The organism is Flagellimonas aequoris, assembly GCF_003584165.1.
Classification (GTDB): Bacteria; Bacteroidota; Bacteroidia; order Flavobacteriales; family Flavobacteriaceae; genus Flagellimonas; species Flagellimonas aequoris.
Map to the genome: position 1 here is coordinate 1 of NZ_QXFJ01000010.1, position 115,343 is coordinate 115,343.

Sequence of the window (115,343 nt, forward strand, 5' to 3'; positions counted from 1 at the left end):
TGTATGTTGTACCCCACAACTACCTTACTGTTTGATAACTTAACCTGACAAGGCATGAAAAGACTATGCTTGTACCCCATCGGGCTGCTGATGTTCCTTCTTCTGTTGAACGCATGTAGCCCTGGGGAGACACCGCCCCAAGAGGACGACCCAAAAGAACAGGACTCCATTCCATTAGATATCTCACTGGAACAGATGTCACTGCAGGATCTGAATGACGAACCTGTTCGTACGGCGATTTCCCGCTTGTCATCAATGGGCGGGACAACGACTTCCAAAAACATGGGTTCCGATCTTTATGGTTTTACCGTGGACACTTCCATGGTAAAGGTCATTACGCACGATGATGTGACATCCTATACTTTTCCGATAAAAAGGGACCGCAACGATGGCAGTTTCTTCGAGAACCTGGTGCTACAGCGGAATCCATCGGGCAACCTGCAGGCTTTTCTGGTCAGGTACCACCTAAAGGATGGTATCCGTGCCCTTGCCGAACACGGCTCCTTTTCCTTTGAGGGGAGAAGGGAACTGTTCTCCTTGGACCTGGAAAGACTGGATGTTGGCATTGTTGAAAAGAACGACACTTGCTATGACGTGGTGGAATTATGGTGCCACTTTGGGGGGACCGATCACCCCGCAGGGGAGATGTGCATTTTGGAGGCACAGCTCACGGGCGACGACCGGCTCTTCTACAAGGAATCCATGGTCTGTTTGATTGGGGGATCCGGTAGCGGCATTCCCGGGGAACCTGATCTGGGAAATGGGGAGGGCGGCAACGGTGGCGGGGCCGGGTTCGAGGACCCCTATATCATCACCGCGCCCACAAATGTCTCCCTCTACGAATTTCAGCTCAAGGAATTTGCCAGTGGAAAGCTGTCCCAAGCAGAAAGGGGATATTACAATTCCGACTCCAACATCAAGAACATCGTGGACGGATACCTGATCGACAACGGGGTCACCAACCTGGCCATGTTCAAGGCCAAGAACCACCTTTCCCTGGGACACGACCTCTCCCTAACGCCCCAACAGTTCGTATGGTATTTCCAGCACAGGGACTCCGGTGAAGTCGAGGACCTGAAGCAGTACCTGCAAGATCAGTCCAACTCCGCAAAGGCAAAAGCATTTGGGAAGGAGAGCATAAGCGCATGGATGGATAACGGAGAAGTGGATTTTGAGGAAGAGATCATTTATGATGCGGAACTGCTGGACTGTCAAAAAGCAATCTTGCAAGACCTTAAAAACACTCCTGAAAGTAGAATATCCGAAATTCTTAATGATTTTTCCGGGGAAACCCAGGGTTCAAGAGACTATGGTTGGAGAGTTAAAACAGCCTATTTGGGTTCTGGAAAAGAGAATGCAAAAACAACTTTCTTTCTAACAATTGCTGAGACAAAAATCAACAATGACAGAATGAAAGATGCCACCGACCTTATGTTAGCTGCCACATTTATTCATGAGGCCATACATGCTTGGTTGGGCTTTCATTTTAACGATGACCCAAACAGTGTTTATGAAGAATATGAAGTGTATTATAATCAATACATTTCCCAACAAGCAACCCCTAACAATATAGGGCATGACGTTATGGCTGACATTCTGAGGAGTAAAATAAGTAATGCCCTTAAGGCTTACGGAGAAAGTAAAGGGTATGCTTTAGACGATTTTGTATATGAAGCCTTGGCTTGGTCTGGTCTAACAGAAAAAGAAGGTCCAAATAATATAAATAATATTCATCCAAAGTTTGTTGAATATGTTCCTAACCCAGAGGTTCGTTCCAAAATACTTAACATTTTGCATGCCGAAACGCACAATCAAATAGGGTTTGGTAATGCCATGCCACAAGGTCAACAAGCGTGCAATTAAAATATATAAACAATGAGAGGTTTAATTTTACTTCAAACAATGACTGTTCTAATATGCTGCAACCTGCAATGCAATATTCAAGAAATATCAGAAGAATATAAGATTGTGAATGCTGCATTAAAAGATTATGCTGCCACCTATAAATTCAAGTTCATCGAAGAAAGTAATAACGATGATTTAGCCTTTTGCTTTAAAGCCTACATTAACACATATAAAAAATTTATGGAAACGGGTAATAAAAGGCCCGCACCAATGGTCAAAAAAGGAACCGAGTGGATTTTGAATCAAGGCGATATAGATTTCATACTGCATGAAATGAATCGAGATACTTTCAAAATAAAATGGGATAGAAACAAGATAAAAGTCCGCCAAGCAATCTATGAATCCGAAAAAAGGACAGTTCAGATAAGTGTTTCAAAGCCTTTTTTGAATATGGATAAAACTAAGGCTGTGATATTTCTAGATGAGGTTTTGCCACCATATAATGGTTATGGCTATTTATTATTGTTAAAAAAAGTAGAGGGCGAATGGCTTCCTTGTGGAAAAATTGATTATAGAGTTTCATAAAATGAAAGTTTTGAGTTGCCAATGCTCAATCAAGAAGAACCAGATAACGCTAGGGTGGACGTATTCAGGAATTGGATAAAAAATGCCATTAAGGCATATGGTGAAAGTAAAGGATATGTGATCGATGATTTTGTCTACGAGGCCTTGGCTTGGGGCGGATTAACTGAAAAAGGCGATTTGGTTCATCCAAAATTCATTGAATATGTACCAAACGCAAACACACGCTCACAAATTTTGAATATTTTGAATGCAGAACGATACAACCAAATGGGCTTTGGCATTGCGGTACCAAAAGGGCAGCAGGCCTGTAATTAAATATTAGGATATGAAGTATTCAGTATTGTTGATTGTAGTTGTGCTTTGGGGTTGTAAAGTCCAAAAAATAAACGATTTAGCCGAAGAGTATAAAATTGTGAACCTTGTGCTTAAGGAAGTACATGTAAAACAATTTATACTATATGATGAAAACTACCTTGTAAATTATACAACACCTGATTTCAATGCCTACATTGATTGGTATGATGAATTTCTGGAAACAGGGAAGATCACATCTATGGCAAGTAGGGATATTGAATGGATTTTGGATTATGATGATATTAAGTTCATTTCCAAAAAGATAAAATCGGATACCATTAAAACCAAATGGGACAGGAAACAAATAAAGAATCCGAATCTAATCTATGCCTCGGACCGTCCTGATTTGGTTGAATCATCAGATTTGCCCAGACCACCAAGGGTTGAACTATCAAAAGCCTATATAAATAAGGATAGGACCAAGGCAATGATCATCAGGATTATTGGAGGGAACGGATTTTTGATTTTGGCTAAAAAGGTTGATGGTAATTGGCAGCTCTGTGGTGAAATCGAGTATATGTTTTCTTGAGATGAAGATTAATCCTAATAATACGTATAAAACAAATAAGGCTTCCTTCGGGTGGCCTTTTTATTTTTCTGCCATGGTGGATAAAGGCTTTTACGTAACTTGTAGCCACCTAAACAAGGATTAAAAGAACACGCACCGATTGAATCCGTTAAAGAGGCTCTTTAAGCAGACTTTTATCTATGGCCTGGCCACAGTGATGCCACGGGTCATTTCTTTCTTCTTGCTGCCGCTATACACCGCTGTGTTCGAGAATGCATCGGGTTACGGACAGTATACCAACATTTATGCATGGATTGCTATTTTCAATGTGTTCCTGGCCTATGGGATGGAAACCGCTTTTTTTCGCTTTTATCACAAAAGAGAGGATAGGGACAAGGTTGTTTCCACTTCGTTGATATCCCTTTTAGCTTCATCCTTGGGTTTTTTGATTTTTGCCCTTGCCGTAAAACAATGGTTGTCGTCAGTCACCGATATCAACCCGGATTACCTCAAATTCACTACCTATATTTTGGTTTTGGATGCCTTGGTCATCGTTCCCTTTGCTTTGCTAAGGGCAAACGAAAAACCCATGCGGTATGCCATTTTAAAAACATTGAATGTGGCCATCAACTTGGGATTCAATGTATTTTTCCTTTTGATGCTTCCTGAAATGGCTGAACAAGCGGGAGCAGGATTCTTTGCCTCGATTTATAAACCCAATTGGGAAATCCATTATGTACTGATCTCCAACGTTATTGCCAGTGGCATTACGCTGTTGATCTTGCTTCCGATGTATTTTAAGGCATCGTACAAGTTCGATTCCATCCTTTGGAAACAGATGATGAAATATGCCGGGCCGGTAATGGTCGCCGGTGTTGCTTTCACCATAAACGAGGTGCTGGACAAGATTTTGTTGACTCAATTGTTACCTTCGGATATTGCCGAAGCGGAAGTGGGCAAATATGGGGCCTGTTATAAATTGGCGCTGTTCATGACCCTTTTTGGTACCGCATTCCGAATGGGAGTGGAGCCTTTTTTCTTTAGTCACGCCAAAACCGAAAAACCACAAAAAACCTATGCCCAGATTACCAATTATTTTGTGATTTTGGGAAGCATCATTCTGTTGGGGGTCATTGCTTTTGTGGATGTATTGGGCAAATTGCTCTTGAACAATCCTGTGTATTGGGAGGCGCTGGATGTGGTTCCCTTGATTCTTTTGGGCAGTTTCTGCTTGGGAATCTATCACAACCTATCCGTTTGGTACAAGGTAACGGACCAAACCAAGTTTGGTGCCTATATTTCATCCATTGGCGCACTGATCACTTTGATCATCAACATCGGTTTTATTTCCAAATTTGGCTATATGGCTTCAGCCTGGGCGACTTTGGCCGCCTATGGCAGCATGATGCTTTTGTCCTATTACTTTGGGAGAAAGTACTACCCCATACCGTACAACATGCGCAAAATTCTGTTCTATCTTACGGTTTCCATTGTGTTTTCTATTCTGTCCTTCTATGTTTTTAATAGAAATTTAATAGCAGGCAGCATACTACTTTTGCTATTTTTGGGGTTAGTGTATAAGATGGAGGGGGATAAATTAAAAAGCATTTTTTTAAAGCGTGGAAATTAAAGTCATCAATAGATCTGGGCACACATTGCCCCATTATGAAACTTTGGCTTCCGCAGGAATGGACCTAAGGGCCAATCTGGAAGAACCAATTGTTTTGAAACCTCTGGAAAGAGCCATTGTACCTACCGGTATTTTTATGGAGTTGCCCATAGGGTATGAAGCCCAAGTAAGACCGCGTAGTGGATTGGCAGCCAAAAAAGGCATCACGGTGTTGAATGCTCCTGGTACCATCGATGCCGATTATCGGGGAGAAGTGGGTGTAATATTGGCCAATATATCTTCTGAGGACTTTGTGGTTGAAAACGGGGAACGCATTGCCCAACTCGTCATCGCCAAGCATGAACGTGCCATTTGGGTAGAAGTGGACGCCCTTTCTGATACTGCAAGGGGCGAAGGAGGGTTTGGGAGTACCGGCACTAAGTGAAATAAATTCCTGCGAAGGCAGGAATCTCTTAGGGAAAGAAACCAAACGAAACCTTAGGAGGAGGGATAATTAGGTTCTATTTGAATTATGAAGATTTGGAATGTCTATATAATGACCAATAAGCCAAATGGAGTACTTTACATCGGCGTTACTGATAATCTAGATGAAAGAGTTAAGGAACATAAGCTAAAAGTCTATCCACAGTCTTTTACAGCAAAATACAATTGTGATAAATTGGTTTATTTTGAAGAGTTTGAAGATGGTTTGGAAGCTGTAGAGCGAGAAAAACAAATGAAAAAATGGAAAAGAGATTGGAAAATCAATTTAATTGAAGATTCTAATCCTAAATGGGTTGATATCAGTCTTAACTGGAAATTGAATTTTAATAAATTAAGATAGGCCTTTTTATAAACAAAGTTTAACTGTTAAAAGAGACACCTGCCTTTGCAGGTGTGTGACATATGAAAATAATCGTACCCATGGCGGGAAGAGGATCCCGATTGAGACCGCATACCTTAACCATTCCTAAACCATTGATTCCTGTGGCAGGAAAACCGATTGTGCATCGTTTGGTGAGCGATATTGCCAAAGTGTTGGGAGAGCCCATTACGGAGGTTGCCTTTATTTTGGGAGAGCCAGCCTTTTTTGGTGATGATGTGGTGGAAAGTTTAATGGAACTGGCCGCTGAACTGGGTGCCAAAGGTTCCATTTACCGGCAGGACCAACCTTTGGGTACCGGTCACGCCATCATGAGCGCCAAAGAATCCTTAAGTGGACCTGCCGTGATTGCGTATGCCGACACCTTGATCAGGGCCGACTTTGATCTGGATAAGTCCGCCGATAGTGTTATTTGGGTGAAACAGGTCGATAGACCCGAAGCGTATGGCGTAGTAAAACTGAACGGGGATTCCGAAATTGTGGAATTGGTGGAAAAGCCAAAGGAGTTTATTTCCGACCTCGCCGTAATCGGAATCTATTACTTCAAGGACGTGAGCGTGCTTAGAAATGAACTACAACATGTCCTCGATAATGATATTACCAATGGAGGGGAATACCAGATCAATGATGGTATCAAAAGGATGATGGAAAAGGGCATGAAATTTGTTCCAGGTAAGGTGGACGAATGGATGGATTGCGGCAACAAAAATGTGACCGTGGAAACCAATCAGAGGATGTTGGGCTTTTTGGAAAGAGAAGGCGAAAATATGATCTCGGATTCCGTAACATTGGAAAATGCCAATATCATCGAGCCATGCTATATTGGTAAAAACGTGGTACTTAAAAATACTACGGTTGGGCCTTATGTATCCGTAGGTGACAATACCGTTTTGGAAAATTCCACTGTAAAGAACAGCATCATCCAGAACGAAAGTAAAATATACAATGCCAACCTCGATAATGCCATGATTGGCAATTATGTGGTTTTTAATGGTAATTTTGAGTCCATTAGCATAGGGGATTATTCCGTTTTGGAATAACTTCGATACGATTTTTGAACAGATGGGGACCTGAATGATATGAAAAAGATGTTTTTTCTTTGGATGGGAGTTGCAGTGTCAGCAATGACATGGAATACCTCCTATGCCCAAGAAGAACAGGAAAGTGCCGAGGTATATCTTGAAGAATATACCGATGAGTTTCAAGAAAACTTTTTTGAGGCACTCAAGCAAAAAGGCATCCAAAACTACGACCGCGCCATTGATCTGTTCTTAAAATGTAAACAGCTGGATCCCAATGACGATGTGGTGGACTACGAATTGTCCAAAGCATATTTGCTGGACAAGAAATTCGTCCAGGCCCAGGAATATGCCATTGAAGCGCTTCTTGCCGAACCTTCGGATTATTGGTATTTGGACAATTTGGTTTCCGTGTTGGAACAACAAGGAAGTCCTTTGGAAACCATCAAGGCACAGATTCCATATGAAAACCAAAAGTTGAGGGAAAACCTGGCGTTGTGCTATTTCAAAAGAAAGCAATATGCCGATGCCCAAAAAATCTTGAAGGAATTGAACAATTCGCCCTTGGCATTGGAATTGGGGCGAAAAATCAATGATTCCATCCAAGGGGAAAGGGAAAAAACCGCTGTTCCGGTTGTGCAACAAGAGGAAAGGGATACAGATGACCCTGTTGCCCAGTTGCGGACGCAGTTGGAAAAACTGTTGGCGGCTTCGGATTACAAAAATGCGTTGACGGTATCTAAGGAGGCGTTGGACACGTATCCGTTACAGCCCTATTTTTATTTTGCTTATGGCACTGCCCTTAACAATACTTCTAATGCCAATAAGGCCATTGAGGTTTTGGAGAGTGGTCTCGATTATCTTTTGGAAGACGGACCTTTGCAGAACAATATGTACAGGGAACTTTCAAAAGCGTATACCCAAATTGGTAACACCCAAAAAGCGAACGAATATTTGAACAAGATAAATTCTGGATCATGATGATGAAGCGAAGAGTCAAATATATTAGAACCATGGGAATACTACTTCTCGTGCTTACCCTAGGAGCTTGTAAAAGCACCAAATCTGTTACTGGAGGCGAAGCAGATGCCAGGTTGTCCGCAAAAAATATCATCAACAACCATTATACCAACCAACCCCGTTTTAAAACGTTGAGTGGGAGGGTGAAGATTGATTATACCAACGGAGACGAGTCACAGGGCGTTAACGTTAGCCTTCGGATGGAAAAGGACAAGGTAATTTGGATGAGTGCTCCTCTTGGAGTGGTCAAGGTCCACATCACACCGGAAAAGGTTTCTTTTTACAACAAATTGGAAAACGAATACTTTGATGGCGATTTTAGCTATTTAAGTCATTTGTTGGGTACGGACCTCGATTTTGAAAAAGTACAGAACCTTTTGTTGGGCAATGCCGTGATGGATTTGAGAAAGGAAAAGTACAACTCCGAGATTTATGAAGGCAACTACCAACTAAAACCAAAAAATGCCCAGGAGCTTTTTAAGATCCTGTTCCAATTGGAACCGAAAAACTTCAAGATTGCGACCCAAGAAATTTCACAGCCCGAAAAAGCAAGACAGTTGAGCGCAAAATATACCTATCAGGATATTTCGGGGAACGTGTTACCCGATGAAATCCTGATTACAGCTGAGGAAGCTGGGGAGTTGACCAAAATCGACCTTAGTTTTCGTAACCTGGAATTGAACAAACCCATAAGTTTTCCCTACAAAGTGCCTAAGGGATTTGATAAAATTACATTAAAGTAATATGAAAGGTAGAATTTCATATTGTTTTTATTTTCTTATACTTACGATTTTCATATCGCAAAATTCCTTTGGCCAAACCAGTGAACAGAAATCTTTGGAGGCCAAACGGGAACGTCTTCAGGAAGAAATCAAGGAAATCAACCGTTTGCTCTTTGCCGAAAGGAAGGAAAAGGGGACCGTTTTGGATCAAATGGAGGCTTTGGACAATAAGATCAACGTGCGTCAAGAGCTTATTCGGGTCACCAACCAGCAATCCAATTTGCTCAATCGGCAGATCAATGTCAACATCAGGAACATCAGTAAATTAAGAGAGGATCTCAAGCTGCTTAAAGAAGATTATGCCAACCTGATCCAAAAGACCTATCAGAACAAATCGCAGAGCAATAGATTGATGTTCCTTCTTTCCGCCGAAAACTTCTTTCAGGCATTCAAACGCTTTCAGTACATGCAACAATATGCCAAGCACCGGAAGAAACAGGGTGAGAATATCATCAAAAAGACGGAGGAATTGACCCAATTGAACCAGGATTTGGTACGTCAACGCAAGGAAAAAGAGCAACTGTTGGCAGAAAACACCAAGGCGAAGAACGAACTTTCCAAAGAAATTGAATCTCAACGTAGTCTTTTAACAAGCATCAAGCAGAATGAGGCTAAATACACTGCTGCTATCTCCGAAAAGCAAAAGGAGGCCCGCAAAATTGATCGTGAGATAGAACGATTGATCAAGAGTGCGATTGTCAGTTCCAATAAAAGTTCGGGCAAGTCTACAAGCAGTGCCACTTTTGCTTTAACGCCGGAGTCCAAATTGGTCGCCGATAACTTTTCCGCCAACAAGGGAAGGCTCATTTGGCCTGTGGAAAAGGGTATCAAAAGCCAAGGTTATGGGGTATATGCTGACAAACTGTATCCGGGCATCAAACATCAGAACAACGGGGTTACCATCACCACTGACAAAGGCAGCAAGGCCAGGGCCATTTTTGAGGGAGAGGTCATTGCCATCCTTTCTGTTCCCGGAGGAAACAAAGGGGTTCAGGTAAAGCACGGAAACTACATCAGTACCTATTATAACCTATCCACGTTGTATGTAAAAAAAGGGGACAAGGTTACTGCAAAGGATATCTTGGGTGAAATAGATACCAATCGGTTTGATGGCACTACCAAATTGAAGTTTTATCTTTATAAAGATTCCAATCGCCTGAATCCTGAGGATTGGATCTATCAACTATAGCTTATGAAAAAAATTACAGATTTACAGGGGACCTTTGAACTGCACAACGGGGTCCAGATGCCCTATTTTGGGTTAGGCGTATATCTATCCAAAGATGGAAACGAAGTGATTCATGCTGTTAAGGAGGCCTTGGACCATGGCTATCGCCATATTGATACCGCTGCTATATACAACAATGAAGAAGGAGTGGGAACCGGTATCAAGGAAGGCAGTGTAGACCGAAAAGACGTTTTTCTGGTCAGTAAGGTCTGGAACACGGACCAAGGATACGATTCCACCCTAAGAGCCTTCGAGGCTAGTTTGGAACGGTTGGGAACCGACTATTTGGATCTTTATCTGATCCATTGGCCCAAAGGCGATCTATCGAAGGAAACCTGGAAAGCAATGGAAAGACTTTACAAAGAGAAACGGGTAAGATCCATTGGGGTCAGTAATTTTTTGCAGCACCATTTGGAAGATTTGTTGACTTCCGTAGAAATTGTTCCCATGGTGAACCAAATGGAGTTCCATCCTTATTTGGTGCAACAAAAGCTGTTGGATTTTTGCAATGCGAACCATATTCAATACGAAGCTTGGTCCCCATTGATGCAGGGTAATATTTTTGATTTGGACATCATGAAGGATTTGGCCGCCAAATACAACAAGACCATTGCACAGATTGTATTGCGATGGGACCTCCAAAAAGGCGTGGTCACCATTCCCAAATCGTCCAAAAAGGAACGCATTATTGCCAATGCAGATTTGTTCGATTTTGAGATCAGCGACGAGGATGTAAAACTGCTGGACAGCCTGGACAGGGGCAAACGATTTGGGCCAGACCCCGACAATTTCAATTTTTAAATATTAGGACAAGAACAGGGCCTTCAGTTCCGTGGCATCTGAAGGCTTTAATTTGCCGGCCAGCACCAAGCTCAATTGCTTTCTTCGGAGTGCTGCGGCAAAACGTTCCTTCTCTAAATCGGTTTTGGGCTCCAAAGGTGGAACTTCGGTCGGTTTTCCGGTATCATCCACCGCTACAAAAGTATAAATGGCCTCGTTGGCCTTAGTGCGCTCTCCTGTAAAGCGATCCTCGATCCACACATCGATAAAGATTTCCATGGAAGTTTTGAAGGCACGGGAAACCGCAGCTTCCACGGTGACCACGCTACCCAAGGGAACGGCACGGTTGAAGGCCACATGGTTTACCGAAGCGGTCACCGTAATCCTTCGGCTATGCCTACGGGCCGAAATACTGGCCGCTCGATCCATACGGGCCAATAGTTCCCCTCCAAAAAGATTGTTGAGTGGATTGGTTTCACTGGGAAGGACCAAATCGGTCATGATGGTTCGTGATTCACTTGGAGTTTTAGCGCGCATACCTATACATTTTGCGCAAAGATATTGAAGTGGGGAATGGTTTTAAAAAAACGGGGATTATTTCTCGGAAAGCAACCAGGCGTCCCTTGAATCTGTGGCCTTTACCTTTTTCAGAAAGGCAAGGGCTTCCTTGGGGTCGTCAAAGCTGTCATAGGCCACTTGGTGGAGACCATAACGGTTCACACCCAAATAAAAGGCATTGAACCCATTTTCCTTGAGCTGGGCCACCTTTTTCTCGGCGTTCTGTTCTTCACGAAAGGCGCCGGCGATCACATGGTGCTTGCCCAAATGCCGTTTGGTCACCTCAATGTTTACGGCTGGCAGTTCCAATGGTGCACTTTCAAAGAAAGTGGCTTCTTGGATTAAGCGGGAAACTTCTTGTTGGGCATCCTGTTGCGCGGCAACCTGCTTTTGCTGTAGATCTCCGTAAGTACGATAACCGGTTACCCCTAATGAAACGGCTAACAAAATAACCGCGGCATATTTCAACCAAGGCCTGAACGAAGTGGTTTCCCTTACTTCTGGAGTGATGATGAAAGGAATTTTTTCTTCCAGTTCCTGTACCTCTTCTTTTAGCACTTCACGCTGGATGGGCGTCGCGGCAAAGGAAGAAAGTCCAAAAGATGAGGTAAGAAAATTGATCTTGTTCTCTGGTTGAAACTGGATTTTTTGGTCCCTGTTGTGGAAAAGTTTACCAATACCGTATAGTTCAATGCTCTCCCCATAGCTCAATCTCTTGTTCCAATCTTTGGAAACATCTTCCACTTCTTGCAACATTTCCTCATATCCCAACTTTTTTTCCTTGGCGATATGCGACACTAAAAGTCCATCATTCTTGGAAAGCTGGGCATTAAAGGATATGGTCTTGGAAGGGGGGATCAAGGCGTTGGTGGCCTTGTCAATTTCCGCGGATTTACCATGTGCCAAGAAAGCCCCGAAACCGGGCACTACGACACAATTATACTCGAACAACAATTTTTCTATGTAAGAATCAATCCGCATAGCCACAAATATTGTAAAAAATGAAAGAGTACAAAATAAGCCGAATAACTTTTTATTAACATTTGAAAATCTGTATTTTGTGGACAACTTTGACTCCCAAATCAAATGACTGAACCTGAAATTATTGCGGCCCTGAGGCTGCAATCCATTCCCAATATTGGCGATATTACCGCAAAGAAATTAATTGCCCATTGTGGAAGTCCAAAAGCGGTTTTTGAGGACAAATTGCACCACTTGCTTAAAATTGATGGTATTGGCAGACAGACCCTAAAGGATTTGTTCGAGCCCGGATATCTTGATGAAGCTGAAAGGGAACACCAATTTTTATCCAAGGAAGGTATTACCCCTCTTTATTTTATGGATGAAGGATACCCCAACCAATTGAAGCATTGTGTGGATGGCCCCATTTTGTTGTTCCAAAGGGGAAATATCGATTTGAAACACCGGAAAATCATTAGTGTGGTGGGAACAAGGAACGTGACCAATTATGGAACATCGTTCTGTGAAACCTTTATCGAGGAAATTGCGCCTTTGAATCCCGTAATTGTGAGTGGCTTGGCTTATGGGGTGGACATGGCCATACAGAAGGCCGCCATGGACAAAGGTCTACAGACCATTGCCTGTCTAGCCCACGGATTGAACCAAATCTATCCGAAGGCCCATAAAAAGTACAAACAATCTATTGAGGAACATGGAGGTTTTTTGACGGAGTTCTGGAGTACGAGTCAACCCGATCGGGAAAACTTTTTGAAACGGAACCGGATCATTGCCGGAATGAGCGAAGCTACCATTGTGGTGGAGTCGGCTGAAAAGGGAGGCAGCCTCGTCACCGCGGATTTGGCCAACGGGTACAATCGGGAGGTGTTCGCGGTACCAGGAAGGGTATCCGACAAATGGAGTAAGGGTTGTAACGACCTCATCAAACAGCAAAAAGCCCATATGTTGACGTCCGCAGCGGAGCTGATTTATCTTTTGGGATGGGATTTGGATCCAAAAAACGAGAAAAATCCGGTGCAAAAACAGCTGTTCGTCGAGTTGGATCCAACAGAACAGTCTATCTACTCGTATTTACAGTTGAACGGGAAACAGTTGCTGGATACCGTGGCTTTGGAGTGCCAACTGCCCATTTTTAAAACTTCGTCCACATTATTGAACATGGAAATGAAGGGTGTGATCCGTCCATTGCCGGGTAAACTGTTCGAGGCGATTTAAAGCTAAGTAAAATGTCATGCTGAACGAAGTGAAGCATTTCTTTTTGGCCTTTGTGTGAGATTCTTCGTCTTCACTGCGTTCCGACTCAGAATGACAGTAAGGGGTGATTTGATAGTTGAATGTCATGCTGAGCGAAGCGAAGCATCTCAAATAAGCATTAAAACTTTAATGATGGGTAAATACTATGTCTACATTTTAACCAATCAATACAAGACAGTACTTTATACAGGAGTGACCAATAATTTAAAACGAAGGTTGGTGGAACATGATGAGAACATTCGTTTGATAAAAACCACTAATCCAGATTTTGAATTTTTGGAGGACAATTTTCTTTTTTGACCTTGATGTCATGCTGAACGAAGTGAAGCATTTCTTTTTGGCCGTTGTGTGAGATTCTTGATGTCCACTGCGTTCCGACTCAGAATGACAATTGGGAAGGATTTGTCTGCACATGTCATGCTGAGCGTAGTGAAGCATCCCATAATCGTTGATTATATGGGATTCTTCGTCTCCACTTAGTTTCGATTCAGAATGACAAGCCGAACATTAATACCCCAACTTCTCCCGAACTCTTGTTAAAACCTCATGTGCCACTTTTCGGGCTTTTTCGGCACCAAGAGATAGGGCGTCGTCCACTTCATTCAAGTGGTTCATGTAGTATTCAAACTTTTCGCGAGGCTCTTCAAACTTCTCAACGATCAGTTCATACAACGCTTGCTTGGCATGGCCATAGCCATAGTTTCCGGCCAAATAATTGGCACTCATTTCCTCGATCTGTTCTTGGGAAGCCAAAAGTTTGTATAGAGCGAAGACATTGTCCTTGCTTGGATCTTTAGGGTCTTCCATAGGGGTACTGTCGGTAACAATGCCCATAATCTGCTTGCGTAATTTTTTATCCGGTTGGAAGATATCGATGAGATTGCCACGGCTCTTGCTCATTTTTTCACCATCGGTGCCGGGCACGTACATGGTCTGCTCGTGTACCTTGGCCTGTGGCAACACAAAGGTCTCACCCATTTGGTTGTGGAACCTGGAGGCCACATCGCGGGTCATTTCCAAATGTTGTAATTGGTCTTTTCCAACAGGAACGATATCGGCATCGTACAACAAAATATCCGAGGCCATGAGCATGGGGTAGGTAAAAATACCGGCATTCACATCGTCCAAACGGTCGGCCTTGTCCTTAAAGGAGTGGGCCAACGTCAACCGTTGATAAGGAAAAAAGCAGCTAAGGTACCAAGCCAATTCAGCGGTTTGAGGAATATCGCTCTGACGGTAGAAAACGGTTTTTTCAATATCCAGTCCAAAAGCCAACCAAGCAGAGGCAATGGCATAGGTGTTCTTTCTTAAAAGCTCCCCATTTTTGATCTGGGTGAGCGAATGCATATCGGCAATAAAAAGAAAAGAATCATTTTTGGGATCCTGCGCCATCTGAATGGCAGGAACAATAGCTCCCAAAATATTCCCCAGATGGGGCACCCCTGTACTTTGTATTCCGGTCAGAATTCGGGCCATGCTAAATTTTTGCCCGTAAAAGTAAGCATCCCTTGGGTATAAAAAAAGTGGTCAGAACAGCTACTTTTATGTCGTTGGTCGAAGGATGATTGTTCTTTGTTTCCAAAGCCGTTCAAAAAGGCTACTTTTAGCGCATGCTTCATATCATCAAAAGCATTGGGCAGGTTTTGTACCGGGTTTGGTTTTATGTTCTTGTGACCATTCCTATTCTTCTATTTTTTCCGTTTTTGCTTTTGTTGACCTTTTCAGAAAGCACCTATCCCCAATTTTTCTGGACAGCGCGTAATCTTTGGGCGAGACCAATTTTGTACGGAATGGGCTGTTTTCCCAAAATTGTAAGGGAACAACGTATGGTAAGGGGAAAGAGTTATATGTTGGTTGCCAACCATACCAGCATGTTGGACATTATGCTGATGCTAGTGGTGAGCCGGAATCCGTTTGTGTTTGTGGGCAAAAAGGAATTGGTCAAGATTCCCATTTTTGGGTTTTTCTACAAAAGGGTCTGCATTATGGTGGATCGTGACGATATCAAAAGTCGCACCGGGGTGTACCGAAGGGCCCAGAAACGACTGGATCAAGGATTGAGCATCTGCATATTTCCGGAAGGCGGGGTACCGGATGAGAAAGTGGTTTTGGATGAATTTAAGGATGGTGCCTTCAAAATGGCCATTGCACATAAAATCCCTGTTGTACCCATAACCTTTTATGATAACAAAAAGCGTTTTTCCTTCACTTTTTTTAGCGGAGGCCCAGGAAGGGTGAGGGCCAAGGTCCACCAATTTTTTGAAACAGGGATCTTGAGTGCAGAAGACACATCGACCCTAAGACAAGAAGTGCGGGATGTAATATGGAAAGAACTTACCGACCCCAGCTGGCCATGAGATCAGATAAGGTTCGGTAGCGTTAAGGACGTTTTTCTATACTGTTCCTTGCCATTGGTAATCGTCTGGGTCTGGTTTTGGATGGCATATCCCTTTACTGTGTTGAGTAGTTCGATTTGGTCCTGCCATTTTAAGATGCTGGCCCGATATTCCGGTTGGTTGGAGATATCGGAATCCAGATCACGATATTCAACCTCGATTACAACCTCGGTTTCTGATGCACTGAACAAAATATTGAAATGTTGCCCTTTGTGTTGATTGAACATGGAGTGTTCGATGATGTTCTCAAAAAGGGTGTGGATGACAAAAGACGGGATGATGGCCTCCTTCAATTTTTCAGTATTTTTCTCCAAGGAAATGGTATATTCAAAGGAATCGTCATAGCGCAATTTTTGCAGTTTTAGGTACCAGTGCAACATATCGATTTCATTATAAAGGGATACGGTATCCTTATCCAATTGCTTCAGATAAAACCTCATGAGCCTGCTAAAGGTGGACAAATACTCCAAGGCAAGTTTCTTTTTCTCGGAGGTCACAAAATATTGGATGGCATTCAACGAGTTGAACACAAAGTGTGGGTTGAGTTGGGAGTTGAGGGCGCGAAGCTTCAGTTCCAACATCTCCTCACGAATTTTTAAGAGCTTTTCCTGTTTTTCTGCCAGTTCCTTATTGGCCCGGACACTTTTGATCTTAATGGCGCATATGGAAGCCACCGCGGTGAGCATTTTAAGGTGATGGGGGGTAAAGAACCCGACTTCCGGATGTTCGCAGTCTATTACCCCATAGACTATGTTTTCATGGGCAATGGGCACACAGATTTCGGAAAGCCGGTTATCGTCGTCCTCTATATACCGCGGGTCGTCTGAGGTATTGTTGATGATTTCTGCCCTACCGGTCTTGGCAACCGCCCCGGTAATACCATAGCCCAAGGCTATTTCCAGATGGTTGAAAAGCGTTTTGTCCTTTGGGTTTTTGGGGCCATAGGCAGCCTTTTGGACAAGAATATCATTTTCGGGATCAAGCAGATAGATGACACAGTCTACAAATCCGAGTTTGGAGATGCAGTTTTTGGCCAGATCCCAAAGAATATCATCTTCATTTTCCTTGCCTAAAAGAGATTCGGAAAAATAGATGAGAATATCTTCAAACGGTTCACTTATCAAAATGGATGAGGTTAGTATTCAAAATTAAAGTAATAAAAATTTAATTATGAATGTCTTATAAAAAAAGTGCCCCGTTCTGGCGGGGCACTCAAGTGATTGTCTAAAGGGACAATCTTCCTAACCAACATTTTATTTCCTAAAACTTGAAGCTGATACCACTGTATACGCCAATGGTAAAAGGGCGGAAGTCCCCAGCAGTTTTGGAAAAGGTGTTCAATTGATATTTAAATACGGGTTCAATGCTCAACTGGAGCTTTGGTGCAAAATTGTAATTGAGCCCCATGCCCACATTGGCACTGAAGTTCGTGGAATTCACGTTATTGGCCTCACCCACTTCGGTAATGAGCTCATCGGATTCCAACAAAACGGAATTGTCCACCAAAAACAGGGAGCTTACCCCGCCAATAAGGTCCACCCCGAATTTTTTGTCCACTAGGGCATAGTTCAGCTCCAGCGGAACTTCAATATATCCCAGTTGCTGTACCATTTTGCCATCCAGGGTAGGGGCCTCGTTCAAGGCAGTTTCCTTGGAAGTGGCATCGGATAGTGCGTCAGCCGGACTTTTTTTGCTCTGGACCACAATGTTTTCCGAGGTTTCGCTGTAATTGATATTGTCGAATTTTTCACTCGAGGCCGATCGCAGGGTAGACGAGAAAACCACATCATTGGTGTCGTATCCATAGTTCACTTTGTGGATACCGGAACGTATTTTCAGTTTTTTGCCAATCTCATAACCAACGGTAAGCCCATAACTTAAGTTTAGGTTGCCCGATTTGGAGTTGGAGGCAAAATCGGGATCTATGGGAGAACCATTTCCAGACGCACTAAAGTATACCGGAGCTATGGAAGGGCCAACGGACCATTTGCCAGATGTGTTCTGGGCCACGATTTCCTCTTCCTCCTCCTGCTCTTTGATGGCATCAAAAATGGATTTCTTTTCCAATTGTTCCTCTTTCTTCTCGTTCAAGGCAATAATCTCTTCTTCTTTATCCTGATTTAGGGTTTCTGATACGCGTTCTTCTTTTTTGATGCCATTGTCCGCGATAGCTTCGTTGTTCTTGGCCAGGTTCCCAGAAAGCTCGTCTCTGTTTTGAATCTGTTCTTCTGGGTACTTGGATTCTTTATTCCTATTGTCATTCAGGGCAACAGCATCTTTTTCTTTTTGCACTTGGGCTTTGGGATTGGTCAACGCATCATATGAACTGCGATTCTTGTTGGTCTCTGCAACCTCTTCTTTGGAAGATGGAACGTTTTCAACCTCAGAGGATGTTGTGGTCGGATTAACTTGTTCCGATGTGCCTGCCACACGTTCTGTTTCCGAAATACCGGAAGAATTTTGGAAATCCTTGACATCACTCCCATTTGGATCCTGTTGGGTAGGTTCAACAGGGTTTTCCGTGTCCGTAATAATCTGATTGTCCACTTGCTCCTTGTCGAGCGGATTGATCAGGAAGAATAGGATGGCCAAGGCAGCGGCAACGCCGCCAAGACGCCACCAAATCGGGATGACCCGTTTCTTTTGTTTCTTTTTGTCCAAAGACGACTCAATGGATTTCCAGACTTTTTCATCCGGTACTTCCTGAAAATTTTGGAAGGTGTCCTTGAACAATTGCTCTAAATTCTTTTTCCCCATCGTAAATCTATTTAAGCAATGTTGATTTTGGTTTTTTCTATTTTTTCCCTCAGAATCGTTTTGGCCCTTGCCAAGTTGGATTTTGAGGTTCCAGTGGATGTCCCCAACATCTCACTGATCTCTTTATGGCTATAGCCGTCCAGAACGTATAGGCTGAAGGTCAACCTGTACTTGTGCGGCAAATCCTGTATATGTCCCAACAATGTGGACAGGCTGATATCGGTCTGCTCCGTATCGACCTCCACATCATCTTCAATGTTTTCAGAAATCACGTTGAGGTGTTGTTCCTTTCGGTATTTCTGAAGGACCGTGTTCACGGTAATGCGTTTCATCCAACCCTCAAAGGAACCTTGGAAACCGAACTGATCTATTTTCTCAAAAATGGTCATAAAACTATCGTGCAGATTATCCTCCGCCTCCGTTTTATTCTTGGAATACTTGAGGCACATCCCGAAAAGAATACCGGAATATCTCCGGTATAGCTCGGCCTGCGCCTGTCGTTTGCCCTTTTTGCAGTTATCTATCAGTTCTTCCAGATCCAAATGTTGGTCAATTTTGGATTGTTGTTTTCTAGTTTGTCGGCTCTGCCTCTGTTACGGGAATGGTATATTCCACAAAGGTGGCGTTCCCGTTTTCATCGTCGCCGGTATAAAATCTAAAATGATACTCATTGGTATAAATCACACTGAACTTTAATGTGGCTACAACTTCCTCAATAGCTTCGGTACATGCCCTGTCCTCATCAGTGAGAACAGAACCGATTGCCACAATATCCCTATCGGTCTCAGCGGTTTTGGTCACGTCAAAACCCTCAAAGAAAGTACATCCATTGGGTCTTAGATAGGTAACATCGATGTCATAGGTTTTACCGAACTCAAAAGATTCAGGAACATCGGCTTCCACAACGTTAAGGGAAGTGAAGTAAAAATTGGGGGAATCATCATCCAGATTACATGAGCTGAACCATGAGCATGCCACAAACAATAATATGGGCATTAACACTTTTTTCATAATCTAATCCTTTTTATTCCCTAGATGTGCAGTAGTGGCAAGGGTTGCGTAGGATTTTCAGAACCAAATGTCTATTCGCCCAAAAATGGAATCAGCTTTACGCCTTGACAGCGGTAATGGCCTCTTTGATTTTGCTCTCCAACTCATCGGACAGTTCGGGATTGTCCAATAAAAGGGCTTTTACGGCATCCCTACCCTGGCCCAATTTGGTGTCACCGTAACTGAACCAAGAACCGCTTTTTTTCACGATTTCGTAAGCCACCCCCAAATCCAGAATTTCCCCGATTTTTGAAATGCCTTCGCCATACATAATGTCGAATTCAGCAGTTTTGAACGGTGGGGCCACTTTGTTCTTGACCACCTTTACTCGGGTTTTATTTCCTTGTACCTCCCCGTCCGTGTCCTTGATCTGGGTAGACCTTCTAATATCCAAACGAACAGAGGCGTAGAATTTTAAGGCGTTACCACCGGTAGTCGTTTCAGGGTTGCCGAACATCACACCAATTTTTTCGCGCAATTGGTTGATAAAGATTACCGTACACTTGGTCTTGCTGATGGTGGAGGTCAATTTTCGCAAGGCTTGTGACATCAACCTAGCGTGAAGACCCATTTTGGAATCCCCCATCTCTCCCTCGATCTCGCTTTTTGGTGTCAACGCAGCAACGGAATCCACAATCACGATATCAATGGCACCGGAACGGATCAGGTTATCAGCAATTTCCAAGGCCTGCTCCCCATGATCGGGTTGTGATATGATCAGGTTGTCGATGTCGACCCCGAGTTTTTTGGCATAAAATCGGTCAAAGGCATGTTCCGCATCAATAAATGCGGCAATGCCACCAGCCTTTTGTGCTTCGGCAATGGCATGAAGGGTAAGGGTGGTTTTACCGGAAGACTCGGGACCATAGATTTCGATGACCCTCCCTTTGGGATAACCCCCAACACCAAGGGCAATATCCAATCCCAACGAGCCCGAAGAGATGACCTCGACATCCTCAACTACACTATCGCCCATTTTCATTACCGCCCCTTTGCCATAAGTCTTGTCCAACTTGTCCAGGGTTAGTTTCAGGGCCTTTAATTTCGCTTCTTTCTCGTTGCTCATGGTTCAAATGATTAGGAAGGCTAAAATACCATTTCTTTCTACATACGACAAAAGGCACGCAACCTTTTTAATAACATCGTATCTAACGGGTACTAACTCATTATTTATAGAGCTGTGCCAAGCTCGCAAATACAGGGTGGGAAGAAATTTAGCTTTGAAAAAGACCTCAACAACGTAGGCGGGCCCCAATTTGGGGCCCGCTTATTTTCTCCCGATCCCGAATGTTTATCTTTGTGCCGGAAATCATCCATTCTTTAACTTAAATATTGATATAGCATGCAACTGTACAATACCTTAAGTGCAAAAGAAAGGGAAAAACTCATAGAGGAAGCCGGCAAGGATCGGCTCACCATCTCTTTCTATAAATATGCACACATTGGCAACCCTCACATTTTAAGGAACCACCTTTTCATCACTTGGAACGAAATGGAGGTTCTTGGACGCATTTATGTGGCCCATGAGGGGATCAATGCCCAACTTTCTGTGCCAGCAGAAAAATTTGGGAACTTCAAAAATCATTTGGACAGCATCAGTTTTTTAGAAAATGTAAGGCTGAACATCGCTATTGAGCAGGACAATAAATCCTTTTTAAAGTTAAAGGTCAAGGTACGCAAGAAAATTGTGGCCGATGGCCTTAACGATGCCACTTTTGATGTGACCAACAAGGGAATCCATGTGGGTGCCGAAGAATTCAACAGGTTGATAGAAGACCCCGATACCGTTTTGGTGGACATGCGGAATCATTACGAAAGTGAAATTGGCCATTTTAAAAATGCCATTACCCCAGATGTGGACACCTTCAGGGACTCTTTGGATATTATTGAAAAGGACCTAGCAGAACACAAAGAAGATAAAAAATTGGTCATGTACTGTACGGGGGGCATAAGATGTGAAAAGGCAAGTGCCTATTACAAGCATAAAGGCTTCAAAAATGTTTATCAGTTGGAAGGTGGAATCATTGAGTACACCCGCCAAGTAAGAGATCAGAATCTAGAAAACAAGTTCTTGGGCAAGAACTTTGTTTTTGACCACCGAAGGGGAGAGCGCATCTCCGAGGATGTGATATCCCATTGCCACCAATGTGGGAAACCCTGCGACACCCATGTAAACTGTGCCAACGAAGCCTGTCATCTACTGTTCATACAATGCGAGGAATGTGCCGAAGCCATGGACCAATGTTGTTCCGTGGAATGCCAAGAAATACATGCCCTGCCCATTGAGGAACAAAAACGATTGCGTAAGGGCAAGGGAGCCAGTAACAAAATATTCAAAAAGGGCCGTTCTCCCGTTTTGAAATACAAGAGGTAGCATTTCACCGCTGCTATAAATTGTACTATATTTACCATAAGAATTATTTATGAACCCTATTGGGGTAGGCCAAAAACAGAGGGAAAGTCTTTGAATGTCATATCGGGTTCAGACCCGGGACACGGTCGAATGAGCAATCGACATCAAAGCTAAACTTTTGAATATAAGACTGTTATGAAATATTTATTTCTTGCAGTTAGTTTTGGAGACCCCGATCAAGATACAAAATATGGCGTGTAGCAGTTGTTCAACCGGAAAGGATGGACAACCGCGTGGTTGCAAGAACAATGGTACTTGCGGCACTGATGGTTGTAACAAGCTGACGGTCTTTGACTGGCTTTCCAATATGTCGTTGCCCAACGGTCAAACTCCTTTTGACTGTGTTGAGGTGCGTTTCAAGAACAGTAGAAAGGAATTTTATAGGAATCCGGACAATCTCCCATTGTGCATTGGCGATGTGGTGGCCACGCAGGCCAAGTCAGGGCACGATGTGGGTGTCGTGACCCTTACCGGCGAACTGGTTAGGGTGCAGATGAAACGGAAAAAAGTTTCCCCGGACGATAAGACCCTTCCAAAAATCTACAGAAAAGCCAGCCAACGTGATATCGATATTTGGCAAAAATGCCGAGATCGTGAGGAAGAAATCAAAAAACGATCACGAGAGATAGCCATTGCCCTTAAGTTGGAGATGAAACTCAGTGATGTGGAGTTCCAGGGCGATGGGTCCAAAGCAACCTTTTACTACACCGCAGAGGATCGGGTCGATTTTAGACAGTTGATCAAGGACATGGCCAAAGCCTTTGGTATCCGGATCGAGATGCGCCAAATTGGATACCGACAAGAGGCCCAGCGTTTGGGGGGAATCGGTTCCTGTGGTCGTGAATTGTGCTGTTCCACTTGGCTTTCGGATTTTAGATCGGTGAGCACGGCATCCGCAAGATACCAGCAATTGGCCCTTAACCCACAAAAATTGGCTGGTCAATGTGGCAAGCTCAAATGTTGCCTCAATTACGAACTGGACATGTATTTGGAGGCATTGCAGGATTTTCCACCGCAGGATAGCAAGATCATGACCAAAAAAGGACTTGCCTTCTGTCAAAAAGCGGATATTTTCAAGGAAACCCTTTGGTTCTCCTACAAAGATGACCCGGCAACTTGGCATGCACTTTCCAAAGAGCAGGTGTTGGAAATTTTGGAACTCAACAAGAACAACGAGAAAATCGACAGCTTGGAGGATTATGCCAATGACAATGTCGATGAAGAGAAGGCCACATTCGAGAACGTGGTCGGCCAAGACAGTTTAACGCGTTTTGATAGACCGAAAAAGAAAAAGCGCAGGAACAACAAGAATCGTAGAAAATCCAAATCAAAAGCATCTTCCAATGCAAAATAAGGTACTGGTTTTACTACTGGCCATCATTACACTGTCTTCATGCAATGACCTTTTGGTCCATTCCGAGTACAAACCCATCAAAGATGGCGAATGGCGGATGGACGAACCTGTGCAATTCGAATTTTCCAAACTTGATTCCACCGTCACTTATAATATGTTTTTGGATATCAGAAATGATGATTCTTATCCTTTCAGCAATTTATTCCTGATTGCGGAGTTAGAATATCCGAGTGGCAACGCCACAAAGGATACTTTGGAATATAAAATGGCAGAACCTTCTGGCGAATGGTTGGGAAAAGGAATGGGAAGTGTCAAGGAAAATAAACTTTGGTTCAAGGAAAACATCGTTTTCCCAGAAACTGGCGTATATAAGGTTACCGTATCACATGCCATGAGAAGAAATGGCGTTGTGGAGGGTCTCCACATTTTGGAAGGCGTAACGGATGTTGGTTTGGAAATAGAAAAAGCACCCAATAAATAATGGCAAAGACTGGTCAAAAACAGCAACAAAGCTTCGGTAAGTTTATCAAATGGTTTTGGATTCTTTTCGGGGCGGGGGTACTTTCCGTAGTACTTGTTTTTCTACTGGCCTCATGGGGGGCCTTCGGGGAGATGCCCACTTTTGAACGCTTGGAGAATCCCGAGACCAATTTGGCAACCGAATTTATTTCATCTGATGGGGAAACTTTGGGAAAACTCTATTTGGATGACAACCGTACCGATGTTCCATATAATGCGCTACCTAAGAATTTGATTGATGCCTTAATAGCTAGTGAAGATATCCGTTTTCATGACCATTCGGGAATTGATGCCCGAGGAACCCTGCGAGCAATGATATTTTTAGGAAGTCGCGGTGGCGCGAGTACTATTACACAACAGCTTTCAAAATTACTTTTCACAAAGCATGCATCTTCCAACACATTCGATAGAATAATCCAAAAAATCAAGGAATGGGTCATCGCTACTCGACTTGAAAGAAGCTATACAAAAGAAGAGATTATCAGCATGTATTTAAATATTTATGATTTTGGTAATAATGCAGATGGTATTCGTTCAGCTTCAAGAATTTATTTTGGAAAGGAGCCGGCAGAATTAAAGGTTGAAGAATCTGCAATGTTAGTGGGAATGTTACAGAATTCGTCTCTATATAATCCTATACGAAGAGAAGAACTTACGTGGAAAAAGAGAAATATAGTGCTGGGCCAAATGGCAAAATTTGAATTTATCAGTGAAGCAGAAAAAGACTCTCTTCAGGCTCAAAAGATAAATCTCAATTATAACCCTGAATCCCATCGAGAAGGATTGGCCACGTATTTTAGGATGTATATGCAACGTTGGTTGAACAATTGGGTAAAAGATAATCCCAAACCTGATGGTGAAAAATGGAACATTTACTTGGATGGTTTAAAGGTATACACCACTGTGGATTCACGAATGCAGCGTAACGCTGAGGAAGCCGTTCAGGAGCATATGAAAAATTTGCAAGCTGAGTTTTTTCATCAAAATACGCCCAAACGAAACCCTACTGCTCCGTTTTTAGACATTTCCAAAGGGGCTATCGATACTATTTTGAGGAATTCCATGCATCGCTCAGAGAGATGGCGCCATCTGAAAAGGGAAGGATTGTCCGAAAAGGAGATTGAAGCCACTTTCCATAAAAAAACAGAAATGACCGTTTTCGATTGGAACAGCGATTCCTATGAAAAGGATACGACCATGACCCCATTGGATTCTATCCGATATTATAAAACATTCCTCAGGACCGCCATGATGTCCATGGAACCCCAAACCGGGCACGTAAAAGCATGGGTAGGGGGTATTGATTACAAACATTTTCAATATGACAATGTGATCCAAGGTGCCAGGCAAGCAGGTTCTACCTTTAAACCTTTTGTATACGCGGCGGCCATAGATCAATTGCGTTATTCCCCTTGCTACACCTTGCCAGACAATATATATTGTATTGAACCGGGCAAGCATGGAAATATTGATTCTTGGTGCCCCAAAAATTCCGATGGCACCTATTCAGGGGAAGACATGACTTTGAAAAATGCTTTGGCCAACTCGGTGAACTCCATTACAGCCCAATTGATTGATAGGGTAGGTCCTGGATCTGTGGTCTCCATAGCTAGGAATATGGGCATTACCAAAGACATCCCAGAAGTGCCTTCCATTGCCTTGGGTACTTTGGATATTAATGTATTTGAAATGGTAGGGGCTTATGGAACGTTTGCCAACCAAGGGGTGTATGTAAAACCTGTGATGGTTACAAGAATAGAGGATAAGAACGGTACGGTGCTTTACGAATATACTCCGGAAACCAAAGATGTTTTGAGCAAAGACGTGGCCTATGCCATGGTGAATTTGATGGAAGGGGTAACCCAATCTGGTTCTGGGGCAAGGTTGCGACATACGGGAGCTAAGAATCAGTCAGTATACAAAGAAGTGGTTACAGGCTATCCTTATGAATTTAACAATCCCATTGCCGGAAAAACGGGTACGACCCAAAACCAAAGTGACGGTTGGTTTATGGGCATGGTGCCCAATTTAGTGACCGGAGTATGGGTTGGTGGAGAGGAAAGATCAATTCATTTTTCAAGTATTACTTATGGTCAAGGCGCAGCAATGGCCTTGCCTATCTGGGGCTTGTATATGAAGAAGAACTATGCCAACGAAGAGATTGGGGTGTCCAAAGATGCTTTTGAGGAGCCAGAGGAGATGTCCATCAATTTGGATTGTTCCAAACAGGCTCAAGAAGAACAAGATGATTTAGACATAGAGGACGATTTGGACGGATTGGATTTTTAAACCAGACCTTTTAAAAAACTTTTAGCCCCAAGCTGATTACAATTTGCTTGGGGCTTTTTTATTTAAATCGTAATTTCAGGCAATCAAAAATGAGAATCAGATGATCAAGAAAACAGTGGCCAATGTGCAAGAGGCTTTGGGCGGTGTTCAAGATGGGATGACCTTTATGTTGGGAGGTTTTGGCCTATGTGGTATCCCGGAAAATGCCATTGCAGAACTGGTACGGTTGGGCATCAAGGACATTACCTGCATTTCCAACAATGCGGGAGTGGATGATTTTGGATTGGGGTTGTTGCTTCAAAAACATCAGATCAAAAAAATGATATCCTCCTACGTGGGTGAAAACGACGAGTTCGAACGCCAAATGCTCAGCGGCGAATTGGAAGTGGAACTAACGCCACAAGGTACTTTGGCGGAAAAATGCAGGGCTGCCCAAGCCGGTTTCCCTGCTTTTTATACCCCAGCCGGATATGGAACCGAAGTCGCCGAAGGTAAGGAGACCAGAGAGTTTGATGGTAAGATGTATGTGCTGGAACCGGCTTTTAAGGCCGATTTTTCCTTTGTGAAAGCTTGGAAAGGTGATGAAGCGGGCAACCTTATTTTTAAGGGAACGGCAAGGAACTTTAATCCTTGTATGTGCGGGGCGGCGACCATAACCGTAGCCGAAGTGGAGGAATTGCTCCCTGCTGGAAGTTTGGACCCCAATGAAATCCATATCCCGGGCATATTTGTCCAGCGCATTTTCCAAGGAGAAAAGTATGAGAAACGAATTGAACAAAGAACGGTAAGACAGAGAGTATAGCTATGTTGGATAAAAATGGAATAGCAAAACGCATTGCAAAGGAAGTCAAGGACGGGTATTATGTGAACCTGGGTATAGGCATTCCCACTTTGGTGGCCAATTTTGTGCGGGACGATATCAGTGTGGAATTTCAAAGTGAAAATGGTGTATTGGGTATGGGACCCTTCCCGTTTGAGGGAGATGAAGATCCGGATATCATCAATGCGGGAAAACAGACCATTACCACCTTGCCCGGAGCCTCATTTTTTGATTCTGCCACCAGTTTTGCCATGATCAGGGGAAAACATGTGCACCTCACCATTTTAGGTGCTATGGAGGTATCCGAAAACGGAGATATTGCCAATTGGAAGATTCCAGGCAAAATGGTGAAGGGTATGGGAGGTGCCATGGACTTGGTAGCCTCGGCAGAAAACATCATCGTGGCCATGATGCATACAAATAGGGCAGGGGAATCCAAATTATTGAAAAGATGCACGCTTCCGCTCACCGGAGTGGGCTGTGTAAAAAAGATCGTGACCAATTTGGCCGTTTTGGAGATTACGGAAGACGGCTTTAAGTTACTGGAAAGGGCTCCTGGGGTTTCCGTGGACGAGATTGTAAAGGCAACCGAAGGAAAGCTGGTTGTGGATGGCGACATCCCTGAAATGAATATTTAGCAAATACCAAACGTTTTTTTACAACAAAAAGAAATCATTACACAACAATAGTTTTAATTTACCGTTTATCGGATTTATATTTGGTTATATCGATTATTTGACCCAAATTAATATCCTAAAACCAAACTACCATGTCCCTAAAATCTAATAACACGATGGACGAGAATGTCCAAGTTTACAGAAACGACTTTTTTACTGGATTTATGCTCTTGATCAAGAAGCTTTTTATGCTATAGACCACAAATCCTTCCCCCTGAAAAATTTGGAGCCGGCAACTTTGTTAGGCTCTTTTTTTTGCGATATTTTTAGGCAAAACAACAGTTATGGCCCTAACCCATCGGAAGTGTACCGATACAGATTTGGACACCTTGGTCAATATATCCAGGGAAACGTTTATCGCCGCTTTTGAAAAGGATAACGACCCCAAGGATTTTCAGGAGTACCTCCGGAAGGCCTTCCATCCGGATAAGATGGCCTTGGAACTCCATGATGATGATTCTCTTTTTCATTTTGTTTTTGAGGATGAGGTCTTGGTAGGGTACTTCAAACTGAACCTAAACGATTCCCAAACCGACATCAAGGACCGCAATGCCTTGGAAATTGAACGCATCTACGTGTTGGGACCTCACCAAGGCAAACAGATTGGCGCTTGGATGCTCCGTCAGATTATCGGATTGGCTGAGAGTCTGAACAAAGCGTTCATTTGGCTGGGAGTATGGGAGCACAATCCAAAGGCTATCAAATTTTACCAAAGACATGGGTTTGAAAAATTCGCCGAACATCCTTACTACATCGGTACCGACAAACAAACGGATTGGCTGTTGCGGTTAGACCTTCAATAACTTCCCCAGATAGATGATGTCGCTTTCGGCGCGAAGCTTATAGGCGATGGAATTTTCAAAAGCTGCGTGGATGAGAAGGGCAATGGCCTGCGCATTCATTTTGGTTAGGCTATTGGTACGGTAGACCACATCCCGGATGGTGGAAAAGCTCACATGACTCTGTATGGCGACATTGGCATAATCGTTTTTGGACACATTTCTACGAATGACTTCGGAAAGGTGTTCACTTATGGGTTTACCATACTCACTTTCGTTAAAAATCATATCACTTTTAAGAACCAGACCTAAATCTTTGATTGAACCCATGTAAATTCTATTGAGAATGCATAATATCATGTTGGGGTCAAATCCTATTTTCTATATTTGGCCTGTAACCCAATTACAGAAAAGCAGAGAAATTGCTGCGGCTAGTGCATATTGCGTAACAATATTACACAATATAGAAAATAATGTATATAATTAAGCAGTTAAGGCGTAAAAAAAATATAAGCCAATCAGAATTGGGTAAAGAAATCGGTGTGAGTTTGCGCACCATTCAGCTCTACGAAAGGAAGGACGCCAACATTCCTATAAAGAACCTTACCAAAATTGCCGAATACTTTGGGCTTACCATTGCGGAACTCTATATGCACGAAGTGAACGACATGGGAGAGGCCTATACCAAAAAGCAGCCCTTTACCAAACAGGGCAGCGTGTTTTATCCTTTGGATTTTGGCAAATATTTGGTGATGGCACCCTTGGTTTTGGTGGAATGGCATAGAAAATATTTGGAAAGCCTGAGCAAGGAAGGGATGCAAAATCCGTTTCAGGCGGGCTTTGTTATCGACTTTTTGGCCGATGAACCCCATCGGGTCTTTGAAATTTCTGGTGATTCCATGAACGATGGTAGTCTGGATGCCATCCCGAACAAGGCTTTTGTTCTGGGACTGGAGATGAAAAAGGAAAGTTTGGGCCGTGGCAATGAAACTTTTTGGAACCAACCCTACATTTTGGTCTGTGCCGATAGAATTATCTGTAAGCAGCTTACAGGGTTCAACAAACAGGCCAGGTCCATTCAGTGTCATAACCTTAACACATCACCCGAATATCAAGATTTTGAGTTGTCGTTAGATGAGGTGCTCCAAGTCTTCAAAGTGGTCAAAAAGCAGCTTTGACCTCTTCCAAATGGGTGAGGACTTCTTCTAAACAGGTATCAAGGTTCTTTTTCACTTGTGTTTCCCAAAACCGGAACACTTTGTAGCCCATTTCATCCAGAGCTTCATTTACTTCTTCATCCCGTTGGATGTTCCGCTCGATTTTGGCGATCCAAAATTCACGGTTGGTTTTGATTTTGTCCCGTCGTTCCACCCAATTGTATCCATGCCAGAACTCCCCATCAATAAAGATGACCGTCTTATATTTTTTTAGGGCGATATCGGGCTTCCCAATGAGTTTTTTGTAGTCGATACGATAACGATAGCCTGCTTCCCATAACGCTTTTCTAAAGGCCAATTCTGGCTTGGTGTTCTTGCCACGGATTTTACCCATGATCTTGGAACGCTCTGGGGTAGTGTAAAAACCACTTTCCTCATTGAACCGAGGTACTTTGATACGTTCCTGTGAATATTTTTTGGGCATATAGCAATTTACAAAGGTTTCTGCGAAAATCTGGCCTAGCTATGGAATGACACAGAACCTATTTTGTGCATCCGAATAGGATTAAGTGTCGATAGTCATTCTGAGTGAGCGCAGCAAACAAAGAATCTCCATCATAATCTTAATGATTTAGTTTTTCAGGGTCCCTTCGACTACGCGCAGGGACCGGACAGAAAACAAAAAACCCAAATTCCGAATGGAGTTTGGGTTTTGTAACTTGATATGCTAAACGGTTATCCTTTCAAAGTGGCAGAAAGGTATTCCCTGTTCATTCGGGCAATGTTGGTCAATGAAATCCCTTTGGGGCATTCCACTTCGCAAGCTCCAGTGTTGGTACAGTTTCCAAAACCTTCGAGATCCATTTGGCGCACCATATTCTGTACACGCTCTACAGCTTCAATCCTACCTTGTGGCAACAAAGCAAACTGGGAAACTTTGGCCGAGGTGAACAACATGGCACTGGCATTTTTACAAGCGGCCACACAAGCCCCACAACCGATACAGGTAGCGGCATCCATGGCCTCATCGGCATCGTGCTTATTGATGGGAATGCAGTTGGCATCTACTGTGTTTCCGGAAGTGTTCACAGAAATATAGCCTCCTGCCTGTTGGATCCTGTCAAAAGCACTTCGGTCCACGATCAAATCCTTGATTACAGGGAACGCATTGGCACGGAACGGTTCGATCACAATGGTATCGCCATCGTTGAACTTGCGCATGTGCAATTGGCAAGTGGTCACCAATCTATCCGGACCGTGTGGCTCACCGTTGATCTGCAAGGAACAGGTTCCGCAGATACCCTCACGACAATCATGGTCAAATTCCACAGGCTCTTCTCCTTTAGAGACCAATTCCTCGTTAAGGATGTCCAACATTTCCAAGAAAGACATATCCCCTTCAACACCGTCAAGGGTGTAATCAACTATTTTACCTGGTGAAGATGCGTCTTTTTGACGCCATATTTTTAGATATAATTTCATAGCTTCTTATTTGTAGGATCGTGTCTTTAGTTCAATGTTTTCGTATACCAAATCCTCTTTGTGCAATTTGGCATCCTTAGGCTCGCCCACGTATTCCCAAGCGGCCACAAATTTAAAGTTCTCGTCATCACGAAGGGCTTCACCTTCCTCGGTTTGGTATTCCTCACGGAAGTGACCCCCACAGGATTCGTTCCTTTGCAAGGCATCCTTGGCGAACAATTCTCCCAACTCCAAGAAATCGGCTACCCTTCCAGCTTTTTCCAATTCTTGGTTTTTGGATTCGATGGTCCCGGTCACTTTTACGTTTTCCCAGAAATCCTTTCTCAGTTCGGCAATCTCCTTGATGGCTTCTTCCAATCCTTTGGCGTTACGGGCCATACCACATTTGTTCCACATAATCTTGCCCAGCTTTTTGTGATAGTAATCCACGGAATGGATACCAGAACCGGACATCAATTTTTCCATGCGATCGCGAACCTGTTTTTCAGCCTCGTCGAATGCTGCGGAATCCGTTGGGATTTTACCGGTCCTAATGTCTTTGGACAAATAATCCCCAATAGTATAAGGCAACACAAAATAGCCGTCAGCCAGACCTTGCATCAAGGCAGAGGCGCCCAAACGGTTGGCACCGTGATCGCTGAAGTTGGCCTCACCGGCACAGTAACAACCAGGGATGGTGGTCTGAAGGTTATAATCCACCCAAAGTCCGCCCATGGTATAGTGTACCGCTGGATAGATTTTCATTGGGGTCTTATATGGATTCTCGTCCACGATTTTTTCATACATCTGGAAAAGGTTACCGTATTTGGCTTCGATAACTTCCTCGCCCAATTTGATGATAGTGGCTTCATCCGGATCTTTGATACCCGAGGTCATGGCCTTTTCTTTTCCATATCGTTTGATGGCGGAAGCAAAATCCAAATACACGGCCTCCCCGGTCTTGTTCACTCCGAATCCGGCATCGCAACGCTCTTTGGCTGCCCTTGAGGCCACATCACGGGGCACTAGGTTACCAAATGCGGGATATCTCCTTTCCAAATAGTAGTCACGGTCTTCCTCGGCAATCTGCGTAGGCTTCAATTTTCCTTCACGGATGGCCACGGCATCTTCCATTTTCTTGGGAACCCAAATACGTCCATCGTTACGGAGCGATTCAGACATCAAGGTCAATTTGGATTGATGGTCTCCGGAAACAGGAATACAGGTCGGGTGAATCTGGGTAAAACATGGATTGGCAAAGAAGGCACCTTTTCGGTGGGCCCTCCAAGCGGCCATCACATTGCTTCCCATGGCGTTTGTGGATAGGAAGAACACGTTTCCGTACCCTCCGGTGGCCAATACCACGGCGTGGGCACTGTGTCTTTCAATTTTTCCAGAAACTAGGTCACGTGCAATGATACCACGCGCTTTGCCATCAACCAAAACCAAATCCATCATTTCATGACGAGTGAAGGATTGGATCTTACCGCGGTTGATCTGACGGTTCATGGCAGCATAGGCTCCTAACAACAATTGCTGTCCGGTCTGTCCTTTCGCGTAGAAAGTACGGGACACCAATACTCCTCCAAAGGAGCGGTTGTCCAACATACCGCCATATTCACGGGCAAAGGGAACGCCTTGTGCCACACATTGGTCTATGATATTTCCGGATACTTCGGCCAAACGGTATACGTTGGCCTCGCGGGAACGGTAATCGCCCCCTTTGATGGTATCGTAGAAAAGACGGTAGTTACTGTCGCCATCCCCTTGATAGTTCTTGGCTGCGTTGATACCTCCCTGGGCGGCAATGGAGTGTGCCCTACGTGGAGAATCTTGATAACAGAAGGTTTTAACGTTGTAACCCAACTCGGCCAATGTTGCGGCGGCTGCACCACCGGCAAGCCCAGTACCGACAACGATAATGTCGATGTTCCTTTTGTTGGCAGGGTTAACAAGATTGATATCGTTTTTATGCTTGGTCCATTTATCGGCCAATGGCCCTGATGGAATTTTAGAATCCAATATGCCCATAATTAATGTGTTATTGGGTTAAGGTGATGATAGATGGCGATAAAAGCAAATAGCAGGGGAACCACCACCGCAAAAGTTTTGGCGCATCTTTTAATGTTGGGAGTGTATTTGTTGTTGACCCCCATGGATTGGAACGAAGACGCAAATCCGTGCCATAGGTGAAGACCCAATAGTACGAAGGCAATCACATACAATACCGTTCTCCAGATAGGGGCGAATTTTTCCACGGTCTCATGGTAGTAACGGGTTGGATCCTCTGGATTTGCTTCCACGTATTTGTAGGCCATTTCATGTACCCAAAAATCATAGAAGTGCAAGGCCAAGAAAGCAAGTACCACCAATCCGGAATAGATCATGTTTCGGGATACCCATGGCGCATTGGCGCTTCCATTGTATTTTACGTAACCGATGCCCCTCGCTTTTTTGTTCTGGATTTCGAGTACGAAGCCCATCACAAAATGCACGATCACCCCAATGATCAAAATGGGTTGCATCAGAAACTGTACCAACGGGTTGTAGCCCATAAAATGGGAAGCTTCGTTAAAAAAATCGGGGGAGAGCACCGAAGCTAAATTGATGGTCACATGCAGCAGCAGAAAGATGACCAAAAAAAGACCCGAAAGTGCCATTACATATTTTCGGGCCAACGAAGATTTTATCAAACTCATTAGAAGTTAGTTTTTCAACAAATTTACAGTACGGACAAGTTTTTAACAAGTAATAAAACGTTTGAAACCTCTTATTTAGAAACGTTATAAGAAAAAACGGAGTATTTGATATACTTCTTAAAACAAAAAAAGCTCCTTATGGAGCTTTTTAGGGGAGATAAGATTGGATCAATCCCATTCGAAGACAAAATTGCCACGTAGGGTCGTGGAATCGGGATCAAAACGGACCACAAACCACTTGCCACTTATTTTTGCGGTGAGCATATCGTTGTCCAAGGTACCTTCAAAATAGGAATGCTCATCCGTTTGGGGAACATCTTGGGGATCCATGTCACTGCAATAGGTACACAACCGCATTTGAATGGCATTACCCTCAATGGACCATACCCCTACACCTTCCGACCCCACTTCGTCAATGAGTTCAATGTCCAAGGTTCCATCCTCATAAAGTTGGAGTATGGAATTGTATTCCACTTCTTCTGAATCGGGATCGTTGTTTCTTCCACCGACCCAGAAAGTGTATTTCAACACGCTGGTCAACAAAAAACTGGTTTCCCAGCTTTGGGAACCGCTTTGGGCAATGACCGTGACCTCATGCTCGCCCACTTGCAAGCTTCTTTCTATGGATATGGCGCCAGTGTTTTTGTCAATGGTCAATCCCTCAATGGAATTTTTCAACGAGAAAGTTCCGTTTTCTTGAGGCCACTCTATGGAGGGTTGGGGAATGGTTCCCTGTGAACGAAAGGCTACCTCAAAATTTTCTGATGCATAATGGAAATCAACGGGTTTTGTATCATCGTCATTACTGCAAGCCAGTATGATAAACATACAAATGCCTAAAATCGAATATTTTTTCATGGTGTTTTTAAAGGTTCTTGGTTTCATATTCCACAACATAGTTGATGATCGGCCCGAGGGGAACATTGGGCTTTACTTGGAACGAGACCAGATTTCCATTGCCATCCCAAATTTTATTTTGAAAGAAATAACCAGCATCTCCCGTCTGTATCAAAGCGATGTCGTGCTGACTAAAAAAGAACAGATCAAAAGGGGACAGATAAAACATCAGTCCATGCCAAATTACCAGGGCGTTCTGTGGTTTCAGATATTGGAAAACACCTTCGTCGCCCTCAGAAAACTGAAGGGTATAGTTATTTTCTGCAATGGCAATTTTTATGAGTTGCCCATCGGGGTCGAAACTCCATTCGGTTGGTAGGTTTGCCAAATCGCCCTCAACAAGGTAACGGTTGTCCTCAGGTCCGGAATAGGTGGCAGATAAATTGTAATCCGAATTATCGGCGCTTAAACCAATATCGGTAATGGTACCTTCGGAATCATACCCAAAGGTAAAGTTGTATTGCGAGCTACCCTGACCATTTTCAGACATTACACTTGTCAACAACCCGGTTTCAGCATAGTTGAAATGGGAAATAAGTTGGGTGGTTTCATCCAAAGAGTTTCTCTCTATATCCATCTGGACCAGTTGATTTTTTGAATTGTATGACAACTGGTATAGAACTGTTTCACCAGAACCGTAGGCCAAGGAAATAGTTTTGGGGAAATATGCCTTTTTTGTTGGTTCGCCCCCAGAATCTTTGGAACACGAAAACAGCAATACCAGTGCAGTGCCCATAAAAAGGCCAGACATGATAGATTTCATGGAAATTGAATTTGAACAGAGCAGCATACAGGTGTTATTGGGTTGAAAAGGTCACAAGCAGGGAGTAAATGTACTCCCCAACTGGGCGGTCATAGAAAATGGATGTCTCCACTTGTTTGCCCACATATTGGTTGTCCTCCACAACCATTACCTCTCCCAGTTCCCTGCCTAAGGTTTGGGCGATAGCAGCAGCCTTTGTTCGGGCATCGTTCAGTGCATCGTCGTATAGTTTTTTTGATTCTTTGGAATCGATTTCCAGAATGGCAATGGCATTCAAACGCTGAAGCCCGAGGGATTTGATTCCCAGAAAGGCACGCATTTTTTCAGTGGAAGTGGTGGTATACTCATATACAGCACCTTCCTTATCGTACCCCATGGTCTCAAACCCGAATTCGTACGGGGTTTCCTTGAGTTCGCTCCACGATATTCCACTGGATTCCAGGGCTTTTTTATAGTGGGATTGCAATTCTTCAAGACCCATTCCGTCAGCAGCATAGCTGGAAAATGCAGTGCTCAATGATACAATGGCCTTGTAGGTGGGAGAGGGATCCATGTGGATGGCCCTGGCGCTTACTTTAATGGTAGTGGCTTTCTCCTGGGATATTCCAAGAAATGGCAGCAAAGCCAATATGAAGTATAATAGATGTTTCATAATGATAAGAATAAAATCCCAACAATAAGTTGGGATTATGATTTTACTCTGGAATATGGAAAAGAGATATCAGTTCTTCGTAACTCATTTTGGAATAATCCACCTTAGATTTACCGCTTGTAGACGGGGTGCCACCCGGGATGATGATATATCGGTAATCGTCATAAATGGGGATTTCAATATCCGAACCATCAATGGAAGTGATCCATATATTGATGTTTTGGTTAAGATCGTTAATCTGGAAATCATAATGTTGCATCCGTAGGCCGAAAATGGATTTGGGCAAGGGCTCAATAATGGTATATGCGGTGGTATACCTGCCATATACTGAGATGTATCCGTTTGCCTTGATCTCATCCGTCAATCCCTCTACATTTTGAATTGGAAAAGAGGCATGGGTGTCTGCAATGGGAGATTCAAAACCGGAAGGGATCCAATCGGAATAAATGACGTTGGCGGTGCCGGTTTCCCCTGTTTCCCCTTGTTCTCCCTGAGGACCTGTTTGCCCCTGTTCCCCTTGAATGCCTTGTGGGCCCATGGCACCGTCTTGGCCATCGTCAGGTGAGCAGGCTAGGAACATGATTCCTAATATGGGCCATATAAAAAATAGCTTTTTCATATGCTTTCAAAATTTAGTTTTTTAAAGTTGGGGGAACTTGAGCTTTCTGAAAAAGGGTCTATTCGGGAATGTTGAAATACTCCACAACCTCTTCGTAAGTCATCTTGGTTAAGTCAGCATTGGAACCTGATTTTCCAGAAGTGGAAACTCCGCCGGGAATAAGCACATATCGATATTGCGCCAAAAAGGAGCCGTCCCCTACATCTTCTCCCTGTTCATTGGCATGGACATTAATTTCAATATTTCCGGACGTTGCTACAAAGTAATAGGATTGCTGTCTCGCTGCCCCAAACACAATGGGAAGCTGGTATACAATGTTGCCATCCACCAGGTCAACCCTTCTTGCATAAACCAAAATAGTCCCGAAGTTCAACATATCGGCGTCAATTTCTGGGGCATCAATATCAAATGATGCAGAACTGGCGGCAATGCTGTTTCCCAGCTCGGTGTTTACCCAGTCCGAGTACATTACGTTGGCAGTTCCAGGCTCTCCTTGTTCGCCCTGTGGCCCTTGCTCTCCTTGTTCGCCTTGAATTCCCTGAATTCCTTGTTCCCCTTGTGGTCCTGTGGCACCATCTTCCCCATCATCCGAGGAACATGATGTGATCAGTATTAAGGACAGGGCCATTGGAAATAACATTTTAAATGACAATACACTTGTTTTCATGTTTTTGTTTTTTTTTGGGTTTCAAGAGGCCAAATTAGGAGTATGGATACTGTGCTGATTTGCAATTGTGATTTGTAGTAGAATCAGTTTCGTCAGAAACCAATTTTAATGTGCGGATCGATGAACGGATAAATACAATGCTTGATTTACCATTCATACGGAATAGCTGCGATACACACACCATTTTATACTAAGCATCATGATGAAGGAAAGCGGTTAGGGTTCAATTTTTAATTTGTGGTAAATAAGCATAGCATTATGAGGGCAATCATTGTAGACGACGAGTTGGCGGCAATAAACAGTTTGTCATGGGAATTGCGTAAATACCCGGACTTTATCTCTGTTATAGAAACGTTCACTTCTCCCAAAGAGGCCATTTCCGGAATCAATTACCTCAAACCGGATTGTGTTTTCTTGGACATTGAAATGCCGGAAATGAGCGGCTTTTCACTTTTGGACAAGTTGGAGTACCGCAATTTTGCCATTGTCATCACCACAGCATACAATCAATATGCCATTCAGGCCATTAAAGAAAGTGCCGTGGATTATTTGTTGAAACCGGTAGATCAAGACGACATAGCCGGTGTGATCGAAAAATTGAAAAAGTTGAATGGATCGCAGAATTTCCAACTTCAATTTGAACAGACGTTTGAAGCCCTTTCCAAGGCAAGTTCTCCCCAAGTGGTCCAGATTCCGGTAAGCGGTAAGATTTTGTTTTTGAGAGTGGAGGAAATCGTGTACTGCGAATCTGATGGCAATTATTCCAAGGTTTTTCTGGAATCGGGGGAACAGTTGTTGGTGTCCAAAAAATTAAAGGAACTGGAGGACCTATTACCTGGGCGAATATTTTTTAGGATCCATAACTCTTATATTGTTCATTTGCGAAAGGTGAACGAATATTTGCGTTCAGAAGGCTACCTTGTACTGTCCAACCAAAGAAAAATACCGGTTTCCAGAACCAAAAAGGATGCCTTTTTAAGTAGAATGAGCTAATAACCAATATGTTGAAAGGTATAACAGATTTCCTTAAAGAAAGCAATCAAAACGGGTTTGGCTTTTTTGTGGTCTCGGTCCTGTTTTATCTTTTTGTTTTTTTCCTGATACAGTTCTTTCAGCATAAAAAACGGTTTTATCTCTTTTACAGCCTCTACGCACTTATGAACGGGATTACCCTGCTCAAGTATATTGACGGGGTCTTTTTTTCTGATTTTTTCCATACCCATGCAGGCAGAATTTTTGTGGGATGGGTTCATTATCCCACCCAACTGTTGGCCTCCATGCTGTTCAGTTTTTTCATTTTGGATATCATGCAGCTCAAAAATGCGCATCCCAAGTTTGTGAAATGGACATATCGGGCCTATTTGGGAATCACCCCCATATATTTGTTTTTATGGGCTGTTCAATTGAATAATCCAAGGTCGTATTTGATCGATTATTTTCATGGGTTTTTCTTTTTGCCCATGAGCCTGATCGTATTTGTTTTGGGGTTCTATTGGGTGTCAAGACAGAACCGCATGATCAAATGGTATATTTTGTCCGGTATGTCGGCGCTTTTTGTCTCATACCTCATTATCACATTGTTTTCCTTTGAAAAGACCAGGGCCAATTCAGAGACACTCTACATTTTCTATTTGGGGGTTTTGATCGAGAGTCTGTTGTTTGCCCTTGCCATAGGGTTGGAGCAAAAAATGGTCTACAGGGAAAAGGCGTATGTTCAAAAAAAGTATATCGATCAATTGGAGGAAAACCAGGTGATCAAGGAGAGCATCGTAAGGACCTTATCGGATGAACTGCTACAGACCAAGGCCGAGATAGAAGGACTAAGTTCCGAGGCCCAAAAGGAGCGGACCGAAAAATTGACCATGAAAATGGAGAACAAATTTGCCCAGCTCCGGTTGGATGCGCTTCGCAGTCAAATGAACCCCCACTTTATTTTTAATGCTCTTAACTCCATCAAGTCTTATTTTATTGAGAACAACCAAGAAAAAGCAATCTACTACCTAGGCAGGTTTTCCAAACTGATCCGCGGGATCTTGGAAAGTTCCCGAAAGGACCTCATCACGTTGGAAGAAGAACTCAATATTATCAAAATGTATGTGGAGATTGAGAGCGATCGTTTTAAAAACGGAATGGAGTATACCCTGGAGATGGATAAGGAAATCCCCGCCCATATTGTCTTGGTACCTTCCCTTTTGTTGCAACCGTTCGTTGAAAATTCCATTTGGCATGGACTCTCCACCCGACATGGCAAAAAGAAGCTTTCCATAAAAGTAGAAGGAAAGGAACCATCGGAAAACCTTACGATCACCATAGCGGACAATGGTATTGGCAGACAGGCTTCTAGGGCCAAGAACAATCAAAACCCACTGAAGGGCCAATCGTTGGGGCTCTCCATCATCAAGGACCGATTGGATTTCTTTTCCAAAAAATATCAAGGGGATTTTAATTTTGCCATCCACGATCTTGTGGACAAAAAAACAGGAAAACCGTTGGGCACAGAAGTGGTGATCCATATGCCAAAATTGATGCCCGATTCCGAACCAGTAGAAAAGAATTTTTAAAAACCTCACTAAATTCCAAAGATTTATCCGAATTTGAACAGGCAAAATCTTGATGAACCAAAATGGACATTGCAATTCTTTCTGTGAGCCCTCACGTATATTCCACCAAACGGATCATGGAGGAAGCAGATAGGGCAGGCCATTATGTGGAGTCCATAGACCATACCAAATGCTCCGTAAAGTTGGGAGCTGACAAACCGCAGATTTTTTTTGGATCCGAAAATATCACCAATGAATTCGACGCCATCATACCCAGGATAGGCACAACGGTTACCAGACATGGAGCGGCCATCGTAAAACAATTTGAGATCAACGATGTTTTCACCAGTGCCAAATCCCTTGGGATTCTTAAGGCCAGGAACAAGGTAACCACGCTGCAGCTCTTGTCCAAAAAAGGGATTCCGATTCCTGAAACCGTATTTTCCATCAATCCGGACAACGTGGAGCACCAAATAGAACTTTTGGGAGGCCCTCCGGTCATCATCAAACTGCAAGAAGGTACCCAAGGGAAAGGAGTGATGTTGGCAGAGAGCAAAAAATCGGCCAAGTCCATTATCGATACCCTATACAATATGAACACCAGCATCCTGCTGCAACAATATATTGAAGAGGCCAAAGGACAGGATCTGAGGGTCATTGTTGTGGGGAACAAGATTGTGGCCAGTATGAAACGCACCAGCGGGCTGGACGATTTTAGGTCCAATGTACACCGCGGGGCGGAGACTAATACCGTTCAATTGACCCCAAGGGAAAAGTACATTGCCATACATGCCACCAAACATTTGGGTCTGGGGGTGGCCGGCGTGGATTTGATCCGGTCCAATAATGGTCCTTTGTTGATAGAGGTGAATGCATCCCCAGGGCTGAAGGGCATCGAGGCCATCACCAAGGTGAACGTGGCACGGCACATCATTCAATTTGTGGAAAAGCATGGAAGGAGAAATCGAAAATAAGACCATTGCCATAAGTGGGGAAACCATTGCCCCGGGAGAACAAAAATTAGTGCAGTTGAACATCGCGCGCCTGCCCACAGGAACCCTGATCGATATTCCCGTGCATGTGTTCAACGGAAAAAAACCGGGACCTACGGTCTTGATCCAGGCCGGCCTGCATGGAGACGAGATCAACGGAGTGGAAACCCTGAGAAGATTGTTACAGGACGATTTCTTTACTGTAAAAAGAGGTGCCGTGGTCGTAGTACCGATACTGAACATTTTTGGGTTCATCCATTTTTCACGGGATGTGCCCGATGGCAAGGATGTAAACCGAAGTTTTCCAGGTTCAAGAAATGGATCTCTGGCCAGTCGGATAGCCCATACTTATACGGAACAGATATTGCCGCAGGTGGACTATGGCATCGATTTGCATACGGGTGGCAGCCAAAGGCACAACCACCCGCAGGTGAGATATACCACGGACGATTTAAAAAGCAAGGAACTCGCTGAAGTTTTTGGGGCACCTTTTTATTTTGCTTCCAGATTGATTACCGGGTCGTTCAGGAAAGCAATGTTCAAAATGGGGGTTCCCACCATGGTCTACGAGGCCGGTGAAAGTATGCGGTTTGATGAAAATGCAATAGCTACCGGTGTCAAAGGAATTCAAAATGTTCTGACTCATTTGGGCATGTTGCCGAAAGGAACGGGTACAACATCCACACCATCGATCCATTTAGATCAAACGAGATGGGTAAGGGCCCCAAGGGCAGGCATGTTCATCCCCCAGGTGAAGAATGGCCAAAAAGTGGAAAAAGGTCAAATTATGGGATTGGTAGCGGACACGTATGCAAAGAAGAACAAAAAAGTAAAGGCAGCTTTTGAAGGACATGTTCTGTGTGTCAACCATCAAGCGGTGGTCAACCAGGGAGATGCCCTATTCCATTTGGGAAGATAGGTTCGATTGTTTCTCGCTTACTTGAGCCAGACTCCATTTGATGGCATTTTCCAAATCGGAGAACTGTCGGATGTTTTTTTTAAAGAACATTTTTTCCAGCACCAGACTGGCCAGCCCTCCTTGATTGTAACTGACTACTGAATAGAATTCCAATTGATGCCGATGCTTATAGAATTTCAACCAATCCGTTGGCACCACAGAGTAATTGTGTATGCGGTTGGAAACATAAGCGATGGGCTTCTCCCTTCCCAAAACTTCATAAGCGGCATCGATCACTTTTTTTGCCATAGGCCATCCAAAGGTTTCCCCTTCATTGATCTCGGAGATGACCAATCCATCAAAAAAATAAAAAACGCCAAATTGGAATTCGCGTACCTGGCGTATGTTCCTGAAAAAGTCCAACTCTTTTACCTTCTGCATAATGGGATGGTGTTAAGCTTGTGTGGCACGAATAAAGGTATGAACGAAAAAAGTCTGGTAGGAGGAGTTTTGGCAAACACCATCAAATAATTGGTACATGGCTGTTTTTGATTGATAAGGAACAAAGGTAAGCAAGGCCGTTCAGAATTTACCTAAAGCTCCTTGAAAAACGATTCCCACAAATTCGGGAATCTATCCTGAAAAACCCAAGGACATCATTTCTCCATATTCTTCAACTGAACACCCAAGGCTTTGGTAGACAATTGTACCTCCAAGAACGATAGGATCAAGGAAATGACCAAAAATACCAGACTCACCCCAAAAATGGCATTGGCCCAAACGTTCATCTCCACATAGACCAGGAACATGGTAACGGCCGCCAATAAAAAACTGATAATGGCCGAGGCTTGCATGTTCTTGATGATTCCCAAGCGTTTTCTCAGGTAGTTGATCTGTTGTCTCAAGGGCTGGGCCGAAGTTTCCTCAAACTGTTTGTGCAATTGGCGGATTAAGGCCGCAATGGCCAAATAACGGGCATTATAGGCCAACATGGTCAGGGAAATGGCAGGGAATAAAAGGGCGGGTATATTTAGGGAAAGCTGCATATTCTTCTTTTAATAGGGAAGGTAATCATTTGTCTTCGGTATCGCAATTACCTACATTTGAAGAAATCAAAACAATCGTATGAAATACTTCCCCATAGATAGCAATCTGTTCATCAAGAACCGCAAGAAATTCATGGCCCAGATGAAGCCGAAAAGTATTGCCGTATTCAATTCCAACGATATTTATCCCATTAGTGCGGACAGCACCATGCCCTTTCAACAGGCCCGGGATATTTTTTATCTGAGTGGCGCCGATCAGGAAGAAACCATTCTGTTGCTCTTCCCCGATGCCATGGATAAAAAGCATAGGGAAATTCTGTTTGTTCGGGAAACCAACGATCACATTGCCGTTTGGGAAGGCGCCAAACTCACCAAGGAGCAGGCCACAGCTGTTTCCGGCATCGAGACCATTTATTGGCTCACCGATTTTGACAAGATTTTTTTTGATTTGATGACCGAGGTGGATACCGTATACTTCAATACCAATGAGCATTATCGCCAAGCGGTGGAAACCCAGACCCGTGAGGATCGCTTCATTGAAAAATGCAAAAAGGAATATCCTGCCCACCAATGGGCCAAGAGCAACCCTATTTTGCAGCAGATTCGTGGAGTAAAGGAGCCGGAGGAAATTGCCTTGATGCAGACCGCTTGCGACATTACCGAAAAGGGGTTCCGAAGAATTCTGGAATTTGTGAAGCCCGGAGTTTGGGAGTACGAAATAGAGGCTGAGTTCTTGCATGAGTTTGTCCGCAATAGATCAAAGGGATTTGCCTATACGCCCATCATTGCATCTGGGGCCAACGCCAATGTTTTGCATTATGTGGAGAATAACCAACAGGTGAAGGATGGTGATATGATCTTGATGGATCTGGCTGCTGAATATGCCAATTACTCCAGTGATCTTACCCGTACCATTCCAGCCAACGGAAGATTTACCGATCGCCAAAAGCAAGTGTACGCGGCTGTACTAAGGGTAAAAAATGAAGCCACAAAAATGCTGGTGCCCGGTACCCTTTGGGCCGAATATCACAAAGAAGTTGGAAAAATCATGACTTCGGAATTGATCGGACTGAGGCTTTTGGACAAGGCCGATGTGCAGAACGAGAATCCTGATTGGCCAGCCTACAAAAAGTATTTCATGCACGGTACCAGCCACCATATTGGTTTGGATACCCACGACTACGGTGCATTGAAGACCCCTATGAAGGCCAATATGGTCTTCACTGTGGAACCAGGCATCTATATCCCTGCAGAGGGGATGGGCATCCGTTTGGAAGACGATGTGGTCATCCAAGAAAAGGGAGAGCCCTTTAATTTGATGCGGAACATCCCGATTGAAATTGAAGAAATCGAAGAGTTAATGAACAAATAAGAGTCAGTACAGTCATACTGAGCGAAGCGAAGTATCTAAACCCTTCAAATAGGGATGCTTCACTTTGTTCAGCATGACATTTGGAGGTTAACATAATCGTATGAAACACCTTTTTTTACTATTTCAGGCTGATATAGAAAAGAAAATACAGGAAGCTCCTGATAGTTCCTATGAGATTGGGGTAGTCATTGGCAGCTACCTTCCTTTTGTGGTTTTGGCCGGAATTGCCTATGCCATTTATCATTACAACAAAAAGAGAAGGGGTTCAGAATAGTTTTTTGGTAACGAGACTGTTGCGCTTGGTTTTGATGTAAATTTCTTCGAACTTCACAGAACCGACCAATACTCAAACCCATGAAAAAAATCTTTCTACCCTTATTGTGTGGCATTTCATTCTTGTCCTTCTCTCAGATCAAGGAAAGCAAACAGGTAGACAGCATTTTTGCGGAATGGAACCAACTGGATGCTCCTGGTGCGGCTTTGGGAATTGTGAAAGGCGGTGAATTGGTCTATGCCAAAGGATACGGTTCGGTAGACTTGGAACATGACCTGCCCATTACACCGTCTTCCGTTTTTTATATTGGTTCGGTGTCCAAACAGTTTGTTACCTTTTGTATTCTGCTGTTGGAAGAACAGGGCAAATTGGATTTGGACGACAGAATCCAAAAATACCTTCCCGATTTTCCCGAATACGAAACCCCGTTGACCATTCGTCATTTTATTCATCATACCAGCGGGGTAAGGGACTACCTGACTTTGATGGATTTGAAGGGCCGAAGCTATTTGGACAATTTGGATGTGGATGAGGTCTATGAACTTATCAAACGGCAAAAAGAACTCAATTTTACCCCAGGAGAGAAATACCTTTACAGCAATTCATGCTATTTTATGCTGGCCATGATCGTGGAAAAGGTATCCCATGAGCCTATCAGGAAGTTTGCCCATGAACATATTTTTAGTCCCTTGGGTATGCAGAACACGTTGTTTTATGACGATAATACCGATCTGATCAAGAACAGGGTGTTCAGTTATCAAAAGAAAAGGGAGGGTGAGGGATTTAACAATCTTATCATGCGTTTCGACCTTGTAGGTTCTGGAGGGGTGTATTCCAGCATAGAAGATCTTTTCCTTTGGGATCAGAACTTTTACCACAACATCCTCGGAAAAGGAGGTCAGGCCATTATCCAAAAAATGCACCAAGAAGGCGTATTGAACAATGGCGAAAGTGTTGGTTATGCCTTTGCCTTGAACAATGGCACATACAAAGGGTTGCGAACGGTGAGCCATAGCGGTTCCTTGGCTGGGTATCGGGCACAATTGCTCCGCTTTCCCGATGAAGAATTTTCGGTCATCATACTGGCCAATCGAGATGATGCCAACCCAACGGATAAATCGTATCAGGTGGCGGACATTCTTCTAAAGGACAAATTTAAGGAAGAACCTCCCAAAAATGAAGTTTCGGACAAAAAGGAGGATAAGACAACCATGGAAAAAGATATGGATTTGGCTTCTATTGATGTAATGGACTATGTCGGGAATTTTTATAGCGAAGAATTGGATGTGACGTATAGGTTGTACATGGAAGACGACCTACTGAAGTTAAAAATCGCGAATAACGAACCACAGAACATGGGGATAAACGCGCCTGATACTTTCATTTCAAACGGCAATCGTTATCGCTTTGAAAGAATCGATGGAAAAGTCATCGGATTTGAATTGGATGCCGGGAGGGTCACCAACCTTAAATTTGAAAAACGATGAAACCCTTCGCTGTAACCTGATCCGGAAACAGGTCGTCCAACCTTCCGAATCAAAAAACGGAAGGTAAACATGAAAAACAACTTTTATAGGGGGAAGCTATTGGTCCTATTCACGGTTTTGATCATGTGTGTTCAGTTCAATTTGACCGCGCAGGATTTGGAGTCCCAAATCGACCAAGTCTTGGAAACAAAATTTGAAAACAATGGCCCTGGCGCGGTTTTTCTCGTCGCAAAAAATGGGAAGATACTCTATGAGAAAGCCTTTGGACTTTCCAACCTGGAACTTCAAGTACCCATGCAGACCGATAATGTCTTCGAGATTGGCTCCATGACCAAACAGTTTACGGCGGTTTCCATTTTAATGCTGATGGAGGAAGATAAGCTGGGACTGGAAGATGAGATTACCCAGTATATTCCGGATTATCCCACGTACGGTCACCGTATTACCATTCACCATTTGTTGACACATACATCCGGCATCAAAGATTTTACCCGGGTCAAAGGACTCAATGCCATTGCCCAAAACGATATGGAACCCATGGAAATCATCAATTTCTTCAAAGATGAACCCATGGATTTTGCACCGGGCATGGAATTCAAATACAACAATTCTGGGTATGTGCTATTGGGGTATGTCATTGAAAAGGCATCAGGAATGAGCTATGAAGATTTTGTGGAACAACGGATTTTTAAAAAGTTGGACATGTCGTCATCAAGGTATGCAAGCCATAGCGAAGTGGTGCTCAAAAGAGCTTACGGATACCACAAAAGGGAAGATTATAGCAATGCCCGACATATCAGTTTTTCCATTCCCTATGCATCGGGTTCGTTGATGTCCACTGTAACAGATATGCTTAAATGGGAAGAAGCCATCAAAAACCATGTGCTGCTCAGCAAGGAAACCACCCAAATGGCCTTCACCAATTATACACTGAACAATGGCGACCGCATCCATTATGGCTACGGGTGGCACATAAAAGAGCTGGATGATGTTTTGAGCTATGAACACGGCGGGTCCATTTTCGGGTTCAAGTCCATGGGGGTGTATTTGCCCCAAGAGGATATTTATGTGATCGGGTTGAGCAACTGTGATTGCAATTCCCCCACGGAGGTGACCAGAGAAATAGCAAAACTTGTACTTGTATCCGGCGATTCAAATTGATAAAACCTTACTATTTGGCATTCCGGTAAAAATCCTCGAACTTCATCTTGATTTGACATTGGGCACAAAACAGTGTTGATGATTTTTGATGAAGGAACTGCAAAAGGGGGAGTATTACGGAAACCATTACCAAAAAGTGGACTTGGGCGGGATGATATTGACCGATACGGCCTATACCCACAGTAAGGTGGATTGGCATTATCATCAAAATCCTTATTTCACCTACATTTTGGAGGGCCAATTGTTCGAAGCGAACAAAAAGGAATCCTACACCTTGGGGGCAGGGAGTCTTTTGTTCCATAACTGGGACGACGCCCATTACAATATTAAACCTCCTGGATTTACACGAGGATTTCACATTGAACTGAATAAAGAATGGTTTTTAAAATATGATGTTCGACAAGATGGTTTGGAAGGAAGCATAAACCTAAAAAATCCTTTGGTCAAAAGGAGGATGAACTCCATTTTCATGGAAACCAAGATTAGCGATGACCATTCCCCAATGAGTATTGAAATGTTATTGGTAGAGGTGTTTGGTTTGATGGAAGGGCAGCAGCAAAACCAAAAGCCCCCAAATTGGGTCCGCAAACTGCAGGAATTGATTATGGAGGATGGGGTCGATAGCTCACTGGGGAACCTAGCGGCCCAACTTCAGATTCACCCAGTGCACCTGTCCCGTGAGTTCGGCCGATATTTTGGTACCAGTTTTGGGAATTATGTTCGGTTGTTGAAGGTGAACAAAGCCTTCAACATGATGGTTTCCACCAAACTGTCCATGACGGAAATCTGCTACGAATGTGGCTTTTCCGACCAGAGCCATTTCATTTCCAACTTTAAAAGGGTTTACCAGATGACCCCTTCCAAAATGTTGGGGAAAATATCCCGACGTTAATTTTATCCTATTTTGGGTCGAGCGGAAATCCCATCTTTGGAGCCAATTCATCAATCAATCAAAAATGAGATTTCAAAACACCATTATTCTTATTGTCTTATGGGCAGGGAGCCTGTTCGGGCAGGATATGGCCTCCTACACCGCTGGATGGGAAGGTACCATCCCCAATCCCAAGACCTTTAGTATAACCCTTGAAATACAAGGCTTGGAGACCTCGTTAACCAAACTGAAAATCTTTAACGATAAGGAAATCATGACCGTGCCCATCCAATGGGTCAATGGAAAAAAAGTGGAATCCCATGTTTCGGAAAGGACTTCGTTTGAAGGGATGCTGTCAAAGGATGGTACAGAAATCAACGGGTTTATGAAATCCGGGATGCTTCTTTATCATATTACTTTGACAAAGTCCAAAGACAAAACATTTGAGGGAACCTGGAACATTTTGATGGTGGATGAACTCATGTCCAGTTTCTTCTACCTAAGTGTGGAAAATGGTTCGGGAGATGATTACGAGGCCTATCCCATTTTTGGAGATGATAGGTTCACAGGTACTTGGTGCGGGGATTTCAAAAAGCAAAACGACAGTATTTTCTTTTCGGACTTTAAGACTGGAATGGAGTTTAGAGGAAAGCTTTTGCCTGAAAAGATTGCGCTCGGCATGTATTTGGGCAACAACCTGATAACACAAATTGACCTAAAGAAATCACAATCGAGATGGAAGATAGGCGGATTCACGAGCAAGGACATTATGGATTCCCAGCTTCAACTTGCCGAAATGGAGTCCATGATTCTATCGGATTCTTTGGAAGGCACCCATTCCGTTCTGATCTCCAAAAAAGGGAAATTGATCTATGAAAGGTATTTTCACGGATATAATGCCAATATCTCGCATGATATGCGTTCGGCCTCAAAAAGCATCTCATCCAGTATAGCGGGATTGGCAAAGGACAACAAATTGTTCAAGAGTGTGGACCAATCTATTTTTGAATTCATGCCCGAAGAGTACCAAGACTATAAGGACGGTTCAAAATCCAAAATAGACCTGAAAAGCCTTTTGACCATGAGTTCTGGATTGGACGCCATAGATTTTGGGATCGAAAGGAATTCGTTGGGTTCTGAGGATAACTACCAACAGTCTTCGGATTGGGTAGGGACCATTTTGGCCGCACCCATGATCAATACGCCCAATACACATGCCTTTTATGGCTCGGCAAATCCATATCTTCTGGGAGTGGCCTTGGATTCTATCGTTCCCAGCCCCCTGGAATTTTACATGGATCAAAACCTGTTCCAGCCCCTTGGCATTACCAATTATATTATTCAAACCGATATGACCGGGCGACCTTATTTTGGGGGAGGAATGTATATGACCCCAAGGGATATGATGAAATTTGGGCAGTTGTACCTCAATTTGGGCAAATGGAAAGGGAAACAGATCATATCCAAGGAATGGGTAGAGCAAACCTTTATAAATTATCGTCAACTGGAAAACACCAACCAAAAGAATGGATATGGCTATTTATGGTGGTTCGGACAGTACAAAGTTGGGGGGAAGATTATCAATTCAGTGGAGGCCAGAGGAGCCGGGGGGCAGTATATTTTTGTGATTCCTGAAGAAGATTTGGTAGTGGTGATCACTTCAGGGAACTATCGCAACGGGAAAACCCAACAGCCGGAAAAAATATTGGAAAACTATATACTTCCCCATATCCCAAATTGAATAAAACTACATTAAGATTGCACCACACCTGAGCTTTCTTGGTACCTTTAGGGATATGAAAATCTATATCATTGGAGCAGGTGCTGTTGGAAAGGCCCTGGCTGTATGCCTACAGCAGCAAGGCAAACATGTAGAATTGGTTCGCGGGCATGTGGAGGAAGGTGTTCCCCATAAACAGAAGATTGTTCTTCAGTTTAAGGATGGGGCCGAAATTCAGGAAGATATTCAGGTTAGCTCCTTGAAAGACCATGATCGATTGGACGGTCTTGTGGTGCTGACCAACAAATCGTTCGGGAACAAAGCACTTTCCGAAAAACTAGCAGCAAAGGCCAAGGATTTACCCATTGTACTTTTGCAGAACGGCCTTGGCGTGGAACAACCCTTTTTGGAAAAAGGATTTGCCGAAGTCTATCGATGTGTCCTTTTTGTGACCTGCCAACATACGGATGAGAACACGATCAGTTATAAACCTGTGGCAGAATCCCCGATTGGGACCATAAACCAAAATATTTCCGATTTAAAAACGGTAGTGGATACCCTCGACACCCCAAATTTTAGGTTTGTTGAGGAAACCGATATTCAACGAATCATTTGGAAGAAAGCCATTGCCAACTGTGTATTTAACTCCATTTGTCCATTGTTGGAAGTGGATAATGGTATTTTCCATCGAAATGAAGAGGTGATGTCCATAGCTAAAAGAGTGATTGCCGAATGTGCGTTGATTGCCAACAAAAAGGGAATCGATTTAGGCGTTTATGAACTGGAAGATCAAGTTTTGAAGATCAGTCTAATGTCCGATGGGCAATTCATTTCGACCCTACAGGACATCAACAATAAAAGGGAAACCGAGATCGATACGCTGAACTTTGAAATTTTCCGAATGGCGCAGGCATTGAATGTGTCGGACAAAGTTCAGGAAACCAGACTATTGGGTGAAATGGTCAAATTAAGATCGGAATTGACCCGAAGCTGATACCATTTGATTCTTTTTCCAAAAACCCCGAAATTCACAGTCTTATGGAAAAGCACCAACAGTTGTACAAAACAGCTTTCGGACTGGCCCTGTTCACCATTTTTTATAATGTGGCAGAGGGTGTCATTTCCACCTATCTCGGTTTTGAGGATGAAAGTCTGGCCCTTTTCGGTTTTGGGACCGACAGTTTTATTGAAGTGATCTCGGGGTTGGGCATTGCCCATATGATTCTACGCATTCAGAAAAACCCAGAAAGCAATCGAGACAATTTTGAACGTACCGCACTTCGCATCACGGGAGTTGCCTTTTACATTTTAGTGGCGGGATTGGTCGTTTCCAGTCTCTATAATATTTGGACAGGACATCGCCCGTTGACCACTTTTTGGGGTGTGGTCATCTCCTTGATTTCCATTCTGATCATGTGGATATTGGTCTTGTGGAAAAGAAAGGTCGGTAACCAACTCAATTCTGCCCCTATTTTGGCCGATGCCAATTGTACCTTGGTCTGCATCTACATGTCCATCATTTTATTGGTGAGCAGTGGGGTGTACGAACTTTTCAATATACCTTATATTGATAGTTTGGGGACGCTGGGTTTGGCATATTTTGCCTTTAAGGAAGGCAAGGAATGTTTTGAAAAAGCAAATAGCGACAAACACTGTTGCTGTACCTAAAAAGTTGAATTTATATGGATAGAAGGGCACACTGGCAACAGGTGTATGAGACCAAATCTCCCGATGAGGTAAGTTGGACACAGAAGCGACCCAGTACTTCTTTGGAATTTATCAAAGGTTTTGGGCTTGACAAAGATGCCAAGATCATTGATGTGGGTGGTGGTGACAGTAATTTGGCCGATTATCTTTTGGAGGAAGGGTATTCGGATATCACAGTGCTCGATATTTCAGCAAATGCGTTGGAAAAGGCACAAAACCGTTTGGGGGATAGGGCCAATAAAGTAAATTGGGTGGTGAGCGACATAGTCGAATACCATCCCACAGAAACCTACGATCTTTGGCATGATCGGGCCGCCTTTCATTTTTTGACGACCCCTGGGCAGGTAAACATCTATCTTAAACTGGTCAACCAGCATGTGTCTCAATATTTGGTATTGGGTACTTTTTCAGAAGCAGGCCCTACCAAATGCAGTGGTCTCGAAATCCAACAATACTCGGAGAAATCAATGACGGAATTGTTCGGGGAAAAGTTCGACACGATTAAATGCACTACAGAGGACCACACGACTCCATTTGGCACCAAGCAGAATTTTTTATACTGCGGATTCAGAAAAAGGATGGAATAATCACAGTCGAAGCATTTTATTGGATATATTGTACATCAACCTAAACAAACCAACAATGATTAAGATTTTCAACCCAAGGCATAAATGGACAGTCAAGAATGTACTTTCCATATGTTCCCTTTTTATTTTTGGAACTGTCATGGCATCGACCCCAAAAATTGACATAGAAGCCCAAGAAACCTTTTTGGTGACCTTGGTCGCTCCAGAAAACGGAACATATACCGTTTCCCCTGAACTTCCTGCAGATGGAAAAGTAGTTGCTGGGACAGAGCTGACCGTTACCGCTACACCATCCGAAGGATATAGTTTGGATGTGGTGTACTACACATTCAAAGGGGGCATGTGGGGAACAACCAGTATCGAGAATTTTACACCTACCATGAAAATTGTTGTGGATAAGGACATGTCTGTCGGGGCCACCTTTGTGGAAAACAACTTGGTAGAAAACCTGAATGTGACCCACGATGTGGTGTATGCCAAACCAGGCGTTAAACCTTTAAAATATGATGTGTTTGCCCCAAAAGGAGCCAAAGATCTGCCTGCCGTGGTAATCATTCATGGTGGAGGATGGTCTTCCAATAATGAGGATGTGATGAGGGGATTGGCCAGGGAACTTACCAAAGGGAATCAATATGTGGTGTTCAGTATGGATTATCGTTGGGTGAACAACTTGGATGGGGATGCAACACCCAACTATATGCACAATTTGATCGAAGATGTTTTTGGGGGTATTGCGCACATTCAGGAACATGCAAAGGAATATGGGGCCGACCCCACCAAGATTGCCGTGACAGGCGATAGTGCAGGGGGGCACCTTTCTGCAGCGGCCGCATTGTTGAGTCCCATGATAGGTGATGGTGGTTTTGGCACATCGGAAGGTGTTTTTGAGTACATGCCCACCTATATGCCAAAAGGCAAATCCGTGGATGAGGTTAAAAAGGAGATCGTGGATGCCGTTCAGGTGGCAGCTCCAAGTTATGGCCCGTTCAATGCTTCTGATTTTAAACAGTTTATCCAGCAGACCGACCAAGGATATCTGGATGCCGTTTCCCCTTCCGAACATGTGCCGAACGTGGCGGATAGAGCTATCCCACATTTTATAGTGCGCGGTACCGAGGACCCGATAATTCCCGATGCCATGATACAGGGTTATGTAAATCTATTGAAGGAAAAAGGACAAACGGTGGAGTACCTTCAAGTGGAAGGTGCCGGACATGCTTTTTTTGATTGGAAACCCGATGCACAGACGCGTGCCACCTTTGCCAAGTATGGGGTGCCTTATGCCGCCGAAATGAAATCTTTTTTTGATTCCGTTTTTTACTAAGCGATTTCTGTTTTTTGTTGTGTCAGGTTGGAAATGACTAAGACCGCTAGGGCAGGCAATACCCATCCCAGTTGGTATTGACTCAAAGGTATCCATGAGGTATAGGGTTGGATAGCCTCCCCCCAACCAATACTTCCCAAGAAATCAGGGATACTGAAAAGAATGGTTACCAAGACCACAGTTTTGAATACTGTGGGCGGAGTAAATCTGTTGGGCAGTACATTCAACAGAATCAATATGATGGTGATAGGGTAGATGAACATAAGGGCAGGTAACGCCACGGCAATAATGTAGCCCACGTTGAACTGCCCCATCAAAACACCCAAAACGCAACCGACTAGGACAGTGATCCTGTACGCCGAAATAGAGTCCTTGAACTGGCTTTTCACAAAATCAGAAGTACCGGTAACAATGCCCACGGCAGTGGTAAAACAGGCCAAACTGACCAAAACACTCAAGAATAGGTTGGCCGTGTTGCCCAATGTCGCTATGCTGATGCCGCTCAATAATGCGGTTCGGGAGATGTCCTCGTCAAAGGATTTTCCAAAAAGGGCACCCGTTAAAATAAGTCCGGCGTAGATTACAAAGAGTCCTAAACCAGCCCAAAACCCGGCAGCACGGATCAACCGTCTTTTATCAGTGTAGGTAGCTTCTTTTTCTTTCAGGTTGATGGACACAATGATCACAGCACCCACCACAACGGCGCCAATGGCATCAAAAGTTTGGTAGCCTTCCAGAATGCCGTAACTGAATGGACTGTCGAAGGCGGAAGGGGCAAAATCAAAATCCAAGGTAAAAAGGGCCGTGACCATAATTAAAACCAAAACAATAAGGATTCCAGGGGTGAGCAGTTTTCCAATAAGATCCAACACCTTGGTGCGGTTGATGGCAAAAATGAAAACCAGTACAAAATAGATGAGGCTGGTAAGTAAATAGGAAGAATCCCAAAAGGGTTGTATAGCCATTTCATGGGTGACCGAAGCTGTCCTGGGCGAAGGCAGTGCTATGGCGATTGCATACATGATAAAACAATACACTGTGCTGAATAACGGGGACACCTTTTTGGCAAAATCGAACATGGTGCCCTGCAGTTTGGCATGTGCCAAAATGCCCATTAAAGGGACCACTACACCCGAAACACAGAACCCTAAGGCCACCAACCACCAAAGATTTCCTGCTTTGAACCCCAAAAGAGGAGGGAGGATAAGATTACCAGCACCAAAAAAGAGGGAAAAAAGGGCAAAAGAGGTAATTGTTAATGATTTTTTGTTCATAGGGTGTTGATAATTTATTTTCAATGTGGTATATTTCGAAAGCGTTGTTCAGCGGATTTTATCGACTTTTTAACGATAAGCCTGCATTTCGTCGAAAAAAAGACTTTGTTCGGAAGCGTGCAAAATAAAAAGTTATCAACATCCGTTCCTATAGAAAAGTTGAACCCAAAACAATTCGATATAACAAAAAACTACGTTTAACCAAATTACGGCATTTTTCGATTCCCCAAATCGCACTCGATGCTTTTTCCAAACAACACCGGCTTATGAAAACTTCTACCCACCACCACGGCAACAAATTCACTTCTTTTTTCTGCAGCTTGTTCGGGCACCATTATGTGGTTTCCAAAAAAGTGACCCAGCACATCAAAGAATACAAATGCATCCATTGCCAAAAAGAGGTTACCACGGATGTCAGCGGCAAACTATCTGTCTTGACACCCCAAATGCAAGAAATCAACAGTACATTGGAAGATATGTACAGAAAAAGAAAAAGTAGGGTAGTGCACCAAGTGGCATAGCCCTTTTTTATTTTTTAAGAGGCCCAAATCTTTAATCCCGGAAACTTAAGTAATTGCCTACTGCTATCGGTTGCGTGCCCCAAAACCATGGTAGGGATGCCCTTGATTTTCGGGATTTTTTTATGGTTTGAACGAGTTCCAGCCTTGCGCCGTAATGGGAATTTTGGTTTCGGCCCTGGTAATGAGGTGTACCCCTTCACTCTTCTCCGTCATATGCCCGATAACCGTTAGATTCGGATTCCCCTTGATCTTTGGAAAGTCGGCCTGGTCAATGGTGAACAAGAGTTCATAATCCTCACCCCCTCCCAAAGCGATCATGGTACTGTCCATCTTGAATTCCTCACAAGTGGAAATGACCGAGGGATCCAACGGAATTTTATTCTCGAACAGATTGCAGCCCACCTCACCGTGCTTGCATAAGTGCAATATTTCGGAAGAAAGCCCATCACTGATATCGATCATGGAAGTCGGTTTTACCTCCAATTTTTCCAGCAGTTCTACCATGTCCTTGCGGGCTTCTGGTTTCAATTGGCGTTCCACCAGATAGGAATACGGTTCCAGATCAGGTTGACTGTTGGGGTTTACCTTGTACACTTCCTTTTCACGTTCCAATACCTGTAGGCCCAGATAGGCACCGCCCAGATCTCCGGTCACGACCAAAAGATCGTTCGGTTTGCTGCCTTTGCGGTATGCAATTTTGGATGCATCAGCAGACCCGATAGCTGTAACGCTAATGATCATGCCTTTGTTGGATGAGGTGGTATCCCCTCCGACCAAATCCACGTTGTAGAGTTTGCAGGCCAAGGCAACCCCTTCGTAAAATTCCTCAAGGGCTTCCAAAGGAAACCTGTTGGATACCGCCATGGAAATGGTGATTTGGGTAGCCATGGCATTCATGGCATAGATATCGGAAAGATTGACCATTACCGATTTATAACCCAAGTGTTTCAGGGGCATATAGCTCAGGTCAAAATGGACCCCTTCCACCAACATATCGGTAGAAACGACCACTTTTTTGTCTTTGAAGTCCATCACTGCGGCATCATCGCCAACCCCTACCAAAGAGGAAGGCTGTTTCAATTCAAAATGTTGGGTAAGATGATCGATCAAACCAAATTCGCCCAGTTCTTCCAAGGAAGTTCGTTGTGGATTCTTGTCTTCTAGCATTTTGCAAAAGTAAACAGGATAATCGTAAATTGTAAAGTGGGCAATGGCATAATATTTTTTACGACAAAGGTTTCAAAATATTTATGTAATGTACCAGAAAGCCAGTGGGTGCGAATTCCATAGAAAAGACCTATGGAATCATTCGTTATTATAATGTTAGTAAATATGGTAAAACCCTTCTTATACAGTATATTTGTGGGCTATTTAGATTAAATTCAAGTAAGATGATAAAAGTATCGGATACGGCAAGACAAAAAGTGGTGTCGCTCATGACCGAGGAAGGTTATGACGCTGCAACCGATTTTGTCCGTGTCGGTGTGAAAAGTGGAGGGTGCAGCGGATTGTCTTACGAACTAAAGTTTGACAAGACCGCAGCGGATACAGATAAGATTTTTGAAGACAATGAAGTTCGCATCATTGTGGATAAAAAGAGCTTTCTGTACTTGGTAGGCACCATTTTGGAATATTCGGGAGGGTTGAACGGAAAGGGCTTTGTGTTCAACAACCCCAACGCGCAACGCACCTGTGGATGCGGAGAAAGTTTTTCGCTTTAATTATTGACAAAGGGCCAGTAATTGGCTAACTTATAAGATATGGCTTATACAGAGGAAGAATTAAAAAAAGAACTGGAGACCAAGGAATACGAGTACGGTTTCTACACGGATATTGAATCGGATACCCTTCCCAAAGGGTTGAACGAGGAAATCGTGATTGCCATTTCCAAAAAGAAGAATGAACCAGATTGGATGACGGAATGGCGCTTGGAGGCGTATCGTGCATGGACAGAAATGGAGGAGCCTGAATGGGCCAACGTGACTTATAAAAAACCCAACTTTCAGGATATTTCCTATTACTCGGCTCCCAACAAGAAGCCGAAGTACAATAGTTTGGACGAGGTAGATCCCGAATTGTTGGACACCTTTAAAAAGTTGGGGATTTCTATTGACGAGCAAAAGAAATTGGCCGGTGTTGCAGTGGATATCGTAATGGACTCCGTTTCTGTGGCCACTACTTTCAAAAAGACCTTGGCCGAAAAGGGCATTATTTTCTGTTCCATTTCCGAAGCCATCCAAGAACACCCTGAATTGGTGAAGAAGTATATTGGAACCGTGGTTCCTAAAAAGGACAATTTTTATGCAGCATTGAACTCGGCCGTATTCTCTGACGGGTCTTTCTGCTACATTCCGAAAGGAGTTAGATGTCCGATGGAACTTTCCACCTATTTCCGAATCAACCAAGCAGGAACAGGCCAGTTCGAGAGAACCTTGGTGGTTGCCGATGAGGGTAGTTATGTAAGTTATTTGGAAGGATGTACCGCACCTTCCCGAGACGAGAACCAATTGCACGCCGCGGTAGTGGAGTTGATTGCTTTGGATAACGCTGAAATCAAATACTCAACCGTACAGAACTGGTTCCCTGGGGATAAGGAAGGAAAAGGAGGCGTTTTCAATTTTGTGACCAAACGTGGCCTTTGTGAAAAGAACGCCAAAATATCATGGACACAGGTAGAAACCGGTTCCGCCGTAACTTGGAAATACCCTTCCTGCGTATTGAAGGGAGACAATTCCATCGGGGAATTCTATTCCATCGCCGTAACGAATAATTTTCAACAAGCCGATACCGGAACCAAGATGATTCACTTGGGCAAGAACACCAAAAGCACTATCATTTCCAAAGGGATTTCCGCAGGGCAGTCCCAAAACAGTTACCGAGGTTTGGTGCAGGTGAGTAGCCGTGCAGACAATGCGCGGAACTTCTCCCAGTGTGATTCCCTGTTGATGGGCAACCGTTGTGGGGCACATACCTTCCCTTATATTGAAGTGAAGAACAAATCGGCACAGATAGAACACGAAGCTACCACGAGTAAGATCGGGGAAGATCAGATTTTCTATTGCAACCAACGTGGCATCGATACCGAAAAGGCCATTGCCTTGATCGTGAATGGTTTTAGTAAGGAAGTGTTGAACAAACTGCCCATGGAATTTGCCGTGGAAGCCCAAAAGCTATTGGAAATCAGCTTGGAAGGTTCTGTAGGATAAACAAAAAACAACGTATGAAAAAGTTACTGGCATTACTGTTGGTCCTTGCTACTTTTTCTTGCAAGCAGGCCAAAAAAGAAACCGCCGAGGTGGAACAGACCGTGGCGGAAGAAGCAAAACCGGAAGTGAAACTCTACGCCTTCAGTGGGGGTACCGTGAATGCGAACAAGTTGGAACTCTTTTCCCAAGATACCACGTATACAGGACAATCCAAGGAGTTTGGCGATGCGTTTTACGTCATCGTACATCCAAAAGGTACCTTGATGTGGGATGCCGGACTTCCTGAAAGCTTGGTCGGTATGGATGCACCTTACACGTCTCCAGATGGGGCGTTTACCGTTTCTAGGAAGGATTCCGTGGTGAACCAATTGGCCACCATTGGGATGAAACCCAGTGACATTGATTACATCGCCTTGTCCCACACCCATTTTGACCATGTTGGCCACGCCAATGAGTTTGCAGGGTCTACCTGGTTGGTACAGGAAAAGGAATATGATTTTGCGACTAGCGAGGAGAACCAAAAGAACAACGCGGACATCTATAATGCCATAAAAGATTTGACCAAGGTCAAGAAAATCGCGAACACCGATTATGATGTGTTTGGCGATGGTACCGTGGTGATGAAATTTATGCCCGGACATACTCCAGGACACCAAGTACTGTTTTTGGATTTGGCCGAGTTTGGTCCTTTGTTGCTTTCTGGCGACATGTACCATTTTTATGAAAACAGGGAATACCGTAGAGTACCCATTTTCAATTACGATGTGGCCCAGACCAAGGCAAGTATGGCAGCGTTTGAGGCCTTTGCAGAGGAAAAAGGGGCAACCGTATACCTACAACATTCCAAAGAAGATTTTGAAAAATTGCCCAAAGCACCCAACTACTTAAAATAATATTTGAAGAAGAACAGCATGTTAGAAATCAAGAATTTACACGCAAGCGTAGAAGATAAAGAAATCCTGAAGGGAATCGACCTAAAGGTGAATGCCGGAGAGGTACACGCCATTATGGGTCCTAACGGGTCTGGTAAAAGTACCTTGGCCTCGGTGATTGCCGGAAAGGAAGAGTTTGAGGTAGAGGAGGGCAGTATTATTTTGGAGGGTGAGGACCTTGATGAGCTTGCCCCAGAGGAAAGAGCGCACAAAGGAATTTTCCTTTCGTTCCAATACCCTGTGGAGATTCCAGGGGTATCGGTAACCAACTTCATCAAAACCGCCATCAACGAATCCCGCAAAGCACGTGGCTTGGAAGAAATGCCCGCCAATGAGATGTTGAAGAAGATCCGTGAGAAATCCGAGTTGTTGGAAATCGACCGCAAGTTTCTTTCCCGTTCCTTGAACGAAGGGTTCTCTGGAGGGGAGAAGAAACGTAACGAGATCTTCCAAATGGCGATGATGGAACCGAAATTGGCCATTTTGGATGAAACCGATTCCGGTTTGGACATTGATGCGCTTCGTATTGTGGCCAATGGAGTGAACAAACTGCGCAACAAGGACAATGCGATCATCGTAATCACTCACTACCAGCGTTTGTTGGATTATATCGTACCAGATTTTGTCCACGTATTGTACAACGGTAAAATCGTGAAATCCGGCACCAAGGAATTGGCGCTTGAGTTGGAGGAGAAAGGGTACGATTGGATCAAACAGGAAGCGACGGTATAAGCATTTTGTCATTCCCATGAAAATGGGAATCCAAATGATTCAAAAACAATCTTAATGAGATTCCTGTTTTCGCAGGAATGACAAGGAGTAAAATATGGATTTAAAGGAAAAATTAATCTCATCATTCTTGGCTTTCGAGAACAATGTGGACTTGGATCATCCGGTTCACGAAGTACGTTCGGAGGCCATCAAGAATTTTGAAAACAAAGGGTTTCCATCCAAAAAGGAGGAAGCTTGGAAATATACATCCCTAAACAGCCTTCAAAAGGTAGATTTCAGCATTTTCCCCAAAGAGGAATCAACGTTGGAATATAAGGATGTGAAGAAATATTTCCTTCACGAGATCGATACCTACAAGATTGTGTTCGTGGATGGGGTATATAGTTCCTACCTTTCGGAAACCACCCATGATGGGGTGGATGTTTGCTTGATGAGCTCCGCTTTCAGCAAACCGATGTTCCGTCAGGTCATCGAGGTATATTTTAACAAAGTAGCCTCTAAGGATGAATCGTTGACCACCTTGAATACGGCTTTTAGCAAGGAAGGGGCCTACATTTATATCCCGAAGAACAAAATGCCCAAAAAGCCTATCCAGATTTTACATTTGGCAACAGGCAATGAGGCAGCGCTCATGTTGCAGCCCCGTAACCTAATCGTGGCGGAAGACAATGCCGAGGTTCAGATCATTGAGCGCCACCAAAGCTTGACGGACAATGAGGTATTCACCAATTCGGTAACGGAAATCTTTGCAGGCAAGGATGCCATTGTGGATTATTATAAAGTTCAGAATGATGCCCCAACGGCATCTTTGGTGGATAACACCTATATTTCACAAAAGGACAGCAGTGTGGTCCGGGTACATACCTTTTCCTTCGGAGGGAAATTGATCCGTAACAACCTGAACTTCTACCAAAACGGCGAACGCATCGATTCTACCTTGAAAGGAGTGACCATTTTGGGGGACAAACAACATGTGGACCATCACACTTTGGTGCACCACAGACAACCCAATTGCGAGAGCCACCAAGATTACAAGGGAATTTTTGGTGATAGTTCCACAGGGGTCTTCAATGGAAAAATCATTGTGGACAAGATTGCCCAAAAGACGGATGCTTTCCAGCAGAACAACAATATTTTGTTGAGCGACAGGGCCACCATCAACTCCAAACCCCAATTGGAAATCTTTGCGGACGACGTGAAATGTTCCCACGGATGTACCATTGGCCAGTTGGACGAGGATGCCCTTTTCTATTTACGATCTAGGGGGATTCCCAAAAAAGAGGCCACAGCCCTGTTGATGTATGCCTTTGCCAACAACGTTTTGGAAAGTGTGCGCATCCCAGAGCTAAAATCAAGGATAAACAAGATTATTGCCAATAAATTGGGTGTAAGGGTCGGTTTCGATCTTTAATAGATAACAGAAATTTAGGCATTCCCATGTTGCAGACCACTTTGGACATACAGACCATCCGCAAGGATTTTCCCATCCTCAACCGAGAGGTAAATGGGCAGCCTTTGGTGTATTTGGATAATGCCGCGACTTCTCAAACTCCCCAGCAAGTGATCGATGTGATTGTGGATTACTATCACAGGTATAATGCGAACATTCATCGCGGGGTACATACACTCTCACAGGAAGCAACAGATGCCTATGAAGTGGCAAGGCAAAAAATCCAGAAACACTTCAATATTGCCCATTCCTACGAAGTGATTTTCACTTCTGGGACTACCCATGGCATCAATTTGGTAGCCACGGGCTTTACTTCCTTTTTAAAAAATGGGGATGAGGTAATCGTTTCCGCCATGGAGCATCATTCCAATATTGTGCCTTGGCAAATGCTCTGTGAGCGCACGGGCGCCACATTGAAGGTGATTCCGATGAATTTGAATGGGGAATTGATTATGGAGGAGTACCACAAGCTATTGAACGATAGGACGAAGTTGGTTTTCTGTAACCATGTGTCCAACGCTTTGGGAACCATCAACCCCATTGAAAAAATTATAGATGCAGCTCATAAAGTGGGTGCAGCTGTTTTGATTGATGGTGCACAGGCTGCGGCCCACATCAAACCCGATCTACAGGCCCTTGATGTGGATTTTTATACCGTTTCTGCCCATAAAATGTGTGGCCCCACGGGGGTAGGCATGCTTTATGGGAAAGAAAAGTGGCTCAACAAACTACCACCCTATCAAGGTGGGGGCGAAATGATCGCTGAGGTTACTTTTGAAAAGACCACCTATGCCGATCTCCCCCACAAGTTTGAAGCGGGCACTCCCAATATTTGTGGTGGCATCGCTTTTGGTGCCGCTTTGGATTACATGAACCATATCGGTTTTGAAGCCATTGCCCAATATGAGGAAGAATTGATGCAATATGCCACGGAACAGTTGCTCACCATAGAAGGATTGCGGATTTATGGAACGGCCAAGCACAAAACTTCGGTGATCTCTTTCAATATTGATGGAATCCATCCGTATGATATCGGGACCATTCTCGACAAATTGGGAATAGCCGTTAGAACAGGTCACCATTGCGCCCAACCCATTATGGATTTTTATAAAATCCCGGGAACGGTAAGGGCCAGTTTCAGTTTTTACAATACCCAAGAAGAAGTGGATGCTTTGGTGAAAGGGGTGAAGAGGGCCAGAAATATGTTGTTGTAGGCCAACCGTTATCATTATCTTAAACACTTGAAAAGCAACTTTCCGAGTTGTATTTTTGAACAAAACCGAAACATGACGATACAAGAGATACAGAATGATATAGTGGATGAATTCTCCATGTTCGATGATTGGATGCAGCGTTATGAGTACATGATAGAACTGGGTAAATCACTTCCATTGATCGATGATCAATATAAGACGGATGACAACTTGATCAAGGGTTGCCAGAGCAAAGTATGGGTACATGCCGAGCTCGATGGGGACAGATTGGTGTTCACAGCAGATAGTGATGCCATCATCACCAAAGGAATCATTGCCATATTGATCAGGGCATTCAGCAATCAAAAGCCAAAGGATATCATCGATGCCGACACCGCTTTTATTGATGAAATTGGATTGAAGGAGCATTTGTCGCCCACCCGGGCCAATGGTTTGGTAAGCATGATCAAGCAATTGAAATTGTACGCTGTGGCCTATCAAACACAATTAAACTAGAACAAGATGAGCGAAGAAATCACCATAGATACCCAAGAACTGGGTGAAAAAATAGTAAGGGTCCTCAAGACCATTTATGATCCCGAGATACCGGTTGACATTTATGAGTTGGGGTTGATTTACGATGTGTTCGTGAACGAGGATAATGATGTTAAGATTTTGATGACCCTAACATCTCCCAACTGCCCAGTGGCCGAAAGTTTGCCCGTAGAGGTGGAAGAAAAGGTAAAATCCATAGACGATTTGAACGATGTGGAGGTGGAAATCACCTTTGATCCTCCTTGGACCCAGGAACTGATGAGCGAAGAAGCGAAGTTGGAGTTGGGTCTTTTGTAGCTGGATTGTAATGTCATTCCGCACGAATACTGAGCGGAGTCGAAGTAAGGTGCGGAATCCATGTTCAATTAAAAAGATTCCTGCTTTCGCAGGAAGGACAGTATGGAAAAAGAAATCATAAACCGAGTTGCCCAAAGCCAATTGGTCACCTTTGACCTGGAAGATTATTATCCCAAAGGTGAACGGAAGGTACTGGACGTTTCAGAATGGCTTTATGAAGGCATTATCTTGCGTGAAAAGGAGTTCCGTGCCTATGTGGATGCCCATAATTGGTCCAACTACCAAGATGCTTATGTGGCGCTTCATTGTTCTTCGGATGCCATAATCCCGGGTTGGGCTTTTATGTTGGTAGCTTCTAGGTTGGCACCCTATGCTAAAAAGGTCGTTGTGGGGAATTTGGTAGATTTGGAAACCTCCCTTTACCAGACCATTCTGGAAAACCTTGATGTCTCAGTATTTAGGGATAAGCCGGTAATCATCAAAGGATGTTCCCATAAACCCGTTCCCGAAAATGCTTACATCATGGCCATGGTAAAAATACAGGAAGTGGCCAAAAGTGTGATGTATGGGGAAGCCTGTTCCTCTGTGCCACTCTTCAAGAAAAAGAAGTAACCAGATTGCTCCAAGACATCTGATATCTGACTTCTGACATCAGAATTTTGAGTTGGAACGGCACGAATTTCACTAATTTACATGAATTCATTTTTATCTTGATTCTTTGAAGATTATAAACAAAAAAGCCCCACATTACTGCAGGGCCATTTTTAGGCAGGTTTTAATTTTATTGTTATTTTACAAATACTCCAAGGGCTGAGGCATTAATGGTTCCATCTGAAAGTGGTTGGGCCGAATTGTTTTTCCATAGGGTTGCAACGTTGATGTTATTGCCATTTTTAACATCGCCCGCAACATAGATGTCAAGCCCATCCAAATAGATACTATAGGCCCTTGAAGAGGTAGTTCCGTCCGCAAGAGCCTGAGCGGTTGTATTCTTCCAAACCGTGGCAACTGCAAGATTATTGCCATTGGTTTTGGTTCCTGTAGCATACACATCACCATCTTTAACAAATATGGATGTGACCTGTGCATTGGAGATACCATCGGATATATCTTGGATTACCCCATTTTTCCAGATGACTGCTACGGATATATTGTTGGCATTTTTATAACTTCCACCCAAATAAACATCGTTTCCTACCACATACACGGCTTGAGCAATAGACCCAGGGATTTGACCGGGTAAATTTTGGATTACTCCGTTCTTCCATAAAGTAGCCACGGGCAGATCATCGGCATTATTAATATAGCCAGCTACATAAACGTCTCCATCCGAAACAAATACAGAGAAGGCACTGGAATCCTTGTCTCCATTGGTCAATGCTCCAAAACCTCCGTTTGTCCATAAGGCAGCCATGTTGCTGGTTCCCGAATGGATATACCCGGCGACATACACATCTTCTCCATCCACATAAACTGATGATGGAATTGAATTGAATAGACCACTGGCCAAATCTTCGGTGTTCCCATTCTTCCAAAGGAAGGGCAAGTATATAAAATTATCATTGGCCATGCTTCCGGTCAGATAAGTGTCGTGGCCTTTGACAAATACAGATCTTGCAATAGAAGAGTTGCTTCCAAGCGAGATTTTCTGGATCACCCCATTTTTCCATGAGGTTGCCATGGATATCTTATCGGCATTAGTTGTATAACCTGCCACATACACGTTGGGGTGAACGGTCACTGTACAGGTGGCCTCATCACCATCAACAGAGGCTGTGATGGTAGCAGTACCCGACCCAGTGGCGGTTACGTTGCCGTTTTCATCCACAGTGGCCACATTTTCGTTGTCCGAACTCCAAGTGATGTCGGAGTTGTTCCCTTGGTTTAGCGTGGCGGTCAAGGGAGCATTGTCAAGCGTAAACAGCTCCAATGAACTCTTATCAAGGGCAATGGTAGTGGTCACTGTGAAGTTGGTCACACTGGTGGCGGTTTCTCCATCCACTGTTACACTGAATTTACCTGTGGTCGCCCCTTCAGGAACAGTGACGATAAGTTTGGTACTGGTAGCGATGGCCACATTGGCGGGCACATTGCCAAATTTTACTTCATTTTCTGCCGGTGTGGCACTGAAATGGGTTCCATTAATGGTGACCTGCGTACCCACAGGCCCAGAAGCAGGATTAAAATCGATTATGGTGGGCATAGTGTCCATGGGTTTTGGATCATCGTCTTTGCCACAGGACCAAATGAGCACAAAGGCCATTGTAAAGAGCAATACAGGGAATAAGGTTCCTTTTCTTTTCATGGTAATTGTTTTTGAAAGTGTAAGAAAGGACATTATGTACCTATAAGTAGAGGTCAATTGGTGTGTGGCCTTAACAGTTTGACGGATGGCGCTTTTGGATTCAGTAGGTAAGAAAAAGGCCCAGCGATTAACTGGGCCTACAACATGGATACAAGAAAAATTTTATTTTAGAAAGACAGAGTTTCCGGATGCAAACTTTGTCCCATCAGTAAAGTTCTGTACAGTTCCATTGACCCATAAAACTTGTTTTGTGCCAAGATCATCACCAGCAACATAAACATTGTCTCTGTCAACAGCTATTGAAATTCCATCTGCCGAATGGGTGCCATCGGTAAGATATTGTGGTGTCCCATCAATCCAAACGGTGGATAGAAAACTACCAGTATTTCCCGTAGCATATACTACATCGTTCTGTACAAATATGGAGAAGATAACGGTATTGATGTTCCCATCATCAAATGGTTGAGCAATCCCATTTTTCCAATATGTTGCAACTCGATCGTTGTTGGCATTGGTGGAAAATCCTGCACCATATACGTTACTCCCATCAATAAAAACTGAAATTATTGCCGATGAACCATTTAAGTTGGATAGCTCTTGTGTTGAACCATTTTTCCAGAGTGTTGCCACAGGCAAGTTGTTGTCGTCATAAATATAACCTCCAACATATACGTCTCCCTCAATAACGGATACGGAGCGAGCCCAAGATTCATTGTTGCCTTCATAAAGCTCGGTCATGACCCCATTTTTCCATAGAACAGCCATGCGAGGGGAGTAATCCATAGAACCGACCACGTACACATTTTGACCATCGACATATATGGATTGTGGAAAGGCATCAACAATCCCATTGGAAAATTCTTGGGCCACCCCATTTTTCCATAGGGTTGCTATGGCTATGTTATTGGCATCGTTAACGAAGCCAGTTACGTAAACGTCAGAGCCACTAACAAATACAGATCTTGCACCTGCGGTAGTGGTCCCATCCGATAATTCTTGTAGAACACCGTTCTTCCAAAGGGCCGCAACCGAAACATTATTGTCATTTGTTATTGATCCGGCCACATACACATTTGGGTTTACCACAACAGTACAAGTGGTCGTGGTCTTGCCCAACTTGGCCGTGATGATGGCAGTGCCAGATTTTACCGCAGTAACATTCCCCGTTTCATCCACCGTGGCTACTTCCTCATTGTCCGAGGTCCAAATGATCTCAAGACCTTCTGCATTGGTCACAGTGGCCGTTAGGGTTTCAGTATCCAAGGTGTATAGTTCCAAAGATTCCTTGTTCAGGGCAATGGTAGGGGAATCCGGTTCTGGCTCTACATCTTCCACGGCGATGGTAACTTCGGCATAGCGCCCCACAATGCCATCATGGGCCATAATGGTAATGGTATGTTCTTCGGCGGTCTCAAAATCGAGGTGTTTCCCTTGGGCCAAGCTTAAATTACCCGAAGGGGAGATTTCGAAAAGGTCATCATCATTGGTGCGGATGCTAAAGGTGATTTTGTCATGGTCCACCTCATCTTTGGCGGTTACAGTGCCAATGATCTGGGTGTCTGAAATGTCTTCCTTGGCACTAAAGCTATGATCCTTGACTACCGGGGCGGTATTTACATAGGTTGATACAGGCTCGTTGGGGTCGCATGCCCATAATACGGTTACGGCCAAGGTACCCCATAAAAGTTTTCTAATTTTCATTTTTCTGAATTTTTGATATTAAGGCACAACAAGATGGACTATTAACATGGAATTGGAAGTGAGGATCTTACCTATGCCTCTTTTGGATTGATGGATGAAGAGTGATTTCCAACACACAACCCTTTGCTGAAAGAAATCGAATTAAAAATGTGACATTTCTTACTTTTGAGGTCTAAACAGTAAACTCCATACTATGAAAAAATTACTTTTAACCGCTATGGCCTCATTCGTGCTGGTAGCCGTTTCGGCACAGACCGCGGAAGAACTGAAGGCCCAGATTGCCCCCAAGAAGGATTCCATTGCCGCTATACAAGGACGCGTAAATGCATTGCAGGCCCAACTGGATGCGCTGCCCGGTTGGAAAATTGGTGCTTTTGGTACCATTGGCGGGAGCCTTTCCCAATTCAATAACTGGTTCGCGCAGGGAATTCCGAACAACTCATCAGGAAACATTGGGTTTACCGTGAATGCCTTTGCCAACCTCCAAGAAGAAAAATTCTTTTGGAGAAATGCTGCCAACGTAAACTTGGCTTGGGTGAAATTGGATGACAAGGACGATCCAACGGATGATGATAGCTTCCGTCAGGCAACGGATGTGTTCAATATTTCATCCTTGTACGGTAGAAAACTGAGTGAACATTTTGCCGTTTCTGCTTTGGCGGAATATAGGACCACACTGTTGAGCAACTTTAACGACCCCGGGTATCTTGACCTTGGTGTGGGTGCTACATGGACCCCGATTCCCGATTTGATCGTGGTGATCCACCCGCTCAAATACAACTTTGTGTTCAGCAAGGAGGATACCATTTTTGAATCTTCCATGGGTGCCAAGATCGTGGCGGACTACACCAAACAGATCGGTGCCGTAAGCTTTAAAAGTAACCTCTCCATGTTCCAGAGCTACAAGAGCAGTGATCTGAGCAACTGGACCTGGACCAACTCTTTTTCCTATACCTTGTGGAAGATGATCGGTGTTGGATTTGATTTTGGTTTGAGGAACAACAAACAAGAAACTCTTAACTATATAGTGAACCGCGCCCCGACACCCGACCCGGCAGCGACTTTCGATACCATCGACAACGAACTGCAAACCTATTGGACACTTGGATTGAGCTATAAGTTCTAATACTTCACAAAACAAAAAAAGCCCTCAGAATCGAGGGCTTTTTTGTGGGGTTTAATATGATTTTTCAAGTTTTCAAGACCATGTCTAAGTAGGTTAAGATCAATGAAGATCGTGGGGTCGACACTAAATGACTTAAAAACAATATGAAAGTAGTTCTCTTGTGGTTATCCCCTAAACTTTTGTTGTGAACACCCTAAAACTTGTGGTATCTGTACCCAAAAAAGCAGTTCATCGAAGAAGTGATACACTTTGCCTACGGGGTTTAAAGCTCGTCCAAATGCTCGGGATATAGAAAGTTATTGTACGGGAATCGGGTCACATGGATATCCCTTACCTCGTCGTACACCCTTTTTCGGAATTCTTCCAGATTTTCCTTGTTCAAAGCGGAAATAAAAAGTGCCCTGTCCCCGATCTTGTTGAACCAAGTGTTTTTCCATTCCTCTAAGGTGAAATGTGCAGAGGTACGTTCGGTGACCAAATCATCCTCTTCAATAGTTTCAGGATGGTATTGATCTATTTTGTTGAAGACCATGATAGTCTTTTTTTCGGCACAGCCAATTTCACCCAAAATTTGGTTCACCGAAGCGATGTGCTCCTCAAAATTGGGGTGGGAAATATCCACCACATGCAAAAGTAGGTCGGCTTCCCGAACCTCATCCAAGGTACTTTTAAAACTTTCCACCAATTGGGTCGGTAACTTTCGGATGAAACCTACCGTATCGCTCAATAAAAAAGGCAAATTGCCAATGACCACTTTCCGCACTGTAGTGTCCAAAGTGGCAAATAACTTGTTTTCGGCGAACACCTCACTTTTGCTGATTACATTCATCAAAGTGGATTTGCCCACGTTGGTATATCCCACCAAAGCCACACGTACCAGAGCACCACGGTTCCCACGTTGGGTTTCCATTTGGCGGTCGATCTTGACCAGTTTCTTTTTTAAAAGGGCAATACGATCACGCACGATCCGTCTATCCGTTTCAATTTCCGTTTCCCCGGGTCCACGCATACCGATACCCCCACGTTGACGTTCCAAGTGCGTCCAAAGTCCCGTCAATCGAGGTAAGAGATATTCGTATTGGGCCAGTTCTACTTGGGTACGGGCATAACTGGTCTGTGCCCTTTGGGCAAAAATATCGAGAATGAGTCCCGTTCTGTCCAAGATCTTGCAACGAAGGATCTTTTCGATGTTGTTCTGTTGGGCTGGGGTCAATTCGTCATCAAAGATGACGGAACCAATTTCGTTTTCCTTCACGTAATGTTCCACCTCTTCCATCTTACCGCTACCGATGTAGGTCTTGGGATTGGGCACATCAATGCGTTGCACAAAGCGCTTTTTTACCTCGCCCCCCGCTGTGTAGGTCAAAAACTCCAGTTCATCCAAATACTCGTTCACTTTGGTCTCATCCTGTGTTTGGGTAATCACCCCTACGAGTACGGCCTTTTCATAATCTATCGACTTCTTTTCTAGCATCAAAAGGAATTAAAGTGCAAATCTACACAATGTTTTGAAAGCTCATTTTGGTTCTTTGGCTTTTAAAGGTTGATGAACGCGGAAAACTCTATAATTTGACCTCATTGTTTCCTATCTTGAGGACGTAATTCAACCTAACCCAAAATGATGCTCCAGATGGATTCTGCCCAAAGCGGAAGAAACTGTCGTTTTTCTTCCCCCGTCCTAACGATTTTTCTATTTTTTACCTTGATTTACAGTGGTCTTCAAGCCCAAAATTCTGCCATTCCGAAACCCGAGGACGTCATCGGGTTCAAGGTGGGTTCCGATTTTCATTTGGCCACCTATGAACAGTCCATCGAGTATTTTAAAAAGTTGGATGCAGCCAGTGATTTGGTGGAAATGCGTGAAACCGGAAAAACGTCCGAAGGCCGTACCTGGTATTATGTGTTGATTTCCTCCAAAGCGAATTTGGCCAAAATTGACCATTATAAAGAAATCTCCCAAAAACTGGCCCATCCCAAAGGGATAACCAAGGAATTGGCAAAACAGTTGTCCGCCGAAGGCAAGGCTATAGTGGATCTCAGTGGTGGTCTTCATGCTTCCGAAGTGGCAGGGGCACAGCATATCATCACATTGGCAGATCAAATCATCAGCGAGGCGGATACCCCCAAATTCAAAGCCATTTTGGAGAACGTGATCTTGGTGCTTTGGCCTTCTTTGAACCCCGATGGGCAGGATATCATCGCCAATTGGTATATGGAAAATGTGGGAACGCCTTACGAAACGGCCCGAACCCCTTGGCTCTATCAAAAATATGTGGGGCATGATAATAACCGTGATGCCTATATGTTGAATATGTTGGAATCACGGGTGGTAGGCCGCACTTGGAGGGAATGGGAGCCTAATATCATCCATGTACACCATCAATCCTCGCCGTTCCCAACTAGAATTTGGCTACCTCCTTTTGCCGAACCCGTAGCTACACAAACCCCACCCTTGATGGCTAGGGAAGTGAACATGATCGGTATGGCCATGGCCAGGGATTTGGAGTCCGAAGGACTGCCCGGCGCCGTTCACATGGGGAAAGGTTTTGATGCGTGGTATCCTGGTTATATCGATTACCTACCCATGATGCAGAACATCCCTTCTTTCTGGACGGAAACGGCTTTGTACCGATATGCCACACCCTATTTTTATACCTTGAGCGATTTTCCAAAAGACCGTCGCGATTTGCGGGTGGAATCCCTTTACAGCAGCCCATGGAAAGGAGGTTGGTGGCGTTTGTCCGATGCCATGCAATATATGCAAGTGGCTTCCATTGCGGTGTTGGATTATGCCGCGAAATACAAGGAAACCCTGCTTTTCAACAAGTATCAGTCCGGGATCAATACCATAGAAAAATATAAGAACGAGCCACCTTATGCCTATATCGTTCCACAAAAACAGCGCGATCCTGTTCGGCCTGTGGAACTGTTGAAGCGTTTGGCCTTCAACGGAATTCAAATTTCACAATTGGAAAAGCCGATGGAATATTCAGGCGTGACCTATCCGAAAGGTACTTGGGTAATCCCGATGGATCAGGAATTTGCCGAAATGGCCCGTCAGGTTTTGGATGTTCAGGTATATCCCGATCTAAGGGAATCACCAGATGGACCTTTGGAACAACCTTATGATGCCGCGGGTTGGACCCTTCCTTTTCAAATGGAAGTGGACGTGGTGACAGGAATGATGCCTCTGTCAGATGAATTCCGAAATGCATTAAAACCGGTGGAAGGCACACCTTTGGAAACCACTGATGATGAAAACAAGGATTTGGACAAGGCCGATTTTGCTCCCGGAGCAGGGTTCGATACCGATAAGATTGCTGCGGGTATCAAACCATTGCCTGGAACACTTCGCGGTAGTGGAAGTACCCTTTGGCTGGACCCAGCTGAAAACAACAGTTTTAGGGTCATTGCCGAAGCCATGAACTTGGGCTCCTCCGTGGTGTATGACGCCAAATCCAAAAAATATGGCATTCAAGGAGCAAGTCGAGGCAAGATGCAACAATGGGTGAACGACTATGCCATCAACGGGGTTTTAGGTTCCGGTTCGGGCTCTTCTAAAGTGAAGACGCGAATTGGTGTGTACCGACCTTGGACCGCCAGTATGGATATGGGGTGGACCCGTTGGTTGCTGGACAATTTTGGTTTTGGATATGTTTCCATCCGCAATTCCGATTTTATGTTGGACAATCTAAAAGAACGTTTTGATGTGATCGTGATGGCATCCGAATGGCCTGGATCCATAGAAAATGGACTGCAACCAGGTTCCGCACCCCCACAGTATGCTGGAGGTTTGGGAGAACTGGGTGCCCGTAACCTCAACTCCTTTGTGAAAGAGGGAGGAACATTGGTCACCTTGAACCGAAGTTCCGATTTTGCCATTCAGGCGTTGCACCTGCCCGTTAAAAATGTGGTTGATCATGTGGACAGGGCCAAATTCTTTACAGGAGGTTCTATCATGCAAGTGGAAACCAATCCAAGTCATCCGGTAATGGCAGGAATGATGGACAAGGCCAATGTATTTGTGTACAGTAGCCCTGTTTTCAGTACCGAAGAAGGTTTTGAAGGAGAAGTGTTGGCCAAATACCAGGCACAAGGTTCTCCATTAATGTCAGGCTACCTCGTCGGAGAAAATTTCATGAACGGGAATGCGGCAGCTTTGGACGTAAAACATGGAAATGGGCATGTGTTGTTGTTCGGGTTTCAACCGCAATGGCGGGGACAGCCCATGGGCACATATCGTACTTTGTTCAATGCATTATTGTATGCCAACCAATTGCCACAAGCCAAACGGGACATCCCTGAAGGTTGGGATAGTGTACATGGAAAGGCGACAGAACCTAAACCGGAAAAGGAGTAGGGTATCCATTCGATTTTGTACTTTGCAATGGATGAACTTCTAAAGGCAAGAGCAAATTGTACAGTTCCAAAGACAAGTACACGGTAGCGTTTTACAACCTCGAAAATTTTTTTGATACCACGGACGATCCCTATTCCTTGGATGATGACTTTACGCCCAAGGGTTTTAGGCGATGGACCGAGTCCCGATTCTGGAATAAGGTGGGCAAGGTTTCCAAGGCGATTTCCAAAATTGGGTTGGATGATAGCGATATTCCACCTGTATTGGTTGGGATAGCTGAGGTTGAGAACAAAACCGTCATTCGGGCGTTGCTAAAATCGAAAAAGCTAAGGGATATCAACTACGACTTTGTTCATTTTGATTCTCCTGACGAGCGGGGCATAGACACAGCACTCATTTACAATCAGGATCATTTTCAAGTATTTCATGCGGAAACCTTGCCGTTGATCGTCGCAAATACCAATGGCGACAGGGATTTGACCCGGGACATTTTGTACGTCCACGGAAAATTGCATCAAGAAGATGTGCATGTTTTTGTGAACCATTGGCCATCAAGGCGAGAGGGAGCAGAAATAACGAGTTACAAACGGGTAAAGGCGGCAGAAACCATTCTTCAAAGGCTGGAAAAGATTGATGAGGAATTCCCGAACTGTATCGTTATGGGCGATTTTAACGATGACCCCAATTCGGAAAGTATCCAAACCTTGATGGCCAGCAAACAGTTCATCAATCCTATGAAATCCTTATTGTCTCCCGTGTCAGGAAGTGCCAATTACAAAGGGGCTTGGAGCCTTTTTGACCAAATCTTGGTTTCCCACAGTTTTTTGAACTATGAACCCGGCACCCATAGTTTTGTTAAAGCGGCTGTGTTCTCTCCCAGATTTTTAAAGGAGTGGAAAGGAAGATACAAGGGCAACCCTTTTCGCACTTATGGTGGCTCCAACTATTTAGGGGGATATAGTGATCACTTTCCTGTTTATGTGGTTTTGGAAGAACACAAATAAGTAGGAAAAAGAATACACCACATAAAAGTTAATTTTCACAACAACTTACAGCAAAACACTATGTATTTCATCGAAAAAAGTAGGAGTTTTATCGATGAATACTGCATATCCTGATATCTTCGTAGTCCAAATCTTACCTTAACTTAACTATGGATTACAAGTTACCTATCGGGGCAAAGGGAGCGATCTTCTCCATTTTATTTTCAGTTTTGGGAATATATGCTGTTATGGGCCAATCCCAAAAGGCCAAAGAACAGATCAAGGCAACGTACAATCAAAGTAAAATGGCTTCATTCATTTCTGAATTGGAGGCCGAACATCAAAATACAGCTCAAAAAATTAGCCAATTGAAGGCCTCAAAAGGAATCAGGATTTCCGAAAAGACTGCTGATGGTTCCCCCATTGAGCTGAAAGCTATTGGTTCCGATGGAACCCCATTGTACTATACTACACTGAACGATCCCTCTAGTCAAACGTCAAGGGCCAATGCCCTTTATGAGAAAGGTCTTTTGAATTTGGGACTTACCGGAAACGGTATGGAAGTGGGTGTTTGGGATGCAGGAATTGCCCTGACTACCCATCAAGAATTTGATACACGTGCCAAAAATGCGGATGGTTCCAGTGAAATTAGCCTTCACTCGACTTTGGTTACCGGAAATTTGATTTCATCTGGTGTTGAGGCCAATGCACAAGGGGTGGCGTATGGTGCACAAGCCATGACATACGATTGGACCCGCGATAAAATTGAAGTGGCCGAAGCAGCCGCCAATGGTATGTTGTTGAGCAACCATTCCTACGGAATTCTTTCCGATAGGGTGCCGGATTGGTATTTTGGTGCCTACATTAAGGTTACCCAGGATTGGGACAAGATCATGTACAATGCGCCATACTATTTGATGGTGACCGCAGCAGGGAATGCCCAAAATTCGTACGATAACGCTTCTCCTAATTTTGGTAAGACCGCCGATGGGTTCGATTTATTGCTTGGATTTACTACCACCAAGAACGGATTGACCATCGCAGGTGCAAACACGGAAATCGACAGCAAAGGAAATCTGGTAAAAGCTTCAGTTGCGGGATACAGCAGTTTTGGACCTGTGGATGATGGCCGTGTGAAGCCAGATTTGGCTGGGGATGGTTCCAATATCCTTTCCACCAGTTCTGCCAGTAACAGTAGCTATCAAGTATCTTCAGGTACTTCCATGGCCGCTCCTGGTGTTACAGGATCCCTTTTGTTGTTGCAACAGTACCATGAAGAATTGTTTGGGACCTATATGAAAGCGGCAACCCTTAAGGGTTTGGCCCTTCATACTGCGGATGACGTGGGTGCTAAAGGCCCAGACTACAAAATGGGTTGGGGGGTGATGAACGCCAAAACAGCTGCAGAATTGCTTCAAAATAAAGAATACACCAGCTTGATCCAAGAAGAAAGTCTTGCCAATGGGGAAAGCTTCTCTATCACTGTTGTTGCCAACGGAAACGAACCTTTGATGGCTTCCATTTCTTGGACGGATCCTGAAGGGGAATATGTGAACCGCGGGGATTTGAACAGCACTACGGCCGCACTGATCAATGATCTGGATATCAGGATTACCAAAAATGGGGAAACCCACCTCCCATGGAAATTAAATCCTGCCAAAGCCAATGATGCAGCCACGCAGGGGGACAATAAAGTGGATCCCTATGAAAGAATTGAAATTGATAATGCCTCTGGAACGTATACCATTACCATAACCCACAAGGGGAACTTGAAAAATGGAGCTCAGGATTTTTCCTTGATCGTATCAGGTGCCCAGGTGTCCAAATGTTCCATTGAAACGCCATCCAGTTTGGAATTGGTTTCATCTACTGCTACTGGATCTACCATTTCTTGGAACGAAGCGGAAGAAACCCTTTTTGAAGTGCAATACAAATCCGTGGATACGGATATTTGGACTAGTGAATATGTTTGGGAGAACAGTTTTGAACTGGCCAATCTGGAAATGGGTAAGGTATACGAAGCCCGTGTCCGCTCCATCTGTACCGAAAATGCAGTATCCGAATTTTCGGAGACCATCGAATTTGAATTTAACGGCGAGGAGACGCAAATGATGAGCTATGCTCCCCTCAGCTATCCGCAAGAGTTGAACATTTCCGTGTTCCCCAACCCCGCCGTTGATTATTTGAACGTTGAGGCCGAATTGTCCAAAGATGCCCAATATTCCATCGTGACCACAGCGGGCAATGTAATTAGGAGTGGCAAGACACAGGGGTCTATCAACGTATCATCCCTTTCTTCCGGACTGTATGTTTTGGTCGTACAGGATTATGCCGGTATCAAGAGTACCAAGTTCTACAAAAACTGATCGCTATGGAATCCTTTAAAATCAACCCCTATTTTAATGGGGAAACCCGAAGGTTGGAAAGGCTGGTAAAGCTGATTTTCCTGCCGATTATTCTTTTTTGAGATTTTTTACTTCGCTCAAAATGACATTACAATTGCATTCGAGAAAATTGGTGTAATTCGTGTCAAACCTAAATTAATCACAACCTAGTGCAACCTACCGTCACCCTGAATTCATTTCAGGGTCTCATTACATCATCGTTTCTTCTATTATGGATGATGCAGAACTCGTTTCGCATGACGTTGGCACATCACACTTTTTTGATTTCTTCGTAGGATAAAAGTTCTTCATTGCGCATACGCAAGAACACCTGTGCCGTGGTCACCACATCCAGTTCGCAGTAAGTGATGATTCGATCTAGGTCGTTTTCTTCGTAGAACACATCCTTCACCATACTGCCATCCATGTCTTCTTTGGGCGAAGGAATGCCCAGCACATGGGCCAAAAGTTTGAGCGATGTATAATGCTTGAAATCCCCGAACTTCCACAGTTCCATGGTGTCCAAGTGGGGGACTTCCCAAGGTTTTTTTCCGAATAGATCCAGTTTATAGGGCAAATTGAGCCCATTGATGACCATTCTTCGGGCAATGTAGGGGAAATCGAATTCCTTGCCGTTATGGGCACAGAGCAGGTGTTTGGTCTGGCTGAAATGGTCTTTGAGCAATTGTTTGAACTGCTTCAAGATATGGACTTCCTCCCCGTGAAAGGACGTGACCCGAAAATTACGCTGGTCCCCTTTCATGTTGAAATACCCAACGGAAATACAGACAATTTTCCCGAACTCGGCCCAAATGCCGGCCCGCTCATAAAAATCCTCCGCGGTAATTTCATCCTTGCGTTGGTACTGCGATTTTTGTTCCCAAAGCGTTTGGGAAGTTTCATCCAAATCGGAAAAATGTTGTTTTTGGGGTACGGTCTCAATATCCAAAAAGAGGATATGCTCCAGGTTAAGTTTATAAAGCATGGCAAAAATTTAAAAAAGAGCGGTCTGCTTTGCAGGGCTCTCGTGTTCCAATAACCATTTTTTTCTATGCAGTCCACCTGCATAGCCTGTGAGGTCTCCGTTGGTTCCGATTACGCGATGGCAGGGTACTACGATCCAAAGTGGATTTTTGCCATTGGCTGAGGCTACTGCACGAATGGCTTTTACATCGCCCAATCTTTTGGAAAGGTCTAAATAAGAAATGGTTTTTCCAAAAGGAATTTCAAGTAAGGCATCCCAAACTTTCTTTTGAAAGTCAGTGCCGGAAGGATTCAGTTTGAAGGTAAATTCGGTTCGGTTTCCTTCAAAATATTCTTGTAATTGCCGTACCGCTTCTTCCAATGCGGCTGGAATTGTACCGATAGGTTTTTTATCGTCCAAAACGGTGATAGAAGCTAGTCCGTTTTCATCTCCTTTGAATTCAGCAATTCCGATAGGAGTTTGTAAATAAGCAGTTTCCATTACTCCACTTCACTTTCACCTTCAATAATTCCTAAGCGCTGTGCCCGTTGGTGCCAGTTCTTTCTGGCCAGGGACTGAAGGTCTTCCACGTTGTCGCTTTCATCCATGATCTCCAATCCGAGCAAGGTTTCGATGACATCTTCCATGGTCACCAGTCCACTCACGGAGCCGTACTCGTCCACCACTAAGGAAACATGTTCCCGTTGCTTCACAAACTTGTCAAACAGTTCAGGAATGGGTTTGGTCCGACTGGTCACCAATATTTCCCTTTTCAATTCGGAAAGGGTTTGATCACCTTTATTATTGATGATGGCCTCCATCAACTCATCTTTTAGAAAAAAGCCGGTAATGTTGTCCATCCGATCTTTGTACAAGGGTATTCGGGAAAAGCGAAGCGGTCGGTTGGCGTCAAAAAATTCTTTGATGGTCATGTCCTCGGAGGCAATTTTCATGACCGTTCTGGGGGTCATCACGTCCTTGGCCAGGATCTCATCAAATTTCAATAGGTTTTTGATGACCTTGGATTCCGATTCCTGGAATACCCCTTCTTCGTGTGCAATCTCTGTCATGGCGGTAAAATCCTCCCTGCTCAATACGCTGCCATGTTCTCCTTTGGCCCCTATCAATTTGGTGAACAGTTGCAAAACCCATAAAAGACCGGTCCATTTTAGGAGAAACACCATTATGGTAAGTGTCTTCGATGTAAAGTTTGCCAATTGTTTCCAATAGGTGGCACCAATGGTCTTAGGTATGATTTCTGAGGCCACCAGGATTAATATTGTCATTAGGGTGGACACAATGCCCACCATAAGATCTTCGGTGAGCTTGAAGCCCAAAATGGAGCGTTCCGTGGTCCCGTACATTTCTGCATAAGCAACTTTCGCCTGTACCCCTACCAAAATGGCCCCTACCGTATGTGCCACGGTATTGAGGGTAAGAATGGCAATCAAGGGCTTGTCCACATCCTTTTTAAGGTTTTCCAGAGTGGAAGCATAATCCTTGCCCGCCTGTTTTTTTACATTGATGAAAGTGGGGGTGATGCTCAGCAACACTGCCTCCAATATGGAGCACAAAAAGGAAAAGAAGATGGAAATAAGGGCATAAAATATAAGAAGTCCCATAGGCTAGATCTTGAGTGGCAAGATAGCGAATCGGAACTAATTTTTAAGGTTGCTGGCCATGGCTTTGTAAAAAACATCCATCAAAGCCGTTCGGATGTTCAATCCATAAAGTTCCCTGTGGTCCCGGGAAGGATATACCCTGTTCGACAAAAAGATAAAAGTCACATGCTTTTCAGGGTCGGCCCAAACAAATGTTCCGGTAAAACCAGAGTGCCCGAAACTGGCTGCACTGGCCAAAGGGGAGGGGTAAGCTTCTTCTAGGGGTAATTCGGAATTGTCCAGCAAAGGTTTGTCAAAGCCCAACCCACGTCGGTTTTCGTTATCGGGATATTGTACTGTGGCAAATTCCTTTACCGTTCTCCGGGAGATAAGCTGTTGGCCATCTACACTGCCATAATGTTGATAGAACAACATAAGCTTGGCCAGATCATCGGCCGTGCCGAAAAGTCCCGCATTGCCGGAAACCCCACCGAACAACGAAGCGTTTTCATCATGCACCCAGCCTTTTACCAAGGTTTTTCTATATAGGGTATCGATTTCTGTGGGCACAATGGCGTTTACAAAATGTTTGGTGCTGGGCAGATAGCCCAAGGTATGGCAGCCCAAAGGCTGATAAAAATTCTCATGGAGGTAGGTTTGGTAATCCGTATGGGTAATCTGCTCGATCAACCTTGGGAAAATCAAGAAGGAAAGCCCAGAGTAGTTATACTTTTTTTCTTCGGATACCTTGGAGCGATTGATGATTCGGTCTATTTTCCGTTCAAATCGGTCATTGACGAAAAGGTCATCGTATGCCTGTTTTTGGAATTTTTTGCTGGAAGTTTGATGGATAAACCGCTTTTTGAGTTTCCCGTTCCGCATCACTTTCTGTAAAAAAACGATATAGGGAACGAGCCCTGCTTGGTGCGCTAGAATTTCGCGTAATGTCAAGTCCTTTTTGTCCTTTTGATGTTTCCACGGTTCCCAGTAGGTGCTGAAGGGAACATCCAAATCGAGTTTTCCTTCATCCACGAGTTTCATCAATGCGGGCAAGGGACCGGAAATCTTGGTTACGGAAGCCAGATCGTAAAGGTCGTTCAGTTTTACGGGCTCAATGCTATCATAGGTATGGAATCCGTATGCTTTATGAAAAATGACGGTATCGTTGATGGCGACCAACAATTGTGCGCCCGGAAATGCCAAGCTATCGATGCCCATGTTCATAATGGAATCCACTTTTTGGTTGATATAGGCTTCATCCAAACCTAATTTGGAAGGAAGGGCATGGATAAGTTCACGTTGGGCCACTCCCATGTTCATCATTAAAGCGAAGAACACCAAGGATAGAAAGCTTTTTTTCATTTTTTTGGAGGATTTAACCCAAAGTACGGATAAAATCCTTGGCGAAATAACTGGCAATAATGTTGGCACCCGCTCGTTTGATGGCGGTCAATTGTTCCAACATGACGGCATCGTGGTCCAGCCAACCTTTTTCTGCCGCTGCTTTAACCATGGCGTATTCCCCGGAAACTTGGTATACGGCCACGGGGACATCCACCTCGTTTCTGATTTCACGAACGATGTCCAAATAGCACAATCCAGGTTTTACCATCACGATATCGGCACCTTCGTCGATGTCCAATTGCGTCTCACGAATGGCTTCATACCGATTGGAATAATCTATCTGATACGTCTTTTTGTCCTTGGGCACATTGGCGATGTCCACAGGGGCAGAATCCAAGGCATCCCGAAACGGACCATAAAAGGCACTGGCGTATTTAGCAGAATAGGCCATAATACCGGTATTGATGAAACCTTCATCTTCTAAGGCTTCGCGAATGGTCAGGATTCGCCCGTCCATCATATCACTGGGTGCCACAAAATCGGCTCCCGCTTGGGCATGGGATACGCACATTTCTGCCAATACCTCGGCAGTTTCATCATTTAAGATCTGTCCCTCGGCTACAATGCCGTCGTGACCATAAGAAGAAAAGGGGTCTAGGGCCACATCCGTCATCACCAACATTTGCGGGCAGGCATTTTTGACTGTTTTTATGGCACGTTGCATGAGACCATTGGGGTTGAGTGCCTCGGTTCCTTTGTTGTCTTTCAGCTTGTCATCCACCTTTACAAAGAGCAAAACGGAACATAATCCCATTTTCCACAATTCCTTTACTTCGTTTTCCAATTGGTCCAAGCTCAAACGGAAATAATTGGGCATGGATGGGATTTCTTCCTTGATGCCTTTGCCTTCGGTCACAAAAAGAGGGACCAAAAAATCGTCTGGGGTTACTACTGTCTCGCGAACCAACCTTCGGATGGATTCGGAGGCACGAAGTCTTCGATTGCGTATTAATGGATACATATGCTGTTATATTTCAATTTCACCAAATAAATATGGAGCGGCTTTCCCAGAGATTTTGACCCTCTCGCCCAAATACTCGCAAACCAGATCTCCTTGTCGTTTCGAAAGTTGTTTGGCCGTCATTTTGGTCTTTTGTAATACTTCTGACCAATATGGGGTAAGGGAAGTATGTGCAGACCCGGTTACAGGATCTTCAGGTATGCCACAGGCTGGGGCAAAAAAGCGGGAAACAAAATCAACCTCGCTACCAGGAGCGGTTACAATGACCCCTCGAACATCCAACTGACTTAATAGATGATGGTTAGGCTGTATGGATTCAACTTCTTGTTGATTGTTGTAGATCAACATGTAATCCGTTTTGCCCTTGAATGTTTTTATGGGTTTAGCACCGATAGCCTCGTCTAGTTCCTGCAAATTTTGTATGCCCACTAAGTGGTCGGTAGGAAAATCCAAGGTCAACCATCCATTGGCTGCTTTTTCAACGGTAAGTTCCCCACTTCTTGGAGAATAAAAACGAATGGTATTTTCTTTTAATTCATAATAGTGAAAAAGCACATAAGCAGTTGCTATAGTGGCGTGGCCGCAAAGGTCTACTTCCACTTCGGGCGTAAACCAACGGAGTTCGTAGATTCCGTCCTTTTTTACTGCGAAAGCGGTTTCGGCCAGATTGTTCTCTTGGGCAATCTTCTGCATGAGCTCAGCTTCCAACCATTTTTCCAAAATACAGACGGCCGCCGGGTTGCCTCCAAACGTTTTACTGGTAAAGGCGTCAATTTGATAGATTTTTTGTCTCATAGGCCTAGTTTCAGAACAAAGCTACGTATTAAACCCAATCTTTCGGGCTCTGGAGAACCCCAATCAGTTTTTCTTCTTCACTTCCTTTTTCTGGATGATGGTCATATCGCCATTGCACATGGGGAGGTAGGCTCATCAAAATACTTTCGATGCGGCCATTGGTACGAAGTCCGAAAAGGGTTCCTTTGTCATGTACCAAGTTGAACTCTACGTAACGGCCTCGGCGTATTTCCTGCCAATCCCTTTGTTCTAGGGTAAAGGGAAGTTCCTTTCGTTTTTCAACGATGGGGACATAGGCATCCAAAAAACTATCGCCCACCTCGGTCACAAAATTGTACCAATCTTCCATTTGCATGGTTTCGGTTGCTTTGCAATAGTCAAAAAACAGCCCGCCTACACCTCTGGCCTCGTTACGATGTGTATTCCAAAAATAGTCGTCACATTTCTTTTTGTAGTTGGGATAAAATTCCGTATTGTGGGCATCGCAGGCTTTTTTGCAAACCTGGTGAAAATGTGCTGCATCTTCCTCAAAAAGATAATAGGGGGTAAGGTCCTGTCCGCCACCAAACCATTGATCCACTATATTCCCTTGTTTGTCATACATTTCAAAATAGCGCCAATTGGCGTGTACCGTTGGGACTATGGGACTTTTTGGGTGGATGACCAAACTGAGGCCACAGGCAAAAAAATCCGCTTCTTCTACTCCAAAATAGGTTTGCATGCTTTTGGGCAATGCTCCAAAAACCTTAGAAATGTTCACACCCCCTTTTTCAAAAACGCCCCCATTTTCTATCACACGGGTTCTACCGCCACCACCTTCGGGGCGTTCCCAAAAATCTTGCTGAAACTTGGCATCGCCATCCACTTCTTCTAATTTGGAAGTGATGGTGTCCTGCAGTTTTTGGATATAATCGTAAAATTTATCTTTCATGATTCTAAAATATGTACCAACTGGTTTTTTAATACCGATAAATTGGTATTGTCCTCAATTTTAGTTGATTGTAATGACATTTTTTGAAGAATGGAAATGATTTCCTCTTCGGATTTCCCAGGATTTTCTTTAAAAATGAACCTTCCCGCTGCATTGTTGTGCAAATCCATCGCCTTAGCCAAAGGTATATTCGGAAAAGCTTCTTCATGCCAGTCGGTAACCTTTTTTGTCCAATCCAAAACTTTAATTTCATTCTTTGCCCAACGAAAACAACGCTGTGCAATCATGCAATTCCATAGGGCATGTCTGAACGCATTGGCCGGACCATTTTTATGATGCAACTTTCCATAATGGGCCGTGGAAACCCTCATACAATCTTTGGTGGCTTTTAAGGTTGGGAAGATGAACAATGGCCTACTTAACCCTAACAAAATACCTTTCAGTATATGTTTAAAACTAACGCGTTTTAATACTGAAAATGGGTTCACTCCTGATATTCTTTTACAGCATCAACAAAGGCTTTCGCATTTTCCAACGGTATGTTTGGCAAAATGCCATGACCTAAATTCGCCACATATTTATCCTTGCCAAATTCACGGATCATTTGATGGACCATACTTTTGATCTTATCTGGTGGCGACAACAATCTTGCAGGATCAAAATTACCCTGGAGTGTTACCTTGCCGCCTGTCAAATATCTGGCATTCCGTGGTGAACAAGTCCAATCCACACCCACCGCCGAAGCTCCGGATACTGCCATTTCTTTTAGGGCAAACCAACAACCTTTACCAAAAACAATCACAGGGGATTCATCTTTAAGGGCATCAACGATCTGTTGGATATAAGGCCATGAAAACTCCTGATAATCCTGTGGGGAAAGCATCCCTCCCCAGGAATCGAATACTTGAACGGCATTGACTCCGGCCTTAACCTTGGCCTTCAAATAGGCAATGGTGGTATCGGTGATTTTTTGGAGCAGTTGATGAGCCAATTCCGGTTGGGTAAAACAGAACCCACGGGCCTTGTCAAAACTTTTGCTTCCTTGACCTTCCACACAATAGCATAATATGGTCCAAGGTGAACCTGCAAATCCAATCAATGGAATCTCATTGTTCAGTTTTTCCTTGGTCATGGTGATGGCATCCAACACATAGCCCAAAGTATCTTCAATATTGGGAACAATGACCTTGTCCAAATCTTCCTTGTTTCGAATGGGATTGGGGAGATAAGGCCCAAAATTAGGTTTCATCTCCACCTCAATGTCCATAGCCTGGGGGATTACCAAAATGTCGCTGAACAGAATAGCGGCATCCATGCCATATCTTCGGATAGGTTGTACCGTAATTTCCGATGCCAACTCCGGGGTCTGGCAACGGGTGAAAAAATCGTATTTTTTACGGAGTTCCATAAATTCCGGCAGGTAGCGGCCTGCTTGGCGCATCATCCATACCGGTGGGCGATCCACCGTTTCTCCTTTCAATGCCCTTAGGAACAAATCGTTTTTAATCATGTTTTAAATAGTTTATAGCCTGCACCAATACATTCTCCACAGTTGGTTTGTTGGCAATTATGATATGTTCAGTATATTTTTTGGCTTCCTTGGCGGTAGTTTCTCCAATACAGAACAAGGTGCTGTTTGCAATGTTGTTTTCCAAAAGATAGCTTCGGATACCACTGGGGCTAAAAAACAAGATACCGTCAAAATTGCGGTGAAATGCCTTCGGTACCAGTTGGGTTCTATATACTTCCACTTCTTTATACTGAACGTTATTTTTTTTCAATGCCTCGGGAAGGTCTTCTCTTCGTTGATTACCTGAAAGGAAAACAAATGTCTTTTCGGCGTGGTTCTCCAAAATCTTTTCTGCCAATGATGAAGCATTTTCGGAAATTTCCACCACTTCAATGCTCTCCTCTGTTAAAAAGGAGGTTGTTTTTTCCCCAACACAGTAGGCCCTAATATTTGATATATCATGACCTTCGGCCTGTTTTAAAAAAGCCTTCACGGCATTTTTGCTGGTGAAAATGTAGTTTTGAAAGTCCAACGGAATTTCAACATCCAACAATTCAATTTGGAGGGCATCGTATTCCACGAGTCCCAAGCCGGAATTTAGGAAAAGTTCTTTTTGTGGTGGGGCGAGTATTTTAGTGGAGAGCACTGTTTTCATTTCTGATTTCCTGCATCAATTTGTCCCCACCTTTGGCCAAGACTTCCTTGGCACACACTTCTCCAAAGCCCTTGGCTTCGGATAATTTTATTTCTTTTTTAATTTCGATTTTCTGTTTTCCATCCAAAGAGAACACAACGCCTTCAAAAAATACCTTTTGGTCTTTAATCTGCGCCAACGCACCGATTGGTGCAGTGCATCCTCCTTCCAACATCCGCAAAAAGTCACGTTCTATTTTAGTGGCGAGATCTGTATTGGAATCGTTCAACTTGGCAAGGGCTTCCCTTGAATATTTGTCATTTTCCATGGCAACCACCAACATGGCACCCTGGGCTGGTGCGGGGATCATCCAATCCAATTGAATGGCGTCTTTGGGCAGCAATTTGATACGTTCCAGACCCGCTTGGGCAAAAATGGCCCCTTGCCAATCGTTCTCGATCAATTTGATCAATCGTGTGTTCACATTGCCCCGTAGGTCGACCACTTGGTGGTTTGGGTATCTATTCAACCATTGTGCTTTTCTTCGCAAACTGCCCGTGGCAATGGTGACAGGAGTATCCGACTCCAAAAAAGACGAGCCTTTATGCACCAAAATGTCATGGGTAATGGCTCGCTCCAATACAGCGGCCTGAACAATTCCCTTCGGAAGTTGCGTAGGAACGTCTTTCATGGAATGTACGGCGATATCGATTTGCCCTTGCAACATGGCAACATCCAGAGCCTTGGTGAAAATTCCAGTAACCCCAAGTTCGTACAAAGGCTTGTCCAGCACTTGATCACCCATGGATTTTGTGGGCACCAACGTGGTATCATAACCCAATTTTTCGAGTTTTTCCTGCACAGTAGTGGCTTGCCACAGTGCCAGTTCGCTGTCGCGGGTACCGATTCTTATGATCTTGCTCATTTGGAATCGATTTCTAACTGAAAGACTTTTTGAATCAGTTCCAAGCTATCCTCGGTATCCACCTCCGAACTTTTTAAATGGTTGGCAAATTGCTTGGTAATTTTTTGGATGATCCGCTCCGAGATCATTTCAGCCTGATCTTGGTTAAAATCGTTGATCTTTTTGGAATGAAAGTCGATTTCCTCGGCCTTCATGGTATTGAGTTTTTCCTTGAGCGCATTGATGACCGGGGCAAATTTTCTGGTTTCTAGCCATTTCAGAAAGTCTTTCTTTACTTTTTCAATAATGGCCTCCGCCTTGGGTACATATTCCTTTCGTTTGGCCAAGGTATCATCAGTAATTTGGGAAAGCTGGTCCAGATGCACCAAAGAAACGTTCTCCAGTTCCTGTACATCGTCCGAAACATTTTTGGGAACGGAAAGATCTAAGATCAACAACGGTTTTTTAGGATAGATCAGTGCTTTGGACACGGTGGGCAATTGTGCTCCCGTGGCCACAACCAAGATGTCCGCCTTTCGGATTTCGGTCTGAAGGTCGCCATAATCCTTAACCGTCAAATGAAATTTTCCAGCAATGTCCTCAGCCTTTTCCCGCGTACGGTTGATTAGGGTAATATGGGAATTGTTGGAGTGCTTGATCAGATTCTCGCAGGTATTCCTTCCAATTTTGCCTGTTCCGAACAAAAGGATGTTCTTTTCGGAAATATCGGGAACGTTGTCCAAAATATACTTTACAGAGGCAAATGCCACCGATGTAGCTCCTGAAGAAAGCTCAGTTTCCGTTTTGATGCGTTTACTCGCCTGAATCACAGAATTGCACAAACGCTCCAAGAATGGGTTGGCCATATCTTGCTTTTTGGCACGGTAAAAACCTTGTTTTATTTGGCTGATGATTTCAAAGTCACCTAAAATCTGGCTATCGAGACCCGTGCCCACTTTGAACATATGGGAAATGGCATCATGGTTTTTGTAGACATAGGCCACTTCCTGGAATTCTTCCACGGTTCCTTGGGTCTGGTCACAAAGCAGTTTGATGAGTTGGTAAGGGTGTTGGGCAAAACCGTACAGTTCTGTCCGGTTGCAGGTAGATATAGCCAAAAGGCCATCAATCTCCATTTCTTTTGCCTTGGCCAGGATTTGGTCAATAGCAGGAACATCCAGACTGAACTTTCCTCTCACCTCTGCATCTGCCTTCTTGTAACTCAACCCGACGGCGTAGAAGGAATTATGTTTTGAAATATGGTAGTTCCTCATAAAGGATAAAATCGCAACACAAAATTAACAGTGTTGTTCGTCATAAAATAACGCTAGCGGAACTATACAGAGTTTGTGGACATATTCAAGGTTTAAATTTTACTTAAAATCTGCTAATGCATTGATTTTATTGATAAATTTGATAAAATGTAATCTAATTTAGAGTCGTTCTAAATTAAAGGTTTTGAAAATCGATACAAAGAATCCATATGAAAAATATCGCTGAAGGTTCCTATGATGAAATTTTCGTGGAAGATGGGATTTTTATCCTTAAAATCCAGAACGATACCAAAGAACCAAAGGTTATTACGAGGGACATTGACAGTTCCTACATCCAGTTCCATTTTTGCTTGAAGGGCCGTTCACGGTTCAATTTTAATGAAGGGAGCTACTATTTGGAAGTGAACGAGGAAAACTCCCTGTTACTGTACAATACCCAAAAGGACCTTCCACTGGATCTGGTGGTTTCGCCTAATTCGTGGTTATTATCGGTGGTGATGACGATTAGGAAATTCCACTCATTGTTTTCCGATGAGGCAGATTATATTCCTTTTTTGAGCGAGGATAACAAGGAAAAAAAATATTATTCCCAAGAAATGGTGTCACCGGCCATTGCTGTGGTCTTGAGCCAACTGATGAACTACAACCTTCACCCATCCATCAAAAAATTGTATTTAAAGGGAAAGGTGTTCGAGTTGATTTCCCTCTATTTCAACAAAACAGAGGATGCCGATTTGGAGCAATGTCCCTATCTGGCCGATGAGGACAATGTACGCCGCATTAAAATGGCCAAGGAAATCATCATTTCACGTATGGCTGAACCACCTACTCTGGCCGAACTTTCAGAAGAAGTAGGACTTGGTCTAAAAAGATTGAAGGAAGGGTTCAAACAGATTTATGGAGATTCCGTTTATGGCTTTTTGTTTGATTATAAGATGGAATATGCCCGCAAAATGTTGGAATCCGGTAAGCACAACGTGAACGAAGTAGGCCTGAAAGTGGGATATAGTACCGCCAGCCATTTTATTGCCTCGTTCAAAAAGAAGTTCGGAACCACGCCTAAAAAATATGTAACTTCAAACGTGTAAAAAAGTATCATGAAACAAATTGTATTCGTCCTATTGGGTTTGGCACTGATGACCCAAGTTTCGGCACAGGATGATCCATCGACTGAAAGCAAAGAAGTCAAAATGCCCGAATTGGTCCTCGTCTTTACCAAAACAGCTGGTTTTAGGCATCAATCCATAGAAAAAGGAGTACAGACCTTTCGCGAGTTGGGCAGGAAAAATGGTTTTATTGCCTTGCAAACAGAAAGTGGGGAAGACTTTACCTCACAGAACCTGAAAAACTACAAGCTGATCGTTTTCTTGAACACGACCATGGATGTGCTGAACGATGCCCAACAAAAGGCCTTTGAATCCTACATCAAAAATGGAGGAAGTTATTTGGGTGTACATGCCGCTTCCGATACCGAATACGATTGGCCCTGGTATGGCAAGTTGGTGGGAGGTTATTTTGTGAGCCATCCAGAACAACAAAAGGCCAAAATTGATGTGCTGGACAAAACCCATCCGTCCACGGCACATTTACAAGATGTTTGGATGCATTTTGATGAATGGTACAATTTTAAGGATCTTAACCCTAATGTGCATGTACTTTTAAAGTTGGATGAAACCAGTTATAAAGGTGGTATCAATGGGGATAACCACCCCATTGCTTGGTACCACGAATATGACGGGGGCAGGGTTTTTTACACGGGTTTGGGCCATACCGAAGCTTCTTACGATGAACCCGAATTTCGTCAACACCTTTTGGGTGCCATTGAATGGTGTTTAAAACGAAAGTAGAGTGGGCCTTGCCACAATGATCCCAATATTGCTTTTGATGTTCTTGAGGTAATCTGCCAAAGGCAGTTCACTGATTTCCACTTCTCCATTTTTACTGGAGGCATGAAGCAGATGTAACCTGCCATCGGGTTGATGGATGGCAATTCCGGTATGGGTCACATCCAACCCTTTGATGGAGGTGGCCAAAGCAATAATGTCTCCAGAATGGATAAGTTGTTCCTTGCCTGCAATCTGGTCTTGGGGCAGATAGCACAATGTTTCTTTCGCCAGTTCCTGTTCAACGTGTTGCATGGCCTGAAAGTTTTCATCACTGGCCAAAAACGGGTACAGGTTTCGGTGCGTTCCCATAAAATCGATGGATTTTTCCAATTGTACACCCCCTATTTCCGCCGTGATGTCTTTGACCAATCCCTTCTTTTCGTTGTTGCGGATCCATTCCGTAAAATAGTGTAAACGTGAAGGATACCCATTCATATCCCCATTTCTATACCGGATGGTTTCTAAATTTTTAGCAAAAGTCTCAAAATCCGATTCGTTGTTTTTCAACATGAGGCTGAAGGCCATGATATTTTCAACAAAAGTGGTGCAGTCCAGACCGCTGAGGTTCACCACCAGGGTTTCGGTATCCCCAATTTTGAGTGTTTTTTCAACGTAAGGAGTACCCAAAAAAGATTTTCCCACGGTTGTGATGGTATCGCCCAAACTAGCAGCATGGGTTTTTTCCAAAGTTGCCATTTTCGACTCGAAAAGGGGTTTGTCCTTCGGGGAACAAGTAATTTGTTGGGCGTTTACAAAGCTTCCCAAAAACAGGAGAAGCATTGCAATTTTATGAGTCGATTTCATCTTTTTCATTTTGTTGGATCATTACCCTTGTTCTGGCAATGCTCTCCGGATAATTTTCCTGTACATAAACAATCAGTTTTTCGCGAACCAGCACCCGAAGGTCCCAAGCCGTGGGTGAGTCCTTGGCACTCATCAAGGCACGCACCTCCACATGGTTGGGTTTGGAATCGGTTACTTGTAAAACGTTCACCTTGCCATCCCAAAGATCGGTGTTTTTCAATATCCGGGTCAATTCTTCCCGAAGTTTATCAAACGGAACATTGTAATCCACGTACAAAAACACGGTACCCAAGATATCGGCAGAAGTCTTGGTCCAATTCTGGAAGGGTTTATCAATAAAATAGGGCGTAGGCACGATCAATCGCCGTTTGTCCCAAATGGCCACCACTACATAGGTCAGGGTAATTTCCTCAATACGGCCCCATTCACCTTCCACAATGACCACATCGTCCAATTTAATGGGCTGTGCAATGGCAATTTGGATGCCTGCCAAAATGGTCCCAATGAATTTTTGGGCCGAAAAACCAATGATGATTCCCGCTACACCAGCAGAGGCAAAGACACTCAGCCCCAATTCACGGATTTCGGGAAAGCTCATCAGCGCAAAACCAACGGCCAAAAGGATGATGATGAAAATGAAAATCCGCTCCAAAATGGTAAACTGTGTATAGACTTTTCGGGCCTTCAGGTTGTCCGCCACCCCCACATCATAATTTCGGATCACAATTTGTTTAACGATTTTCAGCAGGGCGATCATTACCCAACTCATCGCAAAAATGAACAACAAGGTACTCGTCTTTCGGAACCAAAACCCTGCTTCTTCCAGATTTAGAACAACACGAAGTGCTTTCATCCTAAGGAGAACGGAAAGGAAAATCAACACCAAAGGTGTTGCCAGTTTTCTAAAGGAACCCGTAGGTAAAAGGTATCTCGGACTTTTACCCATTCGTTTCATCACCACGGAGGTGCCCCAATATAGCGACACCAAAACGAGTAGGGCAATGCCCAAGTAAATCAGGGATTCTTTGGAAACTTGTTCTTGAAAAGACTCCATATCCACAAAAATAGGGAGAAATGTCCACAGATACAGGCTTCAACAAAATCGAGATTCATTATTTCATCATAAGAAAGTATTTTGATGTGCCAACGGCAAAGTCGGCCCCGTGTATTATTTTTGCTGCTCAAAATAGAAAGCCGTGCAAAAAGGAGTTTTATTGGTCAACTTGGGTTCGCCCGACAGCCCCACTGCAAAAGATGTAAAACCGTACTTGGATGAATTTTTGATGGACGAGCGCGTCATCGATGTGAATCCGGTTTTAAGGAACATCATCGTTAGGGGGATTATCCTGAACACTCGTCCGAAGCGTTCCGCTGAGGCCTATTCCAAAATATGGTGGGATGAAGGATCTCCTTTGATAGTAATTTCAAAACGGTTTGCGGAAAAAGTGCAAAAGCGCACCCAATTGCCCATCGCGCTGGGAATGCGTTATGGTTCCATGTCCATTAAGGAAGGGTTACAGGAACTGAAGGAAAAAGGGGTGGATGAAGTGTTTTTGGTGCCTTTGTACCCGCATTACGCCATGTCGTCCTACGAAACGGTGGTGGTAAAGACTATGGACGTTCAGGCCGAATTTTTCCCTGAGATGCAAATGACCACCCTGCCTGCTTTTTACAGTAATCCGGATTTTGTGAAGATTTTGTCCCAAAGCATAGCCGAAGGGTTGAAGGATTTTGATTACGATCACATCCTATTTTCGTATCACGGGATCCCGGAACGCCATATTAAAAAGTCTGACCCAACCAAGTCGCACTGCAAATTGGATGGCAAATGCTGCCAAACCAATTCCGTAGCCCATCATACCTGTTACAAGCACCAATGCTTGGATACTACAGAACTGGTCAAGAAAGAATTGGGACTTCCCGAAGAGAAAGTGAGTACTTCCTTTCAATCCCGATTGGGGAGCGACCCATGGCTGCAACCCTTTACCGACAAGGAATTTGAACGCTTGGCCCAGGAAGGTATCAAGAAACTGGCGGTCATCACTCCGGCCTTTGTGAGTGACTGTTTGGAAACCTTGGAAGAGATTGCCATGGAAGGTAAGCACCAGTTCCAAGAAGCAGGGGGAGGGGATTACATTCACATTTCCTGTTTGAACGACCGTGACGATTGGGCCGAATTGATGGCCGAATGGATCAACACTTGGGAAAAAAGTGGTGTGTTGCCCGAATATCACATTCAATAATACCGGAAAAAGAAAATTGCTTTATGAAAATGGAACACTTGGAGCATCACCTGCAAGGGGTACGCGACCAACTCAAAAATCACCCCCTATATGCCCAATTGGAATCGGTGGAGGACATCAAGATTTTTATGGAAAGCCATGTGTACGCCGTTTGGGATTTCATGTCCTTATTGAAAGCGTTACAGCAACAGCTGACCTGTACTTCCCTTCCTTGGAAACCAGCTTCTGATGCTTCCGTGGCCCGATTCATCAACGAAATTGTGTTGGAGGAGGAAAGTGATTTCAACGAGTTGGGTGAGACCAAAAGCCATTTTGAAATGTACTTGGATGCCATGAAAGAAGTGGAAGCTGATACATCCAAAGTGTTACAGGTCATCTCCACGTTTACCAATTTGGAACACATATCCCACCAAATTGAAAACACGGATTTGGACCAAGCCGAGAAAGATTTTTTGCAATTCACTTTTGAGGCTATCAATACCCAACAACCCCATATCATTGCTGCCGCCTTTACCTTTGGAAGGGAAGACCTGATTCCGGATATGTTTTTGGGCATCATTGAGCAATCCGGAGAAAATGGCCCAAGCAAATACGCCAAACTTTCCTATTACCTGAAAAGGCATATTGAATTGGACGGTGATGAACACGGCCCCTTGGCTGTTAAAATGATCAAGGCCTTGTGCGGTTCCGATGAGCAGAAATGGGAAGATGTTTTTACCTACAGCAGAAGGGCCTTGGAACGCAGAATAGGACTTTGGGACAGCATTGCCAAAAAACTCACCGAGAACAAGGATAATTTGGTGGATGCGTTGTAGATTTGAGGGAACCATTCAGTTCACGTTAGACTTACACCAAAAGAACAATCCTTGGCATGGCCAAAGTTACCTCTGAAGAACTCGGGAAGGAACCCATCGGAAAATTATTGATCAAACAGGCCGTTCCTGCATCCATTGGTATTTTGGTGATGTCGTTGAACGTACTGGTCGATTCCATTTTTGTGGGTAATTGGATAGGTTCCATTGCCATTGCCGCCATCAATGTGGTATTGCCTGTTTCCTTTTTTATTGCTGCGTTGGGGATGGCCATCGGTATTGGGGGTTCCAGTATCATTTCCCGTGCCTTGGGTGCCAACAATCACGAAAAAGCCCTAAAAACCTTCGGAAACCAGATTACACTTACCCTTTTGGTCACGGTGACCATGGTGGCACTCGGACTGTATTATGTGGACAACCTGATTCCCGCATTCGGAGGGAAAGGTTCCATTTTTGAGCCCGCTAAAATCTACTATACCATCATTTTGTACGGAGTGCCCTTTTTGGCCCTTTGTATGATGGGAAACACCGTGATCCGTGCCGAAGGGAAACCCAAGTTTGCCATGATCGCCATGATTATTCCATCTGTGGGCAACTTGTTGATGGATTATGTATTCATCTACATATTTGATTGGGGAATGGAAGGTGCCGCATGGGCCACTACGGTGGGCTACTTATTATGTTTTGGCTACATTCTTTACTTCTTTCTGTCTAAAAATTCGGAATTGAAGATCAGCCTGTCCCATTTTGGGTTGGACCCGGCAATACTTCGTGAGATCAGTTCTTTGGGTTTCGTGACCCTTGCAAGACAGGCGGTCACCAGTATCACCTACCTGCTCATGAACAATATATTGTTCAATTTGGGTGGGGAACCTATGGTGGCGGTCTACGCCATTATCGGGCGTATGTTGATGTTTGCTTTATTCCCCGTTTTTGGGGTTACACAGGGATTTTTGCCCATTGCGGGGTATAACTATGGTGCTGCCTATTATGACCGTGTCAAGGAATCCATATATACGGCAATCAAGTATGCCGCTTTGGTAGCGACGTTGGTTTTTGTGGTGTTGATGATTTTTCCAGGGGAGTTTGCTGCCCTATTCTTGAGTAATCGACCTGGACTGTCTCCGGAAGAATTGGCCACTAACCAATTTGTTTTGCAACATACTCCATTTGCCATGCGATTGGTTTTCGCAGCCACGCCCATCATTGCCCTTCAATTGATTGGGGCAGCTTATTTTCAAGCGGTGGGGAAAGCCATTCCAGCCTTATTGCTGACCTTGACTCGTCAAGGTTTTTTCTTTATTCCGTTGATTTTGCTATTGCCCAAGTTTTTGCAAGAAACAGGGGTATGGCTTTCGTTTCCCATTGCAGATGTGTTGGCCACGGTGGTCACGGGCATTTATTTGGGAAAAGAAATCAAGAAGGAATTGACCTAATGGGATGGCATCCACAAAGAATGTGTAATTTGGAGGTCGTAACGTAACAACCATGAAGAAATCACTTTTTGCCAGTCTGATGATCCTAGTAACATTAGCCTGTAAAGAAAAACCTGAAGAAAAACCCATGTACACCCTTTTTGTTGGCACGTATACCGATGGCGATAGCGAAGGCATCTACACCTATACTTTTAATTCGGGGACGGGCGAATTGGCGAATAAACAATTGGCTGCCAAATTGACCAATCCCTCGTACTTAGCTCTTTCCAAAGACCATAAAAACTTGTATGCCGTTCAAGAAACCGCCGATTTTGATAGTTTGGGAGGAGGCGTGACCGCTTTTGCCCTAAAGGATGGGATGTTGGAAATCCAGAACAGCATGGGAACCCAAGGTGCCAATCCTTGTCATGTTTCTCTTTCCGGGGATGGACATTTGGCCGTGGCCAACTATACAGGTGGCAATGTGGCCCTTTTTAAGTTGAATTCTGATGGTTCTTTGAAGGAACATCCGCAAATCATAGATCACAAACTTTTGGATAGCACCAAAACATCCCACGCCCATATGGCCCAATTTACTGCTGATGGATTGATGGTGACGGATTTGGGATTGGACGCCATTAAAAGATATAAAAAAGAAAATGGGAAATTTGTTCCTGGCCCTCAACCATCCTTACCCTTTGTTGATGGCGCCGGACCGCGACATTTCACCTTTGGTGAAGGTGGAAAGATGCTGTATGTGATCAGTGAACTGAACAGCACCATTTCCGTTTTTGAAAAAGATGCGAAAGGGGATTATCAAGAAATCCAAATGGTGAAAACCTTGGACCCCAATTACCAAGGAAACAATGCCTGTGCTGACCTTCATTTATCCCCCGACGGGAAATTCCTGTATGGTTCCAATAGGGGAGAAAATACCATTGTAATCTTTTCCGTAAATCCAGAAAATGGGACATTAACTTTGGTGGGAAGGGAATCCGTCCACGGCGATTGGCCCCGTAATTTTTCCTTGGATCCCACGGGTGAATTTTTGTTGGCGGCCAATCAAAGGTCAAGCAACATTGTAGTGTTCAAAAGAGATGTGGACAAAGGCTCCCTTACGTATTTAAACGAGACCGCATTGCCCAATCCAGTGTGTTTGGTGTTTGAGGAATAGTCAGGCCATCATTCTGAGAATAGCGAAGAATCCCTGGATTAGGTATGAGATACTTCGTCATCCCCAAGGACTCCTCAGTATGACAAGTAATGGTGAAGGAGAACTATGCCGATTGTCATTCTGAGCGGAGCGAAGAATCTATGAATCAGCAAGGGGATACTTCGTCGTTCCCAAGGACTCTTCAGTATGACAAGTAACGCTGAAAGAGAACTATACTGATTATCATTCAGGTCAGGCGAAGAATATTTATTTTTTAGCCAGTAAAACAATCACCCCAATCACAATCAAGCCCAACAACACCGCAAAGAAAATCTTCCAGAAACTATAAGGTCGCGTACCAGAAATGTTCCCATTTTCCCCGTTGATGAAAAAATTGTATTCCTTACCATTGTATCGATAGGCACTTACATAAACGGGCAGTAAAATGTGTTTAAAGGTTTCTTCGGACAGTTTCATGTCCATGGAGGTTACCCTTTGGGTATCGCCTCCAATGTCTTGCATGCACCACCGGGTGGCAATATCGCGTGCCACTTCCTTGGAATGCAGATGGCCTTCATTTAACGAAATGGTATATTTTTCGGTCACAAAACCAGACAAATAACCACTGTCGAACGGTTGCAATTTTTTCAAATCCCAATAGGCAATCTTGCCAGGAATCCTTCCTGATTTTTGTTTGGAAGCCTCGATCAAGGTATCGTCCACAAACCCGGAAACTTCCCCTGAAGCAGGGTACCAACGGGTCTTCCGGACTTGTTGGGTCACCATTTTGCCGTTCGCATTCCGAACCCTTCGCGTTTCATAATAGTATTCTCCCCGCTGACCAATGTAGGAGGCGTACAATTGCGCATCAAAGGTCCAATAGGGTAGATAGAGCCCTTTCGTAAATTGAGGGTCCAGAGCGGCCTTTTTCAGATTGTTAGGGGCAAACCACAGCCGTTTCACCCAGTTCTTGAAAATGCGGAACGACTGGTTTTTATCAATTTGAAACGGCAACACGGCCCCGGGCAAAATCCAATTCTCCTTGTAGGCATCTTCCACAACCAAAGGTTGGCCACAGTACACACAATGAAGCGATTTATAGTTTTCCTCCACATGTTGGTCGGCACCGCAATTCTTGCAATGTAGCATGGAAATTTCCTCGCTGTGCCTTTGCGACCCCATTTCTTTGAGGTAAGGGTACAGCTCCAGTTCCTCAAAACCCTTTTCTTTTGGGGCGATGGCCTCTTCATGCCCACAGTACTCACAGGTGATGCTGGTGGTCCCAGGTTTGTATGTGAGTTCTGCCCCGCAGTTGACGCAGGTTTTTTTGAGTTCTGATTTTTGGATGGTAGGTTCTTCCATGTTGTCATTCCCGCGAAAGAGGGAATCTATATCAATGTTGATGGATTGTCATTTCGAAGGAGCTTGCGACTGAGAAATCTGTATCTATATGAACCGAGATTTCTCAATCGTTGCTTTGCAACTCATTTCGAAATGACAATGTAAAATTATTGTCCAGGCAATGGTGGTGGCGTATTGCCTCCCAAGAACGATTTCAGTTCCTCTACATCCTTTAAAGCGGTCCAGGCGGCCATGCCTTGTTTCCAGATCAAACTGTCGCGGTTAACGGTGCGCGATGCAAAAAGGGATTGCAGTTGTTCAAAGGTTACCGGGCCATGTTGCGTGCTATTTGTGGCATAATAATATAGGGTCTGGGCAGGCATTGGTGGAGGTATGGCCCCGGCAGTGGGTTGACCTGTGGCTTGTGGTGCCGCTTGTGTGGCACCGCCCATGAGGTTCCCCATTTGTTGGGCTAGCACAAAGCCCATTCCCATGCCCATTCCGGCACCGGCTGTTCCGCCTTCGTTTTGGGCGGCAGCTTCGATGGCCTTGGCAGCCTTGAACTTGGCCAATTTGTCCAGATCCAGTTTATCGATTCGGCTGTATTCAAAAATTTCTTTTTTGAGTTCTTCCGGCATGGAGACATTCTCGATATAGAATTTCTCCAAAGAGATTCCCACCGTTTGAAATTCAGGGGCCATCACTTCGCGACAGGTATCGGAAAGTTCGGTGGTGTTGGCCGCGTATAATTCAATAGGGAGATTGGCCTTGCCCACGGTATCGGTAAAGCGGGTGGCAATCAAGCTTTTTAGGTGCTCGTTGATTTCGAAATTGGTAAAGTTGCTATCGGTGCCCACAATATCCTTGATGAACTTACCGGCATCCGAAATTTTATAGGCGTATGTACCAAAGGCCCTGATCTCCACCAGTCCAAAGCGGTCATCACTTAATGTAATGGGACTTTTGGTGCCCCATTTCTCATCGGTGAACAAATGGGTGTTTACAAAGTACACTTCCGCTTTAAAAGGGGAGTTGAAACCGTATTTCCACCCTTTCAACGTAGACAAAATAGGCAGGTTTTGGGTGGTGAGGTCATACGTGCCGGGGGTGAACACATCGGCCAGTTGCCCTTCGTTGATAAAAACGGCGGTCTGCCCTTCGCGGACAATCAATTTTGCCCCGTTCTTGATTTCGTTCTGGTAGCGCTCAAACCGATACGCAATGGTGTCGTCGGTATAGTCGAGCCACTCGATAATATCAATAAACTCGTTGCTGAGTTTTTCCTTGATCTTTCCAAAAATATCCATGGTCTAGTGTTTTTGATTATTGATGTTTAAAGTTAAAAAAAGTGTGGAAGGTTTCCGTTAGGTTAGTGTGAAATGAGGGGAGAATGTTACAATTAAAGTTCTAAATAGTGAGTTCTTTTGCAATCATCTCTGCTTGTTTCAATACTGTTTCTGTTGCTAGTTTTTGCATGTCCGGTGGATAACCGTACTGTCTCAAGGTCCGTTTGATGATAACTTTGAGTTTCGCCCGAACACTTTCTTTGATGGTCCAGTCGATTGACGCATTCTGTTTTACCCGCTCGGTCAAAATAATGGCAAGCTCTCTTAACTTGTCCTGTTGCATTAGTTGCTTTGCAGAATCGTTGTTTGCTACTGCGGTGTAGAAAGCGTACTCAAAGTCAGAAAGCCCCAATTTCTTTGCCTCATTGTCCATGTTCACGATTTCCTTGCTCAACTTGATGAGTTCGTCCATCACTTCGGCAGCGGTCAAAATTTTATTGTGGTATTTCTTGATGGAATCCTCCAACATTTCTTTGAGCGACTTACTCTTTACTAAATTCTTTTTGGAACGTGCTTTTATCTCATCATTGAGTAACTTCTTCAAAACTTCCAATGCAACATTCTTATGCTGCATACCTTTAAGTTCCATCAAAAAGTCTTCTGATAGTATCGAAATGTCCGGTTTCTTGATACCCGCAGCATCAAAAACATCGATTACTTGTTCAGAAACTAAGGCCTGATCTATAACTTGGCGTATGGTTGTTTCAATTTCCTCATCGGTCCTACCTGAATCAGTGCTGTCAAATTTTGCCAATCTAGCTTTTACTGCTTGGAAAAAAGAAACTTCATCCTTCACATCCATTGCTTGTTCATGTGGAATGGCAATAGCAAAAACTCTTGAAAGAGCGGTGACTTCATTGATATACCTTTTCTTACCATCTTCTAGACCAAGAATATATTCTTCAGCTGCTAGAATCATGGATAGTTTTTGGCCCGTGTCCGCTTGAAAATAATCTTCATAAGGGAAGCCGTTGAACATCTGCGATACAACTTCCAGTTTCTCCAACATCAATTCAACTGCTTGGGCTTGGGCAATAGTTGGGTCACCTTTTCCACCAGCATCAGAGTAGAATGACAAAGCCCTTTTCAAATCGGAAGCAATACCCAAATAATCCACTACCAAACCACCGGGCTTGTCCTTGTAGACACGATTTACCCTCGCAATGGCTTGCATTAGATTATGGCCTTTCATGGGTTTGTCGATGTAAAGCGTGTGCATGCTTGGCGCATCAAAACCTGTAAGCCACATATCCCGTACGATGACCAGTTTCAATTCATCATCTGGGTCTTTCATTCGGTCAGCAAGCGTTCTTCTTTGTTGCTTGGTTGTATGATGTTTAGCGATTTTGGGTCCATCCGAAGATGATGAAGTCATTACCACTTTAATCACGCCTTTGTCCAAATCGTCTGAATGCCACTCTGGTTTTAGCTTGATGATTTCGGCATACAAATCAGCGGCAATCCTTCTGGACATAGCCACAATCATTCCTTTGCCTTCGAATACTTCTTGGCGTTGGCCAAAATGCTGAATGATATCTTTGGCTACATTCTTGATACGGTTTTCACTGCCGATCAATGCTTCCAACTGTGTCCATTTGGCTTTGGCTTTTTGGGTTTCAGTGAGTTCTTCTCCGTCTAGTTCATCATCCAATTCCTCAACCAACTTTTTACCTTCTTCGCTCAGGTTCACTTTTGCTAAGCGGCTTTCGTAATAGATGCGAACCGTTGCTCCGTCTTCTACTGCCTGGGCAATGTCATAGACATCAATATAGTTTCCGAAAACAGCAGGTGTGTTTACATCAGTATTTTCAATGGGTGTTCCGGTAAATCCTATATAAGTGGCATTGGGTAAAGCATCACGCATATATTTGGCAAATCCATACACGGTTTTTTTGCCAATAACATTACCTTGGCTGTCTTTATCATCGACTGTTTTGGCCTTGAAGCCGTATTGTGTACGGTGGGCTTCATCAGCAATGACCACAATGTTTTCCCTTTCAGAAAGGGTTTCATACACATTGCCTTCTTCGGGTGAAAACTTTTGAATAGTGGTAAAAATGACACCGCCGGAAGCTACTTTTAGTTTTTCTTTTAAGTCGCTTCGGTTTTCTACTTGTTTGGGTTCTTGTCTCAGCAATTGGGTAGAAGCGGCAAAGGTATCAAAGAGTTGGTCATCCAAGTCGTTACGGTCGGTGATGACCACAACAGTAGGATTGTCCAAAGCCAAAACGATTTTACCCGTGAAAAACACCATGGAAAGGGATTTACCACTTCCTTGGGTATGCCAAACTACACCACCTTTTCGGTCGCCTTTGGGTTGTGATTTCACACCCGATACACCATAGTTTTCGGGTGATTCCATTACAAAATTCCCCTCCTGAGGAGGGGTGTCCGTTAGGGCGGGATGGTTTTTTAAGGACTCAATGGTATGGTCTAGCTTGTTTAATACATCAACTGCTGGTATCCTGATTACTGTAAGGCCTAGACTTTGTAGAAAACTATCTCTATCCGCATCATATTCTTGTTGAAAATCGTGGATTGCTCCATCTATCTCAATGACGACCTGACAGTTTCCACAGTAGAAATCAACAATGTAATTGCCTATAATTTTTTGTCGGTCGAAGTCATAACCCTTGAATTGCTTGTTTTTTACTTGATTCCAAAAGAGTACTTCAGGAAGGTTTCCCGCTTTGCGAAGTTCGCGTGCCCGTTCTTTGAGTTTTGGATTGTAAGGAAGGGAGAAGTAGTTTTTAGAGGCTCTGGTGATTTCTTTGATTCGTGGGTTTGGGACCACCACCCCGGTCTTCGACCACCCCTCCTCAGGAGGGGAATTGTAACCTGTGGCTCTCATGGCAGATTCCACTGCACGGTTTACGGCATAGTACTGATGATATGCCGCTAATTTCTTGACCGTTGAAATAGTGGTTATACCTGTTTGGGCATCTTCTTTTTTTGATTTTTCAAAAACAATAAAATGCCTGGCCAAGTCCAATAAAGTTTCTTTGTTCAGCATGCCATTAATGAGCGTTTCCATTTGGCTCACAAGGTGGGATGCTTCTTCTTTACCATCTGCCGATTTCCAGGCCATAAAACGGCTCATGCCCGATGAAAGTGTTCCTGCTCGGGCTTCCAATCCATCTGAGATGACACAAAAAGCATTGTAGGTAAACAGGTTTGGAATGGTGGCTTTGTAGGTTTCTATTTGCCGGAATGCTGATTTGATGGTCGCATTTTCATCTGTCGCATTTTTGAGTTCAATGACCACTAAAGGAATACCGTTGACAAAAAGAATGATATCCGGGCGCTTATTGACGCCATTCTCGATCACCGTAAATTGGTTGGCAACTATAAAATCGTTGTTCTTGGGGGTGTTGAAATCTATTAACCAAACCAAATCGCCTCTTTGTTGTCCATCTTTTTGATAACTGACTTTAATACCTTCTGTCAATAAGCGATGAAAACTCTCATTATTGGTCAACAATTCTGGCGAATTGATACGCTGTATTTCTTTGATGGCTTCTTCCTGTGCAGCTGGGGGAATGGTGGGGTTGATTCTTCGCACCGCTTCTGCCATGCGGCTGGTCAATAATACTTCTTCGTAAGAACTGCGTTCCGGGTTTTCACCATCATGGGCAATGCTTGGGGCATAAATGTATTCATAGCCCAAATGCTCCAATAATTTAATGGCGAAATCTTCTATGCTATGTTCGGTTATTCTACTCAAACTTACCCTAATTCTACAGGTTCAATAAACTGTCTGCCCTTTGAGGGATGCAACAGTTTTTTATGATGTAAGCGCCCAATAATAATGGCAGGATGAGTATTGAATTTTTCAGCAAATTCCAAGACGTCATTCTCAGTTAGTGAAGATTGTTGTAGTATTTCTTCTTCTTGTTCATCTGAAAGAGTCCATTTGATTGCAAAATTGTTTGCTTCTTCTTCCTTTTCTAGGTCTTTATCTGAATAATCAACGTCTTCTAAAAAAATATCCTTTTTTCCATGTAGCAAAATATGCCCAGCTTCATGAAAAAAAGTAAACCAAAAACTATCATTTCGTTTGTATCTACCTGTTAATTGAATCAGTGGCGTATCATTTAGCCAGCGGGTGCTTCCATTTATAGGCGCTTTGTTGATACAAGGGGTATGCACCACTTTAACTCCAGCTTCCAAGCATAGTGCTTGAAGTTGTTTGAAGAAATTTTCAGGGTGCTTGGCCATTATACTTTTTACTTCGGGTAGGGCAGCTTTGAAGGCTTTATCGCTGTAAGGTTTAGTGGGCAATTCAGATGCCTGTAGCTCACCTTTTCGCAACCATGCGGAAATAGCATAAGGTTCTTTGGTATGTGCCAACGAAATACGGAATGCAACCTTTAATTGCTGATTGAAATAGTAATCTTCCCAGGCATTATGATTGCTGATGCTGAAAAATGCCAACAACGCTGAAGTTTTTTCTTCAATGGTGGTTTTTCTAGATATCCATCCTTTTTTAACCATATCGGCAAAAGGGAATAATTTTGCCCATTCCGTGGACTCGGTCAGTAATTCCTGACGCTCTTCACGGGCAACGTATTCATCATGGTTACGTTGCATATTCAGCCAAAAGTGAGCAGGGATTTTCAGGACATGTTCAAATTGTACCGCCATTTCGGGGGTGATGCTGCTTTTGCCTTTTAGTATGGCAATTACCGTTTTTTCAGGCTTTCCTGTACGGATAGCAAACTCCTTAGGACCCATACCCAATTCCTCTAACTTTTCTGCAAGGGTTTCGCCGGGATGAAAAGCTATTTGCGGATGATATTGATTCTTTTTAGTTGCCATGTTGCTCTGTGTTCGCTTTGTTTCTTATTTACCGTGGTAATTGGTAATCTCTATGATTTCCACTCCTTTGATTTGAAGCCAGATATATTTGCCGTTTTCATCTGTAGGAATGGGTTGTTCGTGTGGTTCAAATACCAGCCTGTACGGTTGGTCAAGGTCGCAAGCCCACTGTCCTTTGCGGTCGCCTGTGAGTTCGTGGTAATGCCCGGGCAGGTAGCGAACATCTTCAAGGGTAAGGGCGTTGCGAAGGTCTCCAAGACGTTTGTTGTAGAGCTTTGCACGAATTTGCCCCATTTGCTTTTGGCACTTCTTAAAGTTGTTCGCCAGTTTTTCCAGCTTACTATCATCAAAGGTTATTTCCACTGCAAAGGTATATATTTTTTAATTTACATCAAATGTAAGTCAAAATCATTTATCTGGAAACCCTTACCTCCCCACTCATCAACTTGGGCAGCAGCGTATCCCGCAGGGCCGTAAGGGTGCGGATTTGGGTTTGATTAAATTTTATTTTTTCAAATATGGACCCAACCGTTTTGTCAAATAGCTTGATAAGCTCCGTAGGAGGGATAAATATTGGATGTTCATGAATGTGATTTCTATTTAAAGTAGGAACCGCTGAACCTGCATTAAAGCTTTTAATATCAATTGTTCTCAAGAGAAAATAGGCATAGAGTGGCGATGATTTCTTAAATTCCTTAACAAAGAGAGAGGTGTTCAAAGGCCAAAAATCCTCGGATATATAGTAAACATTTCCTAAAATCCCACTACGCCCCGTAGTCACACCAGGCCCCTTAACTTTTGATTCTATGTGACCACCACTTTCTCCACTTGCAGCATAGATTGGAAATGGACCATCAACACGTTTTTGCTTTGGTAAATCAAACCCTCTTTGTAAGATAAACAAGTCTTTTAAAACTCCTTCCTCCCAATCCTCATCCCCTTCCCCCTTGGCTCCGCTCAGGGAGCGCTCCACAAACCACTGCCGAAACAGCGTCTCCGCCATGTGCTCCAGGGTTTGGTTTTGGCGGTGCAGCAGGTCTATTTTGTCGTCTAAGCTTTTAAGAACTTCAACTATTTTCTTTTGTGTTTCCCAATCTGGAATCGGAAGCTGCAATGTTTTTAAACTTGATTGATAAATGGCCGGAATAGAACTGCCACTTGAAATTGAAAGGAGTTTAGACCTGCCAAAAGACGAAGCCAGGTAATAAAAGCCATAAAGTGGCAAAACGACACCCTTTGAACGTAATAATACTACGGAAGGGTTTAGTGTACCTTCACCATATTCTTTATGATAAATCCCAACCTCTGCTAAGTTTCCTCTACAAACAACTAAAACATCTTCGGGTTTGAGCATTATTTCAGGTGATTCTTCATATTTCTCTCTGCTAAGATGTTTGACTTCAGAAAGGTCAAGAAACAGTTCAGAGTTTATTTCCCTTCCACCAACAACAATAGGGCCTGAATCCACTAAATCAGTTCTTTTGTAGCCCTTCCAACCAATTCTACCCTGAACATGGAAAAGTTCTTCTATAGAATATTCCTTCCACTCACTCATCTAGTTGAACTTTTTGAAGGTTGAGCGCCACTCCATTGCACATCTATATGGGTTCCATAATCTCTTACCCGAAAACTAATGTTGTTTTTATTGGCCAAATCACTTCCATTGAACGTATAGGTTTTCTTAAAATCTTTACTTTCATGACCTACCTCAACAAGTAATATGTCGTCTGCCAACACTTTGGCTACATCTACTCTGTAATTAAAGGAAGTGGCCTTTCTAGTACTTGGTCGTATTGTCCGTTTCCTGACTATTTCCGCCATGTCAATCAAGTTTAATTTTACTGAGATTTACCTTGATCCGTTCGTTCAATTCGGCTTCTTCTTTAAGTTGGGCTTCAAACTCGGCCTTTAGGTTGGTAAAACGTTCGGCAAAGTCAAAGTCATCTTCTTCCTCTGCCAAGCCCACATAGCGACCGGGGGTGAGCACATAGTCCAGTTCGGCTACCCGTTCTTTGGTGGCGGAGGCACAGAAGCCTTTTATATCTTCATAACCACCCCGCCCTTCGGATATCCCTCCATCAGAGGGGAATTTATTGCGCCAGTTGTGGTAGGTGTTGGCAATGGTTTGTATGTCTTCCTCAGAAAGTACTTTGGTTCTGCGGTTTATCAAATGCCCTAAGTTGCGGGCATCAATAAAGAGAATTTCGCCTGTACGGTCTCTTTGACCACCCCGTCCTACGGACACCCCTCCGGAAGAGGGGAATTTTCCAGTTTTGTCACGGCTCATAAACCAAAGCGAAGCAGGGATTTGGGTGTTCAAAAACAACTTGGCAGGCAGGTTTACAATACAGTCGATCAAGTCCGCTTCCACCAATGCTGCCCTAATGTCGCCTTCCCCTCCACTTTTGGATGTCAAGGCCCCTTTGGCCAACACAAAACCTGCCTGTCCACTTGGTGCCAAGTGGTACAGGAAATGTTGGATCCAAGCGTAATTGGCATTTCCTGATGGTGGTGTGCCGTATTTCCAACGACCATCAGTACGCAATAGATCACCACTCCAGTCACTCACATTAAACGGTGGATTGGCAATGATGTAATCGGCTTTCAGGTCTTTGTGGGCATCGTTCAAGAACGAGCCTTCATTGTTCCACTTTACCTGCGAGCTATCAATGCCCCTAATGGCCAAGTTCATTTTGGCCAATCGCCAAGTGGTTTGGTTGCTTTCCTGCCCGTAAATGGAAATATCATTGATTTTCCCTTGGTGGCTGGTCACAAACTCCTCCGACTGCACAAACATTCCACCCGAGCCACAGCAAGGGTCAAATACTCGGCCTTTGTAAGGTTCCAGCATTTCAACCAAGAGTTCAACAACGCTTCTTGGCGTATAGAACTGTCCACCCTTTTTTCCTTCTGCCAGGGCAAACTCCCCAAGGAAGTATTCAAATACGTGTCCGAGGACATCCGCACTTCGGGCTTTGGCATCACCCAAGGCAATGTTCCCAATCAAGTCAATCAGTTCTCCCAAACTGGTTGGATCTAAATTTTGGCGTGCATACACTTTGGGCAGTACTCCTTTTAGAGATGCATTTTCACGCTCTATGGCATCCATGGACTCATCAATGGACTTTCCTATCGTGGGATGCTTCGCATGACTTTGAATAAAACGCCATCTGGCCGATGGAGGAACAAAAAATACATTTTCAGCCTTGTACTCGTCTTTATCCTCGGGATCAGCCCCGGCATATTCTCCTTTGCCGGATTTGAGTTTGTCGTAGAGCTCTTCAAACGCATCCGAGATGTATTTCAAGAAAATCAGTCCAAGCACAATATGTTTGTATTCCGCGGCATCAATGTTTTTTCTCAGCTTGTCGGCTGCTTTCCAGAGTTGTTTTTCCAAGGGTTCCTCAGAGATAGTTTTGGCCATTTAGTTATCTAATTAAATTTTGGGGGAGTTGGTAAAAGATTACCAATTTAACCATTCTCCATCAAACAAAAAACAGAAACCCGTAACCGGAAAAAATTCCAATGGTGATTAGGGATTTGCTCTAAAACGGCTATGAAATTTTGGCAGCAAAACAAGGGGAAATGCGCAAAATGGGTTATTCCTCCAATTTGCCTGCCTCCTTCAACATTTGCAACACTTTTTCCTTGGGAAGGGCTTCGATTTGGTGCCCATCCCGTCCGGTCAGGGTCTCGGCGGCAAAAAGGGAATTAAGAATGGCTTCTTCCGTGGCCTCGATGGTGGCTAAAAACAAGGGAGTCATGGCTTCATTGCGCAAAGTAGGCACCGTCTGAATCGGGTTTTTACTTTCGTAGGGAATACGACATTCCTCTGCAGTAGAAACGGCTAGCACGTAATCACCACTTCCGTTGCTCGCAATGCCTCCTGTTCGAGCTAGGCCCAGCATCGCCCGTTTGGCCAAACGTTCCAGGTTTCGGGCATCCAAAGGCGCATCGGTCAATACCACCATCATACAGGAACCGTTAGGGGAATATTTAAAACTGTCGGAATACTGCCCCAATTTTTTGCCGACTTCCAGTCCGGTCACTTGCAACAATCCGCCAAAATTGGTCTGCACCAATACGCCCACGGTATAGCCTCCGGACTGTTTCGGCAAGACTCGAGAAGATGTGCCTATACCTCCCTTAAAACCAAAACAAATGGTTCCGGTGCCTGCACCCACGTTGCCTTCGGCAACAGGTCCTGTTTTAGCATTTTGAATGGCTTGCAGCACATCAGCTTCGGTAACATGTCGCCCTCGAATATCATTGAGGTAGCCATCGTTGGTCTCGCCCACCACAGCATTAACCGAACGAACTTCCTCATTCCCGGATTGGTTTAAGGTGTATCCAATGACTGCGTTAACGGCCGTGGGGACACTCAAGGTATTGGTTAGGATGATGGGCGTTTCCAGATTCCCCAATTCCTTCACTTGGGTATAACCGGCCAATTTGCCAAATCCGTTGCCCACATAAATGGCCGCAGGCACTTTTTCTTGAAAGATGTTTGCGGAGTGAGGAAGAATGGCGGTTACCCCTGTTCTGATGGCGTCGCCCTCAATCAAAGTTGTATGGCCCACCTGAACGCCAGGGACATCGGTAATGGCATTGAAGGTTCCGGGGTGGAGCACCCCAATGGCTACTCCGTGGTCTCTAAGTCGGTTTTGTGACATGGTGAGTAATGGAAATAGGATCAGGAAAAGAAAAGATAAGGTATGGTGTTTTCTTGTCATTTGGGTTGATGGCATATGGCCTTCAATTTAACCATTATCCATCAAAAAGGAAACCCCTAAAGCCCATGTTCCGAGAGAAAAAAGAAAGGGGCCTAGGCCCCTGGAAAATAAAGCGTGGAAAAATATACTGCGGTTACTCCACTTTACACGAAGTGTCCGCAATGATCTTCCACGCTCCATCTATTTTTTTGAGCACCAACATAAAAATGCCTTGGATATCGCCCACCGGTCTGGTTAGATGGTATTCTCCCATTACGGTGTAGGCATCATCATTGATTTTGGAAATGTCGTTGGTGACGAATTCCAAATGGCCAAAATGTTCTTGGGTCGGATAACTTTTTTTGTATCGTTCCAAGGTACTTTGCCAACCTTTTATCACACCAGCACTGCCGTAAAAGGTCAGCTCATCGGATTTCCAATAGGTTTCCATAAACAGCTCAATATCAAAATTGTTCCAAGCTGTCTGCTGGGTGGAAAGTACTTGCGCAATGGCTGCCCTTTCCTCTTGTTCATTCGAAGTCTGAGCAACACAAAACAGGGGCAGCACAAAGAGGAGGCACAACACTTTTTTCATCTCTGATGCTATTTGAAACTTCTAAAAGTTACGATAATCCCCGGCCAAATATTGGTTGGCCTTTTCTTCCTTGAACTTGGCGGTTTCGGCATCCCAGTGCAACGTTTCACCAGGGAAACGACCTGCAATAGTACCCAAAAGAATGGTTTCGGTCAACCGTGCCGCATAATTGAACGGGGCAGAAGTTTCACCTTTGCCCAAACAGGCATCCACAAATTGGTGGTAATGCTTTGGACCTTCGGTTTCATAATTTCGGATGGGCTCGCCCAAATTGTTTTCCTTGGAAACCTTGGCAATTTCTTTGGAGATATCCACATATTTGCCCTTTCTGATTTTCTTGGGCAATTGCATGAAGTGCGGAAGCAACAATCGTCCTTTCTCACCAACGAACATGGCCCCTTGATCAGGAAGCTCATTTTCGGCGGCAACCTTGGCATCCAACGACATTTTATCCTTCATGCTTTCCTCTTTGGAAACTTTGCCGTCTTTTCCCATGGTCATACCAGGCAATAAAAGGTCTTCACTCAAAGCAGGAGCTCCAGGACCGTCATACCAGACCCATTTTAGGGTTTCGGTGGTGTATGGGGTTTGAGGAAATTCATAAGTTACCGTATTGTGTTCCGGATATCCAAAACCGTTGGTAGGGCGGCATTCTGTCATGATGGTTCGGGGAACATCCAATTGCAAAGCATTGTATGGGGTATCGAAAATATGGACACCCATATCGCCCAAAGTGCCACAACCATAATCCATCAATTTTCTCCAATTGCCTGGGTGGTACATGCCATCTTTATAGGGTCTTTCTTTGGAAGTGCCCAACCAAAGGTTCCAGTCCAATTGGGTAGGAACCGGGTCTTCTCCTTGTGGTAAGGGACCATCATACCCCCAGTTTTTAGGCGACCAGGCATGTACGGTATGTACTTTACCAATAATACCGGATTGAATGAGTAAGGTGGCCAATTTATAATCGTAAAAAGAATGCACCTGGATGCCCATTTGGGTGACCAGGCCTTTTTCGGCGGCCATTTTTTTCATGGCCCGTGACTCGGAAACGTAATGGGTCAAAGGTTTTTGACAGTACACAGGCTTGTTCATTTCCATGGCCATCATGGAAGCTGGGGCATGGGTATGATCTGGCGTGGAAACGATCACGGCATCGATCTCATCTCCCATTTCTTCCAACATGGCGCGATAATCAAAAAAGATGCGGGCCTTGGGGTGCAGTTTGTGGGCAGCGGCCAGGTTTACGGCATCCACGTCGCAGAGGGCCACCACATCCACCGAGGCATGCGATGAAATCGCCTTGAGGTCCTCGCCCCCCATATTCCCGACCCCGATATGGGCCGTACGTAATCTATCAATGTTCATGGAGCCCTTTAAAATGGATGGGGCCAACATGATTCCTAGTGCGCCAACACTACTTTTCTTAATGAATTCGCGTTTGTTCATGTTCGTTTAGTAAGTTATAATTTTTTGATTTTGATATTTCGGAACCATATAGGACTGGAATGGTCCTGCAAGGCAATATAGCCTGTTTTGAATTTACCATAATCCGGGGCGTTGTCCCATTTTCCGGAAGCCTTTTTGGCATTCCATTCTTCGGACCAAGGCACAAATTCCAATAATTTTTTACCGTTGAGCCAATGCTCCACCTTTTCAGGGGTAAACACGATCTTGGTAGTGTTCCATTCCATGACAGGGTTCAGCTGCTTTTGCGATTCGTCCGCCACGTGCATGGCATAATCGGCACCAGTTTTCTGCCAATCTTGGAGCAACTCAGGATGCTCGGCGCCAAATTGGGAATTGTACCCTACCAGATCATGGATGTTGGCATAGTTCTCGTCGTCGATCAACTGATATTCGGGGGCCACAACAGGTGGACCGTCGTAGCCTTCCTTCACATGGTAAAAAATGCCGCTGTTTCCACCTTCGGGGATTTTCCATTCCAGGTACAGTTCAAAATTATCGAACTCCTCGGCACCGTAAAGAATGTCCTTTCCACCGGTGTAATTCTGTTCCAGACCCAATTCCGTATCAAAGGTGAGGGTGCTGTCTTTTATCGTCCATCCGGGAGGGAGGGAATCCATGTTGTATCCGCGCCAACCTTCGAGACTGCTGCCGTCAAAAAGAGTGATCCATTCGGATTCTTTTTCAGCATTGGTGTCGGTGGTTTCAGGTTCATCCGTGGGCTTGGATTGATTCTTACAGGCTAGAACAAGTAAAAAAAGAAGGGAAAGCTTTAAAATTTTAGACATGGTTTAGTTGTTGGTATTTATTCTGATGGGTTAAAGTACAAAATATTGATTAACTTTTTTTGCACCATTTTCATTACATTTAAGCCTGACTAACTCAACACTTTAAAAATGAAGACTTGCTTTTTCAGGATTGGCTTGCTTATGCTGGCTAGTACCTTGTTCGTTACCCCGATCTATTCCCAAAGAAATAAGAAAAACCAGAGTGCTCCCGAATATCCGGAAGCCTTGTATTCCAGTCTGGAGTACCGATTGATCGGACCCTTCCGTGGTGGCCGTTCCGGTACGGTGGCCGGAGTGGAGGGCCAACCCAATCTATTCTATTTTGGTGCCACTGGAGGAGGTGTTTGGAGAACCACCGATGGAGGTACCACATGGGAGAATATTTCGGATGGATTTTTTGGTGGGAGTATCGGTGCCGTTGAGGTGGCGAAGAGCGACCATAATGTAATTTATGTTGGAGGAGGCGAGCAAACCGTTCGTGGCAACGTATCTTCCGGTTATGGTGCCTGGAAAACGGAAGATGCCGGAAAAACGTGGCAATCCATCGGCTTGGAAAATAGCCGACACATCTCTCGGATGAGGATTCACCCAACCGATTACAATACGGTGTATGCCGCTGTTATGGGCAACCTATACAAACCTACCCAAGATCGTGGGGTGTACAAGACTACCGATGGAGGTAAAACCTGGAAAAAGGTACTTTATGCCAACGATTTGGCAGGTGCCGTGGATTTGATCTTTGATCCCAATAACCCAAGAATTTTATATGCCTCTACTTGGAGGGTGCAACGTACTCCCTACAGTTTAAGTAGTGGTGGGGAAGGTTCGGCGCTTTGGAAAAGTACCGATAGTGGCGAAACCTGGACCGAAATATCCAAAAACGAAGGGTTCCCAACAGATACTTTGGGGATTATTGGAGTAACCGTTTCTCCCAAAAACAGCAACCGTGTGTGGGCCATGGTCGAGAACAAGGACAAAGGAGGTTTGTACCGTTCAGACGATGGCGGTAACAAATGGACACTTGTCAATAGCGATAGAAGTCTAAGACAAAGGGCGTGGTATTACACTAGGGTCTATGCCGATACCCAAGATGAGAATGTGGTATATGTACTCAATGTAAATTACCATAAAAGTACGGATGGTGGCAAGACATTTCAATCTTCAAATGCCCCGCATGGGGACCACCATGATCTTTGGATCGCTCCTGAGGACTCCAAGCGTATGATCATGGCGGACGATGGCGGTGCACAGATCAGCTATGATGGAGGTGAATCATGGAGTACCATGAACAACCAACCCACGGCACAATTTTATAGGGTGACTACTGATAATGCTTTCCCTTATAGGATCTATGTAGCCCAGCAGGATAATTCCACTTTGAGGATCAAGCACAGGAGTGATGGTTTTTCAATTGGTGAAGATGACTGGGAAGAAACCGCTGGAGGGGAGTCCGCCCATATTGCTGTGGATCCTGCCAATGATGATATTGTTTATGGTGGTAGCTACGATGGCTTTTTGGTGCGTGTTAACCATGCCAAAAATACCGTTAGGGGAGTAAATGTTTGGCCGGATAACCCTATGGGTTATGGAGCCGAGGGGATGAAGTATCGTTTTCAATGGAACTTCCCCATCATGTTCAGTAAGCATGATCCCAAAAAACTGTATACGTTCTCCAACCATGTCCATATGACCACCAATGAAGGGCAGAGTTGGAAATTGTTGAGTGGTGACCTTACCAGAAACGACCCTACAAAATTGGTTTCCAGTGGTGGACCCATCACACAGGATAACACCAGTGTAGAATATTACTGTACCATTTTTGCGGCCAATGAAAGTCCTCTAAAAGAAGGATTGCTTTGGGTGGGTAGTGATGATGGTTTGATCCATGTGACCAAGGATGGTGGCAAGACTTGGGAGAATGTAACCCCATCCATCATGCCCGAATGGAACATGGTCAACAGCATAGAACCTTCCGCTTTTGATGAAGGCACTTGCTATGTGGCCGCTACGCGATACAAATTGGGAGATTTTAAACCGTATTTGTACAAAACCACTGATTACGGGAAAACCTGGTCGTTGATCACCAACGGAATTGAGGATGAGCATTTTACCCGCGTGGTGCGTGAAGATCCAAAACGCAAAGGACTCCTTTATGCGGGAACGGAAACCGGAATGTACATTTCCTTTAATGATGGGGCCAAATGGGAGAAATTCCAAATGAACCTGCCCATTGTTCCTATCACGGATTTGACCATTAAAGATGATAACCTGATCGTGGCTACCCAAGGTAGGAGCCTTTGGATCATTGACGACCTTACCGTGCTTCACCAATTGAATGACGCCAAGAAAACGGCCAGTACCATCTTGTACAAACCACGGGAGAGCTACAGAACAAAAGGAAATGTGGCCAGAAGACCTTCCAAGACCGAAGGAACCAACCTGGCCAATGGGGTCATTACCCATTTTTACTTGAAGGACGTCGCCGATAAGGACAGTATTTCCCTTACCTATACCAAAATGAACGGGGATACCTTGGCCACCTACAGTACCTATTCCAAAGAGAAGGATAAAAAATTGGAGGTAAAAAAAGGAGGGAATACCCACGTTTGGGACACTCGCGGTAAAAGCGCCGAACGTTTGGACGGTATGATTCTTTGGTGGGCCAATCTTAGTGGTCCCAAGGCAGTTCCAGGAACGTACAAAGTCCATTTGAATGTAAACGGGAAAACCCAAACGGAAGATTTCAAGATTCTTCCAGATCCTAGGGCAGAGGCTTCTGTTGCCGATATGCAGAAGCAATACGATTTCATTTCAGAAATAAATGAGACCATTGACCTGGCACACCAATCCATCAAAAAGATAAGGGGCATCAACAAAAAATTGGATGAGTTCATTGCCAAATACAAAGGCAATGATACCACCAAAGAAGTGGTGGAAAAGGCAAAGGCCATGAAGGAAAAATTCGGAACCATAGAGAAGGAACTATACCAGACCCAAAACCGAAGTGGGCAAGATCCACTGAACTTCCCCATTCGATTGACCAATAAGTTAGGTCACCTGAACAGTCTGGTTTCCATGGACGATTTCCCACCAACGGAACAGGATATTGCCGTTAAGGAGGAATTGTCGGCGGGCATAAAGGCCCAATTGAGAGATTTTGATAAATTGGTGGATGATGAGGTTGCGGCATTTAACGCAGAGTTCAACAAGCTCAATCTGGATTATTTGAGCATAGAAGAATAAACATCAAAGCCCCTTGCCGTCCGGTAAGGGGTTTATTTTTTAGAACACAAACGAATCAGAAGGATGAAAAAGTCAATGTTGATTTTGGGGCTGTTGTCCTGTACAATGGCTATGGCCCAGACCGCCAATGAGTATTTCGAGACCATGAAATTCAGGAACATTGGACCGTTCCGCGGAGGGCGTTCCGTAACGGCCAGCGGTGTAATCGGTGATCCGCTTACGTATTACATGGGCACCACGGGGGGCGGACTTTGGAAGACCACCAATGCGGGAGGCAAATGGGATAATATTTCGGACGGTTTTTTTGAAATGGGTTCCGTTGGGGCCGTGTCTGTTTCGGAATCCAACCCAAATATTGTGTATTGCGGTATGGGGGAACATGCTCCTCGTGGGGTCATGACCTCTTATGGCGATGGGGTGTATCGATCCAATGATGCGGGCAAGACCTGGATCAAATTGGGATTGGAACAGACACAACATATTTCGCGGATCATCATTCATCCTACAAACCCTGAGATTGTGTATGTGGCCGCGCAAGGAGCTTTATTTGCCCCGAACAAGGAAAGAGGCGTTTACCGTTCCATGGATGGGGGTAAGACTTGGGAGAACGTTCTATTTGTGAATGAAAGCACTGGTGCCGCGGAACTTTCCATGGATGCCAATAATCCGTTGGTGCTGTATGCAGCCATGTGGGAACATCAACGCAAACCCAATTACGTCATGAGTGGTGGGCCAGGCAGTGGACTCTATAAAAGTACCGATGGAGGAAATACTTGGAAAGAGTTGACAGAAGGTCTTCCCAAAGAAAAGGGAAAGATGGGTATTGCGGTAAGTCCGGCCAATTCGGATAAGGTGTATGCCATCATCGAGAGCGACTCCAACCAGGATAAAGGAGGTCTGTTCGTTTCCAATGATGCGGGCAAAAGCTGGAGCATGGTCAGTGGTGACAACCGCTTGGTGCAACGTGCTTGGTACTATATTGAAGTGTTTGCAGATCCCAATGATGAGGATACCGTTTATGTGCTCAGTGCAGAAATATTCCGTTCGGAAGATGGCGGGAAAACATGGGAATCCATTTCCGTGCCTCACGGGGATACCCACAACCTGTGGATCAATCCCAATAATTCAAACAATATGGTGATGGCGGACGATGGAGGGGCCACCATTACGTATGATTATGGAAAAAACTGGACCCTGCCCTATAATATGCCTACGGCACAGTTCTATCGCATCAACACAGACAATCTTTTTCCCTACAATATTTATGGCGGGCAACAGGACAATACTTCAGTGAAAATAGCAAGTCTTTCCGTAGGCAGATGGAGCATCGGCCAAGAAGATTGGCATTATGCGGCAGGTGGAGAAAGTGCCT

General features: G+C 44.1%; 110 protein-coding genes (1 of these 110 running past the window's edge). 59 read left to right on the top strand and 51 right to left on the bottom strand.

Annotated features, from left to right (window positions below; genetic code table 11):
- Nucleotides 1-54: 54 nt before the first annotated feature.
- The 12 genes from D2U88_RS04060 (at nucleotide 55) to D2U88_RS04115 (ending at nucleotide 10,634) form a co-directional block, all read left to right on the top strand.
- Nucleotides 55-1,863 (top strand): hypothetical protein, encoded by a 1,809-nt coding sequence (locus D2U88_RS04060; RefSeq protein WP_119639030.1) that lies wholly within the window; start codon nucleotides 55-57, stop codon nucleotides 1,861-1,863.
- Between the two features lie 12 nt (nucleotides 1,864-1,875).
- Complete coding sequence (locus D2U88_RS04065) at nucleotides 1,876-2,430, top strand: hypothetical protein (RefSeq protein ID WP_147378522.1); 555 nt, start codon at nucleotides 1,876-1,878, stop codon at nucleotides 2,428-2,430.
- A gap of 21 nt (nucleotides 2,431-2,451) precedes the next feature.
- The gene (locus D2U88_RS04070) at nucleotides 2,452-2,745 is read left to right on the top strand and encodes a hypothetical protein (RefSeq protein ID WP_119639032.1); all 294 of its coding nucleotides are present in this window, start codon (nucleotides 2,452-2,454) and stop codon (nucleotides 2,743-2,745) included.
- A 10-nt stretch (nucleotides 2,746-2,755) separates the two neighbouring features.
- A complete protein-coding gene (locus tag D2U88_RS04075) occupies nucleotides 2,756-3,313 on the top strand; it encodes a hypothetical protein (RefSeq protein ID WP_119639033.1) in 558 nt (185 codons plus the stop codon).
- Between the two features lie 139 nt (nucleotides 3,314-3,452).
- Entirely contained in the window at nucleotides 3,453-4,922 is a 1,470-nt protein-coding gene (locus D2U88_RS04080) for a lipopolysaccharide biosynthesis protein (RefSeq protein WP_119639034.1), read from the top strand.
- Nucleotides 4,912-5,346 (top strand): dUTP diphosphatase, encoded by a 435-nt coding sequence (gene dut / locus D2U88_RS04085; RefSeq protein ID WP_119639035.1) that lies wholly within the window; start codon nucleotides 4,912-4,914, stop codon nucleotides 5,344-5,346. The genes D2U88_RS04080 and dut overlap by 11 nt, the downstream gene beginning before the upstream one ends.
- Before the next feature lie 87 nt (nucleotides 5,347-5,433).
- Nucleotides 5,434-5,745, top strand: a complete 312-nt coding sequence (locus tag D2U88_RS04090; protein ID WP_182859096.1) for a GIY-YIG nuclease family protein — start codon at nucleotides 5,434-5,436, stop codon at nucleotides 5,743-5,745.
- Nucleotides 5,746-5,807: 62 nt separating this feature from the next.
- Nucleotides 5,808-6,824 (top strand): sugar phosphate nucleotidyltransferase, encoded by a 1,017-nt coding sequence (locus tag D2U88_RS04095; protein ID WP_119639036.1) that lies wholly within the window; start codon nucleotides 5,808-5,810, stop codon nucleotides 6,822-6,824.
- A gap of 39 nt (nucleotides 6,825-6,863) precedes the next feature.
- Nucleotides 6,864-7,784, top strand: coding sequence for a tetratricopeptide repeat protein (locus tag D2U88_RS04100; RefSeq protein ID WP_119639037.1), 921 nt, complete (start codon nucleotides 6,864-6,866; stop codon nucleotides 7,782-7,784).
- Between the two features lie 32 nt (nucleotides 7,785-7,816).
- A complete protein-coding gene (gene lolB1 / locus D2U88_RS04105) occupies nucleotides 7,817-8,566 on the top strand; it encodes a lipoprotein insertase outer membrane protein LolB1 (protein ID WP_235855719.1) in 750 nt (249 codons plus the stop codon).
- Nucleotide 8,567: 1 nt separating this feature from the next.
- Nucleotides 8,568-9,794 (top strand): murein hydrolase activator EnvC family protein, encoded by a 1,227-nt coding sequence (locus D2U88_RS04110; RefSeq protein ID WP_119639038.1) that lies wholly within the window; start codon nucleotides 8,568-8,570, stop codon nucleotides 9,792-9,794.
- A 3-nt stretch (nucleotides 9,795-9,797) separates the two neighbouring features.
- On the top strand, nucleotides 9,798-10,634 hold the full coding sequence (locus D2U88_RS04115; protein ID WP_119639039.1) for an aldo/keto reductase: 837 nt from the start codon (nucleotides 9,798-9,800) through the stop codon (nucleotides 10,632-10,634).
- Between the two features lie 3 nt (nucleotides 10,635-10,637).
- Here D2U88_RS04115 and D2U88_RS04120 read toward each other — a convergent pair whose 3' ends face one another.
- Complete coding sequence (locus D2U88_RS04120) at nucleotides 10,638-11,150, bottom strand: acyl-CoA thioesterase (RefSeq protein ID WP_119639040.1); 513 nt, start codon at nucleotides 11,148-11,150, stop codon at nucleotides 10,638-10,640.
- A gap of 57 nt (nucleotides 11,151-11,207) precedes the next feature.
- A complete protein-coding gene (locus D2U88_RS04125) occupies nucleotides 11,208-12,152 on the bottom strand; it encodes an HU domain-containing protein (protein WP_119639041.1) in 945 nt (314 codons plus the stop codon).
- A gap of 105 nt (nucleotides 12,153-12,257) precedes the next feature.
- Here D2U88_RS04125 and dprA point away from each other — a divergent pair, with 105 nt between their 5' ends.
- Together dprA and D2U88_RS04135 are read left to right on the top strand one after the other, a co-directional pair.
- Nucleotides 12,258-13,364, top strand: coding sequence for a DNA-processing protein DprA (gene dprA / locus D2U88_RS04130; protein WP_119639042.1), 1,107 nt, complete (start codon nucleotides 12,258-12,260; stop codon nucleotides 13,362-13,364).
- 171 nt (nucleotides 13,365-13,535) lie between these two features.
- Nucleotides 13,536-13,703, top strand: coding sequence for a GIY-YIG nuclease family protein (locus D2U88_RS04135; protein ID WP_417935268.1), 168 nt, complete (start codon nucleotides 13,536-13,538; stop codon nucleotides 13,701-13,703).
- A 207-nt stretch (nucleotides 13,704-13,910) separates the two neighbouring features.
- Here the strand turns inward: D2U88_RS04135 and trpS are convergent, their stop codons facing one another.
- Entirely contained in the window at nucleotides 13,911-14,879 is a 969-nt protein-coding gene (trpS, locus tag D2U88_RS04140; protein ID WP_119639044.1) for a tryptophan--tRNA ligase, read from the bottom strand.
- A gap of 134 nt (nucleotides 14,880-15,013) precedes the next feature.
- Here trpS and D2U88_RS04145 point away from each other — a divergent pair, with 134 nt between their 5' ends.
- Nucleotides 15,014-15,760 (top strand): lysophospholipid acyltransferase family protein, encoded by a 747-nt coding sequence (locus D2U88_RS04145; protein ID WP_119639045.1) that lies wholly within the window; start codon nucleotides 15,014-15,016, stop codon nucleotides 15,758-15,760.
- Nucleotides 15,761-15,762: 2 nt separating this feature from the next.
- Here D2U88_RS04145 and D2U88_RS04150 read toward each other — a convergent pair whose 3' ends face one another.
- From D2U88_RS04150 to recA, 5 genes are all read right to left on the bottom strand, one after another.
- Nucleotides 15,763-16,923 (bottom strand): histidine kinase, encoded by a 1,161-nt coding sequence (locus D2U88_RS04150; RefSeq protein WP_235855720.1) that lies wholly within the window; start codon nucleotides 16,921-16,923, stop codon nucleotides 15,763-15,765.
- A 136-nt stretch (nucleotides 16,924-17,059) separates the two neighbouring features.
- Nucleotides 17,060-18,556: an outer membrane beta-barrel protein gene (locus tag D2U88_RS04155; protein ID WP_119639047.1), complete on the bottom strand. Its 1,497-nt coding sequence runs from the start codon at nucleotides 18,554-18,556 to the stop codon at nucleotides 17,060-17,062.
- An 11-nt stretch (nucleotides 18,557-18,567) separates the two neighbouring features.
- Nucleotides 18,568-19,098: an RNA polymerase sigma factor gene (locus D2U88_RS04160; RefSeq protein ID WP_119639048.1), complete on the bottom strand. Its 531-nt coding sequence runs from the start codon at nucleotides 19,096-19,098 to the stop codon at nucleotides 18,568-18,570.
- A 28-nt stretch (nucleotides 19,099-19,126) separates the two neighbouring features.
- Nucleotides 19,127-19,567: a hypothetical protein gene (locus D2U88_RS04165; RefSeq protein ID WP_119639049.1), complete on the bottom strand. Its 441-nt coding sequence runs from the start codon at nucleotides 19,565-19,567 to the stop codon at nucleotides 19,127-19,129.
- A gap of 97 nt (nucleotides 19,568-19,664) precedes the next feature.
- Entirely contained in the window at nucleotides 19,665-20,672 is a 1,008-nt protein-coding gene (recA, locus tag D2U88_RS04170) for a recombinase RecA (RefSeq protein ID WP_119639050.1), read from the bottom strand.
- Nucleotides 20,673-20,948: 276 nt separating this feature from the next.
- On the opposite strand from recA, the gene trhO reads away from it, so the two are divergent.
- From trhO to D2U88_RS04205, 7 genes are all read left to right on the top strand, one after another.
- A complete protein-coding gene (gene trhO, locus D2U88_RS04175; protein ID WP_119639051.1) occupies nucleotides 20,949-21,980 on the top strand; it encodes an oxygen-dependent tRNA uridine(34) hydroxylase TrhO in 1,032 nt (343 codons plus the stop codon).
- Nucleotides 21,981-22,209: 229 nt separating this feature from the next.
- Nucleotides 22,210-23,373: a PSP1 domain-containing protein gene (locus D2U88_RS04180; protein ID WP_119639135.1), complete on the top strand. Its 1,164-nt coding sequence runs from the start codon at nucleotides 22,210-22,212 to the stop codon at nucleotides 23,371-23,373.
- The gene (locus D2U88_RS04185) at nucleotides 23,363-23,854 is read left to right on the top strand and encodes a gliding motility lipoprotein GldH (protein ID WP_119639052.1); all 492 of its coding nucleotides are present in this window, start codon (nucleotides 23,363-23,365) and stop codon (nucleotides 23,852-23,854) included. Before D2U88_RS04180 ends, D2U88_RS04185 begins: the two co-directional genes overlap by 11 nt.
- Nucleotides 23,854-26,181, top strand: a complete 2,328-nt coding sequence (locus D2U88_RS04190; protein WP_119639053.1) for a penicillin-binding protein 1A — start codon at nucleotides 23,854-23,856, stop codon at nucleotides 26,179-26,181. The genes D2U88_RS04185 and D2U88_RS04190 overlap by 1 nt, the downstream gene beginning before the upstream one ends.
- A gap of 100 nt (nucleotides 26,182-26,281) precedes the next feature.
- Nucleotides 26,282-26,983 carry a CoA transferase subunit A gene (locus D2U88_RS04195; protein ID WP_119639054.1) on the top strand — a complete coding sequence of 234 codons (702 nt, stop codon included), beginning with the start codon at nucleotides 26,282-26,284 and terminating at the stop codon, nucleotides 26,981-26,983.
- Nucleotides 26,984-26,985: 2 nt separating this feature from the next.
- Nucleotides 26,986-27,639: a 3-oxoacid CoA-transferase subunit B gene (locus tag D2U88_RS04200; protein WP_119639055.1), complete on the top strand. Its 654-nt coding sequence runs from the start codon at nucleotides 26,986-26,988 to the stop codon at nucleotides 27,637-27,639.
- A 323-nt stretch (nucleotides 27,640-27,962) separates the two neighbouring features.
- Nucleotides 27,963-28,481: a GNAT family N-acetyltransferase gene (locus D2U88_RS04205; protein ID WP_119639056.1), complete on the top strand. Its 519-nt coding sequence runs from the start codon at nucleotides 27,963-27,965 to the stop codon at nucleotides 28,479-28,481.
- Here D2U88_RS04205 and D2U88_RS04210 read toward each other — a convergent pair.
- The gene (locus D2U88_RS04210; RefSeq protein WP_119639057.1) at nucleotides 28,467-28,787 is read right to left on the bottom strand and encodes a hypothetical protein; all 321 of its coding nucleotides are present in this window, start codon (nucleotides 28,785-28,787) and stop codon (nucleotides 28,467-28,469) included. The two genes, D2U88_RS04205 and D2U88_RS04210, sit on opposite strands and share 15 nt — an antisense overlap.
- Nucleotides 28,788-28,930: 143 nt before the next feature.
- Here D2U88_RS04210 and D2U88_RS04215 point away from each other — a divergent pair, with 143 nt between their 5' ends.
- The gene (locus tag D2U88_RS04215) at nucleotides 28,931-29,635 is read left to right on the top strand and encodes a helix-turn-helix domain-containing protein (RefSeq protein WP_119639058.1); all 705 of its coding nucleotides are present in this window, start codon (nucleotides 28,931-28,933) and stop codon (nucleotides 29,633-29,635) included.
- On the opposite strand, the gene D2U88_RS04220 is transcribed toward D2U88_RS04215, so the two are convergent.
- The 9 genes from D2U88_RS04220 to D2U88_RS04260 all read right to left on the bottom strand — a co-directional run bounded on the left by D2U88_RS04220 (nucleotide 29,619) and on the right by D2U88_RS04260 (nucleotide 37,333).
- A complete protein-coding gene (locus D2U88_RS04220; protein ID WP_119639059.1) occupies nucleotides 29,619-30,098 on the bottom strand; it encodes a very short patch repair endonuclease in 480 nt (159 codons plus the stop codon). The two genes, D2U88_RS04215 and D2U88_RS04220, sit on opposite strands and share 17 nt — an antisense overlap.
- Before the next feature lie 251 nt (nucleotides 30,099-30,349).
- Nucleotides 30,350-31,096 (bottom strand): succinate dehydrogenase/fumarate reductase iron-sulfur subunit, encoded by a 747-nt coding sequence (locus tag D2U88_RS04225; protein ID WP_119639060.1) that lies wholly within the window; start codon nucleotides 31,094-31,096, stop codon nucleotides 30,350-30,352.
- Between the two features lie 6 nt (nucleotides 31,097-31,102).
- Nucleotides 31,103-33,106, bottom strand: a complete 2,004-nt coding sequence (locus D2U88_RS04230; RefSeq protein WP_119639061.1) for a fumarate reductase/succinate dehydrogenase flavoprotein subunit — start codon at nucleotides 33,104-33,106, stop codon at nucleotides 31,103-31,105.
- A 2-nt stretch (nucleotides 33,107-33,108) separates the two neighbouring features.
- Entirely contained in the window at nucleotides 33,109-33,774 is a 666-nt protein-coding gene (locus D2U88_RS04235) for a succinate dehydrogenase cytochrome b subunit (protein WP_119639062.1), read from the bottom strand.
- Between the two features lie 168 nt (nucleotides 33,775-33,942).
- Nucleotides 33,943-34,632 carry a hypothetical protein gene (locus D2U88_RS04240; protein WP_147378523.1) on the bottom strand — a complete coding sequence of 230 codons (690 nt, stop codon included), beginning with the start codon at nucleotides 34,630-34,632 and terminating at the stop codon, nucleotides 33,943-33,945.
- Between the two features lie 7 nt (nucleotides 34,633-34,639).
- Complete coding sequence (locus D2U88_RS04245) at nucleotides 34,640-35,434, bottom strand: hypothetical protein (RefSeq protein WP_147378524.1); 795 nt, start codon at nucleotides 35,432-35,434, stop codon at nucleotides 34,640-34,642.
- A 34-nt stretch (nucleotides 35,435-35,468) separates the two neighbouring features.
- On the bottom strand, nucleotides 35,469-36,086 hold the full coding sequence (locus tag D2U88_RS04250) for an SIMPL domain-containing protein (protein ID WP_119639065.1): 618 nt from the start codon (nucleotides 36,084-36,086) through the stop codon (nucleotides 35,469-35,471).
- Between the two features lie 43 nt (nucleotides 36,087-36,129).
- On the bottom strand, nucleotides 36,130-36,705 hold the full coding sequence (locus D2U88_RS04255; RefSeq protein ID WP_119639066.1) for a collagen-like protein: 576 nt from the start codon (nucleotides 36,703-36,705) through the stop codon (nucleotides 36,130-36,132).
- 58 nt (nucleotides 36,706-36,763) lie between these two features.
- Nucleotides 36,764-37,333: a collagen-like protein gene (locus D2U88_RS04260; protein ID WP_119639067.1), complete on the bottom strand. Its 570-nt coding sequence runs from the start codon at nucleotides 37,331-37,333 to the stop codon at nucleotides 36,764-36,766.
- 297 nt (nucleotides 37,334-37,630) lie between these two features.
- On the opposite strand from D2U88_RS04260, the gene D2U88_RS04265 reads away from it, so the two are divergent.
- From D2U88_RS04265 to D2U88_RS04280, 4 genes are all read left to right on the top strand, one after another.
- Nucleotides 37,631-38,365 (top strand): LytR/AlgR family response regulator transcription factor, encoded by a 735-nt coding sequence (locus tag D2U88_RS04265; protein WP_235855721.1) that lies wholly within the window; start codon nucleotides 37,631-37,633, stop codon nucleotides 38,363-38,365.
- A gap of 8 nt (nucleotides 38,366-38,373) precedes the next feature.
- Nucleotides 38,374-39,933 (top strand): histidine kinase, encoded by a 1,560-nt coding sequence (locus tag D2U88_RS04270; protein WP_119639068.1) that lies wholly within the window; start codon nucleotides 38,374-38,376, stop codon nucleotides 39,931-39,933.
- A 62-nt stretch (nucleotides 39,934-39,995) separates the two neighbouring features.
- Nucleotides 39,996-40,886, top strand: a complete 891-nt coding sequence (locus D2U88_RS04275) for a RimK family alpha-L-glutamate ligase (protein WP_119639069.1) — start codon at nucleotides 39,996-39,998, stop codon at nucleotides 40,884-40,886.
- The gene (locus tag D2U88_RS04280; protein WP_119639070.1) at nucleotides 40,864-41,823 is read left to right on the top strand and encodes a succinylglutamate desuccinylase/aspartoacylase family protein; all 960 of its coding nucleotides are present in this window, start codon (nucleotides 40,864-40,866) and stop codon (nucleotides 41,821-41,823) included. Before D2U88_RS04275 ends, D2U88_RS04280 begins: the two co-directional genes overlap by 23 nt.
- On the opposite strand, the gene D2U88_RS04285 is transcribed toward D2U88_RS04280, so the two are convergent.
- Nucleotides 41,803-42,243, bottom strand: a complete 441-nt coding sequence (locus tag D2U88_RS04285; RefSeq protein WP_119639071.1) for a hypothetical protein — start codon at nucleotides 42,241-42,243, stop codon at nucleotides 41,803-41,805. The two genes, D2U88_RS04280 and D2U88_RS04285, sit on opposite strands and share 21 nt — an antisense overlap.
- 215 nt (nucleotides 42,244-42,458) lie before the next feature.
- Nucleotides 42,459-42,848, bottom strand: coding sequence for a DUF2721 domain-containing protein (locus D2U88_RS04290; RefSeq protein WP_119639072.1), 390 nt, complete (start codon nucleotides 42,846-42,848; stop codon nucleotides 42,459-42,461).
- Between the two features lie 79 nt (nucleotides 42,849-42,927).
- On the opposite strand from D2U88_RS04290, the gene D2U88_RS04295 reads away from it, so the two are divergent.
- The 10 genes from D2U88_RS04295 to D2U88_RS04335 all read left to right on the top strand — a co-directional run bounded on the left by D2U88_RS04295 (nucleotide 42,928) and on the right by D2U88_RS04335 (nucleotide 53,351).
- Nucleotides 42,928-44,220 (top strand): aminopeptidase P family protein, encoded by a 1,293-nt coding sequence (locus tag D2U88_RS04295; protein ID WP_119639073.1) that lies wholly within the window; start codon nucleotides 42,928-42,930, stop codon nucleotides 44,218-44,220.
- A gap of 100 nt (nucleotides 44,221-44,320) precedes the next feature.
- Entirely contained in the window at nucleotides 44,321-44,494 is a 174-nt protein-coding gene (locus tag D2U88_RS19480; protein WP_182859097.1) for a hypothetical protein, read from the top strand.
- A gap of 80 nt (nucleotides 44,495-44,574) precedes the next feature.
- Complete coding sequence (locus D2U88_RS04300; protein ID WP_119639074.1) at nucleotides 44,575-45,981, top strand: serine hydrolase domain-containing protein; 1,407 nt, start codon at nucleotides 44,575-44,577, stop codon at nucleotides 45,979-45,981.
- 69 nt (nucleotides 45,982-46,050) lie between these two features.
- Nucleotides 46,051-47,142 (top strand): serine hydrolase domain-containing protein, encoded by a 1,092-nt coding sequence (locus D2U88_RS04305; RefSeq protein WP_119639075.1) that lies wholly within the window; start codon nucleotides 46,051-46,053, stop codon nucleotides 47,140-47,142.
- Between the two features lie 88 nt (nucleotides 47,143-47,230).
- Nucleotides 47,231-48,034 (top strand): helix-turn-helix domain-containing protein, encoded by an 804-nt coding sequence (locus D2U88_RS04310; RefSeq protein WP_119639076.1) that lies wholly within the window; start codon nucleotides 47,231-47,233, stop codon nucleotides 48,032-48,034.
- 64 nt (nucleotides 48,035-48,098) lie between these two features.
- Complete coding sequence (locus tag D2U88_RS04315) at nucleotides 48,099-49,754, top strand: serine hydrolase domain-containing protein (RefSeq protein ID WP_119639077.1); 1,656 nt, start codon at nucleotides 48,099-48,101, stop codon at nucleotides 49,752-49,754.
- A gap of 55 nt (nucleotides 49,755-49,809) precedes the next feature.
- The gene (locus D2U88_RS04320) at nucleotides 49,810-50,727 is read left to right on the top strand and encodes a ketopantoate reductase family protein (RefSeq protein WP_119639078.1); all 918 of its coding nucleotides are present in this window, start codon (nucleotides 49,810-49,812) and stop codon (nucleotides 50,725-50,727) included.
- Nucleotides 50,728-50,771: 44 nt separating this feature from the next.
- Nucleotides 50,772-51,401, top strand: a complete 630-nt coding sequence (locus tag D2U88_RS04325; protein ID WP_119639079.1) for a cation efflux transmembrane domain-containing protein — start codon at nucleotides 50,772-50,774, stop codon at nucleotides 51,399-51,401.
- Between the two features lie 14 nt (nucleotides 51,402-51,415).
- A complete protein-coding gene (locus tag D2U88_RS04330) occupies nucleotides 51,416-52,027 on the top strand; it encodes a class I SAM-dependent methyltransferase (RefSeq protein WP_119639080.1) in 612 nt (203 codons plus the stop codon).
- 55 nt (nucleotides 52,028-52,082) lie between these two features.
- On the top strand, nucleotides 52,083-53,351 hold the full coding sequence (locus tag D2U88_RS04335; protein ID WP_220473480.1) for an alpha/beta fold hydrolase: 1,269 nt from the start codon (nucleotides 52,083-52,085) through the stop codon (nucleotides 53,349-53,351).
- On the opposite strand, the gene brnQ is transcribed toward D2U88_RS04335, so the two are convergent.
- Nucleotides 53,348-54,625 carry a branched-chain amino acid transport system II carrier protein gene (gene brnQ / locus D2U88_RS04340; RefSeq protein WP_119639081.1) on the bottom strand — a complete coding sequence of 426 codons (1,278 nt, stop codon included), beginning with the start codon at nucleotides 54,623-54,625 and terminating at the stop codon, nucleotides 53,348-53,350. The two genes, D2U88_RS04335 and brnQ, sit on opposite strands and share 4 nt — an antisense overlap.
- A 266-nt stretch (nucleotides 54,626-54,891) precedes the next feature.
- Here brnQ and D2U88_RS04345 point away from each other — a divergent pair, with 266 nt between their 5' ends.
- A complete protein-coding gene (locus D2U88_RS04345) occupies nucleotides 54,892-55,146 on the top strand; it encodes a hypothetical protein (protein WP_119639082.1) in 255 nt (84 codons plus the stop codon).
- A 120-nt stretch (nucleotides 55,147-55,266) separates the two neighbouring features.
- On the opposite strand, the gene thiL is transcribed toward D2U88_RS04345, so the two are convergent.
- Entirely contained in the window at nucleotides 55,267-56,313 is a 1,047-nt protein-coding gene (thiL, locus tag D2U88_RS04350) for a thiamine-phosphate kinase (protein ID WP_119639083.1), read from the bottom strand.
- A gap of 224 nt (nucleotides 56,314-56,537) precedes the next feature.
- Here thiL and D2U88_RS04355 point away from each other — a divergent pair, with 224 nt between their 5' ends.
- From D2U88_RS04355 to D2U88_RS04395, 9 genes are all read left to right on the top strand, one after another.
- Nucleotides 56,538-56,867 (top strand): HesB/IscA family protein, encoded by a 330-nt coding sequence (locus D2U88_RS04355; RefSeq protein ID WP_119639084.1) that lies wholly within the window; start codon nucleotides 56,538-56,540, stop codon nucleotides 56,865-56,867.
- 39 nt (nucleotides 56,868-56,906) lie between these two features.
- Entirely contained in the window at nucleotides 56,907-58,352 is a 1,446-nt protein-coding gene (gene sufB, locus D2U88_RS04360) for a Fe-S cluster assembly protein SufB (protein WP_119639085.1), read from the top strand.
- A 14-nt stretch (nucleotides 58,353-58,366) separates the two neighbouring features.
- Nucleotides 58,367-59,245 carry an N-acyl homoserine lactonase family protein gene (locus D2U88_RS04365; protein WP_119639086.1) on the top strand — a complete coding sequence of 293 codons (879 nt, stop codon included), beginning with the start codon at nucleotides 58,367-58,369 and terminating at the stop codon, nucleotides 59,243-59,245.
- Nucleotides 59,246-59,263: 18 nt separating this feature from the next.
- The gene (gene sufC, locus D2U88_RS04370; RefSeq protein WP_119639087.1) at nucleotides 59,264-60,016 is read left to right on the top strand and encodes a Fe-S cluster assembly ATPase SufC; all 753 of its coding nucleotides are present in this window, start codon (nucleotides 59,264-59,266) and stop codon (nucleotides 60,014-60,016) included.
- Nucleotides 60,017-60,110: 94 nt separating this feature from the next.
- Nucleotides 60,111-61,427 carry a Fe-S cluster assembly protein SufD gene (gene sufD / locus D2U88_RS04375; protein ID WP_119639088.1) on the top strand — a complete coding sequence of 439 codons (1,317 nt, stop codon included), beginning with the start codon at nucleotides 60,111-60,113 and terminating at the stop codon, nucleotides 61,425-61,427.
- A 26-nt stretch (nucleotides 61,428-61,453) separates the two neighbouring features.
- On the top strand, nucleotides 61,454-62,680 hold the full coding sequence (locus D2U88_RS04380; protein ID WP_119639089.1) for an aminotransferase class V-fold PLP-dependent enzyme: 1,227 nt from the start codon (nucleotides 61,454-61,456) through the stop codon (nucleotides 62,678-62,680).
- 72 nt (nucleotides 62,681-62,752) lie between these two features.
- On the top strand, nucleotides 62,753-63,175 hold the full coding sequence (locus D2U88_RS04385; protein ID WP_119639090.1) for a SufE family protein: 423 nt from the start codon (nucleotides 62,753-62,755) through the stop codon (nucleotides 63,173-63,175).
- Nucleotides 63,176-63,181: 6 nt separating this feature from the next.
- Complete coding sequence (locus D2U88_RS04390) at nucleotides 63,182-63,511, top strand: SUF system Fe-S cluster assembly protein (RefSeq protein ID WP_119639091.1); 330 nt, start codon at nucleotides 63,182-63,184, stop codon at nucleotides 63,509-63,511.
- Between the two features lie 102 nt (nucleotides 63,512-63,613).
- Nucleotides 63,614-64,123, top strand: a complete 510-nt coding sequence (locus D2U88_RS04395; protein WP_119639092.1) for a DUF2480 family protein — start codon at nucleotides 63,614-63,616, stop codon at nucleotides 64,121-64,123.
- A gap of 175 nt (nucleotides 64,124-64,298) precedes the next feature.
- Here D2U88_RS04395 and D2U88_RS04400 read toward each other — a convergent pair whose 3' ends face one another.
- Both D2U88_RS04400 and D2U88_RS04405 read right to left on the bottom strand, forming a co-directional pair.
- Nucleotides 64,299-65,816: an IPT/TIG domain-containing protein gene (locus D2U88_RS04400; RefSeq protein WP_182859098.1), complete on the bottom strand. Its 1,518-nt coding sequence runs from the start codon at nucleotides 65,814-65,816 to the stop codon at nucleotides 64,299-64,301.
- Between the two features lie 162 nt (nucleotides 65,817-65,978).
- Entirely contained in the window at nucleotides 65,979-67,517 is a 1,539-nt protein-coding gene (locus D2U88_RS04405) for an Ig-like domain-containing protein (RefSeq protein ID WP_119639094.1), read from the bottom strand.
- A gap of 193 nt (nucleotides 67,518-67,710) precedes the next feature.
- Here D2U88_RS04405 and D2U88_RS04410 point away from each other — a divergent pair, with 193 nt between their 5' ends.
- A complete protein-coding gene (locus D2U88_RS04410; RefSeq protein ID WP_119639095.1) occupies nucleotides 67,711-68,643 on the top strand; it encodes a DUF3078 domain-containing protein in 933 nt (310 codons plus the stop codon).
- A gap of 262 nt (nucleotides 68,644-68,905) precedes the next feature.
- Here D2U88_RS04410 and hflX read toward each other — a convergent pair whose 3' ends face one another.
- Nucleotides 68,906-70,117: a GTPase HflX gene (hflX, locus tag D2U88_RS04415; protein WP_119639096.1), complete on the bottom strand. Its 1,212-nt coding sequence runs from the start codon at nucleotides 70,115-70,117 to the stop codon at nucleotides 68,906-68,908.
- Between the two features lie 156 nt (nucleotides 70,118-70,273).
- Here hflX and D2U88_RS04420 point away from each other — a divergent pair, with 156 nt between their 5' ends.
- From D2U88_RS04420 to D2U88_RS04430, 3 genes are all read left to right on the top strand, one after another.
- Nucleotides 70,274-73,003, top strand: a complete 2,730-nt coding sequence (locus D2U88_RS04420; RefSeq protein WP_119639138.1) for a M14 family metallopeptidase — start codon at nucleotides 70,274-70,276, stop codon at nucleotides 73,001-73,003.
- A gap of 56 nt (nucleotides 73,004-73,059) precedes the next feature.
- Nucleotides 73,060-74,007 (top strand): endonuclease/exonuclease/phosphatase family protein, encoded by a 948-nt coding sequence (locus D2U88_RS04425; RefSeq protein WP_119639097.1) that lies wholly within the window; start codon nucleotides 73,060-73,062, stop codon nucleotides 74,005-74,007.
- A gap of 149 nt (nucleotides 74,008-74,156) precedes the next feature.
- Nucleotides 74,157-76,352, top strand: coding sequence for a S8 family serine peptidase (locus D2U88_RS04430; protein WP_119639098.1), 2,196 nt, complete (start codon nucleotides 74,157-74,159; stop codon nucleotides 76,350-76,352).
- A 289-nt stretch (nucleotides 76,353-76,641) separates the two neighbouring features.
- Here the strand turns inward: D2U88_RS04430 and D2U88_RS04435 are convergent, their stop codons facing one another.
- Genes D2U88_RS04435 through hemA form a run of 12 tightly spaced genes read right to left on the bottom strand, consistent with a single transcriptional unit; the run spans nucleotide 76,642 to nucleotide 87,348 of the window.
- Nucleotides 76,642-77,355, bottom strand: a complete 714-nt coding sequence (locus D2U88_RS04435; RefSeq protein WP_119639099.1) for a 3'-5' exonuclease — start codon at nucleotides 77,353-77,355, stop codon at nucleotides 76,642-76,644.
- A 9-nt stretch (nucleotides 77,356-77,364) separates the two neighbouring features.
- A complete protein-coding gene (locus tag D2U88_RS04440; RefSeq protein ID WP_119639100.1) occupies nucleotides 77,365-77,835 on the bottom strand; it encodes a methylated-DNA--[protein]-cysteine S-methyltransferase in 471 nt (156 codons plus the stop codon).
- Complete coding sequence (locus D2U88_RS04445; protein ID WP_119639101.1) at nucleotides 77,835-78,956, bottom strand: CNNM domain-containing protein; 1,122 nt, start codon at nucleotides 78,954-78,956, stop codon at nucleotides 77,835-77,837. The genes D2U88_RS04440 and D2U88_RS04445 overlap by 1 nt, the downstream gene beginning before the upstream one ends.
- Before the next feature lie 36 nt (nucleotides 78,957-78,992).
- Nucleotides 78,993-80,297 carry a serine hydrolase domain-containing protein gene (locus tag D2U88_RS04450; RefSeq protein WP_119639102.1) on the bottom strand — a complete coding sequence of 435 codons (1,305 nt, stop codon included), beginning with the start codon at nucleotides 80,295-80,297 and terminating at the stop codon, nucleotides 78,993-78,995.
- A gap of 13 nt (nucleotides 80,298-80,310) precedes the next feature.
- On the bottom strand, nucleotides 80,311-81,300 hold the full coding sequence (hemB, locus tag D2U88_RS04455) for a porphobilinogen synthase (RefSeq protein WP_119639103.1): 990 nt from the start codon (nucleotides 81,298-81,300) through the stop codon (nucleotides 80,311-80,313).
- Nucleotides 81,301-81,306: 6 nt separating this feature from the next.
- Complete coding sequence (locus D2U88_RS04460) at nucleotides 81,307-82,095, bottom strand: PhzF family phenazine biosynthesis protein (RefSeq protein ID WP_119639104.1); 789 nt, start codon at nucleotides 82,093-82,095, stop codon at nucleotides 81,307-81,309.
- 28 nt (nucleotides 82,096-82,123) lie between these two features.
- Nucleotides 82,124-83,026 carry an oxygen-dependent coproporphyrinogen oxidase gene (gene hemF, locus D2U88_RS04465; RefSeq protein WP_119639105.1) on the bottom strand — a complete coding sequence of 301 codons (903 nt, stop codon included), beginning with the start codon at nucleotides 83,024-83,026 and terminating at the stop codon, nucleotides 82,124-82,126.
- Nucleotides 83,023-83,514: a DUF6973 domain-containing protein gene (locus tag D2U88_RS04470; RefSeq protein ID WP_417935270.1), complete on the bottom strand. Its 492-nt coding sequence runs from the start codon at nucleotides 83,512-83,514 to the stop codon at nucleotides 83,023-83,025. Before D2U88_RS04470 ends, hemF begins: the two co-directional genes overlap by 4 nt.
- Nucleotides 83,511-84,536, bottom strand: a complete 1,026-nt coding sequence (gene hemE / locus D2U88_RS04475) for a uroporphyrinogen decarboxylase (protein WP_119639107.1) — start codon at nucleotides 84,534-84,536, stop codon at nucleotides 83,511-83,513. Before hemE ends, D2U88_RS04470 begins: the two co-directional genes overlap by 4 nt.
- Entirely contained in the window at nucleotides 84,529-85,191 is a 663-nt protein-coding gene (locus tag D2U88_RS04480; protein WP_119639108.1) for a uroporphyrinogen-III synthase, read from the bottom strand. The genes hemE and D2U88_RS04480 overlap by 8 nt, the downstream gene beginning before the upstream one ends.
- Nucleotides 85,169-86,095: a hydroxymethylbilane synthase gene (gene hemC / locus D2U88_RS04485; RefSeq protein ID WP_119639109.1), complete on the bottom strand. Its 927-nt coding sequence runs from the start codon at nucleotides 86,093-86,095 to the stop codon at nucleotides 85,169-85,171. Before hemC ends, D2U88_RS04480 begins: the two co-directional genes overlap by 23 nt.
- Nucleotides 86,092-87,348 (bottom strand): glutamyl-tRNA reductase, encoded by a 1,257-nt coding sequence (gene hemA / locus D2U88_RS04490; RefSeq protein WP_119639110.1) that lies wholly within the window; start codon nucleotides 87,346-87,348, stop codon nucleotides 86,092-86,094. The genes hemC and hemA overlap by 4 nt, the downstream gene beginning before the upstream one ends.
- A gap of 209 nt (nucleotides 87,349-87,557) precedes the next feature.
- Here hemA and D2U88_RS04495 point away from each other — a divergent pair, with 209 nt between their 5' ends.
- Entirely contained in the window at nucleotides 87,558-88,436 is an 879-nt protein-coding gene (locus tag D2U88_RS04495) for a helix-turn-helix domain-containing protein (protein WP_119639111.1), read from the top strand.
- Between the two features lie 9 nt (nucleotides 88,437-88,445).
- A complete protein-coding gene (locus D2U88_RS04500) occupies nucleotides 88,446-89,195 on the top strand; it encodes a ThuA domain-containing protein (RefSeq protein WP_119639112.1) in 750 nt (249 codons plus the stop codon).
- Here the strand turns inward: D2U88_RS04500 and D2U88_RS04505 are convergent.
- Together D2U88_RS04505 and D2U88_RS04510 are read right to left on the bottom strand one after the other, a co-directional pair.
- Complete coding sequence (locus D2U88_RS04505) at nucleotides 89,181-90,038, bottom strand: N-acetylmuramoyl-L-alanine amidase-like domain-containing protein (RefSeq protein WP_235855722.1); 858 nt, start codon at nucleotides 90,036-90,038, stop codon at nucleotides 89,181-89,183. The two genes, D2U88_RS04500 and D2U88_RS04505, sit on opposite strands and share 15 nt — an antisense overlap.
- Entirely contained in the window at nucleotides 90,022-91,092 is a 1,071-nt protein-coding gene (locus D2U88_RS04510; protein ID WP_119639113.1) for a mechanosensitive ion channel family protein, read from the bottom strand. Before D2U88_RS04510 ends, D2U88_RS04505 begins: the two co-directional genes overlap by 17 nt.
- Before the next feature lie 142 nt (nucleotides 91,093-91,234).
- Here D2U88_RS04510 and hemH point away from each other — a divergent pair, with 142 nt between their 5' ends.
- From hemH to D2U88_RS04530, 4 genes are read left to right on the top strand one after another with little or no spacing between them, the layout of a single operon-like run.
- Complete coding sequence (gene hemH, locus D2U88_RS04515; protein ID WP_119639114.1) at nucleotides 91,235-92,281, top strand: ferrochelatase; 1,047 nt, start codon at nucleotides 91,235-91,237, stop codon at nucleotides 92,279-92,281.
- 23 nt (nucleotides 92,282-92,304) lie between these two features.
- On the top strand, nucleotides 92,305-93,096 hold the full coding sequence (locus D2U88_RS04520) for a DUF3050 domain-containing protein (protein ID WP_220473481.1): 792 nt from the start codon (nucleotides 92,305-92,307) through the stop codon (nucleotides 93,094-93,096).
- 56 nt (nucleotides 93,097-93,152) lie between these two features.
- A complete protein-coding gene (locus tag D2U88_RS04525; protein ID WP_119639115.1) occupies nucleotides 93,153-94,529 on the top strand; it encodes an MATE family efflux transporter in 1,377 nt (458 codons plus the stop codon).
- A 52-nt stretch (nucleotides 94,530-94,581) separates the two neighbouring features.
- Nucleotides 94,582-95,682 (top strand): lactonase family protein, encoded by a 1,101-nt coding sequence (locus D2U88_RS04530; protein ID WP_119639116.1) that lies wholly within the window; start codon nucleotides 94,582-94,584, stop codon nucleotides 95,680-95,682.
- Between the two features lie 246 nt (nucleotides 95,683-95,928).
- Here D2U88_RS04530 and D2U88_RS04535 read toward each other — a convergent pair whose 3' ends face one another.
- The 12 genes from D2U88_RS04535 to D2U88_RS04590 form a co-directional block, all read right to left on the bottom strand.
- Nucleotides 95,929-97,023, bottom strand: coding sequence for a TFIIB-type zinc ribbon-containing protein (locus D2U88_RS04535; protein WP_119639117.1), 1,095 nt, complete (start codon nucleotides 97,021-97,023; stop codon nucleotides 95,929-95,931).
- A 146-nt stretch (nucleotides 97,024-97,169) separates the two neighbouring features.
- Nucleotides 97,170-98,309, bottom strand: coding sequence for an SPFH domain-containing protein (locus D2U88_RS04540; RefSeq protein WP_119639118.1), 1,140 nt, complete (start codon nucleotides 98,307-98,309; stop codon nucleotides 97,170-97,172).
- Nucleotides 98,310-98,409: 100 nt separating this feature from the next.
- Nucleotides 98,410-102,072, bottom strand: a complete 3,663-nt coding sequence (locus D2U88_RS19695) for an HsdR family type I site-specific deoxyribonuclease (protein ID WP_119639119.1) — start codon at nucleotides 102,070-102,072, stop codon at nucleotides 98,410-98,412.
- A gap of 2 nt (nucleotides 102,073-102,074) precedes the next feature.
- Nucleotides 102,075-103,166 carry a HigA family addiction module antitoxin gene (locus D2U88_RS04550; protein WP_119639120.1) on the bottom strand — a complete coding sequence of 364 codons (1,092 nt, stop codon included), beginning with the start codon at nucleotides 103,164-103,166 and terminating at the stop codon, nucleotides 102,075-102,077.
- Nucleotides 103,167-103,190: 24 nt separating this feature from the next.
- Nucleotides 103,191-103,529 (bottom strand): type II toxin-antitoxin system RelE/ParE family toxin, encoded by a 339-nt coding sequence (locus tag D2U88_RS04555; RefSeq protein WP_119639121.1) that lies wholly within the window; start codon nucleotides 103,527-103,529, stop codon nucleotides 103,191-103,193.
- Nucleotides 103,530-103,578: 49 nt separating this feature from the next.
- Nucleotides 103,579-104,721 (bottom strand): restriction endonuclease subunit S, encoded by a 1,143-nt coding sequence (locus D2U88_RS04560; protein WP_119639122.1) that lies wholly within the window; start codon nucleotides 104,719-104,721, stop codon nucleotides 103,579-103,581.
- Complete coding sequence (locus D2U88_RS04565) at nucleotides 104,718-104,987, bottom strand: hypothetical protein (RefSeq protein WP_119639123.1); 270 nt, start codon at nucleotides 104,985-104,987, stop codon at nucleotides 104,718-104,720. Before D2U88_RS04565 ends, D2U88_RS04560 begins: the two co-directional genes overlap by 4 nt.
- A 1-nt stretch (nucleotide 104,988) precedes the next feature.
- On the bottom strand, nucleotides 104,989-106,590 hold the full coding sequence (locus tag D2U88_RS04570; protein WP_119639124.1) for a type I restriction-modification system subunit M: 1,602 nt from the start codon (nucleotides 106,588-106,590) through the stop codon (nucleotides 104,989-104,991).
- 175 nt (nucleotides 106,591-106,765) lie between these two features.
- Nucleotides 106,766-107,914: a DmpA family aminopeptidase gene (locus D2U88_RS04575; protein WP_235855723.1), complete on the bottom strand. Its 1,149-nt coding sequence runs from the start codon at nucleotides 107,912-107,914 to the stop codon at nucleotides 106,766-106,768.
- A 118-nt stretch (nucleotides 107,915-108,032) separates the two neighbouring features.
- Nucleotides 108,033-108,473, bottom strand: coding sequence for a YybH family protein (locus D2U88_RS04580; RefSeq protein ID WP_119639125.1), 441 nt, complete (start codon nucleotides 108,471-108,473; stop codon nucleotides 108,033-108,035).
- 21 nt (nucleotides 108,474-108,494) lie between these two features.
- Complete coding sequence (locus D2U88_RS04585; protein WP_119639126.1) at nucleotides 108,495-109,922, bottom strand: Gfo/Idh/MocA family protein; 1,428 nt, start codon at nucleotides 109,920-109,922, stop codon at nucleotides 108,495-108,497.
- Nucleotides 109,923-109,936: 14 nt separating this feature from the next.
- A complete protein-coding gene (locus D2U88_RS04590; RefSeq protein WP_119639127.1) occupies nucleotides 109,937-110,728 on the bottom strand; it encodes a 3-keto-disaccharide hydrolase in 792 nt (263 codons plus the stop codon).
- Nucleotides 110,729-110,836: 108 nt separating this feature from the next.
- On the opposite strand from D2U88_RS04590, the gene D2U88_RS04595 reads away from it, so the two are divergent.
- Both D2U88_RS04595 and D2U88_RS04600 read left to right on the top strand, forming a co-directional pair.
- Nucleotides 110,837-113,971, top strand: coding sequence for a WD40/YVTN/BNR-like repeat-containing protein (locus D2U88_RS04595; protein WP_119639128.1), 3,135 nt, complete (start codon nucleotides 110,837-110,839; stop codon nucleotides 113,969-113,971).
- 63 nt (nucleotides 113,972-114,034) lie between these two features.
- Nucleotides 114,035-115,343, top strand: the 5' portion of a protein-coding gene (locus D2U88_RS04600) for a VPS10 domain-containing protein (RefSeq protein ID WP_119639129.1). Its footprint extends 1,814 nt past the window's final position; the window shows 1,309 of its 3,123 coding nt (coding positions 1-1,309); the start codon lies at nucleotides 114,035-114,037; its stop codon lies beyond the right edge, outside the window.

What these genes read in the sequence shown, in the direction of transcription:
- D2U88_RS04060 (WP_119639030.1), top strand. Translation starts at nt 55, where the DNA reads ATGAAAAGACTATGCTTGTACCCCATCGGGCTGCTGATGTTCCTTCTT.
- D2U88_RS04065 (WP_147378522.1), top strand. Translation starts at nt 1,876, where the DNA reads ATGAGAGGTTTAATTTTACTTCAAACAATGACTGTTCTAATATGCTGC.
- D2U88_RS04070 (WP_119639032.1), top strand. Translation starts at nt 2,452, where the DNA reads ATGCTCAATCAAGAAGAACCAGATAACGCTAGGGTGGACGTATTCAGG.
- D2U88_RS04075 (WP_119639033.1), top strand. Translation starts at nt 2,756, where the DNA reads ATGAAGTATTCAGTATTGTTGATTGTAGTTGTGCTTTGGGGTTGTAAA.
- D2U88_RS04090 (WP_182859096.1), top strand. Translation starts at nt 5,434, where the DNA reads ATGAAGATTTGGAATGTCTATATAATGACCAATAAGCCAAATGGAGTA.
- D2U88_RS04095 (WP_119639036.1), top strand. Translation starts at nt 5,808, where the DNA reads ATGAAAATAATCGTACCCATGGCGGGAAGAGGATCCCGATTGAGACCG.
- D2U88_RS04100 (WP_119639037.1), top strand. Translation starts at nt 6,864, where the DNA reads ATGAAAAAGATGTTTTTTCTTTGGATGGGAGTTGCAGTGTCAGCAATG.
- lolB1 (WP_235855719.1), top strand. Translation starts at nt 7,817, where the DNA reads ATGGGAATACTACTTCTCGTGCTTACCCTAGGAGCTTGTAAAAGCACC.
- D2U88_RS04110 (WP_119639038.1), top strand. Translation starts at nt 8,568, where the DNA reads ATGAAAGGTAGAATTTCATATTGTTTTTATTTTCTTATACTTACGATT.
- D2U88_RS04115 (WP_119639039.1), top strand. Translation starts at nt 9,798, where the DNA reads ATGAAAAAAATTACAGATTTACAGGGGACCTTTGAACTGCACAACGGG.
- D2U88_RS04120 (WP_119639040.1), bottom strand. Translation starts at nt 11,150, where the DNA reads ATGCGCGCTAAAACTCCAAGTGAATCACGAACCATCATGACCGATTTG.
- D2U88_RS04125 (WP_119639041.1), bottom strand. Translation starts at nt 12,152, where the DNA reads ATGCGGATTGATTCTTACATAGAAAAATTGTTGTTCGAGTATAATTGT.
- dprA (WP_119639042.1), top strand. Translation starts at nt 12,258, where the DNA reads ATGACTGAACCTGAAATTATTGCGGCCCTGAGGCTGCAATCCATTCCC.
- D2U88_RS04135 (WP_417935268.1), top strand. Translation starts at nt 13,536, where the DNA reads ATGGGTAAATACTATGTCTACATTTTAACCAATCAATACAAGACAGTA.
- trpS (WP_119639044.1), bottom strand. Translation starts at nt 14,879, where the DNA reads ATGGCCCGAATTCTGACCGGAATACAAAGTACAGGGGTGCCCCATCTG.
- D2U88_RS04145 (WP_119639045.1), top strand. Translation starts at nt 15,014, where the DNA reads ATGCTTCATATCATCAAAAGCATTGGGCAGGTTTTGTACCGGGTTTGG.
- D2U88_RS04155 (WP_119639047.1), bottom strand. Translation starts at nt 18,556, where the DNA reads ATGGGGAAAAAGAATTTAGAGCAATTGTTCAAGGACACCTTCCAAAAT.
- D2U88_RS04165 (WP_119639049.1), bottom strand. Translation starts at nt 19,567, where the DNA reads ATGAAAAAAGTGTTAATGCCCATATTATTGTTTGTGGCATGCTCATGG.
- recA (WP_119639050.1), bottom strand. Translation starts at nt 20,672, where the DNA reads ATGAGCAACGAGAAAGAAGCGAAATTAAAGGCCCTGAAACTAACCCTG.
- trhO (WP_119639051.1), top strand. Translation starts at nt 20,949, where the DNA reads ATGCAACTGTACAATACCTTAAGTGCAAAAGAAAGGGAAAAACTCATA.
- D2U88_RS04180 (WP_119639135.1), top strand. Translation starts at nt 22,210, where the DNA reads ATGGCGTGTAGCAGTTGTTCAACCGGAAAGGATGGACAACCGCGTGGT.
- D2U88_RS04185 (WP_119639052.1), top strand. Translation starts at nt 23,363, where the DNA reads ATGCAAAATAAGGTACTGGTTTTACTACTGGCCATCATTACACTGTCT.
- D2U88_RS04190 (WP_119639053.1), top strand. Translation starts at nt 23,854, where the DNA reads ATGGCAAAGACTGGTCAAAAACAGCAACAAAGCTTCGGTAAGTTTATC.
- D2U88_RS04195 (WP_119639054.1), top strand. Translation starts at nt 26,282, where the DNA reads ATGATCAAGAAAACAGTGGCCAATGTGCAAGAGGCTTTGGGCGGTGTT.
- D2U88_RS04200 (WP_119639055.1), top strand. Translation starts at nt 26,986, where the DNA reads ATGTTGGATAAAAATGGAATAGCAAAACGCATTGCAAAGGAAGTCAAG.
- D2U88_RS04205 (WP_119639056.1), top strand. Translation starts at nt 27,963, where the DNA reads ATGGCCCTAACCCATCGGAAGTGTACCGATACAGATTTGGACACCTTG.
- D2U88_RS04210 (WP_119639057.1), bottom strand. Translation starts at nt 28,787, where the DNA reads ATGGGTTCAATCAAAGATTTAGGTCTGGTTCTTAAAAGTGATATGATT.
- D2U88_RS04215 (WP_119639058.1), top strand. Translation starts at nt 28,931, where the DNA reads ATGTATATAATTAAGCAGTTAAGGCGTAAAAAAAATATAAGCCAATCA.
- D2U88_RS04220 (WP_119639059.1), bottom strand. Translation starts at nt 30,098, where the DNA reads ATGCCCAAAAAATATTCACAGGAACGTATCAAAGTACCTCGGTTCAAT.
- D2U88_RS04225 (WP_119639060.1), bottom strand. Translation starts at nt 31,096, where the DNA reads ATGAAATTATATCTAAAAATATGGCGTCAAAAAGACGCATCTTCACCA.
- D2U88_RS04230 (WP_119639061.1), bottom strand. Translation starts at nt 33,106, where the DNA reads ATGGGCATATTGGATTCTAAAATTCCATCAGGGCCATTGGCCGATAAA.
- D2U88_RS04235 (WP_119639062.1), bottom strand. Translation starts at nt 33,774, where the DNA reads ATGAGTTTGATAAAATCTTCGTTGGCCCGAAAATATGTAATGGCACTT.
- D2U88_RS04240 (WP_147378523.1), bottom strand. Translation starts at nt 34,632, where the DNA reads ATGAAAAAATATTCGATTTTAGGCATTTGTATGTTTATCATACTGGCT.
- D2U88_RS04245 (WP_147378524.1), bottom strand. Translation starts at nt 35,434, where the DNA reads ATGAAATCTATCATGTCTGGCCTTTTTATGGGCACTGCACTGGTATTG.
- D2U88_RS04250 (WP_119639065.1), bottom strand. Translation starts at nt 36,086, where the DNA reads ATGAAACATCTATTATACTTCATATTGGCTTTGCTGCCATTTCTTGGA.
- D2U88_RS04255 (WP_119639066.1), bottom strand. Translation starts at nt 36,705, where the DNA reads ATGAAAAAGCTATTTTTTATATGGCCCATATTAGGAATCATGTTCCTA.
- D2U88_RS04260 (WP_119639067.1), bottom strand. Translation starts at nt 37,333, where the DNA reads ATGGCCCTGTCCTTAATACTGATCACATCATGTTCCTCGGATGATGGG.
- D2U88_RS04265 (WP_235855721.1), top strand. Translation starts at nt 37,631, where the DNA reads ATGAGGGCAATCATTGTAGACGACGAGTTGGCGGCAATAAACAGTTTG.
- D2U88_RS04270 (WP_119639068.1), top strand. Translation starts at nt 38,374, where the DNA reads ATGTTGAAAGGTATAACAGATTTCCTTAAAGAAAGCAATCAAAACGGG.
- D2U88_RS04275 (WP_119639069.1), top strand. Translation starts at nt 39,996, where the DNA reads ATGGACATTGCAATTCTTTCTGTGAGCCCTCACGTATATTCCACCAAA.
- D2U88_RS04280 (WP_119639070.1), top strand. Translation starts at nt 40,864, where the DNA reads ATGGAAGGAGAAATCGAAAATAAGACCATTGCCATAAGTGGGGAAACC.
- D2U88_RS04285 (WP_119639071.1), bottom strand. Translation starts at nt 42,243, where the DNA reads ATGCAGAAGGTAAAAGAGTTGGACTTTTTCAGGAACATACGCCAGGTA.
- D2U88_RS04290 (WP_119639072.1), bottom strand. Translation starts at nt 42,848, where the DNA reads ATGCAGCTTTCCCTAAATATACCCGCCCTTTTATTCCCTGCCATTTCC.
- D2U88_RS04295 (WP_119639073.1), top strand. Translation starts at nt 42,928, where the DNA reads ATGAAATACTTCCCCATAGATAGCAATCTGTTCATCAAGAACCGCAAG.
- D2U88_RS19480 (WP_182859097.1), top strand. Translation starts at nt 44,321, where the DNA reads ATGAAACACCTTTTTTTACTATTTCAGGCTGATATAGAAAAGAAAATA.
- D2U88_RS04300 (WP_119639074.1), top strand. Translation starts at nt 44,575, where the DNA reads ATGAAAAAAATCTTTCTACCCTTATTGTGTGGCATTTCATTCTTGTCC.
- D2U88_RS04305 (WP_119639075.1), top strand. Translation starts at nt 46,051, where the DNA reads ATGAAAAACAACTTTTATAGGGGGAAGCTATTGGTCCTATTCACGGTT.
- D2U88_RS04310 (WP_119639076.1), top strand. Translation starts at nt 47,231, where the DNA reads ATGAAGGAACTGCAAAAGGGGGAGTATTACGGAAACCATTACCAAAAA.
- D2U88_RS04315 (WP_119639077.1), top strand. Translation starts at nt 48,099, where the DNA reads ATGAGATTTCAAAACACCATTATTCTTATTGTCTTATGGGCAGGGAGC.
- D2U88_RS04320 (WP_119639078.1), top strand. Translation starts at nt 49,810, where the DNA reads ATGAAAATCTATATCATTGGAGCAGGTGCTGTTGGAAAGGCCCTGGCT.
- D2U88_RS04325 (WP_119639079.1), top strand. Translation starts at nt 50,772, where the DNA reads ATGGAAAAGCACCAACAGTTGTACAAAACAGCTTTCGGACTGGCCCTG.
- D2U88_RS04330 (WP_119639080.1), top strand. Translation starts at nt 51,416, where the DNA reads ATGGATAGAAGGGCACACTGGCAACAGGTGTATGAGACCAAATCTCCC.
- D2U88_RS04335 (WP_220473480.1), top strand. Translation starts at nt 52,083, where the DNA reads ATGATTAAGATTTTCAACCCAAGGCATAAATGGACAGTCAAGAATGTA.
- brnQ (WP_119639081.1), bottom strand. Translation starts at nt 54,625, where the DNA reads ATGAACAAAAAATCATTAACAATTACCTCTTTTGCCCTTTTTTCCCTC.
- D2U88_RS04345 (WP_119639082.1), top strand. Translation starts at nt 54,892, where the DNA reads ATGAAAACTTCTACCCACCACCACGGCAACAAATTCACTTCTTTTTTC.
- thiL (WP_119639083.1), bottom strand. Translation starts at nt 56,313, where the DNA reads ATGCTAGAAGACAAGAATCCACAACGAACTTCCTTGGAAGAACTGGGC.
- D2U88_RS04355 (WP_119639084.1), top strand. Translation starts at nt 56,538, where the DNA reads ATGATAAAAGTATCGGATACGGCAAGACAAAAAGTGGTGTCGCTCATG.
- sufB (WP_119639085.1), top strand. Translation starts at nt 56,907, where the DNA reads ATGGCTTATACAGAGGAAGAATTAAAAAAAGAACTGGAGACCAAGGAA.
- D2U88_RS04365 (WP_119639086.1), top strand. Translation starts at nt 58,367, where the DNA reads ATGAAAAAGTTACTGGCATTACTGTTGGTCCTTGCTACTTTTTCTTGC.
- sufC (WP_119639087.1), top strand. Translation starts at nt 59,264, where the DNA reads ATGTTAGAAATCAAGAATTTACACGCAAGCGTAGAAGATAAAGAAATC.
- sufD (WP_119639088.1), top strand. Translation starts at nt 60,111, where the DNA reads ATGGATTTAAAGGAAAAATTAATCTCATCATTCTTGGCTTTCGAGAAC.
- D2U88_RS04380 (WP_119639089.1), top strand. Translation starts at nt 61,454, where the DNA reads ATGTTGCAGACCACTTTGGACATACAGACCATCCGCAAGGATTTTCCC.
- D2U88_RS04385 (WP_119639090.1), top strand. Translation starts at nt 62,753, where the DNA reads ATGACGATACAAGAGATACAGAATGATATAGTGGATGAATTCTCCATG.
- D2U88_RS04390 (WP_119639091.1), top strand. Translation starts at nt 63,182, where the DNA reads ATGAGCGAAGAAATCACCATAGATACCCAAGAACTGGGTGAAAAAATA.
- D2U88_RS04395 (WP_119639092.1), top strand. Translation starts at nt 63,614, where the DNA reads ATGGAAAAAGAAATCATAAACCGAGTTGCCCAAAGCCAATTGGTCACC.
- D2U88_RS04400 (WP_182859098.1), bottom strand. Translation starts at nt 65,816, where the DNA reads ATGAAAAGAAAAGGAACCTTATTCCCTGTATTGCTCTTTACAATGGCC.
- D2U88_RS04405 (WP_119639094.1), bottom strand. Translation starts at nt 67,517, where the DNA reads ATGAAAATTAGAAAACTTTTATGGGGTACCTTGGCCGTAACCGTATTA.
- D2U88_RS04410 (WP_119639095.1), top strand. Translation starts at nt 67,711, where the DNA reads ATGAAAAAATTACTTTTAACCGCTATGGCCTCATTCGTGCTGGTAGCC.
- hflX (WP_119639096.1), bottom strand. Translation starts at nt 70,117, where the DNA reads ATGCTAGAAAAGAAGTCGATAGATTATGAAAAGGCCGTACTCGTAGGG.
- D2U88_RS04420 (WP_119639138.1), top strand. Translation starts at nt 70,274, where the DNA reads ATGGATTCTGCCCAAAGCGGAAGAAACTGTCGTTTTTCTTCCCCCGTC.
- D2U88_RS04430 (WP_119639098.1), top strand. Translation starts at nt 74,157, where the DNA reads ATGGATTACAAGTTACCTATCGGGGCAAAGGGAGCGATCTTCTCCATT.
- D2U88_RS04435 (WP_119639099.1), bottom strand. Translation starts at nt 77,355, where the DNA reads ATGCTTTATAAACTTAACCTGGAGCATATCCTCTTTTTGGATATTGAG.
- D2U88_RS04440 (WP_119639100.1), bottom strand. Translation starts at nt 77,835, where the DNA reads ATGGAAACTGCTTATTTACAAACTCCTATCGGAATTGCTGAATTCAAA.
- D2U88_RS04445 (WP_119639101.1), bottom strand. Translation starts at nt 78,956, where the DNA reads ATGGGACTTCTTATATTTTATGCCCTTATTTCCATCTTCTTTTCCTTT.
- D2U88_RS04450 (WP_119639102.1), bottom strand. Translation starts at nt 80,297, where the DNA reads ATGAAAAAAAGCTTTCTATCCTTGGTGTTCTTCGCTTTAATGATGAAC.
- hemB (WP_119639103.1), bottom strand. Translation starts at nt 81,300, where the DNA reads ATGTATCCATTAATACGCAATCGAAGACTTCGTGCCTCCGAATCCATC.
- D2U88_RS04460 (WP_119639104.1), bottom strand. Translation starts at nt 82,095, where the DNA reads ATGAGACAAAAAATCTATCAAATTGACGCCTTTACCAGTAAAACGTTT.
- hemF (WP_119639105.1), bottom strand. Translation starts at nt 83,026, where the DNA reads ATGAAAGATAAATTTTACGATTATATCCAAAAACTGCAGGACACCATC.
- hemE (WP_119639107.1), bottom strand. Translation starts at nt 84,536, where the DNA reads ATGATTAAAAACGATTTGTTCCTAAGGGCATTGAAAGGAGAAACGGTG.
- D2U88_RS04480 (WP_119639108.1), bottom strand. Translation starts at nt 85,191, where the DNA reads ATGAAAACAGTGCTCTCCACTAAAATACTCGCCCCACCACAAAAAGAA.
- hemC (WP_119639109.1), bottom strand. Translation starts at nt 86,095, where the DNA reads ATGAGCAAGATCATAAGAATCGGTACCCGCGACAGCGAACTGGCACTG.
- hemA (WP_119639110.1), bottom strand. Translation starts at nt 87,348, where the DNA reads ATGAGGAACTACCATATTTCAAAACATAATTCCTTCTACGCCGTCGGG.
- D2U88_RS04495 (WP_119639111.1), top strand. Translation starts at nt 87,558, where the DNA reads ATGAAAAATATCGCTGAAGGTTCCTATGATGAAATTTTCGTGGAAGAT.
- D2U88_RS04500 (WP_119639112.1), top strand. Translation starts at nt 88,446, where the DNA reads ATGAAACAAATTGTATTCGTCCTATTGGGTTTGGCACTGATGACCCAA.
- D2U88_RS04505 (WP_235855722.1), bottom strand. Translation starts at nt 90,038, where the DNA reads ATGAAATCGACTCATAAAATTGCAATGCTTCTCCTGTTTTTGGGAAGC.
- D2U88_RS04510 (WP_119639113.1), bottom strand. Translation starts at nt 91,092, where the DNA reads ATGGAGTCTTTTCAAGAACAAGTTTCCAAAGAATCCCTGATTTACTTG.
- D2U88_RS04520 (WP_220473481.1), top strand. Translation starts at nt 92,305, where the DNA reads ATGAAAATGGAACACTTGGAGCATCACCTGCAAGGGGTACGCGACCAA.
- D2U88_RS04525 (WP_119639115.1), top strand. Translation starts at nt 93,153, where the DNA reads ATGGCCAAAGTTACCTCTGAAGAACTCGGGAAGGAACCCATCGGAAAA.
- D2U88_RS04530 (WP_119639116.1), top strand. Translation starts at nt 94,582, where the DNA reads ATGAAGAAATCACTTTTTGCCAGTCTGATGATCCTAGTAACATTAGCC.
- D2U88_RS04535 (WP_119639117.1), bottom strand. Translation starts at nt 97,023, where the DNA reads ATGGAAGAACCTACCATCCAAAAATCAGAACTCAAAAAAACCTGCGTC.
- D2U88_RS04540 (WP_119639118.1), bottom strand. Translation starts at nt 98,309, where the DNA reads ATGGATATTTTTGGAAAGATCAAGGAAAAACTCAGCAACGAGTTTATT.
- D2U88_RS04550 (WP_119639120.1), bottom strand. Translation starts at nt 103,166, where the DNA reads ATGGCAACTAAAAAGAATCAATATCATCCGCAAATAGCTTTTCATCCC.
- D2U88_RS04560 (WP_119639122.1), bottom strand. Translation starts at nt 104,721, where the DNA reads ATGAGTGAGTGGAAGGAATATTCTATAGAAGAACTTTTCCATGTTCAG.
- D2U88_RS04565 (WP_119639123.1), bottom strand. Translation starts at nt 104,987, where the DNA reads ATGGCGGAAATAGTCAGGAAACGGACAATACGACCAAGTACTAGAAAG.
- D2U88_RS04570 (WP_119639124.1), bottom strand. Translation starts at nt 106,590, where the DNA reads ATGGCCAAAACTATCTCTGAGGAACCCTTGGAAAAACAACTCTGGAAA.
- D2U88_RS04575 (WP_235855723.1), bottom strand. Translation starts at nt 107,914, where the DNA reads ATGCCATCAACCCAAATGACAAGAAAACACCATACCTTATCTTTTCTT.
- D2U88_RS04580 (WP_119639125.1), bottom strand. Translation starts at nt 108,473, where the DNA reads ATGAAAAAAGTGTTGTGCCTCCTCTTTGTGCTGCCCCTGTTTTGTGTT.
- D2U88_RS04585 (WP_119639126.1), bottom strand. Translation starts at nt 109,922, where the DNA reads ATGAACAAACGCGAATTCATTAAGAAAAGTAGTGTTGGCGCACTAGGA.
- D2U88_RS04590 (WP_119639127.1), bottom strand. Translation starts at nt 110,728, where the DNA reads ATGTCTAAAATTTTAAAGCTTTCCCTTCTTTTTTTACTTGTTCTAGCC.
- D2U88_RS04595 (WP_119639128.1), top strand. Translation starts at nt 110,837, where the DNA reads ATGAAGACTTGCTTTTTCAGGATTGGCTTGCTTATGCTGGCTAGTACC.